The sequence below is a fragment of the Candidatus Symbiopectobacterium sp. NZEC151 genome (genome assembly GCF_025962655.1).
Lineage (GTDB): Bacteria > Pseudomonadota > Gammaproteobacteria > Enterobacterales > Enterobacteriaceae > Symbiopectobacterium.
Map to the genome: position 1 here is coordinate 692,059 of NZ_JAGFPE010000001.1, position 115,343 is coordinate 807,401.

100 protein-coding genes, 7 pseudogenes and 1 other annotated feature (2 of these 108 only partly in view) are annotated in these 115,343 nt (G+C 49.6%); of the genes and pseudogenes, 52 read left to right on the top strand and 55 right to left on the bottom strand.

Annotated elements, in window-relative coordinates; all coding sequences use genetic code 11:
• Positions 1 to 1,651, top strand: the 3' portion of a protein-coding gene (locus J5067_RS03180; RefSeq protein ID WP_264650412.1) for a S9 family peptidase. Its footprint begins 383 nt before the window's first position; 1,651 of the gene's 2,034 nt are visible here — the last part of the coding sequence; its start codon lies beyond the left edge, outside the window; its stop codon occupies positions 1,649 to 1,651.
• Positions 1,652 to 1,935: 284 nt separating this feature from the next.
• Here J5067_RS03180 and J5067_RS03185 read toward each other — a convergent pair whose 3' ends face one another.
• Complete coding sequence (locus J5067_RS03185) at positions 1,936 to 2,166, bottom strand: DNA polymerase III subunit theta (protein ID WP_264650413.1); 231 nt, start codon at positions 2,164 to 2,166, stop codon at positions 1,936 to 1,938.
• 364 nt (positions 2,167 to 2,530) lie between these two features.
• Here J5067_RS03185 and ftnA point away from each other — a divergent pair, with 364 nt between their 5' ends.
• Positions 2,531 to 3,037 (top strand): non-heme ferritin, encoded by a 507-nt coding sequence (gene ftnA / locus J5067_RS03190; RefSeq protein ID WP_264650414.1) that lies wholly within the window; start codon positions 2,531 to 2,533, stop codon positions 3,035 to 3,037.
• 57 nt (positions 3,038 to 3,094) lie between these two features.
• Here the strand turns inward: ftnA and J5067_RS03195 are convergent, their stop codons facing one another.
• Complete coding sequence (locus tag J5067_RS03195; protein ID WP_264650415.1) at positions 3,095 to 3,274, bottom strand: DUF2158 domain-containing protein; 180 nt, start codon at positions 3,272 to 3,274, stop codon at positions 3,095 to 3,097.
• 26 nt (positions 3,275 to 3,300) lie between these two features.
• A complete protein-coding gene (locus J5067_RS03200; RefSeq protein WP_264642331.1) occupies positions 3,301 to 4,251 on the bottom strand; it encodes a YrzE family protein in 951 nt (316 codons plus the stop codon).
• Positions 4,252 to 4,735: 484 nt separating this feature from the next.
• On the opposite strand from J5067_RS03200, the gene J5067_RS03205 reads away from it, so the two are divergent.
• Entirely contained in the window at positions 4,736 to 5,116 is a 381-nt protein-coding gene (locus J5067_RS03205) for a DUF4354 family protein (protein WP_264650416.1), read from the top strand.
• A gap of 1,285 nt (positions 5,117 to 6,401) precedes the next feature.
• Complete coding sequence (locus J5067_RS03210; protein WP_264627972.1) at positions 6,402 to 8,042, top strand: DNA repair protein; 1,641 nt, start codon at positions 6,402 to 6,404, stop codon at positions 8,040 to 8,042.
• A gap of 95 nt (positions 8,043 to 8,137) precedes the next feature.
• Here J5067_RS03210 and J5067_RS03215 read toward each other — a convergent pair.
• The 3 genes and pseudogenes from J5067_RS03215 to J5067_RS03225 all read right to left on the bottom strand — a co-directional run.
• A pseudogene (locus J5067_RS03215) lies at positions 8,138 to 8,269 on the bottom strand (Presumed portal vertex protein); the annotation flags it as partial.
• A gap of 92 nt (positions 8,270 to 8,361) precedes the next feature.
• Positions 8,362 to 8,583 carry a helix-turn-helix transcriptional regulator gene (locus J5067_RS03220; protein WP_264650417.1) on the bottom strand — a complete coding sequence of 74 codons (222 nt, stop codon included), beginning with the start codon at positions 8,581 to 8,583 and terminating at the stop codon, positions 8,362 to 8,364.
• An 18-nt stretch (positions 8,584 to 8,601) separates the two neighbouring features.
• Positions 8,602 to 9,663, bottom strand: coding sequence for a hypothetical protein (locus J5067_RS03225; RefSeq protein ID WP_264650418.1), 1,062 nt, complete (start codon positions 9,661 to 9,663; stop codon positions 8,602 to 8,604).
• 97 nt (positions 9,664 to 9,760) lie between these two features.
• Between J5067_RS03225 and J5067_RS03230 the strand changes: the two are divergent.
• Positions 9,761 to 10,240: pseudogene (locus tag J5067_RS03230) on the top strand (phage baseplate assembly protein V); the annotation flags it as partial.
• Positions 10,241 to 10,305: 65 nt separating this feature from the next.
• A pseudogene (locus tag J5067_RS03235) lies at positions 10,306 to 10,431 on the top strand (site-specific integrase); the annotation flags it as partial.
• Between the two features lie 314 nt (positions 10,432 to 10,745).
• Here the strand turns inward: J5067_RS03235 and J5067_RS03240 are convergent.
• Positions 10,746 to 11,090, bottom strand: coding sequence for a YebY family protein (locus J5067_RS03240; protein ID WP_264650419.1), 345 nt, complete (start codon positions 11,088 to 11,090; stop codon positions 10,746 to 10,748).
• Positions 11,091 to 11,307: 217 nt separating this feature from the next.
• On the opposite strand from J5067_RS03240, the gene J5067_RS03245 reads away from it, so the two are divergent.
• Positions 11,308 to 11,997 carry a DJ-1/PfpI family protein gene (locus tag J5067_RS03245; RefSeq protein WP_264650420.1) on the top strand — a complete coding sequence of 230 codons (690 nt, stop codon included), beginning with the start codon at positions 11,308 to 11,310 and terminating at the stop codon, positions 11,995 to 11,997.
• 47 nt (positions 11,998 to 12,044) lie between these two features.
• On the opposite strand, the gene J5067_RS03250 is transcribed toward J5067_RS03245, so the two are convergent.
• Both J5067_RS03250 and J5067_RS03255 read right to left on the bottom strand, forming a co-directional pair.
• Positions 12,045 to 12,218, bottom strand: a complete 174-nt coding sequence (locus J5067_RS03250) for a hypothetical protein (protein WP_222160882.1) — start codon at positions 12,216 to 12,218, stop codon at positions 12,045 to 12,047.
• Between the two features lie 168 nt (positions 12,219 to 12,386).
• Complete coding sequence (locus J5067_RS03255) at positions 12,387 to 12,722, bottom strand: hypothetical protein (protein WP_264642377.1); 336 nt, start codon at positions 12,720 to 12,722, stop codon at positions 12,387 to 12,389.
• Between the two features lie 396 nt (positions 12,723 to 13,118).
• Here J5067_RS03255 and J5067_RS03260 point away from each other — a divergent pair, with 396 nt between their 5' ends.
• On the top strand, positions 13,119 to 14,183 hold the full coding sequence (locus J5067_RS03260) for a malate/lactate/ureidoglycolate dehydrogenase (RefSeq protein ID WP_264650421.1): 1,065 nt from the start codon (positions 13,119 to 13,121) through the stop codon (positions 14,181 to 14,183).
• Positions 14,184 to 14,222: 39 nt separating this feature from the next.
• Here J5067_RS03260 and J5067_RS03265 read toward each other — a convergent pair whose 3' ends face one another.
• From J5067_RS03265 to yebS, 4 genes are all read right to left on the bottom strand, one after another.
• Positions 14,223 to 14,414, bottom strand: a complete 192-nt coding sequence (locus J5067_RS03265) for a YebW family protein (RefSeq protein ID WP_264642379.1) — start codon at positions 14,412 to 14,414, stop codon at positions 14,223 to 14,225.
• A gap of 74 nt (positions 14,415 to 14,488) precedes the next feature.
• A complete protein-coding gene (gene rsmF / locus J5067_RS03270; protein ID WP_264650422.1) occupies positions 14,489 to 15,967 on the bottom strand; it encodes a 16S rRNA (cytosine(1407)-C(5))-methyltransferase RsmF in 1,479 nt (492 codons plus the stop codon).
• 108 nt (positions 15,968 to 16,075) lie between these two features.
• Positions 16,076 to 18,703, bottom strand: coding sequence for a PqiB family protein (locus tag J5067_RS03275; protein ID WP_264650423.1), 2,628 nt, complete (start codon positions 18,701 to 18,703; stop codon positions 16,076 to 16,078).
• On the bottom strand, positions 18,651 to 19,964 hold the full coding sequence (gene yebS, locus J5067_RS03280) for a membrane integrity lipid transport subunit YebS (protein WP_264643705.1): 1,314 nt from the start codon (positions 19,962 to 19,964) through the stop codon (positions 18,651 to 18,653). Before yebS ends, J5067_RS03275 begins: the two co-directional genes overlap by 53 nt.
• 368 nt (positions 19,965 to 20,332) lie before the next feature.
• Here yebS and J5067_RS03285 point away from each other — a divergent pair, with 368 nt between their 5' ends.
• The 7 genes from J5067_RS03285 (at position 20,333) to J5067_RS03315 (ending at position 27,148) form a co-directional block, all read left to right on the top strand.
• On the top strand, positions 20,333 to 20,839 hold the full coding sequence (locus J5067_RS03285) for a GAF domain-containing protein (RefSeq protein ID WP_264642382.1): 507 nt from the start codon (positions 20,333 to 20,335) through the stop codon (positions 20,837 to 20,839).
• Between the two features lie 84 nt (positions 20,840 to 20,923).
• Positions 20,924 to 21,625: an RNA chaperone ProQ gene (proQ, locus tag J5067_RS03290; RefSeq protein WP_264650424.1), complete on the top strand. Its 702-nt coding sequence runs from the start codon at positions 20,924 to 20,926 to the stop codon at positions 21,623 to 21,625.
• 20 nt (positions 21,626 to 21,645) lie between these two features.
• Positions 21,646 to 23,697: a carboxy terminal-processing peptidase gene (gene prc / locus J5067_RS03295; RefSeq protein WP_264642384.1), complete on the top strand. Its 2,052-nt coding sequence runs from the start codon at positions 21,646 to 21,648 to the stop codon at positions 23,695 to 23,697.
• A gap of 261 nt (positions 23,698 to 23,958) precedes the next feature.
• Positions 23,959 to 24,207, top strand: a complete 249-nt coding sequence (locus tag J5067_RS03300) for a FeoA family protein (RefSeq protein ID WP_264650425.1) — start codon at positions 23,959 to 23,961, stop codon at positions 24,205 to 24,207.
• A gap of 60 nt (positions 24,208 to 24,267) precedes the next feature.
• Positions 24,268 to 24,495, top strand: a complete 228-nt coding sequence (locus J5067_RS03305) for a FeoA family protein (RefSeq protein ID WP_264642386.1) — start codon at positions 24,268 to 24,270, stop codon at positions 24,493 to 24,495.
• Between the two features lie 79 nt (positions 24,496 to 24,574).
• Entirely contained in the window at positions 24,575 to 26,896 is a 2,322-nt protein-coding gene (feoB, locus tag J5067_RS03310) for a Fe(2+) transporter permease subunit FeoB (RefSeq protein WP_264650426.1), read from the top strand.
• 30 nt (positions 26,897 to 26,926) lie between these two features.
• The gene (locus J5067_RS03315) at positions 26,927 to 27,148 is read left to right on the top strand and encodes a FeoC-like transcriptional regulator (protein WP_264642388.1); all 222 of its coding nucleotides are present in this window, start codon (positions 26,927 to 26,929) and stop codon (positions 27,146 to 27,148) included.
• A 45-nt stretch (positions 27,149 to 27,193) separates the two neighbouring features.
• Here J5067_RS03315 and potD read toward each other — a convergent pair whose 3' ends face one another.
• Genes potD through potA form a run of 4 tightly spaced genes read right to left on the bottom strand, consistent with a single transcriptional unit; the run spans position 27,194 to position 31,011 of the window.
• Positions 27,194 to 28,240 carry a spermidine/putrescine ABC transporter substrate-binding protein PotD gene (gene potD, locus J5067_RS03320; protein ID WP_264650836.1) on the bottom strand — a complete coding sequence of 349 codons (1,047 nt, stop codon included), beginning with the start codon at positions 28,238 to 28,240 and terminating at the stop codon, positions 27,194 to 27,196.
• Positions 28,241 to 28,248: 8 nt separating this feature from the next.
• Positions 28,249 to 29,049, bottom strand: coding sequence for a spermidine/putrescine ABC transporter permease PotC (gene potC / locus J5067_RS03325; RefSeq protein ID WP_264642390.1), 801 nt, complete (start codon positions 29,047 to 29,049; stop codon positions 28,249 to 28,251).
• Positions 29,046 to 29,906 (bottom strand): spermidine/putrescine ABC transporter permease PotB, encoded by an 861-nt coding sequence (gene potB, locus J5067_RS03330; RefSeq protein WP_264642391.1) that lies wholly within the window; start codon positions 29,904 to 29,906, stop codon positions 29,046 to 29,048. Before potB ends, potC begins: the two co-directional genes overlap by 4 nt.
• Positions 29,890 to 31,011: a spermidine/putrescine ABC transporter ATP-binding protein PotA gene (potA, locus tag J5067_RS03335; protein WP_264643706.1), complete on the bottom strand. Its 1,122-nt coding sequence runs from the start codon at positions 31,009 to 31,011 to the stop codon at positions 29,890 to 29,892. Before potA ends, potB begins: the two co-directional genes overlap by 17 nt.
• Positions 31,012 to 31,445: 434 nt before the next feature.
• On the opposite strand from potA, the gene pepT reads away from it, so the two are divergent.
• Complete coding sequence (gene pepT / locus J5067_RS03340) at positions 31,446 to 32,681, top strand: peptidase T (protein ID WP_264650427.1); 1,236 nt, start codon at positions 31,446 to 31,448, stop codon at positions 32,679 to 32,681.
• Between the two features lie 99 nt (positions 32,682 to 32,780).
• Here pepT and J5067_RS03345 read toward each other — a convergent pair whose 3' ends face one another.
• From J5067_RS03345 to rluE, 9 genes are all read right to left on the bottom strand, one after another.
• The gene (locus J5067_RS03345; RefSeq protein WP_264650428.1) at positions 32,781 to 34,148 is read right to left on the bottom strand and encodes a hypothetical protein; all 1,368 of its coding nucleotides are present in this window, start codon (positions 34,146 to 34,148) and stop codon (positions 32,781 to 32,783) included.
• A 251-nt stretch (positions 34,149 to 34,399) separates the two neighbouring features.
• Positions 34,400 to 35,521: a cupin domain-containing protein gene (locus tag J5067_RS03350; RefSeq protein ID WP_264650429.1), complete on the bottom strand. Its 1,122-nt coding sequence runs from the start codon at positions 35,519 to 35,521 to the stop codon at positions 34,400 to 34,402.
• Positions 35,522 to 35,616: 95 nt separating this feature from the next.
• The gene (gene phoQ, locus J5067_RS03355) at positions 35,617 to 37,068 is read right to left on the bottom strand and encodes a two-component system sensor histidine kinase PhoQ (RefSeq protein ID WP_264642395.1); all 1,452 of its coding nucleotides are present in this window, start codon (positions 37,066 to 37,068) and stop codon (positions 35,617 to 35,619) included.
• Positions 37,069 to 37,070: 2 nt separating this feature from the next.
• Positions 37,071 to 37,751 (bottom strand): two-component system response regulator PhoP, encoded by a 681-nt coding sequence (gene phoP / locus J5067_RS03360; protein ID WP_195313029.1) that lies wholly within the window; start codon positions 37,749 to 37,751, stop codon positions 37,071 to 37,073.
• Positions 37,752 to 37,968: 217 nt separating this feature from the next.
• The gene (gene purB / locus J5067_RS03365; protein WP_264642396.1) at positions 37,969 to 39,339 is read right to left on the bottom strand and encodes an adenylosuccinate lyase; all 1,371 of its coding nucleotides are present in this window, start codon (positions 39,337 to 39,339) and stop codon (positions 37,969 to 37,971) included.
• 148 nt (positions 39,340 to 39,487) lie between these two features.
• Positions 39,488 to 40,114: a high frequency lysogenization protein HflD gene (hflD, locus tag J5067_RS03370; RefSeq protein ID WP_264642397.1), complete on the bottom strand. Its 627-nt coding sequence runs from the start codon at positions 40,112 to 40,114 to the stop codon at positions 39,488 to 39,490.
• Positions 40,115 to 40,117: 3 nt separating this feature from the next.
• Positions 40,118 to 41,224: a tRNA 2-thiouridine(34) synthase MnmA gene (mnmA, locus tag J5067_RS03375; RefSeq protein WP_264642398.1), complete on the bottom strand. Its 1,107-nt coding sequence runs from the start codon at positions 41,222 to 41,224 to the stop codon at positions 40,118 to 40,120.
• Positions 41,225 to 41,330: 106 nt separating this feature from the next.
• Positions 41,331 to 41,798, bottom strand: a complete 468-nt coding sequence (locus tag J5067_RS03380; RefSeq protein ID WP_264650430.1) for an NUDIX hydrolase — start codon at positions 41,796 to 41,798, stop codon at positions 41,331 to 41,333.
• Positions 41,791 to 42,417, bottom strand: coding sequence for a 23S rRNA pseudouridine(2457) synthase RluE (gene rluE / locus J5067_RS03385; protein WP_264643707.1), 627 nt, complete (start codon positions 42,415 to 42,417; stop codon positions 41,791 to 41,793). Before rluE ends, J5067_RS03380 begins: the two co-directional genes overlap by 8 nt.
• A gap of 131 nt (positions 42,418 to 42,548) precedes the next feature.
• On the opposite strand from rluE, the gene icd reads away from it, so the two are divergent.
• The gene (gene icd, locus J5067_RS03390; protein ID WP_264642400.1) at positions 42,549 to 43,802 is read left to right on the top strand and encodes an NADP-dependent isocitrate dehydrogenase; all 1,254 of its coding nucleotides are present in this window, start codon (positions 42,549 to 42,551) and stop codon (positions 43,800 to 43,802) included.
• A 135-nt stretch (positions 43,803 to 43,937) separates the two neighbouring features.
• Here icd and J5067_RS03395 read toward each other — a convergent pair whose 3' ends face one another.
• Complete coding sequence (locus J5067_RS03395; RefSeq protein WP_264650837.1) at positions 43,938 to 45,065, bottom strand: phage integrase Arm DNA-binding domain-containing protein; 1,128 nt, start codon at positions 45,063 to 45,065, stop codon at positions 43,938 to 43,940.
• On the opposite strand from J5067_RS03395, the gene J5067_RS03400 reads away from it, so the two are divergent.
• The gene (locus J5067_RS03400; protein WP_264650431.1) at positions 44,982 to 45,830 is read left to right on the top strand and encodes a hypothetical protein; all 849 of its coding nucleotides are present in this window, start codon (positions 44,982 to 44,984) and stop codon (positions 45,828 to 45,830) included. The genes J5067_RS03395 and J5067_RS03400 overlap by 84 nt on opposite strands.
• 87 nt (positions 45,831 to 45,917) lie before the next feature.
• Here J5067_RS03400 and J5067_RS03405 read toward each other — a convergent pair whose 3' ends face one another.
• Entirely contained in the window at positions 45,918 to 46,976 is a 1,059-nt protein-coding gene (locus J5067_RS03405) for a hypothetical protein (protein WP_264627709.1), read from the bottom strand.
• 478 nt (positions 46,977 to 47,454) lie between these two features.
• Here J5067_RS03405 and J5067_RS03410 point away from each other — a divergent pair, with 478 nt between their 5' ends.
• The 7 genes from J5067_RS03410 (at position 47,455) to J5067_RS03440 (ending at position 61,354) form a co-directional block, all read left to right on the top strand.
• The gene (locus tag J5067_RS03410; protein WP_264650432.1) at positions 47,455 to 47,769 is read left to right on the top strand and encodes a hypothetical protein; all 315 of its coding nucleotides are present in this window, start codon (positions 47,455 to 47,457) and stop codon (positions 47,767 to 47,769) included.
• 73 nt (positions 47,770 to 47,842) lie between these two features.
• Positions 47,843 to 48,304, top strand: coding sequence for a hypothetical protein (locus J5067_RS03415; protein ID WP_264650433.1), 462 nt, complete (start codon positions 47,843 to 47,845; stop codon positions 48,302 to 48,304).
• Between the two features lie 612 nt (positions 48,305 to 48,916).
• Entirely contained in the window at positions 48,917 to 49,594 is a 678-nt protein-coding gene (locus J5067_RS03420; protein WP_264650434.1) for a VWA domain-containing protein, read from the top strand.
• A gap of 6 nt (positions 49,595 to 49,600) precedes the next feature.
• On the top strand, positions 49,601 to 50,347 hold the full coding sequence (locus J5067_RS03425; protein WP_264650435.1) for a PP2C family serine/threonine-protein phosphatase: 747 nt from the start codon (positions 49,601 to 49,603) through the stop codon (positions 50,345 to 50,347).
• Positions 50,348 to 50,349: 2 nt separating this feature from the next.
• On the top strand, positions 50,350 to 52,509 hold the full coding sequence (locus J5067_RS03430) for a topoisomerase DNA-binding C4 zinc finger domain-containing protein (RefSeq protein ID WP_264650436.1): 2,160 nt from the start codon (positions 50,350 to 50,352) through the stop codon (positions 52,507 to 52,509).
• A 315-nt stretch (positions 52,510 to 52,824) separates the two neighbouring features.
• Positions 52,825 to 53,355, top strand: coding sequence for a Rha family transcriptional regulator (locus J5067_RS03435; RefSeq protein WP_264628257.1), 531 nt, complete (start codon positions 52,825 to 52,827; stop codon positions 53,353 to 53,355).
• A gap of 64 nt (positions 53,356 to 53,419) precedes the next feature.
• The gene (locus tag J5067_RS03440; protein ID WP_264650437.1) at positions 53,420 to 61,354 is read left to right on the top strand and encodes an LPD38 domain-containing protein; all 7,935 of its coding nucleotides are present in this window, start codon (positions 53,420 to 53,422) and stop codon (positions 61,352 to 61,354) included.
• Between the two features lie 132 nt (positions 61,355 to 61,486).
• Here J5067_RS03440 and J5067_RS03445 read toward each other — a convergent pair whose 3' ends face one another.
• Positions 61,487 to 61,783, bottom strand: coding sequence for a hypothetical protein (locus J5067_RS03445; RefSeq protein ID WP_264650438.1), 297 nt, complete (start codon positions 61,781 to 61,783; stop codon positions 61,487 to 61,489).
• A gap of 708 nt (positions 61,784 to 62,491) precedes the next feature.
• On the opposite strand from J5067_RS03445, the pseudogene J5067_RS03450 reads away from it, so the two are divergent.
• Positions 62,492 to 62,671: pseudogene (locus J5067_RS03450) on the top strand (NADP-dependent isocitrate dehydrogenase); the annotation flags it as partial.
• Here J5067_RS03450 and J5067_RS03455 read toward each other — a convergent pair.
• The 7 genes and pseudogenes from J5067_RS03455 to J5067_RS03485 form a co-directional block, all read right to left on the bottom strand.
• Positions 62,647 to 62,907: pseudogene (locus J5067_RS03455) on the bottom strand (hypothetical protein); the annotation flags it as partial. The pseudogenes J5067_RS03450 and J5067_RS03455 overlap by 25 nt on opposite strands.
• Before the next feature lie 131 nt (positions 62,908 to 63,038).
• The gene (locus J5067_RS03460) at positions 63,039 to 63,365 is read right to left on the bottom strand and encodes a hypothetical protein (protein ID WP_264650439.1); all 327 of its coding nucleotides are present in this window, start codon (positions 63,363 to 63,365) and stop codon (positions 63,039 to 63,041) included.
• Between the two features lie 22 nt (positions 63,366 to 63,387).
• Positions 63,388 to 63,619: pseudogene (locus J5067_RS03465) on the bottom strand (hypothetical protein).
• A gap of 43 nt (positions 63,620 to 63,662) precedes the next feature.
• The gene (locus tag J5067_RS03470; protein ID WP_264650440.1) at positions 63,663 to 64,622 is read right to left on the bottom strand and encodes a hypothetical protein; all 960 of its coding nucleotides are present in this window, start codon (positions 64,620 to 64,622) and stop codon (positions 63,663 to 63,665) included.
• A gap of 77 nt (positions 64,623 to 64,699) precedes the next feature.
• A pseudogene (locus tag J5067_RS23260) lies at positions 64,700 to 64,939 on the bottom strand (recombinase family protein); the annotation flags it as partial.
• A gap of 142 nt (positions 64,940 to 65,081) precedes the next feature.
• Positions 65,082 to 65,693, bottom strand: coding sequence for a hypothetical protein (locus tag J5067_RS03480; RefSeq protein ID WP_264642472.1), 612 nt, complete (start codon positions 65,691 to 65,693; stop codon positions 65,082 to 65,084).
• 18 nt (positions 65,694 to 65,711) lie between these two features.
• On the bottom strand, positions 65,712 to 66,737 hold the full coding sequence (locus J5067_RS03485; protein WP_264650441.1) for a DUF3472 domain-containing protein: 1,026 nt from the start codon (positions 66,735 to 66,737) through the stop codon (positions 65,712 to 65,714).
• A gap of 1,035 nt (positions 66,738 to 67,772) precedes the next feature.
• Here J5067_RS03485 and J5067_RS03490 point away from each other — a divergent pair.
• Positions 67,773 to 68,882 (top strand): SDR family oxidoreductase, encoded by a 1,110-nt coding sequence (locus tag J5067_RS03490; protein WP_264650838.1) that lies wholly within the window; start codon positions 67,773 to 67,775, stop codon positions 68,880 to 68,882.
• 315 nt (positions 68,883 to 69,197) lie between these two features.
• Here the strand turns inward: J5067_RS03490 and lpxP are convergent, their stop codons facing one another.
• Positions 69,198 to 70,121 carry a kdo(2)-lipid IV(A) palmitoleoyltransferase gene (lpxP, locus tag J5067_RS03495; protein ID WP_264650442.1) on the bottom strand — a complete coding sequence of 308 codons (924 nt, stop codon included), beginning with the start codon at positions 70,119 to 70,121 and terminating at the stop codon, positions 69,198 to 69,200.
• A 610-nt stretch (positions 70,122 to 70,731) separates the two neighbouring features.
• Between lpxP and J5067_RS03500 the strand changes: the two genes are divergently transcribed.
• Positions 70,732 to 71,535 carry a gluconate 5-dehydrogenase gene (locus J5067_RS03500; RefSeq protein WP_264642476.1) on the top strand — a complete coding sequence of 268 codons (804 nt, stop codon included), beginning with the start codon at positions 70,732 to 70,734 and terminating at the stop codon, positions 71,533 to 71,535.
• A 120-nt stretch (positions 71,536 to 71,655) separates the two neighbouring features.
• Here J5067_RS03500 and J5067_RS03505 read toward each other — a convergent pair whose 3' ends face one another.
• The gene (locus J5067_RS03505) at positions 71,656 to 71,874 is read right to left on the bottom strand and encodes a KTSC domain-containing protein (protein WP_264642477.1); all 219 of its coding nucleotides are present in this window, start codon (positions 71,872 to 71,874) and stop codon (positions 71,656 to 71,658) included.
• A gap of 215 nt (positions 71,875 to 72,089) precedes the next feature.
• Between J5067_RS03505 and J5067_RS03510 the strand changes: the two genes are divergently transcribed.
• The 13 genes from J5067_RS03510 (at position 72,090) to J5067_RS03570 (ending at position 87,942) form a co-directional block, all read left to right on the top strand.
• Positions 72,090 to 72,296, top strand: a complete 207-nt coding sequence (locus J5067_RS03510; protein ID WP_264642478.1) for a DNA polymerase III subunit theta — start codon at positions 72,090 to 72,092, stop codon at positions 72,294 to 72,296.
• Between the two features lie 239 nt (positions 72,297 to 72,535).
• Entirely contained in the window at positions 72,536 to 74,308 is a 1,773-nt protein-coding gene (locus tag J5067_RS03515; RefSeq protein WP_264650443.1) for an inositol phosphate phosphatase SopB, read from the top strand.
• A gap of 255 nt (positions 74,309 to 74,563) precedes the next feature.
• Positions 74,564 to 74,821, top strand: coding sequence for a hypothetical protein (locus tag J5067_RS03520; protein ID WP_264650444.1), 258 nt, complete (start codon positions 74,564 to 74,566; stop codon positions 74,819 to 74,821).
• Positions 74,822 to 75,360: 539 nt separating this feature from the next.
• A complete protein-coding gene (locus J5067_RS03525; RefSeq protein WP_264650445.1) occupies positions 75,361 to 77,532 on the top strand; it encodes a bifunctional diguanylate cyclase/phosphodiesterase in 2,172 nt (723 codons plus the stop codon).
• Positions 77,533 to 77,640: 108 nt separating this feature from the next.
• The gene (locus J5067_RS03530) at positions 77,641 to 79,368 is read left to right on the top strand and encodes a sensor histidine kinase (protein ID WP_264650446.1); all 1,728 of its coding nucleotides are present in this window, start codon (positions 77,641 to 77,643) and stop codon (positions 79,366 to 79,368) included.
• Entirely contained in the window at positions 79,365 to 80,114 is a 750-nt protein-coding gene (locus J5067_RS03535) for a LytTR family DNA-binding domain-containing protein (protein WP_264650447.1), read from the top strand. The genes J5067_RS03530 and J5067_RS03535 overlap by 4 nt, the downstream gene beginning before the upstream one ends.
• A gap of 176 nt (positions 80,115 to 80,290) precedes the next feature.
• Positions 80,291 to 81,517, top strand: a complete 1,227-nt coding sequence (locus J5067_RS03540; RefSeq protein ID WP_264650448.1) for an OFA family MFS transporter — start codon at positions 80,291 to 80,293, stop codon at positions 81,515 to 81,517.
• 271 nt (positions 81,518 to 81,788) lie between these two features.
• Positions 81,789 to 82,670 (top strand): protease HtpX, encoded by an 882-nt coding sequence (gene htpX / locus J5067_RS03545; protein WP_264650449.1) that lies wholly within the window; start codon positions 81,789 to 81,791, stop codon positions 82,668 to 82,670.
• 301 nt (positions 82,671 to 82,971) lie between these two features.
• Positions 82,972 to 84,138 carry an oligogalacturonate lyase gene (gene ogl, locus J5067_RS03550; RefSeq protein ID WP_264625495.1) on the top strand — a complete coding sequence of 389 codons (1,167 nt, stop codon included), beginning with the start codon at positions 82,972 to 82,974 and terminating at the stop codon, positions 84,136 to 84,138.
• 336 nt (positions 84,139 to 84,474) lie between these two features.
• Positions 84,475 to 85,266, top strand: a complete 792-nt coding sequence (gene kdgR / locus J5067_RS03555; RefSeq protein WP_264650450.1) for a DNA-binding transcriptional regulator KdgR — start codon at positions 84,475 to 84,477, stop codon at positions 85,264 to 85,266.
• Between the two features lie 81 nt (positions 85,267 to 85,347).
• Positions 85,348 to 86,076 (top strand): GNAT family N-acetyltransferase, encoded by a 729-nt coding sequence (locus J5067_RS03560; RefSeq protein WP_264650451.1) that lies wholly within the window; start codon positions 85,348 to 85,350, stop codon positions 86,074 to 86,076.
• A gap of 110 nt (positions 86,077 to 86,186) precedes the next feature.
• Entirely contained in the window at positions 86,187 to 86,429 is a 243-nt protein-coding gene (locus J5067_RS03565; protein ID WP_264643711.1) for a YebO family protein, read from the top strand.
• Between the two features lie 130 nt (positions 86,430 to 86,559).
• Positions 86,560 to 87,942: an amino acid permease gene (locus J5067_RS03570; protein WP_264650839.1), complete on the top strand. Its 1,383-nt coding sequence runs from the start codon at positions 86,560 to 86,562 to the stop codon at positions 87,940 to 87,942.
• A 72-nt stretch (positions 87,943 to 88,014) separates the two neighbouring features.
• Here J5067_RS03570 and J5067_RS03575 read toward each other — a convergent pair whose 3' ends face one another.
• Positions 88,015 to 88,449: an FMN-binding protein gene (locus J5067_RS03575; protein WP_264650452.1), complete on the bottom strand. Its 435-nt coding sequence runs from the start codon at positions 88,447 to 88,449 to the stop codon at positions 88,015 to 88,017.
• 448 nt (positions 88,450 to 88,897) lie between these two features.
• Here J5067_RS03575 and thrS point away from each other — a divergent pair, with 448 nt between their 5' ends.
• The 8 genes from thrS (at position 88,898) to ihfA (ending at position 96,171) form a co-directional block, all read left to right on the top strand.
• The gene (gene thrS, locus J5067_RS03580) at positions 88,898 to 90,826 is read left to right on the top strand and encodes a threonine--tRNA ligase (RefSeq protein WP_264642492.1); all 1,929 of its coding nucleotides are present in this window, start codon (positions 88,898 to 88,900) and stop codon (positions 90,824 to 90,826) included.
• Between the two features lie 3 nt (positions 90,827 to 90,829).
• Positions 90,830 to 91,372, top strand: a complete 543-nt coding sequence (infC, locus tag J5067_RS03585) for a translation initiation factor IF-3 (protein ID WP_222161056.1) — start codon at positions 90,830 to 90,832, stop codon at positions 91,370 to 91,372.
• A 97-nt stretch (positions 91,373 to 91,469) separates the two neighbouring features.
• Positions 91,470 to 91,667: a 50S ribosomal protein L35 gene (rpmI, locus tag J5067_RS03590; protein WP_222160781.1), complete on the top strand. Its 198-nt coding sequence runs from the start codon at positions 91,470 to 91,472 to the stop codon at positions 91,665 to 91,667.
• Positions 91,668 to 91,709: 42 nt separating this feature from the next.
• Positions 91,710 to 92,066 (top strand): 50S ribosomal protein L20, encoded by a 357-nt coding sequence (gene rplT, locus J5067_RS03595; protein WP_009112987.1) that lies wholly within the window; start codon positions 91,710 to 91,712, stop codon positions 92,064 to 92,066.
• 237 nt (positions 92,067 to 92,303) lie between these two features.
• Positions 92,304 to 92,428, top strand: a sequence feature (Phe leader region).
• Positions 92,309 to 92,353 carry a pheST operon leader peptide PheM gene (gene pheM / locus J5067_RS03600; protein ID WP_195313495.1) on the top strand — a complete coding sequence of 15 codons (45 nt, stop codon included), beginning with the start codon at positions 92,309 to 92,311 and terminating at the stop codon, positions 92,351 to 92,353. (Overlaps the previous feature by 45 nt.)
• Positions 92,429 to 92,483: 55 nt before the next feature.
• The gene (gene pheS / locus J5067_RS03605; protein WP_264642493.1) at positions 92,484 to 93,467 is read left to right on the top strand and encodes a phenylalanine--tRNA ligase subunit alpha; all 984 of its coding nucleotides are present in this window, start codon (positions 92,484 to 92,486) and stop codon (positions 93,465 to 93,467) included.
• A 15-nt stretch (positions 93,468 to 93,482) separates the two neighbouring features.
• Positions 93,483 to 95,870: a phenylalanine--tRNA ligase subunit beta gene (gene pheT / locus J5067_RS03610; RefSeq protein ID WP_264650453.1), complete on the top strand. Its 2,388-nt coding sequence runs from the start codon at positions 93,483 to 93,485 to the stop codon at positions 95,868 to 95,870.
• Between the two features lie 4 nt (positions 95,871 to 95,874).
• Positions 95,875 to 96,171 carry an integration host factor subunit alpha gene (gene ihfA / locus J5067_RS03615; RefSeq protein WP_009112984.1) on the top strand — a complete coding sequence of 99 codons (297 nt, stop codon included), beginning with the start codon at positions 95,875 to 95,877 and terminating at the stop codon, positions 96,169 to 96,171.
• A gap of 30 nt (positions 96,172 to 96,201) precedes the next feature.
• Here the strand turns inward: ihfA and J5067_RS03620 are convergent, their stop codons facing one another.
• The 4 genes from J5067_RS03620 to nadE form a co-directional block, all read right to left on the bottom strand.
• Entirely contained in the window at positions 96,202 to 96,612 is a 411-nt protein-coding gene (locus tag J5067_RS03620) for a nitrous oxide-stimulated promoter family protein (RefSeq protein ID WP_264642495.1), read from the bottom strand.
• A 159-nt stretch (positions 96,613 to 96,771) separates the two neighbouring features.
• On the bottom strand, positions 96,772 to 98,490 hold the full coding sequence (locus tag J5067_RS03625) for an ABC transporter ATP-binding protein (RefSeq protein WP_264650454.1): 1,719 nt from the start codon (positions 98,488 to 98,490) through the stop codon (positions 96,772 to 96,774).
• Positions 98,491 to 98,569: 79 nt separating this feature from the next.
• Entirely contained in the window at positions 98,570 to 99,460 is an 891-nt protein-coding gene (gene yddG / locus J5067_RS03630) for an aromatic amino acid DMT transporter YddG (RefSeq protein ID WP_264650840.1), read from the bottom strand.
• Positions 99,461 to 99,537: 77 nt separating this feature from the next.
• A complete protein-coding gene (gene nadE / locus J5067_RS03635; protein ID WP_264650455.1) occupies positions 99,538 to 100,362 on the bottom strand; it encodes an ammonia-dependent NAD(+) synthetase in 825 nt (274 codons plus the stop codon).
• A gap of 226 nt (positions 100,363 to 100,588) precedes the next feature.
• Here nadE and osmE point away from each other — a divergent pair, with 226 nt between their 5' ends.
• Complete coding sequence (osmE, locus tag J5067_RS03640) at positions 100,589 to 100,921, top strand: osmotically-inducible lipoprotein OsmE (RefSeq protein WP_264642498.1); 333 nt, start codon at positions 100,589 to 100,591, stop codon at positions 100,919 to 100,921.
• Between the two features lie 92 nt (positions 100,922 to 101,013).
• On the opposite strand, the gene J5067_RS03645 is transcribed toward osmE, so the two are convergent.
• From J5067_RS03645 to pelW, 9 genes are all read right to left on the bottom strand, one after another.
• Positions 101,014 to 102,414: an L-cystine transporter gene (locus J5067_RS03645; RefSeq protein WP_264650456.1), complete on the bottom strand. Its 1,401-nt coding sequence runs from the start codon at positions 102,412 to 102,414 to the stop codon at positions 101,014 to 101,016.
• A gap of 122 nt (positions 102,415 to 102,536) precedes the next feature.
• Positions 102,537 to 103,112, bottom strand: a complete 576-nt coding sequence (locus tag J5067_RS03650; RefSeq protein WP_264650457.1) for a metal-dependent hydrolase — start codon at positions 103,110 to 103,112, stop codon at positions 102,537 to 102,539.
• Positions 103,113 to 103,203: 91 nt separating this feature from the next.
• Complete coding sequence (paeX, locus tag J5067_RS03655; protein ID WP_264650458.1) at positions 103,204 to 104,160, bottom strand: pectin acetylesterase PaeX; 957 nt, start codon at positions 104,158 to 104,160, stop codon at positions 103,204 to 103,206.
• A 326-nt stretch (positions 104,161 to 104,486) separates the two neighbouring features.
• Positions 104,487 to 105,203, bottom strand: coding sequence for an oligogalacturonate-specific porin KdgM family protein (locus tag J5067_RS03660; protein WP_264650459.1), 717 nt, complete (start codon positions 105,201 to 105,203; stop codon positions 104,487 to 104,489).
• Positions 105,204 to 105,451: 248 nt separating this feature from the next.
• Positions 105,452 to 106,741, bottom strand: coding sequence for an ABC transporter substrate-binding protein (locus J5067_RS03665; RefSeq protein ID WP_264642503.1), 1,290 nt, complete (start codon positions 106,739 to 106,741; stop codon positions 105,452 to 105,454).
• 15 nt (positions 106,742 to 106,756) lie between these two features.
• A complete protein-coding gene (locus J5067_RS03670) occupies positions 106,757 to 107,884 on the bottom strand; it encodes an ABC transporter ATP-binding protein (RefSeq protein ID WP_264642504.1) in 1,128 nt (375 codons plus the stop codon).
• Between the two features lie 13 nt (positions 107,885 to 107,897).
• A complete protein-coding gene (locus J5067_RS03675) occupies positions 107,898 to 108,803 on the bottom strand; it encodes a carbohydrate ABC transporter permease (RefSeq protein ID WP_264625477.1) in 906 nt (301 codons plus the stop codon).
• Complete coding sequence (locus tag J5067_RS03680; RefSeq protein ID WP_195313325.1) at positions 108,796 to 109,686, bottom strand: carbohydrate ABC transporter permease; 891 nt, start codon at positions 109,684 to 109,686, stop codon at positions 108,796 to 108,798. The genes J5067_RS03675 and J5067_RS03680 overlap by 8 nt, the downstream gene beginning before the upstream one ends.
• 42 nt (positions 109,687 to 109,728) lie before the next feature.
• Positions 109,729 to 111,360, bottom strand: coding sequence for a pectate disaccharide-lyase PelW (pelW, locus tag J5067_RS03685; RefSeq protein ID WP_264650460.1), 1,632 nt, complete (start codon positions 111,358 to 111,360; stop codon positions 109,729 to 109,731).
• Between the two features lie 697 nt (positions 111,361 to 112,057).
• Here pelW and J5067_RS03690 point away from each other — a divergent pair.
• Complete coding sequence (locus tag J5067_RS03690; protein ID WP_264642506.1) at positions 112,058 to 112,390, top strand: cupin domain-containing protein; 333 nt, start codon at positions 112,058 to 112,060, stop codon at positions 112,388 to 112,390.
• 68 nt (positions 112,391 to 112,458) lie between these two features.
• Here J5067_RS03690 and hxpB read toward each other — a convergent pair whose 3' ends face one another.
• A complete protein-coding gene (gene hxpB / locus J5067_RS03695) occupies positions 112,459 to 113,130 on the bottom strand; it encodes a hexitol phosphatase HxpB (RefSeq protein WP_264650461.1) in 672 nt (223 codons plus the stop codon).
• Between the two features lie 269 nt (positions 113,131 to 113,399).
• Between hxpB and J5067_RS03700 the strand changes: the two genes are divergently transcribed.
• A complete protein-coding gene (locus tag J5067_RS03700) occupies positions 113,400 to 113,948 on the top strand; it encodes a YniB family protein (protein ID WP_264642508.1) in 549 nt (182 codons plus the stop codon).
• A gap of 54 nt (positions 113,949 to 114,002) precedes the next feature.
• Here the strand turns inward: J5067_RS03700 and J5067_RS03705 are convergent, their stop codons facing one another.
• Entirely contained in the window at positions 114,003 to 114,863 is an 861-nt protein-coding gene (locus tag J5067_RS03705; RefSeq protein ID WP_264642509.1) for a fructosamine kinase family protein, read from the bottom strand.
• A 155-nt stretch (positions 114,864 to 115,018) separates the two neighbouring features.
• A protein-coding gene (locus J5067_RS03710; RefSeq protein ID WP_264642510.1) for a metal ABC transporter permease crosses the window boundary here: on the bottom strand, positions 115,019 to 115,343 show its 3' portion. The gene runs 530 nt beyond the window's last position; the window shows 325 of its 855 coding nt (coding positions 531–855); the start codon falls outside the window, past its right edge; the stop codon is at positions 115,019 to 115,021.

The following is a 115,343-nucleotide window of genomic DNA, read 5'->3' on the forward strand; positions in this document are numbered from 1 at the left end:
GGGGGCGCTGTCCGTCAGCCCGGACAACCGACTGCTGGCGTTGGCAGAGGATAAAATTTCTCGCCGTCAGTACGACATCCGTTTTCGCAACCTGGAGAGCGGGGAGTGGTTGCCGGACGTCATTGAGCATGTCTCGGCAAACATGCAGTGGAATGCTGATGCCTCCGCGATTTACTACGTGCGCAAGCACCCGCAGACGCTGCTTCCCTATCAGGTCTATATGCATCGCCTCGGTGATGATGTCAGCCAGGATCGTCTGATCTATGAAGAGCAGGATGATACCTATTACGTCAGTCTGGGTGAAACCACCTCTGAAGCGTATATCGTTATCTTCCTGAGCAGTACCACCACTACCGAAGTTCGCTTGCTGGATGCGCACGACAGTCAGGCCGTGCCGCAGGTGTTTATTCCGCGCCGTAAAGATCATGAGTATGGGGTGGACCACTATCAGGGCGCATTCTATCTGCGCTCGAACCGTGAGGGCAAAAACTTCGGCCTGTATCGCACTGTCGGTTGGGATGAGTCGGCGTTGGAAACGCTCATCGCGCCGCATAACACCCGCGTGCTGGAGAGTTTTGAGCTGTTCCGCGATTGGCTGGTGCTGGAAGAGAGAGAGAAGGGCTTAACCTCCCTGCGTCAGGTGCATTGGCAGACCGGCGCCGAAAAGAACATCAGCTTTAACGATCCCAGCTATGTTACCTGGCTTGCTTACAATCCGACGCCTGAGACCTCATTGCTGCGTTTTGGTTATTCATCCATGACCACGCCGACCTCGCTGTACGAGATCAATCTGGACAGCGGTGAACAGTGCCTGCTCAAACAGGCGGAGGTTAAACACTTTGCCGCTGCGGATTATTGCAGCGAACGCCTGTGGATTACCGTGCGCGATGGCGTTGAAGTGCCGGTGTCGCTGGTGTATCGCCGCGACTGCTATCAACCTGGCAATAATCCGCTTCTGGTGTACGGCTACGGTGCCTATGGCAGCAGCATGGAGCCGGATTTTAGCGTGAGTCGCCTGAGCCTGCTCGACAGAGGGTTTGTGTTTGCGTTGACCCACATTCGCGGCGGCGGGGAGTTGGGGCAGCAATGGTATGACGACGGCCGCTTGCTCAATAAGATGCACTCCTTTACCGATTTTATTGATATATCTCGCGCATTGGTGGCGCAGGGGTATGGTAATGAAAAGCAGCTTTATGCCATGGGCGGCAGTGCGGGAGGCTTGCTGATGGGCGCAGTCGTTAACCTGGCCCCTGCGCTGTTTAAAGGCGTGGTAGCGCAGGTCCCGTTTGTCGATGTGCTGACCACCATGCTTGATGAGTCAATTCCATTGACCACCGGCGAATATGACGAGTGGGGGAACCCTGGTGAGCCGCGTTATTATGACTACATCAAAAACTACAGTCCTTATGACAATGTCAGTGCTCAAGCCTATCCGCACCTGTTGATTACCACCGGACTGCATGACTCGCAAGTTCAGTATTGGGAACCGGCCAAATGGGTGGCTAAGTTGCGTGAGCTGAAAACTGACGACAACCTGCTGCTGCTGTTGACGGATATGGATGCCGGGCACGGGGGAAAATCAGGTCGATTCAAACAATACGAAGACATTGCGCTGGAGTACGCATTTTTGCTGATGGTTGAAGAGAAGTAAAATACAGGGTTCGCGACTGGAGTAATCCCGCTGAATGCGGGATTACCCGTTCAGCGTACTAAGGCATCAGCTCACCGTATCGGTTTGCTGGGCGCGTTTTGACCGTTTATCCGCCCGTTTTTCTGCTGCGGTCTTTGCCGGTTTTTTCTTGCTGTTCTTCTTGCTGTCCATGCCTTTACTCATTTGATTTGCCTCTCTCGGTAAAAGGTGGTGTGCCTCACCATTAACCGCCTGTTGGGCATAACATGCAAGCGAAAAAAGTGTTTTGGACAGCAGATTTCAGGCTATTTTGCCTTGGGTTCGTAGGGTAGGCGGGAGAACTGCAACGATCGTTGGCGGTAGAATGCGATGCGTTCACGAAAATAGTCACGCAGATGCTCCGGTTGCTCTCTTTCCACGATGTCTGGAATGACCGGCATATTGTACCGTTCCTTGAACGCCACGCCAGAGGCTGCGAGATCAACATTCACTCTATCCATCTCTTGCGCAGAAAGAGTAGCCAGATTATACGCCATTGTTCTTATCCTCAGGGCCGTCAGTGAGCGCGCATGATAGCATTTTTAGCCCAGCGGGCATACGCCGGTATTGCTCCACGACCTGATGCTAAAAAAGAATGATTATTTTTTATAAAATTAAAATGAAGCAGCGTTTTTTATAAACTGCCTGAGATGCACCAGGAGGAAATAAAAACCATTCTCAGATGAATGAAATGAATAACTATTTGATGAAATTGAAAATCGTTATCAATTAACTTATCTTGATGATTAATAATGATTTATTTTTTATGTTAATTATATTGATAATAAAATGTTTTTTATTTTTTAACAGCAAGGCATAATGAAAAAAATTGACTCACCTGCCAATCAGAGGGAATGAAAGATGCTCAAAAAAGAGATGATTCAACAATTAAACGACCAGCTAAACCTGGAGTTCTATTCTGCTAATTTGTACCTGCAAATGAGCGCATGGTGTGGCGATAAAGGTTTTGAAGGTGCGTCAGCATTCCTGAAAACACATTCGCAAGAAGAGATGGAACATATGCAACGCCTCTTCAACTATCTGGATGATACCGGCAGCATGCCCGTACTGGGCGCTATCGCTGCGCCGCCGGTCGATTTTGCTTCACTGTCTGACGTATTTGAACAGACCTATGAGCATGAGCAATTAATTACGCACAAAATCAACGAGCTGGCTCATGCAGCAATGACGCAGCAAGATTATTCAACGTTCAACTTCTTGCAATGGTATGTTGCTGAGCAACATGAAGAAGAGAAACTGTTTAAATCCATTCTCGACAAGCTGGCATTGGTCAGTACGGCGCAGGGGGGTCTGTTCTTTATCGATCAGGACCTGAAAAAAATGACGACTGCACCGACCCAACAGTAACGCGTTATTACGTTCCCTTCAGGCTAAAAGAGGTCGTCAGCCTGAAGGGAATGCGCATTAACAGACGCCGAAATTGCCCTCCTCGCGGTAAAACGAGACGCTATCAACGCTGATTTCTATTTCTTTCTCAACAGGATCGTCAATTCTCGCGCAGTAAAGCCTGCTGTCCTCTACGCTAAGCACTCGCATTCTTGGCCCACCGGTTTTACTTTGAACGATATCCCCTGGTTTAAACATCGCAGCCACCTTTTGCCTGAGTAATACTACACATGGCGCTTACTTTTCGCTCCCCAAGCGCCTGCAAGGGTACTGATTACGGCACCGAGCAGCAGTGCAAAAAATGACCACAGCGCGGCTTTTGCCGCTGCTTTTGACATTTGGTCAGCCTGCTCGACGGCCTGCTTTTTCCAGTCCTCATAACGCTGCTGAGCCTGCTGTATATTCTGTTGTGCTTGAGTAAGGCGCTCGCTCACTTCTTTCACCATACGATCGCGGGTACTGATAATGTTTTCGACCGCCCGGTCAGCCTCAGTTGGCGTGAGATCGGTGTTTTGCGTTAACGCACGCTTGATATCATCACGATTGATGCTGGCTGCAATCGTTTTACTTCGTTGCGCAAGTTTCTCGGTTAATTGGGCTGCAACCTGCTCACTCGGTTCTGTGCCAACGGCCATACGGCGCGCAGCCAGCATGATATCCTGTTTGGCACCTTGTAATTGCTGCTTGAGATAATCGGGTTGTAATGTGGGGATACCGGATTTAACTAACGCATTTTCCACTTCACTCTGCAAGCCATCACTTGAGAGGTGCGTATCAAGCATGATCTCTTCAAATAAATTTTGCCCCGCATCCCCCATGCGAGAGAGCCCATGCCCCAGCGCTTCGCCACCGCTGGAAATCATCGAACCTGTCGCAGATGCGATTGAGCCTAGCGCACTTCCCGCTGTTTTTATTGACGAACTCACCAGCATGGCACCCAATACTGAAGCCACCAGTAACGCGCTGGCCCAATTCAAGAAGCCGTGAATCATACCATCGTAACCCGCCAATCGGCCTGCGATAAACGATCCTGCAAATAAACTGATGACAATGGAGAACACCGTCCATAGACCGACGGCCATACCTGCGCCATTTACCGGATCGTCTGACTTCGGCTCGACCATTGCAAAACCCAAACTGCTGCCCAGGGTAGACAATAATATAGATACGGCCATAACCGTCACTATACCTGCAATGATACTGCCCCATGATATTGTTTTAATGTCTTTCGCTTCATATGCAACGCTCATGATTTCTCCAGGATAGTGATGACGTTTTATGGATAAATATCAACGAGTATAGGTGAGGACAAATGAGGGCTAACGCTTTGGATTGAAATATGAAACTTCAGCGAAAATAAATAATTAGTTGCTGCTTTAATTAACAGATGATCATCGCATGGTGCAAAGGTAGTAAAGTCCTGAGCGTAGACTGACGATTGCGCTAAGTAGCGCCAGATTGCGAACTTAACACTGAAACCGCGTGAGCGGATTTTTCTATTTTTTATAAAAATTAATGGATTAGATTCGAAACCCCGTATTCTTCAAATAGTAAAACAATCCTTTAATAATGGTTTAGGTTCGCTGATGTACTATTTCAATAGGCTGTATCTTGCGTATGTACAGTAATCAAGACTAAAACCTACTGAAAGGATTGGATATGAAAGTTTCAATGATTGTTGCTTCTTTGACTCTGGCGGGTTTTAGCTTTTCCGCAAATGCATCGACGCCTGATAATATGGCAGTATATGCAACAGCACAGTCTAATGGCTCAATCTCCATTGGGAATAAAATGGCTTACACCAAGAGTTTCGAGGTGGTAGTGGTTAAACTATTTGGTGATGATGTCGATCTGTCGAAGCTTTGCTTAAAAGCGTACTCTCCTGACAACAAGGCGTTCAGGCTCGATACGGTGGATGAGGCATTGACCACCGGTATCTTAAAAGAAGGCAAGTCTGTCAAAGGCATTGCCATGTTTGCCTCTGAAAACGCTGCTGTGTTCAACGCGGCTGTTGTGAAAATAACTGATGATTGTAAATGATTAGCGAAGGCGACATTATGTTAAAAAGGCCCAGAAAGGGCCTAAATAGCTGCTTTTAAAATGATAAATTGCTAGCCTGAGATACCCACAGTCAATTATTTTTTTGCTGTAGAGCGGCACTCGCGGCACCAGCTTTGATTGGTTGCACCTGCTGGAACAGTTCGGAATCCAAAAAGCTGCAAAAGTTCGCTTGAAGTGTGCGCTGTCTTTTGACAATTCGGGCAAGCATGGGGAAGGTTTACTGTACCTACCATATAAGGCTCCAATAATTAGTGTGATATGAAAGTTGCAGGAGATGCTATCGGTTCTCTTTGCAGTTCAAGCCTATTCGAAGTTATCCGGGGTTCGATAAATTTGGACCCATTTACGCCCTGCCACACTTGTTGGTGGAGCATATTCATTATCACGGATTGTGCAAAACCTACCATATATCTTCCAAGAGGTATTGGTCAGCATTAACACTTCGCATTCTTGAAAAGAACCACCATTCCTTCCCACATGTTCATGTGGTCCGACAATTAGCGACATAACTCTCTCCTATACGGATACGGGTAAACAAACCCATGTTTTATATGCGGGTACTTTCCGTTTTTTCAAGTTGCGTTTTTTAATTCCGTAAATTGGTATTTCAGCATTTTGAATGCGAAATTATTTGATATCTAATTATGAGCTAGATAATGAAATAGGAAAATTTGGATTTCTCTGCTCTGGTAGCAAACGGTGCATCTGAGTTGCTTAAACAAAACATTTGTAGCCCAATTGGCTGATTGGTCAACAGCATGGTGAATTGGCAATTCATTGGTACAGAAGCCCTTACCGGTAGATTGACTCCCATGTCATGTTTTAAGGTTCTGTATTTATCTACAGTGGTAGATAGAAGGGATACACCGTGGAAAGTGAGGAGCACCTACAGACAATTTTGTCTCTTGTTCAGTTCATTGCCGACATTTCGTTAATCGCTGATTTGACCCATGGCACAATACCCATCACAGAACCGCACGAGAGGCTTGAGGTGTCGAAATTACTGGAGTACCTTAAAAACTGTCTCGAAAAGAACATCTTGTAGCTATGCATGCATTGAGTGTATGGTTTTGCATGGTGATGCTGCTCTCATTTTTCTCTGAAGACGCCAGTATCGGCGCGAATCGCGCCGGATCATTCGAGTGCATGAAAAGCGACACATGAATTGGGTAGTTGAGGTGGGGATAGCATTGCGCGCTAGCCGAAATAAGCATCCTGCGAAGGTTGATTCCGTTTAAGTCATATATCAGCATGGGTTCTCGTGATGACTAAAAATCCAGTAAAAATTAAAAGAAACTTAAGTATTGGCGATCTTGATGCAGAAACAGATAACGACTTTCTTGATACCTGTTTTATTGATAAAGGATATCTTGATGATTTATTAGACGTAAAAAACCCATGTTCAATTATAGTCGGTCGCACTGGGGCCGGTAAAAGTTCATTATTATATAAAGTTAGCACCTCTATAGCTCATTACAAAAAAATAGATCCCAATGATATTTCAGTGAAATTTCTCGAGCACTCTGATATTATTCAATTCATGGATAACCTTGGCGTTAACTTAGACCTTTTTTATAAAATGCTTTGGCGGCATATCCTTATTATTGAATTGTTGCGCTTGCGTTATGATATTAGAAGTGAAGAGGATAATGAAAGTTTTTTTAGTGGATTAATTGATTGGGTTAGAAAAGATGAAATTAAGAAAAAGGCTATATCTTATTTTCGTGATTGGGGGGATAAATTTTGGCTTGATACGGATGAACATCTAAAAGAAATAACAAGAAAGCTAGAGGATGAAACGAAGGCGAATCTTGGTGCTAAATACTCTGGTTTAGACGTGTCATTGAGTGGTGTACAAAAACTTAGTGATGAACAAAAAACAGAGATAACTAAAAGAGCTAGTCAAGTTGTCAGCGGATTACAGATAAAACAACTTAATGAAATGTTGGAGATGCTGGCTGAGTATTCATTTAAAGATCCACAAAAGCATTATTATTTGCTTATAGACCAATTGGATGAGGATTGGGCTGATACGGATACTCGTTGCAAATTTATACGAGCATTAATTGAAGAGGTCAAAGGGTTTAGGAAAGTAAATAATATAAAAATCCTTGTGGCTTTAAGAAAAGATCTGATTGATATGGTCTTTGATAAGACCCGCGGTGCAGGTTTTCAGGAAGAAAAATATGAGTCGTATATATTGCAAATTCAGTGGTCTAAGTCTGAGTTGATAGATTTAGTCGAAAAAAGAGTAAGTGAAACATATAAGCGAACATATACTAAAGATGAAGTTACTATATCTGATATTTTTCCTGAGGCAAAAAAAAGCTCGCAAAAAATGACGCCTATGGAATACATATTAGAAAGAACACTTTATAGGCCTCGAGATGTACTTCAGTTTGTCAATGAAACTTTCCGACTTGCTGTTGATAAAGAGAAAATCACTTGGGGGCTAATTTACGAAGCCGAGAATTATTACTCAGAAAAAAGGCTTCGATCTTTGAAAGAAGAGTGGGGTGAAACATTCCCATCCTTTGATGATACTGTCGAAATAATTAGAGGTAGAGATGCAACGTTTGATTGCTCTGAGTTAAAAAATATTCAGTATGATGCTGTTATTACTAAATTGGCCATTCGGGATGATAATGATCCATGCTCGATTGTTTCCAAGAGGTTTCTAGAAACGCAAGGATCTAACGATAATGATATTATTAGCACAATATTGTCTTGCTTATATAAAGTTGGTGCTATAGGTATTAAACCAACTTCTAATAGTGGTTTTATTTGGTCGTTCAGAAATAAGAGTTCTATAACGACAGGGGAAGCAGAGAGAATTCTTCAGCTTAAAATACATAAAATGCTTCATAAAACATTAGATATCAGGCAGCATGAAATTAGAAGTTAATGTGTGTTGGATGGGCACAATTCTATGAGCTCATGCACTTTTATGAATTAACTTAATTTTTCATTTAAATGATAAAGTGTGGGTTTTATAATTTCTTAACCTGCCCAATTATTGTTCTCCTTCATTCTCTCTTGTAAGGGTTTTAATTCGATTCTCCCAAAAACTTGACTCGCTTTTTCCACATTCCCAAAACAACCGGTATTATTTCGTTTAATGCCCATCATTTTAAAAAAGCCCCACAGTGGCGTGGGGCTGATTCTTAGACCAATCGAATCTGCAATTCTTTTCCGACTGCGGCGGTGTATTTTTTCAATGTAGCTTAAGACGGCCCATTAGTGCCGGAGGCCAAGCCGCTTTCCAATCGTGTGATGGCCGTAGCTTTGGTGCCCATACGATCCGCGATCTGTGCCTGCGTCAGCCCTGCATTCTTGCAGGCTTGCAGCAATTCATTCAACAGAGAAAACTCATCCTCAAGGCTTTGATACTCGGCCTTGACGGGAGGATTAGCCAGCATCTTTTTGAACATTTCGTCGTGTGTCATGACGAGTACTCCTAATTATTATTTACCTCTAACACTTTCTATTAATTTTGCCAATTGTTCAATGCCATCGAATGTAGAGGGGATTTGATCGGCAGATGGCATAATATTTGAGAATATGATCGTTTCGAACTTGTCTAAAGATTCTTTGTCATTAACTTTCATTTCTTTCGCATAGTCTGTATATTTTTGAATAAATCGACAAAGTGTTTTTCTTAATTCTATTTGATTCACTTGGGATTTTACGGATTGGTAATTACTTAAAGATGTTTTGAAATAATAAATAAATATGAAGGTAAGCGTAAATGCTGGAACTAAAGTGAATAATGAGTAAATTGAATCAACTTTAACAAATCCCTTATACACTAAAAAAACATCCAAGCAAAGAGGGAATAAAGCCAGCACGCCCAAAGAAAGGGTAAACCAAAATGCGTTCTTGGATTCTTTATTTTTATTCCGTGATAATAAATCAAAGCCACTATATAATCCGACGAAATTGTAAGCATTCTCTTGCTCCTCAAGTTTTGTTTTTAACTCTGCAACTTTTGTTATATGTAAAGCGATTTTACTGTCCCATCCATTTATTAAAACTGACATTGACTTTTCAGCCTGTGCTGCTTTTATGAAGTGTTGAATATCATCGCTATTGAATTTAAATCTCATTAGTGAGAATGGCATTTCATTTAAAGTATAAAAAATTTGGCCTTGAGCCTCACTGCCAAACGCATCTCTGTTATTTAATGCAAAGTTCTTAATTACCAAAAGGTCATAATCAAGATCTCTATTCTGATAAAAATAAAGCTCCATTAAAAATCTAAATAATGTTGCAAAATAGCTATCTATATCCTCTTCACTTGTTTTTTCATCTGATAGTCTAATGCTAATGAAACGCCCAATATTGTTAATGTTAAATGGTGTCAATGAATCCCATTGTTGAGGGTTTTTTATCATGCTATTTATGATGGTTATGCAATGAGTGTTTCTTTCTCGCTGAAAATCCGTATTTTCTTCTAAGCTATGAATTTGCTTTGCATTTAATTTAAGAGTTTCATGCATTTCATTTGTATCGAAAAAAGGTGTCATTTTATAAGTTTACTCATTTAAAGTTGCTATTGTTGTTTCAAGAACGAAACAACACCAGAGCTTTGTATTAATAGCTTCAAGTATCCATCATGAAGCAATGAACACACAAGCCACCCTTACCGAAATCCAGAGCCTACTGCGCAACTTGATCCGTATCGGCGTCGTCACCCAGGCGAACACCGCCGAAACCTCTGTCGGGTATAAACCGGAGCACTGATTACTGATTGGCTGACCTGGTTGTTTCGTCGTGCCGGGCGTTCCCGAGACTGGCGGGCACCGTCAGTGGGCGAGCAAGTGTTACTGTTGAGCATCGGTGGAAAACTGGATACCGCCTTTGTGCTGCCCGGCATCTATTTGGACGACAACCCTGCACCATCGGCCTCTGCGGATGCGCTGCACATCAGTTTTCTCGGCGGTGCTGTGCTGTTGGTATTGGTGAAAGTCGATACGTGTATCACGCTGGATATGCCAGAAGTGGTTTGCACCAACAAGCTGGCGATGGGCTCGCTGGAAGTACAAAAAGGTGGGACGATTCATGGCACCATGGAGCATAGCGGCGGCGCGCTCTTCCAACGGTGTGCAGACTGATGATCACGATCATAGTGCCGTTGTGTTCCAAAGCGTACGCGACATTTTGATCGCACTTTTATCCGCATTACCATGCGCTACGCCCATTTTGCTCCCGACCACTTGGATGACGCGATCCACCTGAATCCGTTAGCTGAAGTCAGTGGCGACAAAATGGCGGCAGAGAGTGTAAAAGGGTGATATGGGGTAGAATAGGCTAGGGGATAAGTGGCTGATTTTAATATAAGTGATTGTATTTAAACTACTTCCAAAAAAAGACCGAATACGATTCCTGTATTCGGTCTAGGGAAATGGCTCTTGGGAGAGAGCCTTGCGCTAAAAGTTGGCATTTGTGCAAGCTGAATCAGCCTTGCACTTTAAAGCGTAGCCAACTTCTCACTGATTACCAGTGTTGCTGCGGAGTTCGTTTCATAACTGGAACAGCTTTTACACCCCTGGATAACGTAATATTATCCATGCATTAACATGTGGCTGAAATGTAGTCAGTTTTTAAATCACCTGGCGACACAAAGTTGTTCACCGCGTTCGATGAAAGGCTGTAAATCTTTCTTCTTGCCCGGTGCATCGGGGTCATCCAGCCAGATGACATCAATCGGTTGCGCATTCACCTGGCCATTTTTCATCTGGGCCTGTGCGGCCGCGTTAAGCGGATATTGCATCAGCGTTCCGGTATTTAACGCAAAAACAGCCTTACCAGAGCGGCAAATCAACTGGACCTCTTCACGAGTGAACGCCCAACGCTCGCCATATTGCTGACGGCTTAACGTCACCAACTGGGCGGCGGCAACGGCATCGGTGCCAAGCGTGGCAAGGGTAAGCGCTAAAATGATCTTTTTCATCGTGGTATCTCTGTGCTAAGCCGATAACGTGGCAAAATTACCTATCGTTAATCAGCGAGTTACATAAATGAATCTTAACGCGATCATAAGGGCTGCGCGCGGTGAAGTCGAGTCATGGATACCATCGGCATGGCTGTTCTCGTTGATATTCTGATTGAATCCCCGATAAAAACCTGCGCATGCTAAGCAATATCACCTAATCACAGAGGACGTTGTCATGGCTGATTCTCCTGTACTCTCCATAGGTTTTCTCCTTTTTCCCGGTGTAACCCAATTAGATTTGACTGGGCCTTACGAAGTATTGGTGCGTGCGCCGGGTGCTCAGGTGCACTTGATCTGGAAACAGATTGCGCCGGTGACCTCCGATCGCGGTCTGGCTATTTTGCCTACCGTCACCCTTGAGGAATGTCCGGCGTTAGATGTGATTTGTGTGCCGGGTGGGCCGGGACAGATTGATCTGATGGAAGATGATGAGGTGCTAAACTTTCTGCGTCAAAAAGCGAAGGAAGTAAAACTGGTTACCTCGGTCTGCACCGGATCGCTGGTGTTGGGGGCTGCGGGTTTACTCCAAGGCTATAAGGCAACCACCCACTGGGGCTCGCTCGATCAATTGGCGCTGCTGGGGGCTCAACCGGTTGAGGCGCGTGTCGTGCACGACGGCAACCGTATCAGTGGTGCTGGCGTGACCTCTGGGATCGATTTCGCACTAACCGTGGTGGCAGGGCTGTACGGCGAGGCGGTTGCGCAGGAGATTCAGTTACAACTGGAGTACGATCCCGCGCCGCCATTCAATTCGGGTTCTCCGCGATCGGCTGCGCCAGAGCTGCTTCAGGCGGTGCGTCTCAAGCAGGCCGCGTTTATTGAAAAACGCAGGCAAGCAACGCAACGCGCTGCGGAAAAATTATAGATCTTTCACCTCAGGGCGGCCAAGCGCCCTGAGGTTCATCCTATCAACTATCCGCGCCCACCGTGCCCGCCATAGCCGGGGCCGCCTCCACCGCCACCCGGACCCATCGGCCCTTGCATTGGGCCACCGCCGCCATGTCCGCCACCGGGACCTGGCCATATGCATCCGCTTAAGGATGTGGTGATGACAATCGCCATTAATACGCAGAGCATTTTTTTCATGATTCACCTCTCAGTAGACGGAGGGATTTTGCGTGGCGGTCATACAAAGCGGAATAGGGCTAAGGCGGATTTTCGATTTTTTAACGCTTGGTAAATATCTGGATACGTCTTACCAGACATTACAGAATTCTACGAGAAGAGGAGCGATGCCATCACCGCCGTTTGCGGTTATTGGCATTGGTAAATGGTGTACTCGTTTTTTTGCGGATCGATAATGCAGAATCGGTTACCGGAAAGGCGCTGTGCCAGATAGCCTTCTTTGGTGACAGCAGAAGGCACATAGCGTGAGCTGTCAGCCGAGTGTAACAGACCGCTTTCGATGCGTTGTTTGGACATCAACACGCTAAACGCCACGGTGTTATCGACAATCACGGCAGAAGTCATGCCAATCGGATGACCCGGCAGCGTTTTCACTTCACCCTGACAGTTCATGCCTTGTGGCGAGGAGCAACCCGCGGTAAGCAACAGCAGGAGCGATAGAGGTATTACAGCGCAGTAGTTCATGGCGATCCTTGAATGATCACGGCGTACTCTTTCTATTATAGCGCAGTCAGGCACGGGGCTGAGGGCGCGAATCGTGCTGCTAACACTAGACCATGGTTTTGATCTTGATTAACGCAATAGTGCGCCAGGCGCGATGAGGCATTTAATCCCTGCGCTTTCAGCGGTAGGATAATGAGGCAAACACAATAATCATCTATACCCGTCATACTTCAAGTTGCAGATGCGTTGGCTGCGTTCGCTCACCCGAATCACTTACTTGTGTAAGCTCATCGGGATTCACTCACTTGCCGCCTTCCTGCAACTCGAATTATTTAGGGTATATAACTCCCTCTTTTTCATGATATTAGAAAATCTGATATCTGAAGTCGGAAGGGAAATAATCAAGGAAATTGTCCTATGCTAATCTCCGAGCGTCAGCTTCGAGACGTTACGCGCCTTTTATTGCAAAAGGCAGGCTCACAGGCTGATGAGGCACGCTGTGTTTCCGATCATCTGGTGAATGCCAACCTCAAAGGTCATGATAGTCACGGTGTCGGAATGCTGCCGCACTATGTGGCGTTTATCGCTAAAGGCATCATGCATCCGAATACTCCGGTGCGTTTATTGCGTGACGGTGGCGCGGTATTGCAGTTTATCGGCGATCGCGGCTTTGGTCAGCGCACTGGCAAAGAAGCGATGGAGCAGGCGATTGCCAGAGCAAAAACCACCGGCGTGTGCCTGATGACGCTGGCCTCCACGTGCCACCTCGGGCGGATTGGTACCTACGGTGAAATGGCGGCAGAGTCGGGGATGGTGGCGATTCATTTTGTCAACGTGAACGATTTGGATCCGATTGTGGCACCCTGGTGCGGCCGTGAGGCGCGTTTTGGCACCAACCCCATCTGTATTGCCTTTCCCAAAAGTGAACATAACGCCCCGTTTGTGCTCGATTTTGCCACCAGCATTGTGGCGTTGGGGAAAACCCGTGTCGCCTATCTGGCTGGCAAGACGTTTGATGAAGAGGTGATGCTTGATAGTCAGGGCGTTTCTACCAACGATCCCAAAGTGATGTGGGAAGATGAAAAACAGGGCGCGCTGAAACCCATTGCACGCCATAAAGGCGGCGGGCTGGTGTTGGCGGCAGAGATGCTGGCGGGGCTGCTTTCCGGTGGCGGTACTATTCAGCCGGAAAACGAGCGCAAAGGGGCGATCATGAATAACATGACCACGATTATTATCGACCCGGCGGCGATGGTATCGATGGACTGGCTGCAAAAAGAGTATGATGCCATGCTGGATTACGTGCGCACCTGCCCGGCGGCGGATGCTGAACAGCCGGTGCTGATTGCCGGTGAACCGGAACGTATTGCTTACGCGCAGCGTCAGGCTAACGGGATAACGCTATCCGATCAGGAGTGGGCCAATATCGTTGCCGCAGGCGTGTCATTAGGGATGACGGAACAGGCGTTTGCTGTCATTTGATGCCCGTATCATGGCGCGTATGCCTGTTATGCATACGCGTCAAAACTCGGCGCGTTCATGGGCCGGGATCCAGTAACCGTCGATAAAATCCTCTATCGGAAAACATCCCCCCCGGCGTAAATGCTGCTCATCCATCGCACTCAGGCATTGTGCTTCGTTAAGATAGGCATCAACGACCAGATTTTCACAGCCTTGACCGAGATAACAGATAAAGACAACCAGTGCGTACATAGGCGTTTACCCTCCCAGACAGTGGCAGTAGCCCTAGCGAGAGTGTAGATGAAAATGAGGCACTGGGGGGGCAACTATCCCTGTTTAACGAGCTGGTTGCAGGCTCCATCACGCACCAGTTCGCGCGGAAGGTTGTTTTTTATACGGCTGCCGATGCGTTTGGTTAACCCGACAGGCGTGTGCTGATAGGTAAGCACCATTTCATCGCAGGTGGGGAGATCGTCTGGATAACTGTCGCGACCCTGATACCATTCACAAGTCAGTGCGTCGCTGAGTGCATAAGCGTGCGCTGCCTGCGTGTCCGCCAGCGCAACAATAGCCTCATGTTGCCAGCGAAAACCTTTGGCATAGCGTTCCGCCAGTTTGAGACCGATGCGTGAGAAGCGTATCTTGCCAAACAGCGCACTGAGTGCGGTGGGAAACAGCCAGATCTCATCATCCCGCTGCCAGAGCTGTTGATGCTCTGGGTCCCAGATCAGGCCTGCCTGATTGGCCGAAAGCGTCACCGCTTGTCTGTCTTTGCCGGTTAATGGCGTGAAGGGAAACTTACCCACGTTAAAACGCGGTGCGGGCAACGGGGCGATGGCCGCGGTTTTGCGCAACCGCGCGACAAAGAAGCCTTCACTGTCGTAAATTTGCGGGAATACGTGGAGATATCCCTCCTCAGTCAGCGCATCTTGCGCGCCGGGAAAGAGGTCACCCAAGGCGTCAATCGCGCAAGCTTCTGGGAACGCATCAAGCAGATGCTGACACACCTGCTGGTTTTCCTGTGCGTTGAGCGTACATGTTGAGTAAATCAGCACGCCGCCGGGCTTTAACGCATGAAACGCGCTGAGGATCAGTTCCTTTTGGGTCTGCGCCAGCTCCGTCGTACTTTCCGGTGACCAGTGGCGCATTGCATCAGGGTCTTTGCGCACCACCCCTTCGCCGGAACACGGGGCATCCAGCAGGATAGCGTCGAACGTTTCAGGCAGGGCAGCGCCAAACACCCGGCCATCGAAGTGCGTCAGTGCGGTATTGTGTACCCCGCAGCGATTGATGTTGGCATGCAGCACCTTGACCCGGCTGGCTGAGTATTCGTTAGCGACGATACCGCCGTTATTGCCCAGGTGTGCGGCAATTTGTGTGGTTTTCGAACCCGGCGCAGCGGCCACATCCAGCACCAATGGCGAGGGGGTTGCCTCATGGGATAATAAGGACGTTTCCTGCGCGTGAAACAATGCGCTTACCGGCAGCATTGAGCTGGATTCCTGCAAATAAAACAGTCCGCTCAAATGACCCACTGTGTTGCCCAATCGCAACTGCGTTTCATCAGGGCTGACCACCCAAAATCCTTCTTTACACCAAGGGATGGGCGCCAATTGCCAGCCCCAATCCGCCGCCAGTGCCAAAAAATCATCCACGCTAATCTTCAACGTGTTGACGCGCAGACTGCGCCTTAACGGGCGCTGGCAGGCAGCAATGAATGCATCAAGGGACAAGTGCGCGGGCATGATGTCTTGAATTGCCTCGAGAAACGCGGAGGGCAAAGAGGGAGAGAGGGGTTTCACCACGGTGGTAATGTCTCGTTACAATAGCAGAAAAATATGAATCAGATTCTGATAGTGTAACACGGCACATGGCTGCCGTCGCTTATCCGGCGACGGCAGGATTAACGCAGGCTATTCAGGAATGGCGGTGCCCCATTCGCGCCACTCTTTAGGTTCTTGCCCTAATAGCAGGAAATGCTTACCGGGCGTAGCAATCGGCGCTAAGGGGATAGCGGGTGGGGTGGCAAAGGCGATGCCGCCGCGAATAAATTGCTGGAAGGTGCCGGTTTTCAGCAAACCGCCGCCCAAGCCGAATTCCAGATTGTAGCCGGATGCCAGCCAGAATACCGAGTTGCTGCGCACCAGATGCTGGTGTCGCTTACTGATGCGCAGTGCCACCATCACCCTGTCGGACAGCGGCCCCAGCGACAGGCCAGTGACGGTTCCCACTTCAACGCCGCGAAACAGCACCGGCGTTCCCACCTGTAACGCACCGGCTTCCGGCGCATCCACCACGATATTCAGTCCATCCTGATAACGGGAATCGGAAATGGTAGCCTGTTGCAGCTCGAATTGACGCTGTTGCGCACCGTTGCCCGGCTCGACGTTAATGTAGGGCTGGAGCAAGGTTTCCAGATGATCGACACCGGCCGCTGAGATCTGTGGCGTCACCACCGAGAAGCGCGTACCCGCGCGGGCAAACGCGTTAACGTATTCAGGGTAGAGCACCGCTTGCGCCAATACATCGTTGCGCTGCTCTGCCAATTTAAGGGAATCCAACCGCCCGATCTCAATACCAAGGTAACGAATCGGCATACCCGCAGAGAGCGAACTGGCGTCATAGGTCCGCAGTTCAATACGGCTACCAATGGCGCGTGCAGCGGTTTCGGTGTTATACAGCAGTCGCTTTCCACCTTTGGTTTCAGGGGCACCTTCGAGGTTATCGAAGCTGATGGCACCTTTGATCGCCCGGTTAAGGGGCGCTGCCTGAACCGTTAGCCCTGAGGTGCTCAATTGCACGCGCGCACCGCCTTCGGCCCAGAACACGCTGCGTTCGGTCAGCAGTTTGCGATATTCCGGATGCAGGTAAACCTGGACTTCGAACGTTTCTGCACCGGGGCGAATACGCATGATTTCGCCGACCTGAAACTTGCGATACAACACGATCGAGCCTTCCTGGATGTCCGGCAGGCTCTCGGTGACCAGCGTTAAGGTTGGACTGGGCGTGTTGCCTTTGATGCCCTCCTGCGCATTATCCCGATCGCTGAACAGGGTATAGCGAGCCAGCGGCTCCCCGTGCGTGCCGGGTAACACCATCACGCCGCCGCTGAGCCACTCCTGTGGGCTGGCCCCGATCATTTGCACACCCTCCAGCCCCAGCTTGACGTTCAGCCGGCTGTTGATGATAAAGGTGCTGTCTTTGTGCAGCAGCGCGCGATATTCGGGTTCAATGGTGGCATCGAAGGTGACGCCCTTTTCGGTCAGCGTGCGCTGAATGATCTGTCCGATTTGTACGCCGTGCAGCAGCACGGGTTGGCCGACATCAATGCCATAGCTCTGTGCGGCAGATAACTGAACGGTGAGCGTATCGGGACGTAATGCCTGCGTGCCATCAATCAGCGGGAATGTCTGACGAGGCTCCCCGTCGCCGGGAATTAACGTCAGCGTTGGGCCGGTGAGCAGGCGAGAGAGGTTAAGATCGTTCAAGGTCAGACGTGGTTTGGTCAGCTCAATGCGCGTGCCTTCCCGCATCAGCGATACGACAGAGGGATCGATAATCAGCTGTCCGGTGACATTACCGTTGCTGGGATCCAGCACCAGTTTTTGCACACTGCCCACTTCCAGCCCCTGATACAGCAGCGGCGTCTGCCCGGCTTTCAGCGTATTGGCGGAAGGAAGCGTCAAGGTAATCGCCACCCCGCGCTGGCTTTGGGCCAGATTCGGGTAGAGTCGATAAGCTTGTTCCGCGCTGGCGTTATCGCTCTCATCCGGTGAATCAAAGGCGATGGCGCCATTGACCAGCGCCGCCAGACTTTGCATTTCCACTTTGGCACCGCCCGGGCTGATATCCGCCTTGATGCCGGACACATTCCAAAAACGGCTCTCTTTCTTGATTAAATGGGTAAAGCGGCGCTCAATCAGGACATCGACCGTCACGCCCTTATTATCGGGGGTTACAGTGTAGTCGTACACTTTCCCGACGGGGATTTTGCGGTAATACACCAGCGAGCCCGCGTTGAGCGACCCTAAGTCATCAGCATGAAGATGGACCAGCAACTCCCCGCTGTTAACCCGGTATTTCGGCTGGGTATCCAGCGCAGAAAAGTGCGCCTGCGGCTCGCCGGGACCGGGCATCATACCGATATAGTTACCGCCAACCAGAGCGTCAAGGCCGGAAACGCCAGCTAATGAGGCTTTGGGGGTTACCAGCCAGAACTGTGTCCCGCTGCGTAACGCCTCTTTCATGTCGCTTTTAATGCTGGCTTCCACCTGGATGGTGCGCAGGTCTTCGCTCAGCGAGATGTTTTGTACCGTCCCGATTTCAACCCCTTGATAACGAACGGGGGTTCTGCCAGCCACGATGCCGTCAGCAGAGATAAAATCAATGGTGACAGTGGTGCCGCGCTCTTGCTGGTTGGTGTAGAGCAACCAACCGGCAATCAGCAGCGCAATAAAGGGCAGCAGCCAGAACGGCGATATACGACGCTTATGCTTGATCGCGGTTCGCGTTGGCTCGGGTGTTGCTGAATCGTGTTCCATGGGTATCCCACATTAATCGGCTATCCAGCCATTCCGCAGCGAGAATGGTCAAAATAACGGCCGCACCAAAATAAAAGGCCGCTGGGCCTAAGGTAAAAGCCAACAGTTGGTCGCGGTTGACCAGCGACATCATTAAGGCGATGACGAACAGATCCAGCATTGACCAGCGGCCAATCCAGATCATGGCACGTAACAGGCGCATGCGCGTCATGATAGCGCGTTGTGTGCGCAGATGTATGCTCAACAGCAAGAGGCTAAGCACAATAACCTTGGTGAACGGCACCAGTATACTGGCGACAAAAACCACCGTTGCGACGGGAACATTGCCGTTTGCCAGTGAGATAATGCCCGACAGGATAGTGTCCTCTTTGCGCGCGCCATTGACGTAGAGAATCGAGATGGGCAGCAGGTTGGCGGGCACCAGAAGTACGATGGCGCTGATCAATGCCGCCCAGGCTTTTTGCAGGCTGTGGCGTCGGCGGGCTCGCAACGGGGTATGACAACGCGGGCAGCGACCCCGTGCGTCCGGCGCGCTGGTAAAATGGCAGGCCAGACACAGGCGATAACGTTCCGGGTTGATCACCGGATGCAGCCGTGGATAGAAACGCAGCCAGAGCTGATCCGGGTTAAGGTGAATCAGCGTTAATAAACTCAGCAGGGTCAGGGTTAAATAGGCCACCATACCGTGGCCTAACTGAATGTCGGAAAACTCGCGGATCTTGATGGCAGCAACGGCCAGCCCGACCAGATAAATGTCCAGCATCATCCAGGCTTTCAATTTTTCCAGTAACAGCAGAATAGGCCGCAGATTCATGCCAATGCGTGGGGCAAAAAACAGATAAAGCAGTGAAACCATTAGCGTAACGGGCACGCCGACAGTACAGAACGCCACCATACTGGCGGTAACCGGGTGTCCTTGCTTGGTCATCTGCCAGATGCCTTCAAACAGGCTGGCATTGATCGCCACCCCCAGCAGTCGGATATCGAGCAGGGGAGCCGTATAGGCAAAAGGCATGAGTAGCAGCATCGCCGTGGCCATCGCGGCCAGTCGTGTCATCGACCAATCACGCCCGGAACCGACGCGGGTCGCACATTGCGGGCAAGTGGCATATTCCCCTTTGTTCATTGCCGGAAGCAGGAACAGCATGTCGCAGCCATGGCAGCGGTGATAGCGTCCATAGGCAACGACAGCGCGTGCCTGGGTGACGGGCGGGCGCGGAGCGCTATGCGTGGCAGAACCCACTATGCTGTATATTCTCATTACGCCGGATTGCACTGTGAAGGTCGTCAGCATCATAGCCTACTTCCGAGCGCGCACGGTAATTGAATCTGTGTGCCTGGTTTCAGGAAAATGGGATGTCAGGTCGGAGGGAATGAAATGTGCGCAATACGCTGACGAAGCCAAGGTTGTTGTGGCATGCTGTGCTGTGTGTCTCAATTCATCCTGTCACGTTTATGTGAATAAAAACGCAAAAGCGTATATCCTTCTTCTCTTGGGGGAGACGTTGCCAATGTTGTCAGGCAGGGTGATTGAAATCATGGGATGATGCCTCCTTGCTATCGATGCGCTTCGCGTCAATAAGCTAGGGGCGACGGACTCAGATATTTGGAACAACTGAATTATTATTTATGAACAAACCATCATTTTATAGGGATCTTGTCAGCGATCTTACCGCTCTGATTACGGGTGAACGCCGCTTTATCACTATTTTGGCCAATAGCAGTGCGCTTCTGTTTGAGCGCCTGGAAGGCGTTAATTGGGCGGGTTTTTATCTTCTGGATGATGACACGCTGTTTCTCGGTCCCTTCCAAGGGCGAGTGGCCTGCGTGCGCATTCCTGCGGGCAAAGGCGTTTGTGGGCGCGCGATAGCGGAGAACCAAATTCAACGTGTCGATGATGTGCATGCATTTCCTGGTCACATCGCCTGCGATGCCGCCAGTAATGCCGAGATCGTGTTGCCGCTTTCGGTGAACGGGCAACTGATTGGCGTGCTGGATATCGATAGCACGTCCTATGCGCGTTTTGACGCGGAAGACGAAGAAGGTCTTAACGCGCTGGTCGCCGTGCTCTGCGCACAATTGCAACAGAGCGATGTGCTGATTTTTATCAATTCTCTCACGCAGAGAGAAGGATAACGTAGCAATTGCTGATGGCGTCATTATAATGTCGCCTGTTCATGCCTGCGCTGGTTGGCAAACCCGTTGTAATCAGGAAATTTCATGGAAAATCAACCTAAGTTGAACAGTAGTAAAGATGTCATTGCCTTTTTGGCAGAACGGTTTCCGCTTTGTTTCACCACTGAAGGTGACACGCGGCCTTTGAAAATCGGTATTTTTCAGGATCTTGTCACTCGTGTGTCAGAGACTGACAGTGTGAGTAAAACGCAATTGCGCTCTGCGTTGCGCCTCTATACCTCCAGTTGGCGTTACCTGTACGGCATCAAGCTGGGTGCGCAACGTGTGGATCTGGATGGCAATCCGTGCGGTGAACTGGAACAGCAGCATGTCGATCACGCTCGCAAGCAGTTGGAAGAAGCGAAAGCGCGCGTTCAGGCGCAGCGAGCTGAACAGCAGGCGAAACGTCGCGCAGCGGGTGAAACCACCGATCAACCTGCGCGTCAGCGTAAACCGGCCCCGCGCCGTGAGCGCCCCGCAGCCGACAGCGCTCCGCGTCAACCTCGAACCTCTGCGCCGCGTACTTCTGCACCTCGTCCGCCTAAAGCGGCTACCGAGCGTGCGCCGCAACCGCAGCGTGTTAACGTGACGGATATTACTGCCCTGAAAATTGGTCAAGAGATCAAAGTCAGAGCGGGTAAAGACGCCATGGATGCTACGGTGCTTGAGATTGCCAAAGGTGAAGTTCGGGTTCAACTGGCTTCCGGTCTGGCGATGATTGTGCGCGCAGAACACTTGCAGTTCTGATACGGAGGGCCAACCAGGGCATGAACACATTAATCCGAATGACGGTGCTTGTCGCCGCATTGCTCGCAGGCGCGAGCGTGGCCAAAGAAGCACCCGTTTCGCGCAGTGAAGCGATTGCGCGCAGTGAGATGATCACGCGTGCAGATCAGATCCCACAACTGCACCAGGAACTTCAGCATGCCACCGAGAGCGATCGCATCACACTGCGTTTCTTACGCTCTCACTACCGGCAGATAGCGCTCGATGAGCAATTTTCCGAGAAAATTTTCAACCGCTATCTCAATATGCTGGACTACAGCCATAACGTGCTGTTGGCCTCCGATATCGCCGAATTTGCCAATCAAAAAGGGCAGTTGGGCGAAGATCTGAAAGGCGGCAAACTGGACGTGCCCTATGCGCTCTACAATCTGGCGCAAAAACGCCGTTTCGAGCGCTTGCAATATGCCCTGTCCGTATTAGAAAAACCCATTGATCTCACCGGAACAGACACCATCGAGCTGGATCGCAGCAAATCGCCGTGGCCGCAAAATGTTGGTGAGCTGAACCGCCTGTGGGATGCCAAAGTAAAATTTGACTGGCTGACGTTAAAACTCACCGGTAAAGACGACAAAGAGATCAAGGAGACGCTCACCAAGCGTTATCAGTTTGCCATTCGTCGTTTGGCGCAGAGCAACAGTGAAGACGTTTTCCAACTGGTGATGAATGCGTTTGCGCGAGAAATGGATCCCCACACCAGCTATTTATCGCCGCGCAATACGGAGCAGTTCAACACCGACATGAGCCTTTCTCTGGAAGGCATTGGCGCGGTGTTGCAGATGGATGACGATTACACGGTCATCAACTCCATGGTGGCGGGCGGCCCGGCGGCAAAAAGTAAAAGCATCACCGTTGGCGATCGCATTGTCGGCGTTGGGCAAAACGGCAAACCGATGGTGGAAGTGATCGGCTGGCGGCTTGATGACGTGGTGGCGTTGATTAAAGGCCCCAAAGGCAGCAAGGTGCGGCTTGAAATCTTGCCCGGTGGCAAAGGCACTAAAACCAAAACCGTTACCTTGACCCGTGAGCGTATCCGTTTGGAAGATCGCGCGGTGAAAATGTCGGTCAAAACCGTGGGCAAAGAGACCATCGGTGTGCTGGACATTCCCAGTTTTTACGTTGGCTTGACGGATGACGTCAAAGTGCAACTGCAAAAGCTGGAAAAACAGAATGTGAGCAGCATTGTCATCGACCTGCGTGGCAACGGCGGCGGTGCGCTGACCGAAGCGGTAGGGCTTTCCGGTCTGTTCATTCCCAGCGGCCCGGTGGTGCAAATTCGTGACAACAATGGCAAGGTGCGCGAAGACAGTGACACCGATGGCGTGGTCTACTACAAAGGCCCACTGGTGGTGCTGGTTGACCGTTTCAGTGCGTCGGCCTCAGAGATTTTCGCCGCTGCCATGCAAGATTATGGCCGTGCGTTGATTGTGGGTGAGCCGACCTTCGGTAAAGGCACGGTGCAACAGTATCGCTCTTTGAACCGTATCTACGATCAGATGCTGCATCCGGCGTGGCCGGGATTAGGCTCCGTCTCCTACACCATTCAGAAGTTCTACCGTATTGATGGCGGCAGCACGCAGTTGCGCGGTGTTACGCCGGATATCTTGATGCCAACCGGCACTGAAGCGGTTGAAACCGGTGAGAAATTTGAAGACAACGCCCTGGTCTGGGACAGCATCAATGCGGCACGCTACGGCAAACTGGGGGATCTGAAACCCTACATTGGCGCACTGAGTGAGCAGCACCAGTCACGTGTTGCCAAAGATCCTGAGTTCCAATATATCATTCAGGATGTTGCCCGTTACAACGCCAACAAAGAGAAACGTAATATCGTTTCCCTTAATTACGCGCAGCGTGAAAAAGAGAACAACGACGATGAAGCATTACGCCTGAATCGTCTTAACGAACGCTTCAAACGCGAAGGTAAAAAGCCGCTGAAATCCCTGGATGATTTACCCAAGGATTATCAGGCTCCGGATGCCTATCTGGAAGAAACGGTGCATATCGCCAGCGATCTGTCGCACAGCGTGAAGTAATCTCATCTCACGCAGTAAAGCCCCCTGTCAGCCTTGCGGTTGACAGGGGGCTTTTTTTTGGCGTTTCCTGAGACTTTTATCCGCCACGGCAGAGGGAATGAGCGATATTTAATTTTTGTTTGATATGTATCAAGTAGACTTATACCCGTGCATTTATTATTGATAATCGTTATTACTTTTGTTTGTTTTCTGAGCATTTACAGCAATTATACCGCGTGAATTCACTCACGGGTTCAGCGGTTTCTCTTTAAGAGCCCAACTATGACGCCAGGTCTACACACTCTTCTTGATATTCCCCTCAATGTCAGCGCCGTGGTTGCGCGAATTCGTCTCAGCGGTGAGTACCACCAACGTTTAATGGAGTTAGGTATTCGTGTCGGAGGCGAAATTCGGGTTATTCAGCGCGAAGTAAACCAGCCGTTGATGCTGGCTGCGGGCGACGGTCGTATCGCGATTAATTGGGATATGGGCAAGCAGATTTGGGTGGCACCGCAGGTTACACAAGGTTGATGCCCTCGGGTAGCAACAGAGCGGCGTAACGAGGCGGCAATTCAGCGAGGAGGAGTATTCATGGCAGAGGCCGTATTTCCGGTAGGCAGTTCCTGGCGTGTGCAAGGTTATCAAAAAGGATCGGCGGATTACCGCAAGCGCTTGCTGGCATTAGGGGTTACGCCGGGCGTGACCTTCACCGTCACCCGGGTAGCACCGTTGGGTGACCCTATCGAATTGCGTTTGCGCGGTGCTGCTATCAGCGTGCGCAAGAGTGAAGCACAGATATTGATCCTGGAACCCTGTTGATTTTCAGGATCTGGATTTGCCAGGCAGGCTTGCAAGGCATGCCTGCCTGATAAAAAGCCCGTTCGAGTAAGGAACTGTTATGGTCGCACATCCCGTCATTGGTGTTGTTGGCAACCCCAATTGTGGCAAAACCACCCTGTTCAACCTGTTGACAGGGGGGAAACAAACGGTGGGGAATTGGCCCGGTGTCACCGTCGAGAAAAAGGTCGGTCAGTTCCTCTACAAAGGTCAACGCTTCACGCTGGTCGATCTTCCCGGCGTTTACTCGCTCAATCCAGCCTCGGAAAGCGCTGAAGATGAGCGCGTCGCGCGTGATTATATCCTCTCCGGCGAAGCGCACTTGGTGCTGAACATTCTTGATGCGGCCAACCTTGAGCGCAACCTGTATCTGACGGCACAGTTGCTGGACATGAACGTGCCCATGATCGTTGCGGTCAACATGATGGACATCGCCTCTTCGCGCAAGCTGGAGATCGATATCGCCGCTCTGCAAAATCGGCTCGGTTGCCCGGTTATACCTATTACTGCCAGCCAAAACAAAGGTATGGATGTGCTGCGGCAGGTCTGCCTGTCCGCGCTGGCGGACATTCGCTCGCCCAACGTTGAGGTGCCTTACGATGCGCCGCTGAAAAACGCTGCGGTGCAAATGGCGTTGCGTTTGACGGATATTCCAAGCGTGACGCATCCGTATTGGTTGGCGCTGCAATTGCTGGAAGGGGATACCACGGTGCGTTCGCGTTTGCCGGCACCGCTGCTGGCAGAGATGGATGCTCAGGTCGCTATACTGACAGAAACCTATGACGATGAACTGGATATCTTCCTTGCCGATGGGCGTTATCAGTTTGTCTCCTCCATCGCCAATCAGGCGGTGATTCGCCGCAGCAATGTCTCCGCGACGCTCACCGATAAAATTGACCGTGTGGTGCTGCATCGCTTTTTCGGTATTCCGATCTTCCTGCTGGTGATGTACCTGATGTTTATCTTCACCATCAAGGTGGGGAGTGCATTTATCGACTTTTTCGATCAGTTTGTTGGCGCACTGCTGGTGGATGGACTAGGAACGCTGCTGCGCGCTATCAACACGCCAGAGTGGCTGGCGACGCTGGTGGCCGATGGCATTGGCGGGGGGATTCAAACGGTCTCTACGTTTATTCCGGTGATTGGCTGCCTCTATCTGTTCCTCTCCTATCTGGAAGACTCCGGGTATATGGCGCGGGCGGCGTTTGTTATGGACCGCTTCATGCGCAGCATTGGGTTACCGGGTAAAGCCTTCGTGCCCTTGATTGTCGGCTTTGGCTGCAATGTGCCTGCCGTCATGGCCACGCGCACCATGGAAAAGCACAGCGATCGCATTGTCACGGTAATGATGGCGCCCTTTATGTCGTGTGGCGCGCGCTTGCCCGTCTATGTGCTGTTTGCCACGGCATTGTTCACCAGCGGTGGGCAAAATCTGGTATTCGGACTCTATTTGGTGGGTATTTTTGCCGCTATCGCCACCGGCTTTATGCTGAAAAATACCGCGTTACAGGGCGATGCCTCTGCGTTCGTCATGGAGATCCCACCGTACCATTTACCGGGGCTGCGCAGCGTGCTGATTCGTACCTGGGATCGACTCAAGGGGTTTATTCTGCGTGCAGGCAAGCTGATTGTCGTAGTGGTAACCGTGCTCAGCTTTTTCAACTCCATGGGCACCGATGGTTCGTTTGGCAATCAGGACAGTGATAAATCGGTGCTTTCTTCCATCGGGCAGAAAATTGTTCCGGTATTCGCCCCGATGGGGATAAAAGCGGAAAACTGGCCTGCCGCTGTCGGTGTTTTCACCGGCATCTTTGCCAAAGAAGCGGTGGTGGGCACGCTGGATTCACTGTATGGCGCGATGGCTGACAGCCAGTCCGGCGAGCCGGAAGAAGACGCAGCGTTTAATCTGGGCGACAGCGTGGTTGCCGCGCTGGCTACCATTCCGGAGAATTTTGCCAAACTCGGTGGCGAGCTTCTCGATCCGCTGGGCATCAACGTTGGCGATTTGAGCGATACCGCCACCGTGGCAGAACAGAACGAATTTTCCGTCTCATCGCTGGATATCATTGTGCACCTGTTCGATGGGCGCTTAGGCGCAGTGGCCTACTTACTGATGGTTTTGCTGTATGTGCCCTGCGTCGCGGCATTGTCGGCCATCTGGCGCGAAGTGGGCACGGCATGGGCCCTGTTCTGTTTCGTGTGGACTATCGAGTTGGGCTATGGCGCAGCGGTACTGGTGTATCAGGTGGGTCGGTTTGCTAACCATCCCCTTTATTCTGCCTCTGCTATCGCGGTGGTGCTGGCCGTGTGGGCGCTTACCGTGTTTTTCCTGCGCCGCAACGGCAATTTGAGGCAGCAATCTGCGGTGGTGCGAGCAGCGTAAACCCATGGCCGTGCGGGTCAGGAGGATGAAATGACACTGATTGAACTGCGCAATTTCGTTAAGCAAAGGCAACGCGTTTCGTTGCAAGAGATCAGCCAACGCTTCCACGTTGAAACGGGGGTGGTTGAAGGCATGATTGCTATCTGGGTCCAGAAGGGAAAGATCAGCAGCCACGAGAACGCCAGTGGTGGCTGTAGCGGATGCTGCTCCTGCGAGAAAGGGCTGCGGCTTTACTACGAATGGGTAGGGTAACCCTTGATAAAAGGCTAGCCGCACGGTGCGGCTAGCCTTTGCGCATTAACGGCCGGCTTTCAGCTGTTGGAAATAGTTTTCATACAGCGTGCTGGCGCTGCCCACGTCGTTTTGCCATTCCCCTTTCTGAATCGTCTCTTCATCAGGGTAGAGCGTCTTGTCACTTGCCACTTCGGCGGGCAGTAATTTCTTCGCGGCCAGATTGGGTGTCGGGTAGCCGATGGTTTCGGCAACCTTTGCCGCCACTTCCGGGCGTAACAAGAAGTTGATGAGCTTCATAGCGCCCTCTTTATTCTTGGCATTGGCCGGGATCGCCAAACTGTCCATCCAGAAGATTCCACCCTCTTTCGGCCAGATAACGTCGAGCGGTGTACCCGCCTGACGGGCTACGTAAGCAGAGCCGTTCCAGACCATACCCAGATTGACTTCGCCTTCGATAAACGGGTTACCGGGGTTATCTGAGTTAAAGGTCAGCACGTTCGGCATCAGTTTCTTTAATTCGCTGTAGGCGGCTTCGATCTCTTTCGGATCGGTGGTATTGGCTGAGTAACCCAATTTACGCAGCGCAATCTGGAACACTTCACGGGCATCGTCGGTCAGTAACAGGCTGCCTTTATACTTCGCATCCCAAAAATCACTCCAGCCGGTTACCGTTGCCGGATCGATGACATCACGGTTGATGCCAATGGCGGTAGCGCCCCAAATGTAAGGAATGGAATATTCGTTGTTCGGATCGAAAGATTTATGCAGCAGGTTAGGGTCGAGATTGTGAAAATTGCTCAGTTTGCTGGTATCAATCTTTTGCAGCATCCCTTCTTTGCTCATCTTGGACACGAAATAGGTCGAAGGCACTACCAGGTCATAAGCGCCATCCTGATAGGTCTTCAGCTTGGCATACATGCTTTCGTTGGATTCGTAGGTGGAGTAAATCACCTTGATGCCGGTTTCTTTGGTGAACTGTTCCAGCAAACCGGGCGGCACGTATTCTGTCCAGTTGTAGAAATAGAGCGTCTTGTTATCCTTCGCATTGGCGGCATTCAGGCTGAGTGCCATGGCGCACGCGGCCAGCAGGTAGGGCAATTTTTTCACAATAAACCTCCTTAACGTCCCAAAGGTTGGAATGATGATTTTTTGGTGCGATCGCGCAGTATTAACTGACTGCTAAGCACCAACAGTAACGATAACAACAACAAAATGGTGGCCAGCGCGTTGACCTCGGGCGAGACGCCAACCTTGACCATGGAATAGATTTTTAGCGGTAAAATTTCATAAGAGGGACCGGTGACGAAGGATGACACCACCACATCGTCCATCGACAGCGTGAAGCTCAGCAGCCAACCGGCGGCAACGGCAGGCATTGCCAGGGGCAGAATGATCTTACGTAATATGATGATTTCACTGGCACCTAAATCTCGAGCCGCTTCCAGCATCCGAATATCAAACCCTTTCAAGCGCGAATACACCGTGACAACCACAAACGGCAAGCAGAACGTAATGTGCGAAAACAGCAACGACCAGAACCCGAGTGAGATCCCCAGCAGCATAAACAGCACCAGCAGCGAGATGGCCATCACGATATCTGGCGACATCATCACCACAAACAGCATGCCGCTGACAAAGGGCTTACCGCGAAAGTGATAACGATAAAGCGCCACGGCGGTGAGGGAGCCGATCGCCGTGGCAAACGTGGCGGAAAATACCGCCATCGTCAATGAATGGCTGGCAGCCTGGAGCAGGCTGTCATTGTTTAACAGCAGGCGATACCACTCAAGGGTAAATCCCTGCCAGTTGATGCCGAAGCGCGCCTGATTAAACGAATTCACAATCAGAATAAGGATCGGAATATACAGATAGGCGTAGATCAGGCTCATAAAGCCACCGCGCAACAAACGTCCCATCATTCCAGATCCACCTTTTTATTCAATAAGCGGGCTGCCCGGTAGTACACAAACAGCATCAGTCCCATCACCAGCGTCAGACAAATGCTGGTGGCTGCGCCAAAAGGCCAATCGCGAATATTCAGAAACTGGCTTTTTATCACGTTGCCAATCAGCAGATTTTTCGCACCGCCCATCAGGTCAGCCACGAAGAACAGTCCCATCGCGGGCAGCAGTACCAGCAGGCAGCCTGCAATAATGCCGGGCATGGTCAACGGGATCACGATGCGGATGAACGACTGCCACTTGTTGGCCCCCAGATCCCGCGCCGCTTCCAGATACGCGTTGTCGAGTTTTTCAATGCTGGAGTAGAGCGGCAACACCATGAACGGCAGCAGAATATAGACCAGGCCGAGCACCACCGCCTGCGAGGTGTACATAATGCGCAGCGGATCGTCGATAATCCCAGCCCATAACAGAAACTCATTCAGGTAGCCGCGCGTGCTCAGGAAGATTTTCAGTCCATAGATACGAATCAACGAGTTGGTCCAGAACGGGACAATCAGCAGAAACAGCAGCAGTGGGCGTATCTTTTCCGGCAGTCGCGCCAGGATGAAGGCAAACGGATAGCCAATCAGCAGGCAGCATAACGTCGCGATGACCGCCATATTCAACGAATGCAGCAGCACCGAGGCGTACAGGGGATCGCTCAGTCGCGTATAGTTTTCCAGCGTGAATACCAGGGCGATCAAGTCGGCGTCATCGCGCGTCAGAAAACTGGTGCCAATGATCATCAGGTTAGGGATGAACACAAACAGCATCAGCCAGGCAACGATGATGGTGATAACGATGTTTTGAAAACGTTTACGCGGTGGCTTCATCGTGCAGCACGACCTCCCAACTCTCGACCCAGGTGATAGCCACCTTCTGATTGAGTGAGTGATCGACATCGGGGTCATCTTCATTGAAGAATTCACTGACCATCACCATTTTGCCGTTCTCCAGCTCAATGGTGGAGTCCAGCGTCATGCCCTTGTAGTTACGTTCACGCACATAACCGATCATGCCTTCGACCGCGCTGTCATCGTTAATTTCCTCTACGCGCAAATCTTCGGGGCGCAGCAGGACTTTTAACGACTGTCCTGCGCTCACCGGAAAGTTGACGGTGATAGGGCAGGCGCGGCCTTCGACCATCGCCTGTACGCGATTCCCCTGTTCGGGGGCGATCACCGTGGCATCAAAAATATTGATTTCACCAATAAAGCTGGCTACGAACAGATTACAGGGCTCTTCGTAGATTTCTCGCGGGGTACCGTCTTGTTCGATTCTGCCATCGCGCATCACCACGATGCGGTCTGACATGGTGAGCGCTTCTTCCTGATCGTGGGTGACAAAGATGAAGGTGATACCCAACTTACGTTGCAGCGCTTTTAGCTCGTTTTGCATCTGCTTACGCAATTTGTAATCAAGCGCGGAAAGCGATTCATCGAGCAATAATACTTTGGGCTTGTTCACCACGGCGCGGGCAATAGCAACGCGTTGTTGCTGCCCACCGGACAGTTGATGCGGGCGACGCATGGCAAACTCGTCCAACTGAACCATTTTCAAGGCGTCCATGACGCGAGGGGCGATCTCGGCAGACGGGGTTTTCTGCATTTTTAGCCCGAAGGCGACGTTGTCAAACACGCTAAGGTGGGGAAATAGCGCATAGCTCTGAAAGACCGTGTTGACGTAGCGCTGTTCGGCGGGCTGATGGGTAATATCCTGCTGCTCAAGTAAAATAGTGCCGTTATCGACATTTTCCAATCCGGCGATCAAACGCAGTACCGTGGTTTTTCCACAGCCGGAAGGGCCAAGAATGGTCAAGAACTCACCGTGATTAATGGTGAGATCGAAATGGGAGATGATGTCTTTGCCATCAAATCCTTTACGTACATCGCGCAGTTCAACAACCGGTACGGATGCGGGAGAAAGGTTTTCATTCATGGTGGTCTGGCTCAGTTTCCATCGTTGGTGCATGCATTTTGTGTAAAGCACTGCATGACCAGGGTTATCACCTTTGCGTGTATAGCGGTCGTTAGGGGGGGCATTCTACGGGAAACCCCAGTGTACGCCAACTTATACGCGCACTCCTGCGATGAAGAAAGCTCGTTAATCATGATATTAGCGATTGTGGGGTAACCCCTAAGCGCTGAGGGATGAGCCTGTAAATATTATGCGTTATTGATGTTAAAAAAATGCGACTGTGGCGCGAACAACATTGCATCGTAAAGCCCTGGTTTCATGAATCAACTGATTTGTCCGTCCGCAAAAGGCGGTTTTAACGCATTCGGTGGCTAAGATGGTAAAAACTGACCTGACGCAATATTTGCCGGGAAAGCCATCCGCATAATACCCCTCAGGGTTCAGGGGGCTGAAATATGGAAAAATTACTCGATCGTTTTTTAAATTATGTCACTTTCGATACGCAGTCTAAGTCGGGCGTCAGGCATGTGCCGAGCACGGATGGTCAGCTCAAGCTGGCACGCGCCTTACAGCAGGAACTGATCACGCTCGGATTCGATCAGGTTACCCTGAGCGAGCATGGCTGCGTTATGGCGACGCTGGCCTCGAATGTGGCGTGGCAAGTGCCTACCATCGGTTTTATCTCTCATATGGATACGTCGCCGGATTACAGCGGGAAAAACGTTAACCCGCAGATCCTGGAAGATTACCGCGGTGGCGACATTGCTCTCGGTATCGGGGATGAAATCCTGTCGCCCGTGATGTTCCCGGTGCTGCATCAACTGCTGGGTAACACCCTCATCACCACGGATGGCAAAACCCTGCTGGGTGCCGACGATAAAGCCGGTATTGCCGAAATCATTACGGCGATGGTGCGGCTGAAACACCATCAAACGCCACACGGCACGGTGCGCATCGCGTTCACCCCTGATGAAGAAATTGGTAAAGGCGCACAATTCTTTGACGTCGCGGCCTTTGGCGCGCAGTGGGCTTATACCGTTGATGGTGGGGGGGTTGGCGAACTGGAGTTCGAAAACTTCAATGCGGCATCCGTTGGCATCAAGATTGTGGGTAATAACGTTCACCCCGGCAGTGCCAAGGGCGTTATGGTCAACGCGTTGGCGCTGGCAGCACGTTTCCATCAGGAAGTGCCTGCACAAGAAGTGCCGGAGCAGACCGACGGTTATCAGGGTTTCTATCATCTGCACAGTATGAAAGGGACGGTAGAGCGTGCCGAAATGCACTATATTGTGCGTGATTTCGAGAAGCACGGTTTTGAACTGCGTAAAAAGACGTTGTTTGATATCGCTGAAAAAGTGGGTCTTGGATTGCCGCCAGACTGCTATATCGAAGTGACCATTACCGACACCTATTACAATATGCGCGAACAGGTTGAACAACATCCGCACGTTATCAGTTTGGCGCAGCAAGCGATGCGCGATTGCGATATTGAACCTTGTCTCAAGCCTATTCGCGGTGGCACGGATGGTGCTCATCTTTCTTTCCAAGGGTTGCCTTGCCCCAATCTGTTTACCGGCGGCTACAACTTTCATGGCAAACATGAGTTCATCACGCTGGAAGGCATGGAAAAAGCCGTGTCGGTGATTATGCGCGTCGCAGAGTTGACGGCATTGCGCGCAAAAGCGTTATAACGCGATTAAATAGGTCAATGATGATTTGATGCTGGGAACGGTTCCCAGCATTATGTTTAACCATGACAACAAGCTTTATCACACCGAGTTTGCTCATTCCTATTGGTTCGTTGTCAATTGTACGGAATCGCTCGCATAAGGAAATGAAGTAAGAATGTTTGATACTATATGATCGCCAACGTTGTTCCTTTCTTTAATGAGAGACAGATCCGTTGAGGTCTCTGTGATGGAGTCATAAAGCTGGGGTAGGATAGTGAGCCGCAAAGAAGCTGCAAGCAATTGTTTTTTATTGAAGGTTGAAGTTGTGTTATCGTCTGCACTCCGATAAGCATCAGAATAAAACTCCAGGACAATTAAAAAAAGATTTTTCTCCTTGGTGTCCATTGCATTGATTCTTTCATGGAAAATCTCGGTGGCGTTATTCTGGTTTTTCATCATTTTTGAAAGCACTTTTTCATTTATTGGGTTTATTTTTGAAAAATTATGCTTTAGAACATAAAGCAACGCTTCTCTGTTTATATCATTAATGTCGAGAGAACATTTCTCAAGATTAACTAATGCAGTGTCATTTTCAATTTTGTTACCTGACATCCTGAATAAACCATCAGACTCAGGATTTCTTCTTTGATCACTGTCTTTACTATAAGTTTTTTTCAAGTTTTCAATTATTTCGCAAATTTTATCTTTCAGATACTTTTCTTTTGACGTGTAGACTATTTTTTTTAATGACTCGTCTCCTCGATTAATCGTACTGTTATCGTGAGATGTTTTTCTCGATAACTGGCGATAAAGAAAGGATGTATTTCGCTTCAAAAGGGTAGGCTGTGCAGGGTGACAGCTTTCACTTAGCGGTATTGAACACGCAGAGTTGCTGGGCTGGACATGTTTATGAGCGTCATTTTGTAATGTGTTTTCTAAAGAATCTACATCTAAAAGAATGTAGGCAAGTAATGATTCCGTGGCAGCATCCATTTTGCTTGAATCAGGCTTGCCTTCCGCAGTGAAGCTAATTTCCTCTTCAGTTAAAATGTTGCGATCAATAGCTAATTGTATTCTGCAAAATTGTGAAAAAATTTCAGTGCTGAGTGTGTTGCAAGACGTTTCTCCCTGTTGCGTTGCAACCGTGAGTTTTGTTATTTGTTTTTCTTTGGTATTTTTATCATTGCTTTCGAAAAGAATTTTGTTATTTAAGTACTCAAATTCAATACGATGTGGAATATGATAGGAGTTATTCCTACTGTGTGTTTTTTGAATCTCATGCAATAGATTAAACGTAAAGCCTAGGGCGAATTTTTTGTAATCATCATCCTTGTTTTTTTTTAAGAAGTTGAGGGTGATGATGTTTATGATTTTGACCAAGAAGCAATTTAGGCAAGAAGGCGTTTGCGCTACATTCCCACTGACATGGTTTTGAATGTATTGGGCTATATTGTTAGTACCAGATGTGACATGCATTGGGTTATTCATAACTCTTCCTTCGGTTATAAATAAAGCTAGGTTGGTTTTTATTATATTCTTGTGAGGAAAATCATGAATACATTGTTCACCCTGTATTACTGTAGGAATATTACAGCTTTAAGGAGGGTGTTTTTATAGGTGTATATTAGTTAGACAGTAATACTGTGATATTAAACAAATGGTTGACGGTGAGAATGTAAGGTTTATATCGATACCGGTCATTAAAAATGACCGGTATCAAGTGAGGATAACGGTATTAGTTAATCCATAAAATACCAATAACCGCTGTTAATGAACACGGTCAGTTTGGCCAGAAATGAAGGATCCTCCAGTGCTTCGCCCAACACACTGCCTTCAAACGTCAATTGCTCTGACAGGGCGAGCGCAGCGCTACGGTGTGGGGTATCGAGGCACTCACCATTGACAAAGCACTGCTCTGCGACGCAGAGCACTCGCAGCCCGTTTAACCGGCGTAAAGCGGCCCCTTGCTGAAGTAACTCATAAACTTCGCCGGGTTGATACGGCGGTTCCGGCGGCGCAATATCTAGCTCATGGCGGGATTGCGTAATAAACTCACCAAACCAGCGCTGGAAGTGTTCCGGTTGCTGTACCAGATCCAACATCATTTTTTGCAGCGCATTCAGCTCCTGGGGCAATACCGTGGCCGGGTGTTCACGTTCAGGAATATCGGGATCGCTATAACGATAGCTCCCCAATTCACGAGCCAGTACATAATCGGCAAAACCGCTGACTAATTCACGCCCGTTAGGTGACCGAAAGCCGACCGAGTAGTTAAGCGCATTTTCCAATGAATAGCCTTCATGGGGAAATCCGGGGGGAATATAGAGAATATCCCCCGGAACCATCAGCTCATCAATGATCGGCTCGAACGGACCAACCTGTAACAGATCCGGGTGAGGGCAGTGCTGCTTCATGGGAATTTTTTCCCCGACGCGCCAGCGGCGCTGACCGGTGCCCTGAATGATGAAAACATCATATTGGTCGATATGCGGCCCTACGCCGCCGCCCGGCACGGAGAATGAGATCATCAAATCATCGGTGCGCCAGTCAGGGATGTGACGAAACGGGCGCATCAGTGCCGCTGAGGCGTCATGCCAGTGGTCAACGGCCTGCACCAGCAATGACCAGTTGTGTTCACCCAAATGGTCAAAGCTATCGAAAGGACCGTGGCTGACGTGCCATTGGCCTTCATCGTGGCTGACTAAACGGCTGTCGACTTCGTTTTCCATTGCCAGCCCGGCAAGTTCATCGGGCGATATGGGATCGATGAAATCGGTAAAACCCTGCTTGATCACCACAGGGCGTTTTTGCCAGTAATTCGCCATGAAAGATGGCCAATCGAGATTCAGTTGATAATCCATACCATGTGTTCCAACAAAGGGGGGCTGTATGAGTATAACCATTTCAGCGTCGGAGTTGCAGCGCTGAGCGGCTTGCGGTTATAACAAGACCGACGTTAATCAGGGTGCGAATGCTGGCGTCCGAAAATGGTTTCAACGCGGGCACCACCAAGGACACTGTCGGTGATGATAATTTCCCCTTCGTATTGCTCGATGATATCCAGCGCGACGGAGAGCCCAATGCCCTGACCGGGGCGCAGCGTATCCGCCCGTTGACCACGTTGGAAAATCATTTCACGTTGGCTGCGCAGTATGCCTGGGCCGTCATCGTCGATCAGTAAATGCAGGCGATGGTCCGAATACTGGGCGCTTACTTCCACAAATTCAAGGCTGTATTTGCAAGCGTTATCGAGCACATTGCCCAGCACTTCCATAAAGTCATTTTTCTCGCCAACAAAGGTCAATTCCGGGGAAATATCCAACGTGATGACGACGCCTTTACGCTGATAGACTTTGTTCAGCGCGGAACACAGCCCATCAAGCAATGCCGGGACGGAGTGTACCTCACGCAGCAGCAGGTTGTGTTCATAACGCATACTCGCGCGATGCAGATAGTAACCGATCTGCTGTGAGATACGGCTGATTTGCGCCAACATCACGGGTTCTGCCTGCTCGATATGCACTTCTTTATCCGTGCGCAGCGCACGTAATGTGGTTTGCAGCACGGCAAGAGGGGTCTTGAGGCTATGGGTTAAATCCGTTAACGCCGTGCGGTATTTCTGATAGCGCTTACGTTCGTTATTCAGCAGGATGTTAAGGTTACGCACCAGGCTGTAGAGTTCGCGCGGTGGGTTCTCATCAAGCTGTTCGCGGGTGCCATTCTCCAAATCGGCCACCTGTTCTGCCAGCGTCTTGATCGGATGCAAACTCCAGTGGGCGGCGAGCCAGAGTAACGGCAGCACCAACAGTAAATTGGCGATAAAAACATAGCTGAACCATTCCCAGACCATATCTGCCTGTTGCAGTTCCTGGGGGATTTTATCAATCACCACAATGGTTAACGCAGGCAAATTCTCTGTGGCCGGGTAGGTATTGACGGCGATGGAGTGGGTGAACGGTGTTTCTTCCGACTTGCTGCTAAAGCGGGTCAGTTTGCTGAGAACCTGAGCATCGCCCTTGAGTACCGCGCTGCTGGTCTGGGTATTAGTATCAAGTTCGTGATAATCGGTCTTTGTCAGCCATTCGGGTTTGATCAGCGCTTCCAGTTCCGGGACTTCGCGTTCACGCCAGAGAATTTTGCCGTCCTGGTTGTAAATCAGCACCAGCGTGGGGTAGCTGATATCCATGTCAGACAGCATGGTGACGCTAAGCTGATGGTCTTTCCACTGCGCCAAACGGTAAAACAGGTTGCTTTCACCGCGCAACAGACGGAATGACGTTTTATCGAAACTGACGCTGTAGCCAATAATAGCGACGGCCCCATAAGACAACGACAGGGCCAGCACTATAGCGACAGCAGCAAGCAGAAAACGAACACGTAAGGAGAATGGCAGTCTTTTTACACGCATAGCTATGATGAGGCGACCAAATCGAAACGATAGCCTTGGCCTCGTACGGTAGTGATGACGTCGGCATCATACACCAGTTGCAATTTTTTGCGCAGACGTCCCATCAACACATCAATGGTGTGGCTTTCCCGCAATTCTGCATCAGGGTAAAGTTGCAGCATCAGTGACTCCTTGCTGACCACCTTCCCGTTGTTACGAATCAGCGTCTCGATAATCGTGTATTCAAATGCCGTAAGTTTAATCGGCGTCCCCGCCACCATGAGTTCTCGACGCGACAGATCGATTTCGAACGGTGGCAAACTGATCAACTGGGATGCCAGGCCGCTGTTACGTCGCATCAGCGCCTGCATTCGGGCAACGACTTCCTCAAGATGAAAGGGTTTCGTCACATAGTCATCAGCACCGGCTTCGAGCACGGCGACTTTATCCTGCCAGCTTTCTCGTGCCGTCAGCACCAGAATGGGCAGCTTCACTTGCTGATTGCGCCAACGGCGAATCAGCGTCATACCATCTTCTACGGGCAATCCCAAGTCCAGAATAGCGATGTCAGGGGCATGTTCATGCAGGAAATAATCCGCTTCTTTAGCATCGGCAGCCGCATCAACCTGATGGCCCATTTCTTTCATCTGAACGGTGAGGTGATGGCGCAGCAACACATTATCTTCAACAACCAGTACGCGCATGACTTTATCCTTCATTGAACTACAGACGATCCGGGCTATGCCCCCTAATTCTAACAAAAAAAGCAGAATCGAGCATCGGCGGTGGCGATGTGAATTATCCACAATCGCAGTAAACTAAATGTAAACAAACGTCGAGGGAATGGAGAAAAAGCCTAACGTGAACTAATAATCAATCGCAAAGACAGGCACGGGGGCTGTTACCCCCCGTGCTTACGCATTACTTTAACGTGTCTACCAGCGTTACCGCGTGACCGATGTAACTGGCCGGCGTCATCGCTTTCAGGCGTGTTTTTTCTTCTTCAGGCAGCGCCAGACCATCGATAAAAGCCTGAATGCCTGCACCGTCAACGCGTTTTCCACGCGTCAGTTCTTTCAGTTTCTCGTAAGGCTTCTCAATGCCATAACGGCGCATGACCGTTTGGATAGGTTCTGCCAGCACTTCCCAGTTGTGATCCAGCTCGTCCAGCAGACGATCGCGGTTCACTTCCAGTTTGCTGATGCCCTTCAGTGTCGCTTGATAGGCAATCAGCGCATAACCGATACCGACACCCAGGTTACGAAGTACGGTAGAGTCGGTCAAATCGCGCTGCCAGCGTGACACGGGTAACTTGGTCGCCAAATGGCCCAGCACAGCATTGGCTAATCCCAGATTGCCTTCGGAGTTTTCGAAGTCGATAGGGTTCACCTTGTGCGGCATTGTGGAAGAACCAATTTCACCCGCGATGGTTTTCTGCTTGAAGTGATTCAGTGCGATATAGCCCCAGATGTCCCGATCAAAATCGACCAGAATGGTATTGAAGCGGGCGATGCAGTCAAACAGTTCAGCGATGTAGTCGTGCGGCTCGATCTGCGTGGTGTAGGGATTCCACTGGATACCCAGCGAGGTGACGAAGCTTTCGCTGAACGCGTGCCAGTCCAGCGTCGGATAAGCGGCCAAATGCGCGTTATAGTTACCCACTGCGCCATTGATTTTGCCAAGAATCTCGACCTGTTGCAGTTGGCGATATTGGCGCTCCATGCGGTACACCACGTTAGCGAACTCTTTGCCGATGGTCGACGGCGTTGCGGGCTGGCCGTGGGTGCGGCAGAGCAGGGGAATATCGCGATACTGCTGTGACAATGTTTTAAGGGCATCAATAATTTGACGCCAGAACGGCAGAATCACATCACGACGCGCGCCATCCAGCATCAAGGCATGGGACAGGTTGTTGATATCTTCTGACGTACAGGCGAAATGGATGAATTCATTGACCGCATGCAGGCTGGGTACTGCTGCGACTTTTTCCTTCAGAAAATACTCTACCGCTTTCACATCGTGGTTGGTGGTGCGTTCGATGGTTTTGATACGCGCGGCGTCAGTTTCATTGAATTCTGCGACAATTTTATCAAGGAAAGCGTTTGCGTCGGCGTCAAATGCAGGAACTTCCTTGATTTCTGCACAGGCTGCCAATTTTTGCAGCCAGCGGACTTCAACCTGCACACGGAATTTCAGCAAACCAAATTCACTGAAAATAGCGCGCAACGTGCTGACTTTATCACCGTAACGACCATCAATGGGGGACACGGCGGTCAGTGAGGATAATTCCATCGCAAGCAACTCCTGGGGTGTATTTATCAAAGTATAGGTTTAACAACGCATAAATTAAAAAAGATAACATCAGCAACGTTCAGGTGTCGTGATGATGCATGAGCGGCCGCAGCGCTGTCGCTTTGTGTGGCAATCGGCCGCGCATGGCTTAACAACGGGCCAACATCTGTTTGGCTTCTTTCACCAAACGGGCGCGAGAAAACATCAGTTGTAAACGTCCGCCGCCGACCTGTTGCCACAGCACGGCGGCACGGATCCCCGCCAGCAGCGCGGCGCGTACTTTAGCCTGCACCTGCGTGTTTTTCAGCACTTCCGGGGAACCGGTTACCTGAATTCGCGGGCCGAGGGCGCTGATGACATCGACATAAATCCCTGCCAGCGCGCTGATAATCGTCTCTGACATCAGCTCGAAATGTTCGAGTTGGCGTGATAATTGGCTAATACGGTTACCCAATTCGTCGAGCGCAGCACTATTACCGCTTAACTTGCGCTCCAGGGCAATCAAACTAAAGGCGTAGCGGGATAATTCTGCGCCTACACCCTTGGCGCTGCTGTTTAAAATCCCCAGCAGGGTTTCCAATCCAACTTTTACGTTACGCTCATCGCCACCGAATACCGCTACGGTAGAGCCTGGGTTCATATCCAACAGGCTGTTGAGCGAGGTTTGCAGTACGTCATTATCACAGTGGCCGTGATTCGCCAGTTGTTGAACCAGATGGGCAGATTGGCAAACGCCCGCCAGCGCCAGCGTGATGTCCTGATAATTTTTAGCCACAGGCTACTCCTGAACTCGTTCTTCGATGATGCCGCCGCCAAGACAAACCTCTCCCTGATAAAACACCGCGGATTGACCCGGCGTTACCGCAGCAACCGGCGCATCAAAACGAACGCTGATACGCTCGCTATCCAGCGGAGTCACCGTACAGGGAATATCTTCCTGACGATATCGCGTTTTCACGACACAGCGGAAAGGATCAAGACGCGGTTGGCGATCGACCCAATGCAACTGTTGTGCGATAAGCCCCTGCGACATCAGACGCGGATGATTATGCCCTTGCGCAACATACAGAATATTATTCGCGACGTCTTTATCAACCACATACCAGGGGTCTTCACTGCCTTCTTTGACACCGCCGATGCCTAGCCCTTTGCGCTGCCCAAACGTGTGATACATCAAGCCTTGGTGCTGCCCCATGGGTTTGCCATCGTCAACGGACAGGATAGGTCCCGGTTGTGCAGGCAAGTAACGCGCCAGAAAATCTCGGAATTTGCGTTCACCGATAAAACAGATACCGGTAGAATCTTTTTTCTGCGCGGTTGCAAGCCCGAGACGTTCTGCGATACGGCGTACTTCAGGTTTTTCCAACTCGCCTACCGGGAACAGGCTTTGCGAGATTTGCTGGTGGCTGAGCGTGTAAAGGAAATAGCTCTGATCTTTGTTTCCGTCTTTTCCACGCAGCAAACGCGTGGCGCAGCCGCTGTCATGGCGGCGCACATAGTGGCCAGTAGCGATATAGTCGGCCCCTAAATCTTCCGCGGCAAATTCCAAAAACGCTTTGAACTTTATCTCTTTGTTACACAGAATATCGGGATTGGGCGTGCGACCGGCACGGTATTCCGCCAGAAAATGTTCAAACACATTATCCCAATATTCCGCAGCAAAATTGACGGTGTGTAGCACAATGCCCAATTTGTCGCATACGGCTTGCGCATCGGCCAGATCGGTAGCGGCTGAGCAATACTCCGTGTCATCATCTTCCTCCCAGTTCTTCATGAAAAGGCCTTCAACCTGATAGCCCTGTTGCTGTAACAGGTAGGCGGAAACGGAAGAATCGACACCGCCGGACATCCCGACAATGATTTTTTTCTGGCTGTTATCTGACATGGGCGTCTCACGAACTGAAGTGTTGACGCGCGACTCAAAGGACTTCAGCGCGTCAGCATGAAAAACAAGCGGCATATTTTATCATGATGTTGTCACGGCTGCATGGCTAATCCTGCGCATTGGGCATTTCGAAAGGCCAGTTAAAGGCCCCCAACAGACTGAGCGGGTAGCGTTCAGCTGTGCGATAGCAGCGAATACTTTCTGCCACCAACGGCGAGCGCAACTGCGTGGAATGTAGAATCTCCTCGGCGGTAAGCCAGTGACAACAACTGATATCGCTGTCATGCGGCGTGGTCGGGAGTCTTGCAGGGAGATCAATGGCAAAGCAAAAACGCAGAAACGGGGTGTGATCGGGGGCAATCCACTGGTGAAGACGCAGAAAAAATTGCGGTGCTGCGCTGATGCCGGTCTCTTCCCACAGTTCGCGTCGAGCCGCCTGAATCAGCGTCTCGTCAGCCTCAAGATGCCCTGCGGGCTGGTTCCAGGTAGCTTTGCCGCGAATCTCTTCTTCAACGATTAAAAAATGGTTTTCAGCCTGCACCACACAGGCCACGGTTACATGCGGTTTAAACATCGAGAATCTCTCTCCAGGTGCCAGGCGGTAAATGGTCCAGTGTCTGATTAGCCATACCGTAGCGTATCAGGCGTAGGGTTGGGTAGCCTATGTGCGCTGTCATGCGACGAACCTGACGGTTCCGCCCCTCATGTAGCGTGATTTTTAGCCAACTGTCAGAAACGGTTTTTCTTTCGCGAATCGGCGGCACACGTGACCATAGCCAATCCGGGGGCGCAACAATTTCGGCCCCGGCGGGCAACGTCATGCCATCTTTCAACGACAAGCCGCGACGAAATTGCTGCAAATCTGCCTCTGTCGGGGTGCCTTCAACCTGAACATAATAGATTTTCGCGGTTTTTTTCCCCGGTTGAGTGAGTCGGGCTTGCAGTTTTCCGTCATTAGTGAGAATCATTAGACCCTCGCTATCACGATCCAACCGTCCTGCGGCATAGATATCAGGAAAAGGGATATAGTCTTTCAGGGTGGTGCGGCCTGCTTCGTCGGTAAACTGCGGAAGCACGTCAAAAGGTTTGTTGAACAGAACGATGCGGCGTGGCGCAGTGGAAACCGCGCGTTTACGCGAAGTTTGCGAGCTGAATCGCTTAAGGTTGTGATTTTTAACCGAGAATTTATTCATCATCTTTATAGCCGAGAGTTACAAAGGCATTATACTCGAAATGGTTTGCGATTGGCGCGGGCAAAATATTCAAGTAGTATTGACGCGCATCTTACAAATCATTAACAAAATTGCGCTCGAAGGAGAGGTTAATGGAAAGCAAAGTAGTTGTACCAACAGACGGACAAAAAATCACTGTCGATGCCCAAGGTAAGCTGAACGTTCCTAATAATCCGATTATCCCCTTTATCGAAGGCGACGGTATCGGCGTGGATGTAACTCCTGCGATGATCAATGTTGTTAATGCCGCAGTGAAAAAGGCTTACGACGGCAAACGCGCTATCTCATGGATGGAAATCTACACCGGTGAAAAATCCACCCAGGTGTATGGCAACGATGTGTGGTTGCCGGAAGAGACGCTGGATTTGATTCGTGACTACCGCGTCGCCATCAAAGGCCCATTGACTACGCCTGTCGGCGGTGGTATCCGTTCTCTGAACGTAGCCCTGCGTCAACAACTGGATCTCTATATCTGTCTGCGTCCGGTTCGTTATTACGAAGGTACACCTAGCCCGGTTAAACAGCCTGAGCTGACTGACATGGTGATCTTCCGTGAGAACTCTGAAGATATTTATGCGGGTATCGAATGGAAAGCCGGTACCGCTGACGCTGACAAAGTGATCAAATTCTTGCGTGAAGAGATGGGTGTTAGCAAGATCCGCTTCCCGCAACAGTGTGGTATTGGCATCAAGCCGTGCTCTGAAGAGGGAACAAAGCGTCTGGTCCGTGCCGCCATTGAGTACGCTATCGTCAACGATCGTGAATCCGTGACCTTGGTCCACAAGGGCAACATCATGAAATTCACCGAAGGCGCGTTCAAAGACTGGGGCTACCAGTTGGCACGTGACGAATTCGGCGGCGAACTGATCGACGGCGGACCCTGGGTTAGCATCAAGAACCCGAACAGCGGCAAAGACATCATCATCAAAGATGTGATTGCTGATGCCTTCCTGCAACAGATTCTGCTGCGCCCGGCGGAGTACGACGTTATCGCCTGTATGAACCTGAACGGTGACTACATTTCCGATGCACTGGCCGCACAGGTCGGCGGTATTGGTATCGCGCCCGGTGCCAATATTGGTGATGAATGCGCGCTTTTCGAAGCGACTCACGGTACAGCACCGAAATATGCCGGTCAGGATAAAGTGAACCCTGGTTCAGTTATTCTTTCCGCTGAAATGATGCTGCGCCACATGCACTGGTTCGAAGCGGCCGACCTGATTGTTAAGGGTATGGAAGGCGCAATCAAGAACAAGACGGTGACCTACGATTTCGAACGTCAGCTGGAAGGCGCTAAGCTGCGGAAATGTAGCGAGTTTGCTCAGGACATCATCGATAACATGTAATCGTATTGTTGCGATAAAGATCGGCGGTGGCGCTTTGCTGCCGCTGGTTTTTAACATCGCAAAAGTCATTCAGTAAAATCCCAGTAAAATTCCTCAGTAAAATAGATTAAAAATCGCCCGCGCAGTAATAGCCTTTCAACCAGACTTCACCTGAATTGTTAACCAATCTTTACCGCGATCGTCGTTATAGGCATCGGTCTGATGCTGCGATTTATGCCCTAACAAATGCCGGGTATCGACATCACCTTGTTCCCGATACAGCCGTTCTGCCAGTGAGCGCTGTTCATGAAAGGTGGGCGGGGTGCCATTCTCCCAACTCAACCCTGTTTTATCCCTGGCCTTGCTAAACCGCAAGGTGAGGGTGCGCGGCTTGACGCCATCGCCGCGTTTGGCCTGTGAGGTGGTGTGAAAAAAATGAACCAGGTAAGGGCTGACCACATAATCACGGCAGCGCTTAACGATATCTTCCAGACTCCAGTCGATGGCGTTACATCGCAGTGAAAGGGGAATAGCTAGGCGCGTTCCGGTTTTCTCCTGCTCGATATGCAGATGGTCGTCCCAGATATCCGCGAATTTCATGTTGGCGATATCGCCAAGGCGCTGCCCGGTGACCAGCGCCAATAGCATGGCATTGCCCATATAGCGATGCTTGGTTTCGGCAATCGAAAAGATGGCTTGCCACTCTTCCAGATCTAACCGCTGGCGCAGCACCTTCTTACGTGGCTGCTTGGTCGCCAACGCGGGATTGTAGCCGGGCGGTACTTCACCGGCATGCTGCGCCTCCTTGAACACATCGATCAGTACCGAACGCACTACCTGAGCCATCCGTGGCTGACCGTTCGCCTTATAATCATCAAGAATTTCTGCGATATCCTTGGCCCCCACCTCTGCCAGCAGCTTCATGCCGGCATGCTGGTTGAGCAGGGCGATAGGCTTATTGCGCTGCTTATAGGTGTTGGGCCGAATATCACCTGATTTCAGTCGCTCATCCTGAATGGCTTTGTATCTCTCCAGCCAGCCGCTAACAGTGATCCCCTGACCGGCGATAGCCAGCGAGCGTTCGCGGATCACGGACACCTGATTGGCCTGTTGCGCGCTAATGCGCAGGTTGGCTTCTATCGCAATGGAAGTGGCTTCGGTTTCATCTGTTCCCAGACCATGACGCTTGCCTGTTAACGGATGCTTATATTGCCAATAGATCCGCTTGGTGCGCGGATCGGCAAAACAAAAGAGATTGGGAACGTTGATATTGTGCTTAACGATCCTGCCGCAATCCGTGTGATGAATAGCGTGCTATCCGGGCATATTCAACGCGGGATTGGCGATAAGGATAAAGAAACAGGCAAAACTATTCAGGCGAAAGAGCTGGCCCATATTGGATTAACGGAAGATGGTAAAGGGGTTATTCCATCGCTGAAAGTAACCTATAGTGATGGTTCAACAGCCTTTAAACCCATGACGCGCTTTGGTTCAACAGATCCAAATGACACCATAACGCCAATTGCGCTACCCCGTCTTATGGAAGAGTTCCGAGGCTACAGCCAAGTGGTCGGGCAGTTAAATTATGGGGACCGAGCTAAATTTCTCAACGATATGGTTAATCCGACCTCGAAGCAGGAAAGCGCCGAGGCCAAGGAGCACCGAACTCAGAAAATTTCATCCAAAAAAGCGCGGGCGAATGCGATTGCCAAAGATCCGAACAACGCCGCAGCGATTAATGCACAGTTTGACCTACTGGATGAGCAAATTGATGGTGCATATGGGAAGGCGCACAAACCCGATAATGACGGTGTTAGCGCGCAACTGGATCAATGGGCGGTGGGCGATCCGGGTAAAGTGGCATTTGTGAAACAGGTGGCGGCGACTTATGCGCCGGGGAATAATGTGTCGAAAGCGCATCTGGATGCTAAATATGCCGAAGCGACTCGTGGGCAATCTAACGAGCAGAATAGCCAGGTTGCGCACTTACTGAGGGTGCGAGGTAAGACAGCACCTACGCATCCTCCGTATTACACTGGAAATAGATAGCATGGTAATTAATTGACATCCTCCCCCGCCCTGAAGGGCGGTGTTTTACGACGCTCCTGATAAAAAACATTATTAGAATAAGCTGTGTTATTCTTTTCTTTCGAAAGATATGTCATTATTTTCGAAAGATGCAAATAATGTTTCATTATTACAATTGGTAAAGTAATTGTGTAAATTTAATTTACTTGTGTCATAGTCAGAAACAAAAAATCTGATGCCAGTCATCCCTGCAATATTTATTATTTCGATGAATTTATCGAAAACTTCGGCAACATCACTTAACTCAATTTTCCTCTGTGCCAGATCAGGTTTTTCGTAGTGAAGATCCAGTAAACGTTTAACGCCATTATATATATATTTGCCTTTTTCAGATTGGCTATAGCTAAATTCAGGCTTTCCATGTTTGTTTATTGAACATTTTAGCGCACAGTCAAGACCAACTAATTTATCCCCTTTAGATAATTCTTGTGGTACTTGACAGAACATTTCTTTATGAACAATTGGCGCAAAAATAAAATAGATCGCATTTGCTTTTTTAACGTCTTCAACAGGCCTTCCTTTGAGAATCATACAATCAGAGTCATAGCTTTTTTTTTCTAAATCTGTAGGAGGATCAATAGATAAGATAACAACGCCCCCGCGGTTTTTATCATTTTCAGCCAACATGCCATGATTGTGGGATTTATTTAAATATGCTTGTTCCGTCGTAAATGCTCTGACATTGGCATTTACATGTTCTCTAAATTCTTTACGACACTGTTCATAACCATTGCTTTGATAGTCTACTTCTATAATTCTCCAGCTTATATCTTTATAACCTGCGTTTTTAAGTTGTTCATTTATGAACGATTCTGTTAGCAGGCCAGCTGAACCTAATGATATAAATGTTATTGGTTTATCGCGCAATGGCATTGATTCTATAATACGAGATGTAACTTTATTTATAAAATTAACCCTACCATTAAGTGATGCAACATTTTCATTTTCAAACCAAGAACGGCGCCCTTTGTAACGAAAGCTGCATAGTCCATCATGTTTTATTTGAGATTCTTTTATCACACGATCGGCTGTTAATAGACTTACCTGATAATCATCATGGGAAACATGCACTGAGGTATCTGGTTTTATGGATACCGATGGGATCATAGCTAATCACCTTCATGTTATTAGTAAATTTTATTAAATGTTTGATTCAGTTACCTTATAACAATCTGTCAGCTCAGTTCAATAATAATTTACCCTTATTAACATTCGAGGTTGTAAAAAATCATTTTCTTAAAATTAAACATTTATTAATAATTGAATATATGTTCAGAGTATATGTTTCTATATAGTAACATTATCATCATATTCCTTTCATTAAATGATATCGATTAGGCCGTGACACAGATTTAGAACCTATCCCAAAATATATTTTTGTATAATGCGTTACGATCAAAGCAGCTTGAAGTCGTTTCTTGACTGCTCTTCACCGTTTACGGCGGGGAGCGGTCAACATCTCTATTCGATGTTATTTTGAAGATGGCAACTGAGAAGAAAACCTCGCGGCAGCTATCCGCGCTGATCGGTATTGCAAGTGATTCGTTTGGAGAAATCCGTCTCGCTCTGGATGCGGAGGTGTCTGATGAACTTAGGGGCTGAGATGGCACTGAGTAGCCTGCATGGGCTACTTGATCTACTAACAAACATCGACAATGACGTAAATCCAGAAACAATACGCCGTACTGCGTTGCTGGGGTTGATGCTGGTTTCTGAACTCGAAGACGGGTTTCAAAATAACCAAAGCGGTAATGTACTTCCCCTAACTATGCTGAAGCGACTCGTGGGCAAGCCAAGCAGCAAAGCAGTCAGGTTGCGCAGCAACTGCGGGAACGTGTTAAGGCCGCACCTACGCATCCGCCGTATTACACAGGAGATAGATAGCATGGTAACTAAATAAGAATCATTATCAAATGCTATTGCCAATGATATGATGTGAACTCTTAAAATAAAGCAAAGGATGCTTTGGCAAAATGTCTATTAAACCACTACTTTTCATGTCCTTTTTTGCGTTAACCGCCTGTAGTACAACCAAAGTTGTAGATACGTTCACCGGCACTCCTGGTACAGCTGGGATGGCATATTGCGTACGCGACCAGTGGGTAAGTGATTCTCTTGTAAATCACTATCCCAGCGGTGCCATTCGTATCATGGAGGATCGCAGTGGCGTGGGAAGTTACTATGTTTATGACGATAAAGGGGAAGAGATGGTACGAGCCAAGGGTACCATTGGCTACTGGCCGGGGCAGAAACCATCAGATATTGAGGTTAACTTTTATATGCCCCAAGATAAATCTATGACAGTTCGGGCAACACGGCGGTTAGCACTCAGCAAACAATGTGCAGCTATCCCAACAAAAGAACGGGAAGATAAATACTTACCGTCGGTTATTTGCACAGATAAGACTGCATGTAGCTTCAGGCGTGGTATCTGAGATAAAGCAAACTTGTTAACTGTGTTGAGTCAATACCATCTGTATGCCGTACCAGCCTCTCAGCCCCGAAGTAAGCTGCGCGGAAGAGCAACACTGAGACTGCGTAGCGGTTGCGGGAGCGGGTGCTGGCGGCGCAGTGGGGGGGCAACGCGGGATAAAAGGCACTAGGCATTACTCAATTTAGCTGTGCTCTTTAGAAAGGCATGATTATAGCTGACAATCAGTTAAGAGCAGATGTTGTGCCGGGTTCATAAACTGACATCGACATTAGAAAGAGATCAAAAACGCAGAAATCTCAAAAAATTCGTGGTATTAAGAAGAGAATGCCTTATATCTGCGCGGTCCAGTATAGTAATGTCTGGACGTATACTCATTAAGTAAAACTGGGTCTAGCCCCGTGATACCGACGGAAATCATACGATCCAGTCTAAGTGAGATGGCAACCAATATCGTCTTTAAAATGTGATATGACAGTTTTTTTACTGCATCAGCAACGCAACATGTGGCAATCGAGTTTTAGCTATTTTGACTAACTACATTAATAATCAATTGTGTCTGACTTCGCTGATAAGAACACTAGTGATTGATACGAACACTCATCAAGGAAAAGAAATGGATAATTTTGAACAACAACCTTTTAGTGATGTGGAGTTTGCAGAGAATCCTGAACAAAGGTGCCCAGTAATTCTTCTTCTTGATACATCATATTCAATGAGTGGAGCTCCTATTGCACAACTGAACGATGGGCTTATGACACTTCGTTCAGAACTTTTGAATGACCCAATGGCAGCAAAACGAGTTGAGTTAGCTGTTGTTACGTTTGGCCCCGTTGAAGTGAAATCTGATTTCGCCACTGTTGACAACTTCTATCCTGAGATGCTTGAAGCAAATAATGCGACCCCGATGGGGGACGCCATTGTGACTGGAATAAGCATGTTGCAGCAACGTAAACAGAGATATCGTGAAAATGGTGTGAAATATTACCGGCCTTGGATTTTTTTGATTACCGATGGAGCTCCTACCGATAACTGGGATGAGGCCAGACGCCGTGTCCATGAAGGTGAGGAGCGCAAAGAGTTTATGTTTTACGCTGTTGGTGTTGAACAAGCTGACATGAATGTGCTTAAACAAATCGCAACTCGTCAGCCTCTCAAACTTAAAGGGTTGGCGTTCAAAGAGTTATTCCAGTGGCTGTCCAGTTCACTAAGTGCAGTTTCACAGTCTAACCCAGGCGATGCAGTTCCCCTCGAAAATCCGACAGCACCGGATGGATGGGCCATTGTGGAGTAATGATAAGTGGCTTGGAAATGGGCGTCAGCATCAGTAATAGGTACTTCACACATTCGATCTGGTAGTAAATTGCAAGATGCCTGTGCTGTGTCGCGTATTGGGCATTCGACTCTTTTTGCAGTGGTCTCAGATGGTGCGGGAAGTGCGGAATTTGGTGCATATGGAGCGTGGCTTACATGTCGTTTCTTAACCGTTCGCTTCAGAGAATGGTTACATACTAATTCTGATTTACCCACTACCGAAGAGTTAATTGATTGGATTGACGATTTACGCGACCTTATTTTTACTTTGGCTAATCGCAGAAATAGCATGCCTAGGCAATTTGCGGCTACTCTGGCAGCTGCTCTTATATCACCTGATGAGATATTGACGTTACACATTGGTGATAGTGCTATTGTTGGTAGAAAAGGAAATGAATGGGAGGCAATTTGTTGGCCAGAAAATGGAGAATATGCGTCCAGTACCTATTTTATAACAGACAGTCCAGAACCCCGCCTCAATTTACGACGTCAGAAAAATATGTATGATGCTTATGCCTTATTTTCTGATGGTGTGGGCGATCTTGCATTATCACAACATGAAAAAACGGCCCATCCTCGATTTTTTGAACCTATGATGCGCCCTGTAGATAATGCAACGGGTGAAGGTCGATTTATTCAGTTGTCAAATCAACTAGCTACATATCTTGGTAGCCCATCGGTTTGCGAACGTACCGATGATGATAAAACTTTGATCCTTATTTCAGGAAAGTAAGCATGCAGGAAATTGTTATAGGAAATGAGCGAGTTTCTGTTGCTAAGTTGGTTGGAAAAGGCGGTGAAGGTGAAGTTTATAAAATAAATGACCGCCCTGGAGTAGTGGTAAAAATATATAATGTCAACAGACGTTCCGAGCGTGAAAATAAAATTCGCGCTATGGTTGATATAGCGCTTTATAGTAAAACCGATCTGATAGCGTACCCCAGAGACATAGTAACCGATAAAACGGGTAAGTTTCTGGGCTTCGTCATGCGGTTTGTATCAGGTTACCATCCGCTACACGAGCTATATAGTCCTAAATCCCGCTTGCACCATTTCCCTAAAGCTGATTATCGATTTCTTGTTCGAGCAGCGCTAAATGTAGCTCGAGCGGTAGGTAAAGTGCATCAAGATGGTGGAGTAATAGGAGATTTGAACCATTCAGGTGTATTGGTGGCTCAGGATGCAACCGTTGCTCTGATTGATGCAGATAGTTTTCAGTTCTATTTAAAGGGTATTATTTATCCTTGTGTCGTCGGCGTTCCTGATTTTACCCCTCCCGAACTTCACGGTAAAAATCTCAGTTCAGTGGAAAGAACGATTGAACATGATAATTTTGGCCTCGCTGTCGCAATCTTTCATCTTTTATTCATGGGGCGTCATCCATACGCTGGACGCTATAAGGGACCAGACATATCTATGAGCGAAGCCATCGCTCAAAATCGTTTTGCATTTTCTCTCTTTAGGCAAAACGAAACACAGACCACATCACCTCCAGGCGCTTTAACACTTGATCTCTTTCCTGATGTCGTAGCCCAAGCATTTGAAAAAGCGTTTGGTTTGACACCCAGTGCTCGTCCGGATGCCAAAGTATGGATTCAAATTCTGACAACGCTTGAATCTTCATTAAATCACTGTAGTAAAACTAAGACACATTTTTATCCTAGTAAAGCTAAAGGTTGCGTTTGGTGCAGATTAGCTAGCAATAATGCGTTTGATATGTTTCCTGATCTGTCTGCGATATTCCCCACTTTATCAACCGATACACATGGAACAGAAAAAGCTATCCAAGAAATACAGATGTTCCGTTTTCCTACTGCAGATGATTTATTACCTTCACCATCATCTATAAATAGACCAAGCGATGCACTTATAGCAGTCAAAAATAGTAAATATCGTAACTCCTTATTAGGTTTTTTCATGATGGGAGCGGCTGTTTATGGTTTTATATATGAACCTGCAATATTCTATGTATGGATAGGTCTCGCTATATGGGGTTATTCTCTTTTTTCTGAGCGTAAAGTTGAACAGTCAAGATTTTTAAAGGCTTTTCAAGAAGCTGATGAATTGGTGCAACATGAACTGGATGTTTTTTTACAGCGCAATGGATTGACGGAAATTATTAAGGTTCGGGGGGGGCTTGATATCGCAATTACTATATATAGGGAGCAAGATGTCGCTTTAACTCATGATCTTGCCCTATTAAAGTCCAATCGAGAGGCTCGTCAATTAAGAGCCTATCTGGACAGTTTCTCTATTCGTCAAGCTAATATATCAGGTATCGGGCCCGCAAAAACTGCGACGTTAATATCATTCGGAATTGAAACCGCTGAAGACGTGAATCGCACGGATGTGCTGCGTGTGCCAGGGTTTGGTAAGGTGATGACTGGTAAGCTTTTAGACTGGCGGCGCGAGAAAGAAGCGAAATTTAGGTATGACCAAAAGCCAAATTCTCAAGACGCTGCCGACGAAAAAATTCTAAAAGGGCGGTATGCAGCTGATAAAGCGAAACTAGAAAATACCATTCGTAATGGTTTAGCTGTTATTAAAAATGCTAAAAGACGTTTGAACACTTTGCCTGACATAGCACGAGCTGACATGGCCCTGTGTGAGGCAATCACTATTCGTGCACAGGCTGAACATGACTTAAAAACACTAGGATTGCCTGTGCCAATATCTGTTGTATCATTACCCATTAAATCATCACCACAACCAATAATCCCTCCCTCGAAGCTATCTAATATCGTAACTTCTAAGATAACTCCGGGCCATACTCGGTCAGCATCTACTGTACCGCATTGTCCAAAATGTGGTTCTTTAATGCAACGTCGTTCGGGAAAGTACGGCCAGTTTTGGGGTTGCCAGCATTATCCACGCTGTAAGGGAACTCGTAATTAGCAGATTAAATACTTTCTTAGGTAACTTCTGACATTGCCAGCATTCAGATATTCCCATGGTTTCATGACTTGAAGATGGGTTTCAAAACAGCAATGTACTTTCCCTAATCGCCAATACGCGCTAAATTCCAGAAAGATACCGAGTTACGCCCTAAAAAGCTGACTCGGTTTTTTTTATGCGCACCGCTCGCGCATTCCCCCACGTCGAACCCAACCCTTTGGAATGAACCTTTGAGGAAGTCAGTTAGTGCTGGCGAGCCTCGACGGGCTGATTTCCTGTGCGGCAAAGGTTCATTTCAAAGAGAAGGTAAACGTTATGAGCAATCATGCAGTAATCCCCGCCTACGACTTCCGAGAAATGGTTATGTCTGCCAGTGGGAAAGTGCTGACAAACAGTATTAAAGTGGCGCGTTTCTTCGGCAAAGATCATAAAAACGTACTGCGAAAAATCCGGAAAACTATCAGTGAGTGCCCTGATGATTTCGCCCAGCTCAATTTTGAGCCTACTGATTTCATTGATAAAAATGGTGATGTTCAGCCGATGTTCAACATGACGAAAGACGGTTACATATTAGTGGTCATGGGGTTCACTGGCAGGGCAGCTATGCAAATCAAAATCACCTATATTGAGGCTTTCAACTGGATGACGGATCAGCTTCAGCGCCGCCAACTGATAGGCGAAAAAGCTATGCATCGGCTGGCGGTTAAAGAGACTCGTTCTAAGTTAAAAGGAACGATCGGCAGTCGCCTTATGAACGAGCGCAGAAAAGAAATCTCAGTTTTGCGTGAAGAGGAAAAACAGGTCATGGCACTGAATTGCCCGCCACTATTTCCCTCATTGTCATAATCAAGAGCATCTCATAATCCTACCGCTTCGGCGGTTTTTTTGTGCCTAAATTCTGGAGCCCGTCATGGCCTACGATCCGCAACAACAGCGCCCCGAGCAGCAAATCACCAACGGTAATCGACAAGGCTTGAACATCCAGCAGCCCGGCGAAGTACCCGATTTCGATCGCCAATTCTTCGCCCCAGAGAACTGGAACAAAGCGCCAGTAGAAGCCAAGGTCACGCTGGGCGATATCGGCAAGTCTGCCGTTGCCGCGCCGCTGGATATGGTTGCTGCTGGCGGTCAGATGTTTAAAGCGGGTAACCAAATCCTCGATGATAAAGCGGCAGCGCAAGCTGGGGAGAATCCCAATCCTTTCGGCATTGATGATCAGACGATGCAAGTCATGCGCGACAACGCCGGAAACCCACTGTCCCGAGTAGGGAGTGCGGTTATTGAAGGTGTTGGCAATCTTGCTGGGCAAGCATCAAAGGCCATCAAAGATACCTATAGCGAGGGCGCAAAGCAGGCGGCATCACAGGATTTTGTAAAAGTCGATCATGACAAAGAGGGGAATTTCACAGGCATCAGTGCTGGCGATGGTCTGTTTGATAAAGATACCTGGCTGATTAATGCGGTGCCTACCGTGGCTCAGTTAATTGCAGGTGGGGCGATGTCAAAAGTGGGTGCAGCCGCCGCGCGTGAAATGGCTGAACAGGCCACGTTCAATCGACTGAGCAAGTCCATGCCAGAAGCGGCAGCCCGTCAACTGGCGAAAGAAACCGCCGATCGCGCCGCCGCGGTTGCGGGCAAAACTGCCTTTGTCGGCACCATGACTACCACGGCGCAAGGCCAGGGCGGTATTGATATGCGCGATGAGATTAACGCGCTGTCATTCAACGAACTGATGAACAGCACGTTATTCCAGAAAGCCTTTGCCGCTATTGATACCGATCCGAACAATGCCAACCTGGACGATACGCAGAAACTAACCATGGCACGCAGCCAGGTAGCGGAGCAAGCTGCCGCATCGGTAACGTCTGATCCGCGTCTGCTGGCAATCAACATTGCTGCATCCTCTTTGGGTGACCATACACTGTTATCGCTACTGACGAAAAAAGGGGCTGCAAGTGGTTTAACATCCGGCATTGTGACGGGGGCCTCCGCAGAAGGGGCGACGGAATTTGCGCAAGGCGCAGGGCAACGCTATGCCCAGAATGAACAACTGATCGATACTGCTGGGCAGAAAATTGATCCGATGAAGGATGTGCTGGAGGTCGGCGCCAATAATGCCGTGGTCGGCGCAGGCATGGGCAGTGCGTTCGGTGCCGTTGGCGGGATGCGTGGGCGACGGGCCGAAGCGCAACGTGAGCCTACAGCGGATTCTGCTGTGCAGACTGATTCTGTACCGGGTAGTGAACCGTTTGCGGAGAACGCTGAACCAACCGCTGCGCCGAGTGCTCCAGTTGCACCCAGTCCGCAGGCAACAGAAAACGCAGCCGGTATCCCTGTCAGCCAACTCGACGATTTCCGCGATACACCCGCCTATCTGCGACAGGATCCGCGCATTCAGGGTTTTGCCGACGATAGCGAGGTGCAACAAGCGTTAGCCAATTCGCAACCTGCACTCACCGCCGATGAACTGATTCGTCAGCAGATCGACAATGGAGAGCAAGGCTATTCACCGCAAGAGCTGGAGACGCTGGCACAGGCTGAGCAGATTATCGCTGCTCGTCGACCACGGCTGCCAGCACCTGGACAAACTTCTGTGATTGCCATGCCGGGTGATCTGCATGCGCCACTGAACGACGAAACACAATCTGGGGTTGGGCCACAGTTTGATGCCGGGCAGCAGGTGCGCGGGCAGCAATTCATTCCTGCCGAACGGTCGCAGCAGCCTATGAATGAAGTGGGCCGCGCCAACCAGACCTATGATGCTGAAGCGGTGCCAACCCATGCCATTGAAGATAAGAATATTTTTTTCGCGAGCTCGCCGACGATTGATGAAGGCCAAGCGGGGCAGCCCCCTCAGTTCTCTGGCGGTGAGATGCGCACACAGCACCAATCGAGAGAGAGCCATAATACGGGGGCTGAGATTCACGCTTTTGCCGGACTGACCGATCAGCGCCATCGGGTTGCTGGCGTTCCGGTTGATGCAACTACTGAGGCCTATGCGCGCGGTGAACCTGTGGGGGCGTTGAAGTTTTACCAACGCGATCGCCCATTTAGTAATGAGCGTGTCGCTAAGCATTCCAAATGGGGCAAGATGCCAGGGGCCAAAGTCGAAAAAGTTGAAGGTGGCTATGGGGTACGTTTGCCAGCCACTGAAACTCCGCAAAGCAAAATCACGGATTTCGGTGAAGAGTTACGTGGTGCCGCTAAACACCGCTGGGGGCAATTCTCTCAGGCCATGGACACGGCTTTTAACCGTTATGAAGTGAGTGCGCAGCCACTATCCAAAGTATTTCCTCACCCTGAATACAGCAAAATGGCTGAAGCAGGGATCGGCAGCGATGTGCTGGCGTCGCTGGCGGTATTACGGGCGCACATCCCCAATAAGCCAACTAACGCCTACCAGGCTGCAAATTGGGCCGATAACGTGCTGAACATGAAATCGCTGGCGAATGGCATTATCAACGGCGATATGAAAATGGATGATTTCAAAAACCACATGCGCGCAAGAGCGAATTTGTCGCGCGTGGCCGACACCATTGATTTGGTATCGCAGTTCGCGCCGGATCAAATGAAAGAGGCGGCTAAATATCGGATAGGTTCCGGGCATTACACGGTCTATGACGGGAAGCCGTACCCAAACGGTAAAACAATCTATGAGTTGAGAACGATAGGCAACAAGCCCATTCGGGATACGTATGCTGAGAGTGTGGAGGCACTGCTGCCCAAGGCAAAAGCCTACATTGAACAGCAGATCGGTGCTGCTCATGAGAATGGTAGCGGTAAACAGTCGAAGATTGAGGTTTTCCGCCGCCGGGCCGATGGGCAGATTTTTCTGGGTTATAAGGGCAGTACGCAGGTATTACCGCTTAAGGCTGGCTTTAAAGACAGTGCTGAAGCGCGCGACTACCTGAAAAATAACCGTGCGGAACTGGAAGAAAAGCTGGAGAAGCTGCGCAAAATTTCCCGGGAAGAACAACGCGGCACAGAAAACCAAAAACGTAGCGGGCCAGCGCGCCGGCAGAGTGATGTAACCCCAGATAAGTTTGGTGACACCTTCGGTTTTCGTGGCGTCCAATTTGGCAATTATGTCGAAGATGCACGGCGCCAGGCAGATTTGAATGATGCCTTCGATGCGTTAACCGATATGGCCGATGTGCTTGGCGTACCAGAAAAAGCGTTATCACTGAATGGTGAACTTGGGCTGGCGTTTGGTGCACGCGGGCGCGGAGGTGCCAGAAGTTTCAGCGCGCATTATGAACCGGGACAAGTGGTGATCAACCTCACCAAAGGCAGTGGAGCGGGTTCACTGGCGCATGAATGGTTCCATGCCCTGGATAACTATTTTGGTCAGGCCGATCAGCATGGTTACGACAACAAGGGAACCGGTGACAATTTCATAACCCGCTCTCAGCGGCGTGATCGGGTGTTTCAGAATGGGAAAATGGTGCCCACTACACACCCGGTTCGCCAGGAGGTTTACCGTGCATTCAAGGATACCCTGCAAGCTATAAACAACAGTGGCATGGTTGAACGTGCTCATACACTGGATAGCACCCGCAGTAAACCTTACTGGTCTACGGTAGTAGAACTTTCTGCTCGTGCCTTCGAGCGCTATGTGCAGGATAAAACGCAATCGAAGGGCATCAGCAATGATTATCTGGTTAACGTTCGTAAATCGAATGAGCATGCTGATCCGCAAACCTATGCTTACCCTACGGAAGCAGAGCTGTCCGGTGGTATTCGAACCGCATTTGATAATCTGTTCCGAACGCTTAAAACGAAACCGACAGAGAAGGGCATCGCCTTCTACTCCCGCGCCAGCGCCCCCAAAAATGGGGGCGTTGTCGTTTCTGGGGCTGATATCGGTGATGGCAACATTATTCACGATGGCAGTTTCAGCAAAGATGGCAGTAAACCGGCCACGGGCATGCTGCGTAACCGCGTACAGTTGGCAGCTGATGGTTTTGTCTCAAACCTGAACGGCGCTGCAAAAATCAAAGTGAAAGCGGTGCAAACGCAAGCTGAAGCGGCGGCGATGATGCCCAACGGCATTCCGGCGGAGTTTGGCATAGTGCATGCTATCTATCAGCCCGAACTGAGTCGGGTGATTGTCATCGCAGACAATATTGCCAATCCACGCGAACTGCGCGCCAAATTGCGGCATGAAGTGATCGCACACCATGGTCTGGCATCAGTGATCGGCGATGTGGAATATGACCGTATCATGCGCGTCCTGCATGCAACCCGTAATAGCCAGAATAAAACCATTCAGGAGGTGTGGCGGCAGGTTGAGCGCTCTTATGGTAATGAATCGCTGGAGGAGCAAGCCAATGAGTTTCTTGCCCATATGGCAGAACGCTCGGAGTCTGGCGGGCTTGGTGCGGCTTGGGATCGGTTCGTCTCCATGCTGACGGCTGCGCTGCGTCGTGTGGGTATTATCAGCCCACACACTGATGTTACGCCAGCAGAGATCCGCAGCATTCTGCACACTATCACCGGCCGCTTTAAAAAAACGGCAATGTACGCCAACGAACAGCCAGGTACTCGAGAGTTTGAGGATACTTTTTCGCGTTCTGATGCGTTGTATTCCAAAGCGGAAGATACCGATCTACTCAGGCCTCTACCGGACGAGGCGGAACGTTATCGCGCAGAACTGAATAAAGCCATGCGGTCGCTACGGTCTGGGGACATGACTATCCCTATGGGTAGAACACCGCCTGTGTTGCGGGCGCTGGGTGCGCCCAATTTAAATATGGTGATCTCTCGTGACACGGTGCGTAAAGCGACTAATGGCGTGAAGCACGACGTGCCAATGGACGTGATTGAACGATTGCCGGAACTGATGCATGACCCTCTGGCAGTTTACCGTTCGTCCACTCAAGCTGATGCCGTGGTGGCGCTACTGGAGGCGCAGGATACTAACGGTAATCCGGTAGTTTCCGCAGTCCATATGAATGCCAAGAAACAAAACTTAGTGATCAATAGAATCGCGTCGGTTTATGGCACCGTTGGGGGGATGACAAAAGTTCAAGGGATGGAAGATGCGGGGTTGGCACTTTATCGACGGACAAAAGAAAACCCCAATCAGCCTCATTCAGCCGGACTCCAATTGTCCGGGGAGAGCACTAACCAGGGTTCAGATCCTGCCAGTCGCCGATACTCACAGAGGCTTCAATTGCCCAAGGAGGGCGACCCCGCAGAATCAGGTCAAAATATACTCTCATCCGCCGATATCCGCAAGAACAAGGCCCTCTACTCACGCGCTGGTAACCCGACAATGGATGCCGAAACCAGCCGCAAAATGGGCTTTAACGTCGAAAAAGGTTGGTTCGAGAAGCCGCGTGATTTCTGGCAAATGGCGACCGACAAGGACAAGACGGCACTTAAGCAGTGGTGGCATGACACCTCGCGTAAACTCAATACTCGCACCTTTGATGGACTGGCACCGCTGAAATATGCCGAAGACGCGGCAGGGGATTTTGATGCTACGGCGTCGGGCTATACCGCCGCGCGTATGGCGGCCGGTGCTGGGGCGGTTTCCGGCGTGGTATGGGAACATGGTCTGGTGCGTTATAACAAAAAAGAGGGTGTCACCGAGCGTATTTCAGGCACCGGCAAGGCTGATTCGCTGATGGGGATTTTTGATGCGCTGGGTAACCAACGTGAAAACTTCCTCAAGTGGATCGCTGGTCACCGCTCCGAACGGCTACTGGCAGAAGGGCGCGAAAACAACTTCACGGCAGACGAAATTGCCTACATGAAAACCCTGAATCGGGGCAACGAAACGCTGTTCACCGAGCAGAAACGCAAGTATGACGCGTTTATCAAATCGATTCTGGACCTGCAACAGGACATGGGCCTGATTGATCCTGAAAGTCGGGCTACGTGGGAAGATGCCTGGTATTTGCCTTATTTCCGTGAAGCTGAGAATGGTGAAACGCATGGCCCCTGGACCACGCGCGGCGTCGCCAACCAGAGCAGTACGGTACGTAAGCTGAAAGGCAGCGAACTGACCATCAAAGACCCGATCGAAAACCTGTTCAACTATGTGGCGAAATCCGTTGATGCTTCAATGAAAAACGAGGCGATGCGCCGCTCCGTGGTGAATCTGGCGGATACCGGCGCGCTGGAGGTTATCGAAAACCCGAACAAGATGGATTACGGGCGTATCGGTAAGAATGTGGTGAAAGTCTACATCGACGGTCAGGAACAGCTGGTGCAGGTCAATGACCCCGATCTGTTCCGCGCCTTCACCATGATCGACATGGAACGTAGCAACTCGCTGTTTATGCGGGCGGCGCGCCAGGCAAAACGCGTGCTGACCATCGGCACCACGGCGATGCCTGATTTTATCCTGCGCAACTTTATGCGCGATTCTCTCCACTCCTGGGCTATCAACAAAGACGGTTTCCGTGCAGGGATCTCGTCATGGCAAGGCTTGAAAAAGGCGCTGGCCGTGGATGATACGCTGGTGGACATGATGGCGGCTGGTGCCACGTTCGGCGGCGGTTACCTCAACGTCTACGATCCGGCAGGGGCGGCGGCGAATATCCGCAAAGTGCTGCGCCGCAAAGGGTACAGCGATAGCCAGATGCGCGAATTTGAATCGACGCTGGTACGCAGCAGCAAGGATGTGTTGGAGAAATTAGAAACTGGCTGGGAGAAATACCGGCAGGTCAGTGAAGGGGCTGAGAATGCCAACCGCGTGGCAACTTATGATGCGGCGCTGAAATCCGGCAAGAGCAAGGCTCAGGCAGCGTTTGAAGCGCGCGACCTGATGGATTTCAGCATGATGGGCTCGAGCAAATTGATTATCGGCCTTACCGATGTGGTGCCGTTCCTCAATGCGCGGTTGCAGGGGGTGAGTAAGCTGGGCAGGGCGATAAAAGAGGATCCGCGTGAGGTGCTGAAGCGCGGCGGTTATATCGCTGGGGTGTCATTAGCACTACTGGCGCTCAATTGGGATGATAAGCGCTATGAAGAATTGCCGGATTGGGACAAAGACGCCTACTGGCATTTCTGGGCCGGTGATCAGCATATCCGTTTCCCGAAACCGTTCGAGATTGGCCTGATGTTCGGCACGTTACCGGAGCGTTTCGTGCGTATGCTCGGTGGCGAGGATACGCCGGGTAAATTTGGCAAGATGGTGGCACGTAACTTCTTTGAAACCATGGCGTTCAATCCAATCCCACAGGTAGTGAAGCCGATTGCCGAAGCCTATGTGAATTATGACTTCTTCCGTGATGGCCCGATCGAAAACATGGCGGACAGCAACCTGATTGCTGAAGCGCGCTACAACGATCAGACCAGTTTGTTAATGCGCGGAATTGGGCAAGCAACCGGGCTGTCGCCGAAGATGCTCGATCATATCGTTCAGGGTTACACCGGTACGTTGGGCGCTTACGTGCTGGGTGCCGGTAACATTGTGGCGCGACAATTCACCGATGCAGGGGAAACGCCCACGTTACGACTGGATGAACTGCCGGTGATTAAATCCTTTCTGCGCGGCGCTGATCCGGCCAAGTCCACCCAGTTCGCGGACGATTTCTATCGCATGGTGAGCCAGGCCAACCAGATTAGCCGCACGATTAATGCTTACCGAGAGCAGGGGCGTAGTGCCGATGCGCGTGCGCTACAAGAAGACAACCGCGGGTTACTGTCCAAACGCCAGGCGCTGACACGAACCCAGAAGGCGATCCGCCAGTTAAATGACCGTATCGAGATGGTGCGTATTGACCGCACGCTGAATGCGCAGGAAAAACGCGAGCGTATCGATCGCATGATGGGGCAGCGCAATAAGCTGTATCAGCAGGCTGTGGAGCGCGTGCATCCGTACTTCGATTAATCCCTAACTTAAAAAGCGAAAGCCCCAGCGTGCTGCAAACACCCGGGGCTTTCTACACCTTTGAAAAAACAAAGGAAACCTGTGTTCAATTTTAGCAAGCTAATACGTTAGTTGCGAATCATGGGAGAAAAATCACGGTATTCGCCTATTGCCACTACCGTTCCATGTTGGGCCAACCGTATCAGGTATACGAGTGTTATTTCCACTGCCGTTCCAGGTTGGACCAATCATAACCGGGATTGGGGTGCTTACTGGTAAATGTTGTTTTGCTTGAAGTAAAACTTCAGTACCTACAGTTACACCTACGCCAACTGGAGTTGGTAGTTTCATAAGTGTACTCCCAATCCCAACAATTAATGAGGTTGGATCATAAGAATCGTTACCAGCTCCACTAATTGATTTAACTTCTTTAACGGTTAACTCCCTCATTTTCATCACTCCTTTTTTGAACGTTTACACCATAAAAAAGCAAGGTATATAGCTGAAGAAATGAATGCGTATGAAAATACATGTAAAAAATTTATGCAGCGTATGTCCCATTGTTTTTGAATTAAAAAATCAACTAAAAATAAAACGAAAAAAATAAAAAACAACAGCACAACTGAAGATAACATAAATTTAAATTTTGGAGTAATGTAATTTATAAACGGAACCAAAATGCATATAAATAAAATTTTTTCCATTACCCACTCCTTTTATATGTATGCATATATTAAATATCGTGGCTTTCCACGTTTGAACAACAGGATTATAATGCCATTACATATAATTTTTCATAATCATCCATTCGATTAACGTTGTTTATTATTTTATTCGAGTAGATTTATAGTGCATTGTTCGCCTTCATAACAACGAAAGACGTGATCACCAACGCGGCAATCCCAAACGGTACGGCAAAAAACGGATGCACTGTCATCATAACCGCAGCGAGAATCAGGCAAATAATGAAAGCAGTGGATGACATGTTATCGGTTCGTGAGAAGTGTTAAAGAGTAAAAAATCATCAATGTGAAGAAAGATCTGTTTAGGAAAATACAAAGTAGGACACTGTTTTATAAGGATAAATTTTTTTGAGAAATTTGCCTTAAATAATGCGCTATTTTGTATTTTTCATTAGATAAATCATGTTGTTATTAAGTCACTTTCCGGCTATTGCTGCGTCACATGCACTGGTTCGAAGCCACTGACCTGATTGTTAAGGGTATGGAAGGCGCAATCAAGAACAAGACCGTGACCTACGATTTCGAACGTCAGCTGGAAGGCGCTAAGCTACGGAAATGTAGCGAGTTTGCTCAGGATATCATCGACAATATGTAATCCGCTGTTAAGCGTGAGTTAACAATAGGGGCCAATTTCGGCCCCTTATTTTTACCTGAAAACTTCTCCCCAAGGCTGTATAAAAAAATAGGCTGTTTTATTGCCAGTAACCCCCTGTCTTTACCCCTGTCATCGTTGTATTGATCAGTCATTTTGCTTGTGCGATAACCCAGTAATATTTGAGTATCTATCCCCAGCTCACGATGAATCCTTTCTGAAAGAGAGCGCTGCTCATGGATGTCGCCGCTGCCGGAGTGTTGGTGGCTATTGGTACCGCTCGCTATTTTGGCAACATGGCTATCGGTGCGCGTGCAGATGCCAGAACGTGAGGAGCCCAAACCAAAGTGATGCGCAGTAATATTTCAAACTAAACGAAAAGCCCACGTCGCTCGGCTATGAGATCGAGCGCATCCTCAAGTGTGGGGAGCAGGTCCGGGTGAATGGTCCATGCCTCGCTGCCTATAACGAGCAGCGACACATAGAAACCTGAATCTTCAATCACTGCGTAAGAGCCTTCTGGGCACTGTGTCAGTTTGTCATTGTCGGCGAGCACGCAGATTCTTGTTCCATTAAATTCTGTAATTTTCATAGGAAGCGTCATATCCATTATGATCGTCTGTCCGGAGATTTTATCTGATAAAATAAAGAGAATCCCGTTAGGTTTTTCCCCCTCGAGGGGCTTGGGAAGTCGCATGCCTAATCAGTGTTTTATTGTTCTACGATAACGTCCTGATACGCAACCAGATACAAACCGGCCCATCCTCAGTATTGTGGATAGAACAAACCAACCAACTTTCACCCTCTGGCGGAGTTGGGTTCCAGCCTGATACATCAAGGTCGCTAGTTTCAAAATAACTGTAGGAATAGATTCACGCCCGGCGCAAAACTCTTCATATTTTGGATGTGTCCAGTAGCCCATTCATCCCGTTCAACGGGTAGTGCTGTGATTTTATCCGCAAAAGACCCTACAGGATGATCTCGCGACCGTTACCTATTTCTTAGCTAACCAGGGAGAGGTCGTGCTCCAAAAAATGATATCTGCACCGAGATAATCTTTTGCGAATTGTACAAACTCATCCTTGCTAAATGGCTCACCCGTATTTGGGTTCCTGTAGGTCAAGGTCGGCTCCTGTACTGCCATGGCAATGAGTGCCAGTTTACCTTTGTATTTATTGAAGAACGGATATGAGTTCTTCATTTGCGCCTTGCGGTTGGGAACAATATCCGGGCCACCAAGCCCAATATTATTGGTACTGGCAAACTCGAACAATCTGCCCATGTAGTTGTGGTCGTTGTTCCATTCGCACGGCCAGAAATTGACATATTGTACTACGTGTGATTTGGCGAACACTTTTCGCGCAAAGGTAAGATTTTCCATTTCTCCTGCGAAATAGTTCTCGCAGGAGAATCCCTTGGGTAGTTTTTTCTTGTCGAGATCAATGGCTGTTTCGGGTAAGTTCACTCCATAGACTTGGCCATCGAAACGTTCTGCAATCGCTGCCAACAAAGCCTGATAACGTTGACGTACAGCAGGTTCCCATTGCCGTGCTACCCAACCCGACCCAATTGGTTTCCCTTCGCCAGGATTATCAAATTGTGGCGATATTCCACCACCATACCTGGCATCATTCATCAGATAATCAGGAACGTAACGGGCATCTTGTTCGAAAAACCGGTCCTGAATTTGGATGAAGAGTTTTTTATTGGCTACCTTAAGGCGAGTCAGATCCTTCTCTATCTGCGAGAAGTCGTATTTGTTCTTCTCAGGTTCAAGTGAACGCCAATTGTAAACGATCTGCGCACCGCCAATGTCATTACTCCCCATAATGGCAGAGGCTGCTTCGAGGTCACCAGAGCTGGTATAGATAAAGTTTTCTGGCGTTTTAGCTAATACTGGCAGCGTCACAGCAAGTAAGGTTACTGCAACAGTAAGCCGAATGCTTATGGTCATGAGATTGTTCCTTTTTGAAGATTCAGTGAGTTCAGTTGCCAGCACTGGTGAGTTGTCAAGGTGATAGAAATCCATAATCAGACCCGACCTGGCAGTTTTTTTCCATCTGGACGCAACTCACCATTTGGAGAAACATGCCTGTACAGAGTCTGCCGTGTGGTATTTAGTTCCTGGCACAGAGTACTGATTTTGGTTTCTGACTTTCTCATTGAGGCTAGCGCTAGGTGCAATTTAGCGGGTGTCATCTTATAGGGGCGCTCGCCTTTCCGGTCACGAGCTCTGGCAGAGGTAAGCCCACCCAGTTCGCGGACGATTTCTATCGCATGATGGGCAGCGCAATAATCGGTATCAATAGGCAGTGCAGAGAGTGCATTAGTACTTAGATTTCATCCCTAACTAAAGCGTTGCATAAGCAACGCTTATTATGAAGCCTCTATTTATATTTAACGTTGGGTGGGTTTATACGTTTTGTATAGGCGTGTTGTCGAAACGTTTGATTAACTCGATAATGACGCGGCTATCGCATTTTGGGGCATGCTTCTTTATTACATGAAAATTTGCGTCAGCAAAATGACCACATTCTAGACGAATATTCTTACAGTCATTGAAAAACTTTGCTTCAACAATCTTTTTGGTTAGATTCCATGCTGTCTCGTAGGTCGGTGAGTTGATAGCGGGGCGTTCGCCGAAAACGATTTCTGTACAATGTAAAGCAAATTCAACGGCTATACCCTCTTCAAACCAGTTTGAACCTTTGGCAAAAGGCGGAGCAGGGCGCGGATCTAAGAGATGAATAGTTTCATGAGCTAATTCATATACCGTTGCATACCAAGAAGTCGATGCAACGGTACTTAAGCTAGCATACCCACCATCCAAATCAATCGTATTAGAAACATGTGGGCCTTCTGCTGCATCAGCGTTAAATTCTGGTGCCAATAGTTTTTTCTTTGAATTTCTAGGGCCAAAAATACTCTGAGCATACTTGTCAAGCTGACGCTGAAGGTTCCAAAGTTCTTGTGGTGAATCTTTTGGTAAGGATTCTGGTATTTTAAAATTTTTCAATGTGTTCATATATGATTCTTTTGCCTTTTATTTAGGATTGATAATATTCCAACGGCTACCATCTGACATATACATATTAAGTCTTCCTTTGTCTGTTTTTGCAGTGGTACCATTTATTTGAAAATATGAACTATTAGTGGCGTTATGAATCACAAATATTGATTTCCATTTGAAAGCGCTAGGGGACGGAAAATAAATGTTAGGTGCCCAGGCGCCATCCATAGAGTGAATAACAACCAGATTGGCCTTGTTTAATTCGTTAGCGATAGACTTAGCCGTTAAATCGTTGTTATTAACTATTGTTACTGTTGGTGCAGAAGGAGAAGCAATAGCACCAAGATCGCTTACGTTATTAATGCAAGCTTGGTCATTACATGCAGCTTGAACAACATAAGGATCATTGCAGTTTCCATAGGTATTAGTACTCTGTCGTGCTGTCGTTGTATCATCTCCAATTGGATTTAAAAAAGTTGAGCTTTGGGCTCCCATCACATAGCAGGAAGAAAGTTGATCATCCCCTTGCGAATACTCTTCAACAAAACCTGAAGATGAGTATAGCTTGCCAAATGTTTCTGGGACTTCGATAACACCAATAGTTATCGCTGTACCATCCATCATATCTGTGATAACCCCTGTAACTAGACTCCCTTTTTTTGAAACATCTAATTTGTATTGATGCCCAGTTTTCCATGGCACGATTAACTGACATTGTACTCCTGAACCTTCATGGTCAAAGTAACCACAATGACCATTTTTCCACCCTTTTGCATTCCAAATGGAGTAATTGAAAGCATGAACTCCTTTTCCTCTATTTTGTAAACCAATATAACCTGAATCCCCTCGCTTAAAGTAAAACTGATTTGCCCAGTAGTAATTGGAGTCTTTACCTCCATCTGTGCTTATCTTTTGGAAAAAAGATAATTTATTAAATTCTGCATTTGTGGGCCAGGTATGTTCTACTGCAATAATTCCACCGGCTAAAACAGCATAACTTGACTGACTTATCAAAAGCAGGATGGGAGCTAATGACATTTTTTTCATGTTATACTTCATGTGTATTACTCCTTCGTTAACGTTGGTTTGTTGCGGGTTGAATTTATAAAAGCAATGATCCTAATACTTTCATTTTTCGGCTTTGTTAATTAAATCATTTTATTGTGAATTATGATTAAGGGAGTGTTCATTAATATATAGCTGCAAAGGTTGCTGTATGATTATATATAATAACATTACCATCAACGCATGAACGATTTCCTGATAAATAAGAATTATCAATCTTGTGTTTTAATGATTAATTTTTGCAATTATTTTCCATCAAAAAGGGCATTATTCCATTCTCCGGTTTTTGTTGGGTCAGTCCTTAAATCCGATGGTTCGCCTACGGCCTGTTCTATTTCTCGTCAATTTCACATAGCGCCACGGTAGTGTCAGAGTTGAGGTCATGCGTATGTCAAATATTACAATGGATAACGCGGAGATGGGGATCACGGCGCAGTAATGGTGTGAAGAGCATGGATTGAACGACCAATCTGCCCGTCGTTACATCAAACCTGGCGCTGTGCAAAAATCAGGCTGTTTTGTTGCTGGTAATCGCCTTCACGATGAGATTGAAAATGGCATTGGTCGTGCATCCAGCGTGGATGCCAGTATAAGAGTCATCGAATTGATAACACCGCCAGCCCATTTTTGAGATACCCACAAAGATTAAACAAAGATGCATTTATTGAAACTTCGTTTAATAACGTCTGTGTAATATCCCCATCCATCATCAGTTACGGTGAGAAAAGAGATAGGGGGAACATTGTTGTGCCTGATAATTCTTAGGTCCGGTATGGGCTGATTAATATGTTAAAGAACACGATTAAATAGACTCTTTGTATGCAGGATACGCTGATTTAGGTGTGGTCCTTAGCAATGCATGGGGTTTATATACATTGCTTGGTATCCACAGAAACGTAAAGAAGTCTGAGATAGCCAGAGTCATATAATGATATTGCTACTTTGTAAGCGGATAGTGTCGTCCTTTTAAATTAACGTGGTGGATGTGCACTATTCGTGTTTTTAGAAAAAGTGAATTTGCGAGAGAAAATGAATAAGATATTAATTACTGGGGTTACAGGGTTTATTGGTGGGGCTACACTGGAAAATATCATTAATAATGATCTTGGCTGTGATTTACTCCTTTTAGTCCGCGCTGATTCTCATGGTGACGCGGTGAAACGCGTTCATGAAAATATGAGAAAATTCAATATTAGTGAGGATAAGCTAACAAAAATAACTGAAGATAATATATTGTTGGGGGATCTTGGTAAACCCGAATTATATTTAGAGGATCCTCGGTTAGATAGCATAACGCATGTGATTAACTGTGCTGCCATCGCGTCATTTGGTAAGAATCCAATGATTTGGAAAGTTAACGTTGATGGTACTCTCGCGTTAGCCCGAAGAATGGCCACTGTTAAGGGGTTGCAGCGGTTTTTGCATGTCGGTACGGCGATGTCTTGTACGCCAGAGCCCAATACACTCGTTTCTGAAGATACTCATTTTATTGAAAAAAACAGCCATTTTGTCGAATACACACACTCGAAACTGATTGTTGAAAAACTAATGCGTCAGCATTGTCCACAGATGCCACTTTTATTTGCTCGTCCTTCTATCGTTGTTGGCCACACCAAACATGGTTGTAAACCGTCTAGTAGCATCTTCTGGGTTTTCAATATGGGACTGATGTTACAGAAATTCATGTGCTCAATGAAAGATCGCATCGATGTTATTCCGGTAGATTATTGTGCTGAAGCCTTAGTCATGCTTCTTAACCGCGATCTGCCCAATGGAGAGGTGGTTCATATATCGGCAGGGGACGAGCATTGCGTACAGTTTATGGAAATTGATAACGCAATAGCGGATGCTATGCAGCGACAACCGGTTGGCGATAACTATGCCAAGGTCACGTATGATGTTTTATTAACGATGCGCCGGGATTTGAAAAAAATCTTTGGTCCTTGTAATGAACGGATTATGCTCAAAGCGATGTATTTATATGGTCAATTTGCAGAATTGAATGTGCGGTTTGATAACCATAAGTTATTAAGTTTGGGCATGCCAAAACCGCCTAGGTTTACTGATTATATTGGCTTGTGTGTGAGTAGTACTCGTCATTTATCTATACCGCAACAGATGATGGTAGATTTTAAATAAAAGAGAATAACGATAGAGGAAGGGGGCATGACGCCCATGCCGGACAGGTGCGCAACCAGGATATAAAAAACAGCATTGATCAATGCTTCCAACGTCCATGCTACCCAAATCAGCCCAGCGGTAACCGCTGGGCTGATTTGGGTTTAAAGACAAGGAATTATGTAGTGGGCAGAAAAAACTGCTCGCCTTTTCCCTCTGTGGATTCTGCTACCACCATCCCAGATAGCTGCCAGCGCCCACAACGATAGCCACACCAATCATTATCATTGTGATTTTACTCATTGGTCTTTCTCCTTATTTCCTTGGCAGTATCATTTATATATACAGTGATTTTTCGCCTTGCGGTCGCGTTTTGAAGCGCCGATGAACCCAGAGATACTGCTCAGGGGCACGCAATATTTCCCGCTCAATGACCTTGTTGATGTAGGTTGCTGCCGCAAATTCATCGTCTTTCGGGTAATCCAGCAATTCGGGCTCGATGATTAACGTATAGCCAGTAAGGTCAGGCTTTCTGATAAGCGTGATGGTCAGCATCGCTGCACCGGACAAACGAGAAAGCACGTATGTTCCGTTGGTGGTTGCCACATCGCTGACGGCAAAGAAGGGCGCAAAGGTGCTGCCTTTCGGGCCGTAATCCTGATCGGGAGCAAACCAGACGGCTTCCCCTTGGCGCAGGGCGGCAACCATGGCTTTCAGGTTTCGGCGATCGATCATCGCTTTGTTGGAACGCATTCTGCCTTTGGTCTGCACCCATTCCAACAGGCGATTATTGTGCGGGCGATACATCGCCATCATCGGTTGGTACTGGCCCATAGCACGGCCACCCAGCTCCAACGACATAAAATGCACGCCAACCGCCATTACGCCGCGTTTGTTCTCTTGAGCGCGCTGGAGGTTGTGTAATCCTTGCACGTCAACCAGTTTACGAATGCGCTCGTTGGGCCAAAACCAGGCAATCCCGGTTTCCACCAGCGCCATCCCCAACGACGAAAAGTTACCGGCAATCAGTCTTTCTTGCTCTTCATCATTTAGCGTTGGGAAGCAAAGTTTAAGGTTCCTGCGCGCGATGGTTTCTCTTCGTTTAAGAAATGGCCGTGACAATCTGCCACAGAGGGCACCCAGGCGAATAAGCACGGGGTAGGGCAGTTGGACTAGAAGGAAAAGTACCGTAACGCCAAACCAGGTTAACCAGTAGCGAGGATGAAAAAAGGCAGGACAAAAACGAACGCTTGAACTCATGATGTTCCTATACGCACTATACAAAAAAAAGGGATGTATCGCATAAAGAAACAGACTTTCTGTAAGCGGCACACTGGGACGAAAACCCTGATACCTGGGGGATGTCCTCACTCCAGCAAGCTGCCTGACCTGAAGGTTTCAGGAAACGGCGCACTCCTCATTCACACTGGCTATATGATAGAGGTAAGGTCTTCCGCTTATCCAGCGATTTCATTCATCAATTTGCCAATTTGCATTTTCTTTACGAATCTCTTCGATGGCGCGCTGGTTTTATTGATGTTGCAGCCTGCAACGTCAGGTAGCGTAAACGGGTGACAGGGTACGGTCATGCGGAACAACGCGCTATAAAATTTGATCTCCATAGCTTTTTCACAAAATATCGTTGCTTCTAAAATGAAACAATGTTTCGTTTTTGTGGGGCGTGTGGTATTTTATGACCCTAGGACTGGATATGATTACGTTGTTCTAACGCAGTAGCCTCACAGTAAGCGCCGCGCTTCTGGTTGATCGGTATCAGATGACGGAAGTATGAAGGGGCGATTACAGAGATGCGATGATGTGAATCATATCGCTCTTAATCTCTTCGCTAAATCGATATGGGAATGGTTAAATGAGTAATTATCAGCAGCAGTTTTCTCTTGAAGGTAAAGTGGCTCTGGTCACAGGGGCCTCTTACGGTATTGGTTTTGCCATTGCCAGCGCATTGGGCGAAGCTGGGGCGACAATCGTTTTTAACGATATCAAACAAGACTCGATCGAAAAAGGCCTGGCCGCTTATAAAGACGCTGGTCTGAAAGCGCACGGTTATGTCTTTGACGTAACTGATGAAGCTGCGGTAAACGCAACCGTCAAGAAAATCGAAGAAGAAGTGGGTGTGATTGATATTCTGGTCAACAATGCCGGTATCATTCAACGCACGCCGATGCTTGAAATGGAAGTGTCTGATTTCCGTAAAGTGATCGATGTTGACTTGAACGCGCCTTTCATCGTTTCCAAGGCTGTTTTGCCGTCAATGATCAAAAAAGGCCACGGCAAAATCATTAACATCTGCTCTATGATGAGCGAACTGGGTCGTGAAACTGTCGCTGGCTATGCTGCGGCAAAAGGCGGCCTGAAAATGCTGACCAAAAATATCTGTTCTGAATTTGGTGAAGCCAACATTCAATGTAACGGTATTGGCCCTGGCTACATCGCTACGCCGCAAACTGCACCGTTGCGTGAAATTCAGGCTGATGGCTCTCGTCATCCGTTTGACCAATTCATCATCGCAAAAACGCCCGCTGCACGCTGGGGCACGACCGACGATCTGAAAGGACCTGCTGTATTCCTGGCATCTAATGCGTCTGATTTCGTGAATGGTCACATTCTGTACGTTGACGGCGGCATCCTGGCTTACATCGGTAAGCAGCCGTAATTGTCATTCGCCAGGCCTTTGCCTGGTGAGTAACAGCGTTAACCAACAAACGGGAGCGTAGCTCCCGTTTGCATTTTTGTTACCCCGAATCACTGTCACTGAAAAACGCCCACGGTCAGATTAGGCCAATCGGCGGCATAAAAATTTCCCTTTTATCACCCCATCGAAAAACCGGCCTTTTGAAACCACTGCATCGGAAATGTATTTTTTATAAATGCGTTCCGGAACATCTAGGTATTGATAAATCTCACCGTTATGAAAGGCGATTTCCAATAAGCGCTTATCGGAGTCGTAACCGAGCGCACGAATTCTGGAGGATGTGACTGAATGCCGCAACACCACGTATGTCCTCTATACTTGTCAGCAAAGACAAACTATACGGCATTTCGGAGCGTGCCATCCAGCGTTACCTGCATATCCCGTGATAGGAAAATTGACTGCTCGCTTTGTGATCCAGTGCAATGTTTTTCTGTGTCGCTTACAGCGTGTTTTGCACAGGGTGTTGTATATTTTTAATACAGCATGGTGCTGACCACAAGGGAGGATCTGTTGGTATGATTAATTTTGAAAAGATGATTCTCGAATACAGTGACAAGTATGCAGATTTTGCTGCATCGACAGTCGCCTTTATGGAAAGCCAGAAGCGCGAAATATGCGCAGATACAATCGCCTTGAAAATCCCACCGGAAAAAAGAGCCTATTTTGAAGCTCGGTTAGAGCATTACCGGAGCATCTATAAATCTCAAACGCTGGTCGAGTGATGTGAAGATTGCAGCGGCACTCTGCTTTCCTTCATGCCTGGCATCGCGCTATTTGCTAAGGGAATTACCTTCAGGGATGAAGCAGTTATCGATTTATCAGTAGGCTACCCTCCAGCAACCCAGAAATGATCATCCTCATCAGCGTGTAATCGCTATCGCCGTTGAATTGGGCGTTTAGTAGTAGTTAATCTCATCAGGGGCCAGTAACGTTATCGCTCAATGAGCGGAGGCGTTATTCTATGGGCGTTAATGGTTTTTTCGGTGGCATCAGGCAACAGAAGTATCATGTTAATCATTATCAGAACGTTAGTACTAAAACAGAGGGGCCGGTAACCTCTGACAATAGAACGTTGTGGGCGAATCATCTTAAGTCTGCGGTGCAGATTAATGAGAAACCGACATTGCACGCCGCGGCTGACAAAAAGAAAACCTTTACAGGCACTGTGGCGCGGCGCGTTAAACATTATCAGGCAGCAGGGCGCTCGAATGTTGAACGTCAACATGAAGCCGTTAATACTTCCCGTACAACAGAAACGCTGAGCGTCTTAGAAGGGCATTTTCTCAGCGCAGCCACTAGCGCAATGTTGGCATTGGGGCGCGATCCCTCGGCACTGCTGGATCAGACGCGTCAGAAACTGCATGCGGAAAACAGAGCGCTCACCAAACAGGATTTGCAGGAAGCGAAAACCCTAAAACCCCTATTGATAGACGGGTTGACAAGAGAGTTTATCAAGCAAGGCTTTCCCGAAAAAGAGGCAAGAACGCACGCTAAACAAGCCTTTGCAACGGGTTTGCGCGAGGTGCTAAACACCCGGAAATGGGAAACGGTTGATACCCGCTTTCAACACAACAATGTGGACTATCGCTGCAAGCTTACGCCCGCCGGACAGATGAAGCAGGGAGGAAATGACGTTTTTCATACCCCTTACAATGACAAGGGGGTCGCTTCCTCTTCCTCGCAGGAAACCGCGCATGCCACGAATTTATGGCTATCCGAATTCAGCGTCCTCGGTGAAAAGGGATCAACACAACGGCTATTTAGCGGAATACGTCACGGCACTTTGTCTCCTTACGGTTTGGCAAAAAATTCAGATGCGCGCTATTTCGGTGCGCAAACCCGCGCCATGGAAGTAGTGACCGCTGCGCTTTTCGCTCGCCCTGAGCTGCTGCGCGACGCTGAACAAGGAAAAACGGTGGGGCTGAATCTGGCATCAACATCATTGGTTACCGGCGGTATCGGGGCGGAGAAAGAGATGATGGATGACCAGATGCAGGCGTGGGCGATGTTGAGTCAACAGCAACCGTTACAGGTTCCGTTAAGGGATGCGCAGGGTAATAGTTATCACGCTTCGGTAAATCTCAACGTTGCGGCATTCAACTTTGGTGTCAACGAGTTTGCGCTTATCGGCAATATGGGGTGGAAACAGGCAGATGGTTATAACGAAGCGGCGCTGAAAACGCTGCTCGGCAATGATTTAAGCGTGACCGCACCGCCAAAAGGATGGGTGGGTGACTATTTAGCTCAACATCCGACGGCAGAAAACGCACAAAAAGTCAGAACGCTAAGCCAGCAGTTAAAAGCGATTTGGGCCAATAAAACGCATCATCGTGATGGTGGCGAACCCTATAAAGCGGCTTTGCGTGTTGCTCTACTCGCCAATGAAATTGGCGCTATGCCGTGCTGGAACTGTAAGAGTGGTAAAGACAGAACCGGTATGCTGGATGCAGAAATCAAACGTGAAGCAGTGAAAATGCATCAACATGACACCGGCGTGATGCCACAAGCGTCAAGTGTCAGTGTACCGGGACGTTCGCTGGACAGTGCGGAACAACAACTTTTGCGGACCATTTTGCTGCACGGTGGCAATAGCGAAGTGCAACAGTATAACACTGGTGTTCCCGGGAATAAGGTGGCAAAACCATTGCCCGGATTTCTGACGTTGTCCACGCGTCAACGAATCGGGGATGCGTTTGCTTTTAAAAATACACAAGGTTTATCTGAATTGGTGTAACCACAGCGCAAAGTGTTGCGCTGATGTAATTAAAATGCGTCCATGGAATGGCAATAATATTGCCATTTATAAGATGTTTTATGTGCGATTCTAATCGGTATGACCGACAGTAAAAACGTGAGCAAACCTTGATCTAAATCACAATCGACGGACCCGCTTTTTGGTGTTATGAAAATCCCGTCGTAGGGAAAATGGTCCCATTAATATAAACTGATTTGAGCAAGGTATAACGTTGCGTTATGCTGCGGAGGAAATATGTCGGTTATTCGCACATGCCTTAACCTGTTTGGTGGTGATACGGTAATTGTACGGTGTTCTAATACGTTTGATATTCATATGAGCGATTCTACACCGGAATTGCCTACCACACCGGAGGTGGTGCAAAACAACAGTATTAGCATTAGTGCTGAAGATGAGGTCTATTTCACCGTACCTTATACGGGTGAGTGGAACTTAACCATTAATGCCAAGAATGATACGCCAGAGTACTCTATTAGTTATTTCCCCGCATAATAACGACATTGCTCAGGGATGAGATAAATAAAATAGCGAATATTTTCTATCTATGGCGCAATATATCGGCTAATGCTGATAGTGACGTAGCGCCTAAGAAATAGGTTACGTGCTATTATTATTAAGCGTTCTCCTCTGTACCGACAATCGCTGCGCCCCTCATCAAAGGTAAGACCAATACCTTGAGTCACACCCCGTGGTGTGATGCTAATCACGCCTCACGGATGCCAACGTTGCCAAGGGCATGCGATGTTTCTTAATTTTGTTGGTTTCTGCAACGGAGCAAACAAAACGCAGCCATACTATTAATACGTGAACAGATTTTTAGGCATTTCTGCTACGCTTGAAAACAAGGTTTTGCTAACCAACGTTTAGCAACAGGGTAGGCAATCAGCAAGCAGAGTGTGGCTTGAATGTTGGATGGCTCACGATTTCCCGTATCCTTGTGAATTGAAAACGCGTGTTTTATCTGCACCTGTTAGCCAGGCACTGCATCATTATCTCAAAGTTATGAACATCGGTAGCGTAGAGGGCACTGTATGAGCCAGGCACCAAGACTAAAAGATGAGGCAAAACGCTTGGCTGCCCTGAGCGAATATGGCATCGATCATGGTCTTAGCGATCCCGGTTTGAATAATTTGCTCAATTTGGCAGCAAATGTATTTAACGTCCCCATCGTGCTGGTATCCCTGATTGAAGAACAGCGTCAGTTACTGGCTGCTGGCTTGGGGATATCGGTTTGTGAAACGTCGCGTGAAGCCTCTTTTTGCGCACATGCCATTTTGCGGCGCAAGATCATGGTCATTCCCGATGCCCGACTCGATGCGCGCTTTAAAGATAATCCCATGGTGACCGGAACGCCCCATATCCGTTTCTATGCGGGGATACCGTTACGCACGCTATCAGGTTATGCTATTGGGACATTGTGCATCATTGACCTTAAACCCCGGCGTACGCTGAGCGCCCGAGACGAACATAACATGCAGGATTTAGCCGCACTGGTAATGGACAGACTGGAAATGCGGCGACTTGAATTGGCGCGAAACGCCAGTCAGGTTCGCTTTGAGAATATTGCCAACACCTCACCAGACTCAATTATCTGTGTGAATGATAAGGGAATTATCACATTTTGGAATGCGTCAGCGGAGAAAATGCTCGAATATTCTCGTGCGCAAATTACTGGCAATAACATCGATACGATTGTTCCCAAGGCTTTTATCGAAAAATTCAACGCCGTGGTGAGTGACAAGGAAGCGCTCATCAAAGGTGTCACCGTTGAGCTGAACGTTCAAAGTCGCAGTGGTGCCCTGATTCCGGTAGAACTTTCTGTCTCCATGTGGGCAGATGACTTTACGGTAAGCTACGGGGCTATTCTGCGCGATATCACTGAGCGGCGACGCAATGAAGAGCGCTTGTTTTTATTGGCGCACATGGACCCGCTGACAGGGTTGGCAAACCGAACGCTATTGACCTCCAGTCTGGAGCAGGCGTTGAAAGATGAACCGGCCATCTGTGTCATGATGGTCGATCTGGACGGCTTCAAAGATGTGAACGACAGCCTTGGGCACGCTCGGGGTGATGAAATACTGGTCAGCGTCGCGAAGAAGATACAGTCCAGCGTGCGCGCAGGGGATCTCGTGGCGCGGATGGGCGGCGACGAATTTGCCGTGTTGCTGCCCGGCGTCAGTGATTTCAAACTCGCGGCCGAGACAGCGGAGCGCATTATCCAGGAAATTTCGCAGGCGATGATCGTGGAGGAACACCAGATCAACATCAGTGCCAGCGTTGGCATGGTGCTTTACCCGATGCATGGCATCACTGCACAGGATTTGCTGACCAGCGCCGATTTGGCGCTCTATCAGGCGAAAGCGGAAGGGCGCAACTGCCACCGTTTCTTTACGCGCGAAATGCGCGAAATCTTTCAAGCCAAGCACGCATTTCAACTCGAGTTCATCCGCGCCTACGAGCAGAGTGAATTTGAAGTTTTTTATCAACCTCAAGTCAATTTGATCACCAATGAAATTATCGGCGCCGAGGCATTATTACGCTGGCGGCATCCGCAAAAAGGGTTACTGGGGCCCGGCGCGTTTTTAGCGGCGCTGGAACGCGGCCCTTGGGCTGAACGTATCGGCGACTGGGTTGTTGAAACCGCGTGTCGTCAAGCGGCGGAGTGGTGTGAAGCCGGGGCCAAAAATTTCCGTATCAGTATTAATTTGTTCAGCGCCCAGTTCCGTTCTGGCACCCTGGCGCAAAAGATCGAGCAGGTGCTGGCGCGCACCGGGCTTGATGCGGGTTCGCTGGAGTTGGAAATTACGGAAAACATCATCTTGCGCTATGACGAAAACATGTTGCAGCCGTTGAAAGTGCTGCGGGATGCGGGGATTGGTATTGCTTTTGATGATTATGGCACCGGCTATGCCTCGTTGAGCATGTTGAAGAATTATCCGGTAACCCGGCTCAAAATCGATCAGACCTTTGTGCGCGCCATGTGCGATTCTCCGCCGGATGCGGCGATCGTGCGTGCCATTCTTTATTTAGGCAAAAGCTTTGGCCTTAACGTCATTGCCGAAGGCGTAGAGACCATGGAGCAATGCGAGCGCCTGCGCAATAAAGGCTGTGAAGAGGCGCAGGGATACCTGTTTGGTCACCCGATGATGGCAGAGGATTTTACTCAGCAGTTACGCGCCCAGATGGCCTCGGAATCCCGCTAACACCCTATATCTCCGTTATTCAGCCCGCCACCCTAAACAAAAAATGGAATATAGATCACATTTTTTTTATAGTGGTGGGCTTGTGCTGCGTGAGATGTGGGATGGGTTGTGCACGAAATCTTCGAAATGTTACTGGCAGTGTTTGAACGCGCCGCGTTAATGTTGATTTGCCTGTTTTTTTTAACGCGAACGCGGCAATTCCGTCAATTACTGCAAAAAGAAGATCACTCCCTACGCGAGCGCGCAGCGGTCACCGCTATCTTCTCCTTGTTTGCGCTGTTTGGCACCTATTCGGGTATCAACGTCGAAGGCTCCCTGGTGAACGTCAGGGTGATTGCCGTGATGTCGGGCGGGATTCTGTTTGGCCCGTGGGTGGGTATCGCTACCGGTACCGTTGCCGGTGTGCACCGCTATCTGATTGATATCAATGGAATCACTTCTGTCCCGTGTCTGATAACCAGCATTATTGCGGGCATTACCGCAGGCTACATCAATCGCAAGGTGAAGAAAGAGAAACAGTGGAGCATCGGTATTTTTGGCGGCATGATGTGCGAGTCGCTGACGATGCTGCTGGTAGTGCTGTGGGCCACGCCGACGGCGCTGGGATTGGATATCGTCTCCAAGATTGCGGTGCCGATGATTACCGGTTCTGTCTGCATTGGGCTGATTGTGTTGCTGGTGCAGAGTGTGGCGAATGAAAAAGAGGTGATCGCCGCACGACAAGCGAAACTGGCATTGGATATTGCCCATAAAACGCTGCCTTATTTTCGCAATATCAACAGCCATTCACTGGCAGCGATCTGTCGTATTATTCGCACCGAGATCAATGCCGATGCGGTGGCAATGACCAATACGCAGCATATTCTGGCCTATGTCGGCGTCGGGGAAGAAAAATACAATATTGGTCATGACATTATTAGTCCGATGACCCAGCAGGTGATTCACGACGGCAAAATAATCATTAAAAATAACGATGAACAACATCTGACGCCGGAAATCCATTCGATGATTGTTATTCCGTTGCTTGAGCATGGACAGGTGACGGGTACGCTCAAAATTTATTATCGCCATGCGCACAGAATCACTTATTCCTTGCAGGTGATGGCCGTTGGTTTGTCACAGCTGATGTCAACCCAGATCGAGGTTTCGCGCACCGAGCAACTGCGCGATATGGCCAATAAGGCGGAACTGAGAGCCTTGCAGAGTAAAATTAACCCTCACTTTCTCTTTAATGCGTTAAATGCCATTTCATCGTCGATCCGTATTAATCCCGATACCGCACGTCAGTTGGTGATCAATTTGTCACGCTATCTGCGTTACAACCTTGAGTTGAACGACGACGCGTTGATTGATGTGAAAAAAGAGCTTTACCAGATTCGTGATTATATTGCCATTGAGCAGGCGCGCTTTGGTGCCAAGCTCACGGTGATTTATGACATTGACGACGATCTGGCCTATCAAATTCCCAGTCTGTTGATTCAGCCTCTGGTGGAAAATGCCATTGTGCACGGCATTCAGCCCTGCCGCGGCAAGGGCACGGTGGTGATAGCGGTAAAGGATCAGGGGGAACGGTTGCGCGTGGCCGTCACCGATACCGGGCACGGTATCGATCAGCAAACGATTGAGCGTGTGGCGCGCAATGAGGTACCCGGTAATAAAATCGGCCTGCTTAACGTGCATCACCGTGTGCGCTTGCTTTACGGCGATGGTCTGCACATTCGCAGATTGGAGCCGGGCACGGAAATTGTCTTTTATATCCCTCGCGTGGCCGACGCTGCGCGTATGGTGCCAGAAAATAATGTGATGGCCGCGCTGGTCACAGGAGATAAGCGGTGAAAGCCATTATTGTTGAAGACGAATTCCTGGCGCAGGAAGAACTCAATTATCTGATTCGCCAGCACAGTGACATCGAGATCGTAGCGACGTTTGACGATGGCATGGATGTGCTGAAATACCTGCAACAGAACGATGTAGATGCCATTTTTCTTGATATCAACATTCCATCGCTCAACGGCGTGTTTCTCGCGCAAAACATCAGCAAGTTTGCGCAAAAGCCGTACATCATATTTATCACCGCGTATAAAGAACACGCGGTTGAAGCCTTTGAAGTGGATGCCTTTGACTATATCCTCAAGCCCTATCATGAGGCGCGCATCGTCACCATGCTGCAAAAGCTGGAAAATGCCTGGCAGCTACGGCAATCCACCCCGGCGCTGGAAAACACCAGTGCCACTACTGCGCCGCGCAATGGGCAACACACCATCAACCTGATGAAAGATGAGCGCATTATTGTTACCGACATCAATCAAATCTATTACGCCGCTGCGCAGGAAAAAGTGACGTTGGTCTATACCCGGCGTGAAACGTTTGTCATGCCGATGAACATTACAGAATTTTGTAGCCGGTTACCGGAAGCGGTGTTCTTTCGCTGCCACCGTTCTTACTGCGTCAACCTGACGAAAATCCGCGAAATCGTTCCCTGGTTTAATAACACCTACATCCTGCGGTTGCACGAGTTGGAATTTGAAGTGCCCGTGAGTCGCAGTAAGGTAAAAACCTTCCGTGCATTGATGCGTCTGTAACGGCATTTCATTCCGTTCTGACGGCATCTCATTCCCGATTCGATCTTTTCACCTCATGCCGCTTGTAGACTGGCCCCAACACGTAAGCGGGTGGTCCAGGGTGCAGGCACCATTGCCCATTTTGCTTACCTTCTTTGATGTTCCTTCAGGGAACCGTTTTACTAAGAGGTCGGCCTATGAATGCCAAACCAACACGTCGCGGCCAGATCGTACTGGGTACGATCATCGCGCAAATGGGGCTGGGAACTATTTACACCTGGAGTCTGTTTAACCAACCGCTGGTCGACATTTTTGGCTGGTCACTCAGCGCCGTGGCAACGACGTTTTCCATCACCAGTTTCAGTCTGGCGTTTGCGACGCTGTTTGCCGGTAAATTGCAGGAGCGTATTGGCATCCGGCGCTTAACGTTATGCGCCGGTATCGTGCTGGGCCTGGGGTTAATGGCAAGTTCAGGCGTGACCTCCTTGCTGGGGATGTACTTGCTGATGGGCGTGGTGGTTGGCTTTGCCGATGGCACCGCGTATATCACCACGCTGTCTAACCTGATCAAATGGTTCCCTGAACGCAAAGGGTTGATTGCCGGTATTTCTGTGGGAGCATTTGGTACCGGGAGCCTGATATTCAAATACATCAACAGCTTTCTGATCGCAGAAGTGGGGGCATCGCATGCCTTTTTCTATTGGGGACTGATGGCGATGATCATGATCGGACTGGGTAGCACGTTGCTGAAAGAGCCGCCAACGCATGCTGCCAATGGAAAAACGGCAATCACCTACGGTACGCGTGATTTTACCCTGAGCGAAATGCTGGGCACCAAAGAAGCCTATCTGCTGTTTGTGATCTTCTTCACGGCGTGTATGAGCGGCTTGTATCTGATTGGCGTGGTAAAAGATATCGGTGTGGAAATGGCCGGTATGGACAGACAAATGGCGGCTAACGCCGTGTCAGCCATCGCTATTTTCAACACGGTAGGGCGCATTGTACTGGGAGCCATGTCAGATAAGGTCGGTCGCCTGCGTGTCGTCAGCGGGACGCTGCTGGTTACCGCACTGGCGGTAACGGTTATGGCCTTCCTGCCGCTGTCACCGGTGCTGTTTTTCATCTGTGTCAGTGCCATTGCCTTCTGTTTTGGCGGCAATATCACCGTGTTCCCGGCGATTGTCGGCGACTTCTTCGGTCTGCAACATCACAGTAAAAACTATGGCGTCATCTATCAGGGATTTGGTATCGGTGCACTGTCTGGCTCTTTCATTGCGGCACGGCTGGGTGGTTTTCACGCCACATTTATTGCGATTGCGGTACTGTCGGTGCTATCGCTGCTGATTGCGCTGTGGATCAAACCGCCCAAGTACACCCGCACACAGCCCGATATGCCAGCAACAGTGGCGCATGCTCGCGGATAATACGCTGTACTAACGACACAAATGCCTTATTATGCAGAGCCCCTGGGTTGTACCCGGGGGCTTTTTTATGGCGCGCGTTCACGGGTATGCGACGGGCGTTGTCAGCGGCTGAACGCTTGCGTGACGCGTTGATGCGGGCAAGGTTGTTGCAAAATGTAAAGTTATGTCGTTTTAGCGATAGGAAGATTAAGAATGCTTGAAAACGGCGTGATAACCCATACCATCGTGTTGTGAATGACGTTAATCCCTTTAGAGAGGAAATCAGACTGTTATGATGCGTATTGCGCTTTTCCTGATCACCAACCTGGCGGTGATGTTGGTTTTCGGGCTGGTTCTCAGCCTGACGGGAATTCGGTCCAGCAGTGTCCAGGGGCTTATGATCATGGCTGGCCTGTTTGGCTTTGGTGGTGCGTTCGTTTCACTGCTGATGTCCAAATGGATGGCTCTGCGCTCGGTGGGCGGTGAAGTGATCGAGCAGCCGCGTAATGAAACGGAGCGTTGGTTGCTTGAAACCGTGCGGGCGCAATCGCAGCAGGCGGGCATTGCGATGCCGCAGGTTGCTATTTATCACGCGCCTGATATCAACGCCTTCGCGACCGGTGCACGGCGTGATGCGTCGCTGGTGGCGGTCAGTACCGGTTTGCTGCAAAACATGAGCCGTGATGAAGCCGAAGCGGTCATTGCCCACGAAATCAGCCACGTGGCGAACGGTGATATGGTCACCATGACGCTGATACAAGGCATTGTGAACACCTTTGTTATCTTCATTTCGCGCCTGATCGCTCAGGTGGCATCCGGTTTCCTTTCTGGCAACCGCGACGAAGGTGAAAGCAGCAACGGTAACCCGCTGGTCTATTTTGCCGTGGCGACGGTGCTGGAACTGGTGTTTGGTATTCTGGCCAGCATTATCACCATGTGGTTCTCCCGCTACCGCGAATTCCATGCGGATGCCGGATCGGCGAAACTGGTGGGCCGTGAGAAGATGATTGCCGCGTTGCAGCGTTTGAAAACCAGCTACGAACCCCAGGAACAAGGCAGCATGATGGCGTTTTGCATCAACGGCAAATCAAAATCTTTCAGTGAGTTATTTATGTCGCACCCGCCGTTGGATAAACGCATCGAAGCGCTGCGCAGCGGTGCTTATCTGAAATAAAACTTCCGCAAAAACAAACCATTCCACAACAGGGAGTCCATTACGGGCTCCCTGTCTGCAATAACGTGTTATCCTCTATACCTCTGTCTTGATAGCATAAATTCCTTTTTTACTGGGAAAACAGGGGATGAAAATCAGGAGAATGTTTCATAAAATAAAACCGTGATCACGGAAAAATGAAACATTGTTTCTATAATGCTGGTATTACAGATCTATCGCATCAGGGTGGCTGTAAGTCGCAAGACTTGTGTCATCTGCTGGTGCTAGCCGTATTCTTTTCGATATGTTCTAAGGATTTACGATGGCCAAAGGCAAAAAGATTCCCCTCTCGTTTCATACCTATCAAGACGCAGCAACCGGCACCGAAGTGGTGCGTTTAACGCCTCCCGATGTTATTTGCCATCGCAACTATTTCTACCAGAAGTGCTTCTCCAATGATGGAAGCAAACTGTTGTTTGGCGGCGCGTTTGATGGTCCCTGGAACTACTACCTGCTGGATCTGAACACGCAGGAAGCCACACAGCTGACGGAAGGCAAGGGCGACAACACTTTCGGTGGTTTCATGTCTCCTGAAGATGACGCGTTGTATTATGTGAAGAACACCCGCAACCTGATGCGTGTCGATCTGAACACCCTGGAAGAAACCACGATTTATCAAGTACCGGATGAGTGGGTAGGTTACGGTACCTGGGTTGCCAACTCCGATTGCACCAAGATGGTGGGGATCGAGATCAAGAAAGAAGACTGGCAGCCGCTGACTGACTGGAAAAAATTCCAGGAGTTCTATTTCACCAACCCGTGCTGCCGCCTGATCCGTATCGATCTGAAAACCGGCGAAGCGCAAACTATTCTGCAAGAAAAACGCTGGCTGGGTCACCCGATTTATCGTCCGGGCGACGACAACACCGTCGCGTTCTGTCATGAAGGTCCGCACGACCTGGTTGATGCCCGTATGTGGTTCATCAATGAAGACGGCAGCAACATGCGTAAAGTCAAAGAGCATGCGGAAGGTGAAAGCTGCACGCACGAATTCTGGGTACCGGATGGCTCTGCCATGATCTATGTGTCCTACCTGAAAGATGACACCAACCGTTATATCCGCAGCATCAACCCGGTTACGCTGGAAGATACGCAACTGCGCGTGATGCCGCCATGTTCTCACCTGATGAGTAACTATGATGGCACGCTGTTGGTCGGTGACGGTTCCGATGCACCGGTTGATGTACAAGATGACGGCGGTTACAAAATCGAAAACGATCCGTTCCTGTATGTGTTCAACCTGCAAACCGGTAAAGAACACCGCGTTGCGCAGCACAACACATCGTGGAAAGTGTTGGAAGGCGACCGTCAGGTAACGCACCCGCACCCGTCCTTCACGCCGGATAATAAACGCATCCTGTTTACCTCGGATGTGGATGGCAAACCAGCCCTTTATCTTGCCGCCGTACCTGATTCAGTTTGGAAGTAAGCCCAGAACCCCATCCCGGCAACGGAATGGGGTTTCTTCTATTCATCACCGAGCTATCGGTGATGAATAGAATAATCCCTGACTATTTCGCGTTACAGTAAAGTTGCCAGCGTGCGAACGAGGTCCGATTAGCTTGCAGAGATAAGTGATTCGGGCAAGCGAGCGTCGCTAACGCGACTGTAGTGTGAAGTATGACGGGTATAATAACTTTAATAATAAGCAAGTCCCTTGATTATCGTTATTGTTCCATTGCCATAATCAGCGTGTTCCCTTTATACTAAAACCATCGTTCTATTTTTTTTAAAACAAAAAAAACTGAGTAGGGTACCCAAAAAAATGGCTATTGCAGATTTAGATAAACAGCCCGATTCCGTGTCGTCCGTTTTGAAAGTTTTTGGTATTTTGCAGGCATTAGGTGAGGAAAGAGAGATCGGTATTACGGAACTCTCTCAGCGCGTCATGATGTCTAAAAGTACAGTGTACCGTTTTTTGCAAACGATGAAGTCCTTGGGATATGTCGCGCAGGAAGGCGAATCCGAGAAATATTCATTAACGCTCAAGTTGTTCGAACTGGGCGCCAAGGCGTTGCAAAACGTAGATTTGATCCGTAGTGCTGATATTCAGATGCGCGAATTGTCCACGCTGACGAAAGAAACTATCCACCTCGGTGCGTTGGATGAAGATGGTATCGTTTATATTCACAAGATCGATTCCATGTACAACCTGCGTATGTATTCTCGCATTGGTCGTCGCAACCCACTGCACAGTACCGCCATTGGTAAAGTGCTGCTGGCATGGCGCGATCGTGACGAAGTGGTTGAAATTCTGAGCAAAGTGGAATTCACCCGCAGCACGCCGCATACGGTGGGTAGCGCTGAGGAGTTGTTGCCTCTGCTTGATACCGTACGTGTGCAAGGGTATGGGGAAGACAAGGAAGAACAGGAAGAAGGCTTGCGCTGTATTGCTGTGCCTGTCTTTGACCGTTTCGGCGTGGTGATTGCCGGATTGAGTATTTCATTCCCTACCATTCGCTTCGCTGAAGAGAGCATGCACGAATATGTTGCCATGTTGCATCACGCAGCAAAAAACATCTCTGAGCAGATGGGTTATCACGACTATCCGTTCTGAACCGTCTTGTGCTGAACAAACGGTTTCTTTTCAAAAAGCCTGCCTGACGGTGGGTTTTTTAACATATGGAGGACGAGAATAATGGCTGAGCACCTGAACCGCTATGGGCAGCCTGTCGGCGCAGCGCTTCCTTTATGGTCAGCACGGGCATTCCCAGGGGGTATCACGCTCACCGGGCGTTTTTGTCGGATTGAGCCATTGAACGTGGCACAGCACCTCGATGCGCTTTATGCGGCATACGCCGCTGCGCCAGATGGCCGTGATTGGACCTATATGTTTGTTGGCCCGTTTGGTGACAAGGATGCGTTCCGTGCTTATCTGACCACAGCAGAGCAGCAACAGGATAGCCAATGCTATGTGGTTATCGACACACTCACCGATAACGCGGTGGGGACGTTCTCGTTAATGCGCGTTGATGTAAACCACGGCGTTATCGAAGTTGGCTCTGTCGCTTTTTCTTCGGCGTTAAAACGTACGCCACTTGCGACAGAAGCGCATTTTTTGCTGATGGGCTATGTCTTCGAACAGCTCAACTATCGTCGCTATGAGTGGAAATGCGATAGCCTGAATGCGCCGTCGCGTCGCGCTGCTTTGCGTTTGGGGTTTACCTTTGAGGGCATTTTCCGTCAGGCTATTGTTTATAAAGGGCGTACGCGTGATACCGCCTGGTTCTCCCTGCTGGATAATGAGTGGCCACAGCGCAAGTTGGATTTTATCGATTGGCTGGCACCGGGTAACTTCGATACTGAAGGAAAACAGATCCAATCGCTGGCCGATATCAGGCAGTCTCGGTTGAAAGGCGGTTCATGAGCAGGATGTAATAGGCGTGGGCGGCTACGAAGTGATAGTATGACCCGGATATGCTTGGGTTGAGAGGATGAGCTGGGGTTGTTGTGAATATTTTACAGATTGTTTTTATCATGTTGATGGTACTGTTTGCCGCGCTGGTTTGGTTTTTTGTCAATCGCGCCAGTGTCCGTGCCAATGAAAAGATCCGCCTGCTGCAAGAAATTTTGGAACAGCAGCGTCTTCAAACCGCGCTGCTCCAATCGCTAGCACCTGCCACTGCGGTTATCACACCGCCTGAGCCTGAAACCCTGTTGCACCCGGCGGCTGCACCCGCGCCAGAATTTGATGCGTTCAACGTTATTCCCGAACGCTAAGGCGGATTGCAACGGTTCGGCGCTCGTTTGCATTGCTTCTACATAGCGCACGCAACAATATAGCGCACGTGGCAAACGTGACGGCGTGCGTACAATAATCAAAAACAGCAAATGGAAAAGTGAACACAACATGGCGGTAGAGAGTGAGCTGGTGTTAAAACGGGGATTGAAGAATCGCCATATTCAATTAATCGCCCTCGGCGGTGCGATAGGGACGGGGCTGTTTTTAGGGATATCGCAGACCATTCAGATGGCGGGGCCATCCGTACTGTTGGGATACGGTGTCGCGGGCATTATTGCCTTCCTGATCATGCGCCAGTTGGGCGAAATGGTGGTTGAAGAGCCGGTTGCTGGGTCGTTCAGCCATTTTGCCTATAAATATTGGGGCAGCTTTGCCGGTTTCCTTGCAGGCTGGAACTACTGGGCAATGTTTATCCTGGTGGGCATGGCTGAACTGACTGCCGTCGGGATCTACATTCAATATTGGTGGCCTGATGTGCCCACCTGGGTATCGGCAGCGGTATTTTTTATACTGATCAATGCGCTCAACCTGGTGAATGTGAAGGTGTATGGTGAAACCGAATTCTGGTTCGCCATCATCAAAGTCCTGGCAATCCTTGGCATGATTGGCTTTGGTGCCTGGTTACTGCTCAGCGGGCAGGGCGGAGAGCAGGCGACAGTACGCAATCTGTGGCAGCATGGCGGCTTTTTCCCCCACGGCGTCAATAGCCTGGTGATGGCGATGGCGGTGATCATGTTCTCATTCGGCGGGCTGGAGTTGGTCGGGATCACTGCCGCTGAAGCCGCCGATCCCAAGCGTTCCATTCCGCAAGCGACCAATCAGGTGGTCTACCGCATTCTGATCTTTTATATTGGCTCGCTTGGTATCCTGCTGTCACTCTATCCGTGGCAGAACGTGGTCAGCGGCGGCAGCCCGTTTGTGATGATTTTCCATGCGCTAGACAGTAACGCTATCGCCAATGTGTTGAATCTGGTGGTGTTGACTGCGGCATTGTCGGTATACAACAGTGGTGTGTACTGCAACAGTCGCATGCTGTTTGGCCTGGCGACTCAGGGAAATGCGCCGCGTTGGTTGTCACGCGTCAACGGCCGTGGTGTCCCGGTCCGTTCTATTGCGCTTTCCGCGCTGGCGACCTCCTTGGGTGTGCTGATTAACTATGTGATGCCGGGCAAGGCCTTTGAGCTTCTGATGGCGCTGGTGGTATCAACGCTGGTGATTAACTGGATCATGATTTGTGTGGCGCATCTGCGTTTCCGTCACGCGATGGATCAGCACGGCGTGGTGACCCATTTCAAGGCGATTTTCTATCCTTATGGTAACTACCTGTGCTTGCTTTTCCTGGCAGCCATTCTGGTCATCATGCTGATGACGCCGGGTATCCGTATTTCTGTGCTGTTAATCCCGGTGTGGGTCGGCATTATCTGGTTGGGTTTTTACCTGTCACTACGTCGTAAAGCGGCAGAAATGCTGGCGCATGGCGTGAAAGAATAGCAGAATTAAGCGGGTTCTCGCTTCATCGCCGGTGGCATAATGTCGATACCGGCGATGAGGCGTTGTGAGGGGTTACTCGACTTTTGCTACGTCGGTTTTGCCTGCTTTTGCATTGGCAACGGCCGCATTCGCCAACACGATAAAATCTTCGCTGGAGTGCGTGGCACCGGTCACGCCATCCACGCCTTCCGGATTTTGCTTCTCGACCAACCCTTGAGCGAGTTTAACCGTATACTCGTTAGGATTGGTGCCGCTTGCCGCCTTCATCTTCTTGTTGTATTCCACATCGCTGGTTTTCAGATGACCATCTTTCTGGCTGTTGTAGTCAAATTTTACGGCGGCAATCTTCCCGTCTTTGTAGGTCACTTCTACAAACGGTTTCCACCCTTTATCGTCGAAATTGACGGTTTCAGCGCGGTATGTCCCGTCTTTGATGGCGCCATCGGCAGCGTGGACACCCACAGCGAAAAGGCTCGCCACAACAATGGGTATGAACTTCATTTTCATGGTTTCATCCTCGATATTCTTATCAGTGTATGTGTGCGTAAATGTGCAAAGGAATCTGTCTGTTGGGGCCAATTTCAGGCACCAATAGTGGAGGAAGGTTACCGCTGACTTTAGTTAAATAAAGTGTTCTGCTTAACAAAACGACGTCATGACCATGATAATTGTAGGGCAATTTGTGATCGGTAAGACAAACGGGTATCGGTGAGCGGGAAAAATGCGGTTATTCCACACGCTAACGGACGCGGTAAGTGACTGGTTCATGCCCGCTAATGGTGGTAGCATAAAGTTTGTCACTCATCCCACGCCTCGTGGGATTTTGATTTTTGTGCCAGGTGTACCAATTTAACGACGGTTGGTTAGATGGTTACACAATGTTTTGAAAACTAAATGAATTCATTTTCGTATGTGATCTTTCGTGCGGGTCACCACTGCGAATAAGGGAACTAGAATGCCTGTTATTACGCTTCCTGATGGAAGTCAGCGTCAATACGATCGTGCCGTTTCTCCTCTTGATGTGGCACTGGATATTGGTCCGGGTCTGGCGAAAGCCTGTATCGCGGGCCGGGTCAACGGTGAACTGGTTGATGCCAGCGATCTGATCGACTCTGATGCGCAATTGGCGATTATTACCGCCAAGGACCAAGAGGGGCTGGAGATCCTGCGCCACTCTTGTGCGCATCTGTTGGGACACGCCATCAAGCAACTGTGGCCGGATACCAAAATGGCGATCGGCCCGGTCATTGATAATGGTTTTTACTATGACGTTGATTTGGATCGCACGCTGACGCAGGAAGATATCGATCTGCTTGAAAAGCGCATGCATGAGCTGGCCGACAAAGATTACGACGTCATCAAGAAAAAGGTCAGTTGGCAGGAAGCGCGTGATGCCTTCGCCGCGCGCGGCGAGACCTATAAGGTCGCCATTCTGGATGAGAACATCAGCCACGACGATCGTCCCGGCCTGTATCACCACGAAGAATATGTCGACATGTGCCGTGGTCCGCATGTGCCCAATATGCGTTTCTGCCACCATTTCAAATTGCAGAAAACCTCGGGTGCCTACTGGCGCGGCGACAGCAAAAACAAAATGTTGCAGCGTATCTACGGTACCGCCTGGGCAGATAAAAAGCAGTTGGGTGCCTATTTGCAGCGTCTGGAAGAAGCCTCCAAGCGCGATCACCGCAAAATCGGCAAACAGCTCGACCTGTACCATATGCAGGAAGAAGCGCCGGGCATGGTGTTCTGGCACAACGACGGCTGGACGGTATTCCGCGAACTGGAAGCCTTTGTGCGCATGAAGCTCAAAGAGTACCAGTATCAGGAAGTGAAAGGGCCCTTTATGATGGACCGCGTGCTGTGGGAAAAAACCGGGCACTGGGAAAACTACAAAGAAGCCATGTTCACCACCTCGTCAGAGAACCGGGAATATTGCATCAAGCCGATGAACTGCCCGGGGCATGTGCAGATCTTTAATCAGGGTTTGAAATCATACCGTGATTTGCCGCTGCGCATGGCCGAATTCGGCAGCTGCCACCGTAACGAACCGTCGGGCTCCCTGCACGGGTTGATGCGTGTGCGCGGGTTTACGCAGGATGACGCCCATATCTTCTGTACCGAAGAACAGGTGCGTGCCGAAGTGAATAGCTGCATCAAGATGGTGTACGACATGTACAGCACCTTCGGCTTTGAAAAAATTGTGGTTAAACTTTCCACTCGCCCTGAAAAGCGCATCGGCAGCGATGAGATGTGGGATCGCGCTGAGCACGATTTGGCGGCGGCGCTGACCGAGAACGACATTCCGTTTGATTATCAGCCGGGTGAAGGGGCGTTCTATGGTCCGAAAATTGAATTTACTTTGCACGATTGTTTGGATCGCGCCTGGCAATGTGGTACGGTGCAGCTCGACTTTTCACTGCCGGGCCGTTTAAACGCCTCTTATGTGGGCGAAAGCAACGAGCGTCAGGTGCCGGTGATGATTCACCGCGCCATCTTGGGGTCCATGGAGCGCTTCATCGGTATTCTTACCGAGGAGTTCGCCGGATTCTTCCCAACCTGGTTGGCACCGGTGCAAGCTGTGGTGATGAATATCACCGACGGACAGTCCGAATATGTCAGTGAATTGACACGAAAACTGCAAGATGCAGGCATTCGTGTAAAAGCGGACTTGAGAAATGAGAAAATAGGCTTTAAAATCCGCGAGCACACTTTACGACGTGTTCCCTATATGCTTGTTTGCGGTGATAAAGAGGTGGAAGCGGGCAAAGTGGCCGTTCGCACCCGTCGCGGCAAAGATTTGGGAAGCATCGACGTTAACGAAGTGATCAAGCAGCTGCAACAAGAAATTCGCAGCCGTAGTCTTCATCAGTTGGAGGAATAAGGTATAAAAGGCGGAAAACGAGTTCAACCGGCGCGTCCTAATCGCATCAATAGAGAAATTCGCGCGCAAGAGGTACGTCTAACAGGCGTCGATGGCGAGCAGATTGGCATTGTCAGTCTGAATGAAGCGTTAGAGAAAGCCGAGGAAGCAGGTGTTGATTTAGTTGAAATCAGTCCTAACGCCGAGCCGCCGGTTTGCCGAATCATGGATTACGGCAAGTTCCTCTACGAGAAGAGTAAGGCCACCAAGGAACAGAAGAAGAAACAGAAAGTTATCCAGGTTAAGGAAATCAAATTCCGTCCTGGTACCGATGATGGCGACTATCAGGTCAAACTACGCAACCTGATTCGCTTTCTGGAAGACGGTGACAAGGCCAAAATCACTCTGCGTTTTCGTGGACGTGAAATGGCGCACCAACAGATTGGTATCGAAGTGCTTAACCGCGTTCGTGACGATCTGAGTGAACTGGCAGTGGTCGAATCCTTCCCTACGAAGATCGAAGGCCGCCAGATGATCATGGTGCTCGCACCGAAGAAGAAACAGTAAGGCATTCAAGTAATAGAACCCGTGCGGTGTCCGCATCGCGCGGGTTTTGTTCGCCTTAGCTGATTCGTTATATCAACAATGCGAAGTGGAAATTAACATGCCAAAAATCAAAACAGTACGTGGCGCCGCTAAACGCTTTAAAAAGACCGCCAAAGGTGGTTTTAAGCGTAAGCATGCTAACCTGCGTCATATTCTGACCAAAAAAGCGACTAAACGTAAACGTCATCTGCGTCCGAAGGGTATGGTCTCCAAAGGAGATCTGGGCCTCGTTATCGCATGTCTGCCGTACGCATAAGTAACCTTTTTGAATCAAGAATAAGACTTTAGGAGAGAGCATATGGCTCGCGTAAAACGTGGTGTGGTTGCTCGTGCACGTCACAAGAAAATTCTGAAACAAGCGAAAGGTTACTACGGTGCCCGTTCGCGCGTTTATCGTGTTGCCTTCCAGGCAGTAATCAAAGCTGGTCAGTACGCTTACCGCGACCGTCGTCAACGTAAACGTCAATTCCGCCAGCTGTGGATTGCACGTATCAATGCAGCAGCTCGCCAAAATGGCTTGTCTTACAGCAAATTCATCAATGGCCTGAAAAAAGCCTCTGTTGAAATCGACCGTAAGATCCTGGCTGATATCGCCGTATTCGACAAAGTGGCATTCTCTGCACTGGTTGAAAAAGCGAAAGCAGCCCTGGCGTAAGCCAGTGGAAAGAGGGAGCGCTGCTCCCTCTTTTCGTTTAGGGAGACGCCAGTGTGTCCTGACTGTCACAGTGAGCGATATCCATAACGGTTGTGATTGACTTTTTATTCGCGCCGATTTCCAATAAGACAGTACTGTTGGTAGTAACATTTTTACCGTAAACGTGTCCGCCAGTAATGCTATTGGCGATAAACATCGACACTGGTGACGCGCAAGCGTATTGACATTAAGGTAACGCAAGTATGACTACTGCTATTTTCCGTTTCTTTTTTTACTTTAGCACCTGATCTCAGGAGGCTTTGCGCGTAAGAAAAGAAACGAAAAATAGCGCTTGAAGCCTCCCGCCGGGAGGCTTTTTTGTTTGCGTTTGGTTCTAATCATGATAACTGGCCATACAGGCAGAAGAAGAGGAATGCAATGCCACATCTCGCAGAGCTGGTAGCGAATGCCAGAACAGCCATAGACGCGGCTCAGGATATTGCGACGCTGGACAATGTGCGTGTCGAATACCTGGGCAAAAAGGGGCATTTGACCCTGCAAATGACATCGCTACGCGATTTGCCCGCAGATGAACGCCCTGCGGCGGGTGCGGTCATCAACCAGGCGAAGCAGGATGTGCAAGAAGCGCTGAACGTCCGCAAACAAACGTTGGAGTCGGCGGTGCTGAACGCCCGTCTGGCCGAAGAAACCATCGATGTTTCCCTGCCGGGACGCACCATGGAAAACGGCGGTTTGCATCCGGTCACGCGCACCATCGATCGTATCGAAACTTTCTTCGGTGAATTGGGTTTCTCGGTTGCCACCGGGCCGGAAATCGAAGATGCCTATTACAACTTCGATGCCTTAAATATTCCGGGGCATCACCCGGCGCGCGCTGACCATGATACCTTCTGGTTTGATGCCACGCGTTTGCTGCGTACCCAAACGTCCGGGGTGCAAATTCGCACCATGGAAAAACAGCAGCCGCCGATCCGCATTATCGCGCCAGGCCGCGTCTATCGTAACGACTACGACCAAACCCACACGCCGATGTTCCATCAAATGGAAGGGCTGATCGTGGATAAAAACATCAGCTTTACCAACCTGAAAGGCACGCTGCACGATTTCCTGCGTAACTTCTTCGAAGAAGATTTGCAGGTACGTTTCCGCCCATCCTATTTCCCGTTTACTGAACCGTCCGCAGAAGTGGATGTGATGGGTAAAAACGGCAAATGGCTGGAAGTGTTAGGCTGCGGCATGGTGCACCCTAACGTATTGCGTAACGTGGGCATCGATCCGGAAGTGTACTCCGGTTTCGCGTTTGGCATGGGGATGGAGCGTCTGACCATGTTGCGCTATGGCGTAACCGATTTGCGCGCATTCTTCGAAAACGATCTTCGCTTCCTCAAACAGTTTAAGTAAGGCGGGTACAGTATTATGAAATTCAGTGAACATTGGCTGCGCGAGTGGGTTAACCCGGCGATCAGCAGTGACGAACTGTCAGAACAGATTACCATGGCCGGCCTGGAAGTGGATGGCGTTGAGGCAGTTGCCGGGGCGTTTCATGGTGTAGTGGTCGGTGAAGTGGTCGAATGCGGACAGCATCCCAATGCCGATAAGCTGCGCGTCACCAAAGTCAACGTGGGCGGTGAGCGTCTGCTGGACATCGTGTGTGGCGCACCCAACTGTCGTCAGGGGCTGCGCGTGGCTGTTGCCACCATTGGTGCCGTACTGCCGGGCGATTTCAACATCAAGGCGGCCAAGCTGCGCGGTGAACCCTCTGAAGGGATGTTGTGCTCGTTCTCCGAGCTGGGCATTTCTGAAGACCACAGCGGAATTATTGAACTGCCGCACGATGCGCCGATCGGTACCGATATTCGCGCCTATCTGGGGCTGGATGATAACGCCATCGAAATCAGCGTAACGCCCAACCGCGCCGACTGCCTGAGCATCATTGGCGTGGCCCGCGATGTTGCGGTGCTGAACCAACTGCCGTTGACGGCACTGGACATTACGCCAGTTGCGGCAACGATTTCTGACACCTTTCCGATTCGGGTCGACGCGTCTGACGCCTGTCCGCGCTATCTGGGTCGGGTGGTGAAGGGTATCGATGTGAAGGCGGCAACGCCGCTGTGGATGCGCGAAAAGTTGCGTCGTTGCGGTATCCGCTCTATTGATGCGGTGGTGGATGTGACCAACTACGTACTGCTGGAGTTAGGGCAGCCGATGCATGCTTTCGATCTGGACCGTCTGGACGGCGGTATTGTGGTGCGTCTGGCGCAGGAAGGCGAAACCCTGACGCTGCTGGATGGTAATCAAGCCACGCTGAATGCAGACACTCTGGTGATTGCCGATCACAGTAAAGCGCTGGCAATGGGCGGTATTTTCGGCGGTGAACACTCTGGCGTTAACGGTGAAACTTGCAACGTACTGTTTGAGTGCGCCTATTTCAATCCTTTGGCAATTACCGGGCGTGCCCGTCGTCACGGCTTGCATACCGATGCGTCGCACCGTTACGAGCGCGGTGTCGATCCGGCGTTGCAGCACAAAGCGATGGAACGTGCGACCCAATTGCTGCTGAGCATTTGCGGTGGTCAGGCCGGGCCAGTGATCGATGTGACCAATGAGGCACACTTGCCGGCACGCGCTACGATTACGCTGCGCAGAGAAAAACTGGACCGTTTGATTGGGCATGTGGTTTCAGACGAACAGGTGAGCGATATCCTGACTCGCCTCGGTTGCAGCGTGGCTCGTACCGAGGCAGGCTGGACCGCAGTAGCACCGAGCTGGCGTTTTGACATGGAGATCGAAGAGGATTTGGTGGAAGAGGTTGCCCGTGTTTACGGCTACAACAATATTCCCAATATCCCGACCCACGCGCCGCTCACCATGACATCGCACCGTGAAGCGGCACTTTCGCTCAAGCGCGTGAAAACCTTGCTGGTTGACCGCGGCTATCAGGAAGCGATCACCTACAGCTTTGTCGATCCTAAAATACAATCGCTGATCCATCCTGGTGAAGAAGCATTGATTCTGCCAAGCCCGATCTCCACGGAAATGTCAGCAATGCGTCTGTCGCTGTGGAGCGGTTTGCTCGGCGCGGTGGTTTATAACCAAAACCGCCAGCAGAGCCGCCTGCGTCTCTTTGAAAGCGGTTTAAGATTCGTTCCTGATAGTCAGGATAAACTCGGTATTCGTCAGGATGTTATGTTAGCTGGCGTGATTACCGGGAATCGCTATGATGAACATTGGGATCTGGCGCGTCAGACGGTTGACTTCTATGATCTTAAAGGTGATTTGGAAGCGTTGTTGTCACTGACGGGTAAACTTTCGGAAATTGAGTTCAAAGCCGAATCGCATCCGGCGTTGCACCCGGGCCAGAGCGCAGCGATTTATCTGGCAGGGGAAGCGGTTGGTTTCATTGGTGTAATCCATCCGGAGCTGGAACGCAAACTGGATCTTAATGGCCGTACTGTGGTGTTCGAATTGAGCTGGAACAAGGTCGCAGACCGCGTGGTTCCTGATGCGAGCGAGATTTCTCGCTACCCGTCAAACCGTCGCGACATCGCGGTTGTGGTAGCAGAAAACGTTTCGGCAGGCGAAGTTTTGTCAGAATGTAAGAAAGTTGGCGCAAATCAGTTAGTTGGCGTAAACTTGTTTGACGTGTACCGAGGCAAGGGCGTGGAAGAAGGGTATAAGAGCCTGGCGATCAGTCTGGTATTGCAAGATACCTCTCGTACACTGGCAGAAGAGGATATTGCCGCTACCGTATCACAATGCGTAGAGGCACTAAAACAGCGATTCCAAGCATCCTTGAGGGATTGAACCTATGGCGCTTACTAAAGCTGAAATGTCAGAATACCTGTTTGAAAAGCTCGGGCTGAGTAAACGGGATGCCAAAGAACTCGTCGAACTTTTTTTTGAAGAAGTTCGCCGCGCTCTGGAAAATGGTGAGCAGGTAAAGTTATCGGGGTTTGGTAATTTCGACCTGCGCGATAAGAACCAACGGCCGGGACGTAACCCTAAAACGGGTGAAGATATTCCGATTACGGCGCGCCGGGTGGTCACCTTCCGTCCAGGGCAAAAGCTCAAAAGCAGAGTCGAGAACGCCTCTCCCAAAGAGTAGTTCTTACATGCGATTCACAAAAAGGCCGCGTCAGCGGCCTTTTTTTACGCCGCGATCCGGGCTGGCAGTCTGCGGTTGGCGCACCCGCGTCGTGGGTTCCTGACGCGGCGTATGCGCCGGTACCGGGCGGTGGTCATCAATTAAATGGCGTATCGCCAGAATAGGGTGGTGCAACAACATTCTTGGCCCCGACCAGCGCATAATGGCGCGAATCTGTTCGCGTTTGGCGGGTTGATAGCAGTGGATCGGGCAATGCTTGCAGGCTGGTTTCTCTTCGCCAAACTGACAGCGCTCAAGGCGATTGGTGGCATAGGCAGAAAGGTGCTGATAGCGATCGCCATCCTCCGCGTCTGTGGGATGGTGCTTTTCATACAGGTCTATCATCAGCAGAACGGTGCGCAGTTCTCGCAGACGATATTTTCCCATTGGTTTTCGTGCCACGGTTCGTCTCTCATCCCGTTACCTTTATTGGTGTATTTTAAATGCATTTTATTGGGTAAGAAACCATGAATGTCAAAAATGCGGGGAAAAAAGGGAGTAGACAGAAAAAAGGCGAGAGACAACGCTCTCGCCTGAGTATCACGGCCTATCGATCAGGCGTTACGCTTGACCAAACTGGGCCTGATGCAGATGGGCATAGCTGCCGCTGTTATTGAGCAGAGCCTGATGACTGCCTTGTTCAATAATTCGGCCCTCATCCACCACCACGATACGATCGGCGTTCTGAATGGTCGCCAGACGGTGTGCGATCACCAGCGTAGTGCGTCCGCTTGATAACTCGCTCAGCGATTGCTGAATCGCCTGTTCGGTTGCCGTGTCCAACGCGGAGGTGGCCTCGTCCAAAATCAGAATCGGTGGGTTTTTCAGGAAAATCCGTGCAATCGATAAACGCTGTTTCTGCCCACCGGAGAGTTTCACTCCCCGTTCCCCCACCACGGTATTCAATCCGTCTGGCAGGGTGGCAATCAGTTCATCGAGCTTGGCGCGCTGAGCGGCGTGCATCACTTCTTCATCGCTTGCGCCCAGTTTACCGTAAGCGATGTTTTCCCGAATAGTGCCACCAAATAAGAAGACATCCTGCTGCACGATACCGATCTGGTGGCGCAGTGACGCTTGCGTCATGTTGCGGATATCGATCCCGTCGATGGTGATAGCACCCGCGTTTAAATCGTAGAAACGAGGTAACAGAGAACACAACGTGGTTTTCCCCGCTCCTGATGGACCAACGAATGCCACGGTTTCTCCCGCATGGATAGCGAGGGTGATGTCATGCAGCGTCGGCCTTTCTGGCGTGTAGCCAAAGCTAACGCGTTCGAAGCGGATATCGCCCTTGAGGTGCGTAACGGCACGTGCATCGGGGGCATCTTTGATGTCAGGCACCGTATCGATCAATTGGGTGAAGCGCTTGAACCCGGCAATCCCTTTCGGATAGCTCTCCAATACCGACGTTATCTTGGCAACCGGACGGAAGAACACTTCAATCAGCAACAGGAAACCAATAAAGCCACCGTAAGACAGTTCACCTTGAATCACATACCAAATGCCCGCCAGCATGATGATCAGTTGAATCAGGCGCGTGCTGAGATAGCTCAGCGTCAGGCTCGCGGTCATGATGCGGTAAGCTTGCAGTTTGATGGTGCGATAGTTCTCATTGTCCTGCGCGAACAGCGCTTTTTCATGAGACTCATTGGCAAACGCCTTCACCACGCGGATCCCGCCGATGCTCTCTTCAATGCGCGCATTAAAGTTGCCGACCTGGCCAAACAGACGGCGCCAGGTGTCGGTCATCTGCGCACCGTAGCGACTGACCAGATAAGTCATGAACGGCACAATGACCACGGTAATCATCGCCAGAGGCAGGTGTACGGTAGCCATCAGGATAAAGGCACCAATAAAGGTCATGATGGCAAGGAACAGATCTTCCGGACCGTGGTGGGCTACTTCGCCAACCTCTTCAAGATCTTTGGTCACATGGGCGATGATATGTCCGGTTTTCATATTATCGAAATAGCGGAATGGCAGGTTTTGCAGATGGTCAAAAGCCTGACGACGCATATCGGTCTCGATCCCGACGCCCAGCGCATGTCCCCAGTAGTTGACGATGGCCATCAGCGCAGTATTGAGCAGGTAGACCAGCAGCAAGGCAACCGAGGCGAGTAAAATGAGCGACCAATCCTGAGCCGGTAACAGCTTGTCGATGAAGGCCTTGATAGCCATCGGGAAACCAAGCTCAAGTAAACCGGCGATGATGGCACAGCCAAAATCAAGAACGAACAGCCCCTTGTAGGGGGCATAGTAAGCAAAAAAACGCTTTAACATACAATACGATGAAATGAGTTAAATAAATGTGAAACGCACTATAACAGGTATTGCCCGCTGAAGGGAGCGCGATAAAACCCTACTGTTTTTGTGTCTCTCGCGTTGCCCACCAACAGACCAATGAGCCCAACGTAATCATGGCGACACCCTGCCAAAAGGCCACATCGGGCACCGTATGCAACCACAGGGCGGCCAGCAGCGTTGAGAACACCGGCGTGAAATATGACGCGGTGGCGAGCAGTGTCATGTTGCCGCGCTGAATACCGGTATTCCATGCAGAATAGGCGACGGCTGTCGATGCTCCCATAAACAGCAGTTCCAGCCCGGTGGTAACGGAAAATGCCATCGGCGGCCTAGTGGAGGCCGCGTATTGAATCCACAGCACAATGCTGACCGCGAGGAAGAACAGGGTATTGCCACTTTTGCCCCGCGCGAGCCGCTTGGTGATATTGCAATACAGCGCCCAGGAAATGGCCGCGGCGAAGGCCAGGCCGTAGGCCAGCGGGTTGGTCAGAATGTTTTGCCACATCACTAATGGCGACCAGTGACTTTCGCCTTTCATCATCCAGACGATGCCGACCAGCGCGAGCGCGACCCCAATCCATAGCCCAAGGCTGCTTTTTTGTTGATTGATAAAAACCGCGAACAGCAGTGTGAGGCTGGGCCAAAGATAATTGATCATGCCCATTTCCATCGCCTGTACGCGATTAGCAGCGAAACCGATGGAGAGCGATAAAAAGATTTCGTAACAGACGAAAAGTAATCCACCACCGAACAAATAGCCTTTGGAAAAACCGCGTAGAGAGGGGAATCCGGAGAACAGCACCAGACAGAGCGTACAGGTGCTGTATACCATCGCCGCCCCTCCGACAGGGCCGAGGGCTTCGGTTAAACTGCGTAACAGGCCGACAGAAGTACTCCAGAGCAGAATGGCTAACAGGCCTGCCAGCGTGGCGCGTTGTGGGGTCATATCCATGTTGATTATCATTGTTCCAAAAGAAAACGGATGCCGTTTGTGGCATCCGTGCAGCCTCTACTGCCTGCCTATCAGTGCCAGAAATCGTCAAATACAGTAACCGGAGGACGGCGCTTGTGTTCGGTCTTTTTATACCAGTTTTCGATAATGGCAGCGCGATCGGCGTCGATCGTTTTTCCTTCCAGATAGTCATCAATCTCGTTATAGGTGACGCCAAGGGCGGTTTCATCAGGCAAAGAAGGGCGATTCTCTTCCAGATCGGCTGTCGGGGCTTTGGTATACAGGTGCTGCGGACAGCCAAGTACCTTCAGCAGCGCTTTTCCTTGCCGTTTATTTAAACGAAAAATAGGATTGATATCCGTGCCGCCGTCGCCGTATTTGGTAAAGAACCCGGTGACGGCTTCTGCCGCATGGTCGGTGCCGACCACCAGACCCGCGTTCATGCCCGCAATGCTGTATTGCGCTTTCATGCGCTCGCGCGCCTTTTCGTTGCCTTTGACAAAATCAGACAGCGTCACGCCGATGGCCGCCAGGGTGGCTTCACTCGCTTCGACGGCGGGCTTGATATTAACCGTTAACACGCTGTCCGGTTGGATGAAGGCGATGGCATCCTGGCAATCGGCTTCATCCGCCTGAATGCCATAAGGCAAGCGTACCGCGATAAACTGATAACGCGTATCGCCGGTTTCGCTGCGTAACTCATTGATGGCGGTCTGGCACAGTTTGCCGGTCAACGTGGAGTCCTGCCCTCCGCTGATCCCCAGCACTAACGAACGAATGAAGGGATTGGCCTTAAGATAATTCTTTAAAAAATCAATGCTGATGCGAATCTCGGCATTGGGATCGACAGTAGGCTTAACACCCAGTGCCTGGATGATCTCTTGCTGCAATGACATGATGGCCCCCTTCCTGAACCTGTTGATACTGCAAAATAATTATCTTGATGGGTAGAGTGTAAAGCTAATCGCCGTGAAGAAAAAGGACAAGCCGTGCGCGCGTATTTTTACTTTTTTTGGTGCAAAAAAGGTCATCGGGACCAAAAACGTAGTCGACTGATGATTTGAAAAATTGCAGCGGGCGATCTAGCCTTGTCAGTGACCCATTAATGAATGAGGTAATAACATGAAAAATAATCAACTACTGATATGTCTTGGTGCTGCGGGGGCTATCCTTCTCTCTGGGTGTTCAGCCTATAATCGTGCAGAAAGCAGTTTTACTGAGCCGGTGGTTAAAGAGGTGAAGGCCGGACAGACCAAACAGCAAGTGCGGCAAGTTGCTGGCGCGCCTGCGTCAGAAGTGCGGTTGAAAAATGCCAGAGGCACCTGCTTTAACTACCTGTTGAAAAACCGTGATGGCACGGCGCAGAACTATTTTGTAAGTTTCAACGACCGTGGACAAGTGTTGAACAAAGGTTTCCAAAGCTGCGAAGCCTATGACACCAATCCCCAACGGTAATCGCGTTGTGCGCGTATTGCCGTTTGCATAAACAAAAAACCGGCAGGGTAGACCTGCCGGTTTTTTTATGCCTGAACCAACTCGCCTTTGTGTCAGGCGTGAGAGGTGTTCAGCGATGACTCATCATCGGCCGCGAAACGCGCCTTGTCCGTTTGTTTCAGTAACTGACTGGTCACCGTACCTGCGGTCATTGAACCGCTCACATTGAGCGCGGTACGCCCCATATCAATCAACGGCTCGATAGAGATCAGCAGCGCGACAAGCGTTACCGGCAATCCCATGGCGGGCAGAACGATCAATGCAGCGAAGGTTGCACCGCCGCCCACGCCGGCGACGCCGGCAGAACTGATGGTGACGATACCCACCAGCGTGGCAATCCACACCGGATCCAGCGGGTTAATGCCGACCGTCGGAGCAACCATCACGGCTAGCATGGCAGGATAGAGCCCGGCACAGCCGTTTTGCCCAATGGTGGTGCCAAAGGAGGCAGCAAAGCTGGCGATGGATTCCGGCACGCCGATGCGGCGCGTTTGCGCTTCAATGCTGAGCGGAATGGTGGCTGCGCTCGAACGGCTGGTAAACGCAAAGCTCAGCACCGGAGCGATTTTGCGAAAGAAGCGCAGTGGGTTGATGCCCGTTGTCGCCAACAGTAGGCCATGCACCACAAACATGATGCCAAGGCCGAGGTAGGAGGCGATGACAAAGCTGCCCAGCTTGATGATATCCTGCAAATTCGACGTCGCGACCATTTTGGTCATCAGCGCCAACACACCGTAGGGTGTCAGCTTCATCACCAGGCGAACCAACTTCATCACCCAGGATTGCAGCGTATCGATCGCCGCCAAGACGCGTTCACCCTTGGCAGCATCATCGCGATGCAGTTGCAGCGCCGCAATACCGAGCAGGGCGGCGAAAATCACCGTACTGATAATTGAGGTGGGGTTAGCGCCAGTCAGCTCAGCAAACGGGTTTTTGGGGATAAACGACAATATCAACTGCGGCACATTGAGATCGGACACTTTGCCCGCATAGTTACTCTCAATGGCGCTGAGACGCGCGGTTTCCTGCGCACCTTGCACCAGCCCTGAGGCACTAAGGCCAAACAGCAGGGTAACCAACACGCCGATCAGCGCTGCGATCAGGGTGGTTAACAGCAGGGTGCCCAGCGTCAATACGCTGATTTTACCCAACGCCGACGCATTGTGAAGCTTGGCAACCGAATTGAGGATTGAAACGAAAACCAGCGGCATAACAATCATTTGCAACAGTTGAACGTAACCGTTCCCCACGATGTTAAACCAGGCAACGGAAGCCTTGATGACCGGATTGTTGCCGCCATACACCAGATGCAGCGCGAAGCCGAACAGCACGCCGATCACCAGACCGAGCAGAACCTTTTTCGCCAGACTCCACGTCGGGTTACGGCTGGCATGAGCAAGCAGGACGATCAACGCCAAAAAAACGATAATATTAGCCAATAGCGCAACGGACATACCGTCTCCTCCCTAAAAATGAAAACGGGCGCTAGGATAACAGCTCCTTATGGCTTTCGTTATACCAATCCGACGTATCTTTTGCCTAAAACGTATAGCGTTTACGGTTTTAATGAGGAGCACTAGCGGAGCAGTTGGCTGAATTGACTGCGGGCGGAATCATACCAGCGGCAGGCCTGCTCATAGCCGTAACAGGCGCCCGCGCGCGGCGAGTGGTACAGCGAAAAGCCAATCAACGCCAGACAAAGCACCCGCTCAAGCTGGTTGCCTTTCTGGCTGTTGATCAGCGGCAAGCGAAAGCGCCAGCGGCAGGGCCACAACAAGGGCACACCGGCCGAGGTCAACATATCGGCCATGATGTGGCTGAGATAGCCAATCAGCATGGCGTGGTAGGCATCGGTGGGGATGGGCCAATCGGCAGGCAATTGCAGACGGATAAAACAGATGACTGCCACAATGGCCAGCAAACTGTGGGTGAAACCACGGTGCCCAAAGGCGCGGGCGACTGGTGTGGAAATCCAGCGTAAACGTTGACCCAACACGGATTTGGGGTGATCAATATCTGGCAGCAACGCGGTCAGCAGCGCGCCCGGAATGATATGCCACCAATCTCCGCTCGCCAGCGCTGGCGTGAGCTCTGCGTTTTTGGCAAAAATAGCGCAGGCGACGGAGAATAGCAGATGTCCTTCCGCAGTCATGGGGTTTCTCAGTGAACTGTTATTTTATCCAGTATAGAGAAATATTCCCCGCTGCGGAAGTTGTGACGGCGTAACTATTTATGTCTTGTGGTTATTTCTTGCTGCTGGTGCTGTCAACGGGCAATGCACTGATCCAGGCATGAACCAGTTGCGGCCAGACAGCGACGGGCAACCCCGTGGTGCCGCGAATGCCAAAACCGTGTTTGCCCTTTTCAAACAGGTGCATTTCCACCGGAATATCTTTCGTCTTCAGTGCAGAAAACATCACCATGCTGTTCTCAACCGAGACTGACGGATCGTCCACGGCATGCACCAAAAACGTTGGCGGGGTTTGCGTATTGACATGCTGATCCGGTGAATAGCGCACGATGCCCGCGTCGTCAGGATGCTGTCCCAGCAGCTGTTTGCGCGAGCCGGTGTGACCAATATCATCGCGCATGGAAATCACCGGATACATCAGTACCATAAAGTCAGGGCGTGCGCTCAGGCGGTCGATATCATCCTGCGCTGGCGTTACTGCACGGTCAAATTGGGTGCCCAGGCTGGCTGCCACGTGCCCACCGGCGGAGAATCCCATAACACCGATGCGCTGCGGATTGAGCTTCCAGTTGGCGGCCTGTGCCCGCAACGTGCGCAACGCGCGCTGCGCATCCGCCAGAGGCGCCTCTGCGCCCTCTTTGTGGCCTTCTCCCGGCATGCGGTAGGTCATGACGAACAAGGTATAACCTTGTGCGTTGAAGTAGGGGGCCAGATCGCTGCCTTCTTTATCCAATACCACGCGTTGATAAGATCCACCCGGGGTGACCAGAATGGCCACGCCATTGGGTTTTTCTGGCGCATAGACGGTGATTTCCGGGGCTCTTATTCCGGTGGCTGCGCGATCGCGCAGTGTTGGGTCCTTACTGCGTTCTACCACCTCGGGTTTGGCCGATGAGGTTGCTGCTCCCGGTGCTTCACCCTGTGGCCAGACAGGAAACGTGGTGTTGGCAAAACTGATTCCAGACATTGACACTAATAAAGCTCCGGCAATAAGAGAACGCGAAATCATAGTCTATTACTCGCAACAAAGTCATTAGGGAAGGAGTGAGCTAGCATGGAGAATTGGAGAGGAAAAAAAAAGGGTATTCATCACATCGGAGAGAAAACGAACACCCTAAAAACCACAAAAATATATATCAAGAAATAACGTTCATACACGAAGAGGGTAATTCAGACACAGAATACATAAACTAAAGCTAACTATCGCAATGCTAAAACTACTGCTGTACAGCTAAGGCAAACACATAAAAAAGGGATATTCCGGAACGCTATCACACTTTGTTAACCTGAATATCCCTGAACGGCTTTTGCCTGACTTTTAATCGTTAATCACGATTAGAAGCTATATTGAACACCTACGCGGAAACGGGTCTGGCGGTGATCAGATTTACCATCCTGTGCCACGTTACCGATAGCGGTATACGGCTTCCAGTTTTTATCCCATTTGTAGGACAGTTTTACGTCGTGTTCCAGTTTCCATGTTTCTTTGTCAAACTGGAAGTTTTGATACTGGTTGGATTTTTTATAATCCATTTCGTAATCAACCTGCCAATCTTTCAGGAATTTATAAGAAAGCACACCGGTGATGTTGTAGCCGGTTTCATCGGTTTGCTTACCTTTTTGCCCGATGTTGTTGCTGTTACGTTTGTAGTAAGGACGATAGCGCAGTGAATAAGACAAGTCGTTGGTGATATTCACTTTACCGCGCAGGTAAGGGCGGTAGTTGTTGGAGTCAGAACTTGAATCTAAAGAGAAACCAGGTTCGATAGACCAGGTTTTATCAAAGTTGTAGACATAGCTGGCAACGACTTCAGTACCGTTACTTACAGTTTCGCTGAACGGACGGTTCGGCGTAGTATCATTCTTATGCTGTCTCCATTTGGCTTCAACAGAGAGACCAAAACCATTGGCAAAACGGTTAGATATTGACAAGCGGTCTTTATGATCGGCGCTTGGGGTATCTTGCATTTCATGACGATAATCAATTGTGACTGCCATTGCGTTGACGCTAACGAGCGAAGCCACGGCCAGAGCTAATAATTTTAATTTCATTTTATTATTTCCCATCGAGTAATAACATTTATGCTAAAAGACGCATTTGTGCTTATTGGAACAAGTTCTATTTTATTTATTCTCAAATTCTATTTTGTGATCCGGATCGGCTTGAGTAACAAAAAGTAAAATAGGGTTTCAAAATGTGAACTTGATCGGCGGGGAAATAAAGTGTGTTTCAATTAAAATGAAAAAATCCCTGCCATGCAGGATGACAGGGATTTAAAGTGTATATTACATAAACACTATTACTTCATTGCACGTTTCAAAATACGCTCAGATTGACGCTGGAAGTATTTAGCCGCTTCATCAACCGTTTTCTGGCCGTAGTCGATAGACTGAATGGTATCACCAAACAGCGCTACGATTTGCGGGTCATCAAAGTACGGAGATACACCGATTTCGTGCGGTAATGTCAATGCCTGATTCAAGCCCGCGACCGCGTTGGAATCATCTTTGATGACGCCATCGCTACGCAGTTGTGCTACAGCTGCCTTGCTCAACGGTACGCCACGTTCCAGACCCAGCGCTTGAACACCTTCTTTGCTGTTCAGCAGGAAGTTGATCAGCATTGCAGCTTCTTTCGGGTGTTTAGACGATTTACCGATAGAGAGCATCTGGGCCGGTTTGAAGAACAGGCCTGCGTCTTTAGCACCTGGCAGCATCGGGTAGTTACCCAACGTCAGCTTGGCTGGCGGTTGCAGGTTATCAGAGTACTTGGTAATGGTGGAGTTCCACATGTAAGTACCCGCCCATTCGCCGGTAATCCACGGCTTCATTTCATACATGTTGCTCTTGCCGAAAGACGCGTAGTACTTCAGGTCCGGCATCACGTGGCCATCAACCAGTTTTTTGTACATACCGAAGAAGTCAGCCCACTGCGCATCGTTGTAGGCAAATTTCTGGGTTTTCACGTCGATAGCAGGAATGCCGTACTTCTGTACCATGTAAGAGTTCAGCAGCGCCAGCGTATCCTGGTGCTCCATGATGACAGGGTAGTACTGGCTGCCCAGTTTTTCTTTGAACACTTTACCGGCGTTCAGCAATTCATCCCAGGTTTTCGGGTATTCCAGACCTGCTTTTGCCCAGGTATCGGTGTTGTAGTAGAACACACGTGCAGTCACGGAGATCGGAATACCGTTCAGTTTGCCGTCAACCGTGGTGTTGTTCAGTTCTTTTTGTTCGAACTGAGCCAGATCGATAACCCCTTTCTGTTTGTTCAGATCGTAGAAACCGTCACCGCTCTTAGAGAAAATCGGCAGCCAGTTCCAGTTGGTCTGCATCACGTCAGGCTCGGTGTTACCGGCGATCTGTGTGGTCAAACGTGCCAGGTGGCCGTCCCAACCGGTGTATTCCGCTTTAACGGTGATGTTCGGATTTGCCTTCTGGAAATCCTCAATCGCTTTCAGCGTCTGTTGGTGACGACCGTTGCCGCCCCACCAGGACATACGCAGTTCAACGTTATCCGCTGCGAAAGATTGATGCGCCAGCAATGCCAGAGATGAGGCTATCAACGTGTGTAGGATCGCTTTTTTCATCGGTAACTACTCCTGTTAAAGAGAGATATTTTGTTCTGTTTTTGCATCAAAGATATGGCACTTATCCATATCAAACTTAAAGAACACCTGACGGTTCAGGCCATTCTTAATAATCAATCGTGCATCCTCGGAAGGAATACGACTGGTTATCTCAAAGCCATCAACCTTTATGTACATAAAGAATTCATGACCCATATTCTCTACGCGCACCAGTTCGCCGACAGAGTGGTTGTCTTCAAACGGTGCATCAGAGACTGACACATATTCAGGGCGCACGCCGAAGAAGATGTCCTGTGTCAGGTGAGAGCGGACTTTATCCTGCTGTGCCGTATTCAAGGGCAGGGTATAACCCCCTACGTGCAGAGCAATCTGACCGTTAGTTTCAACCAGTTTGCCCGGTTTAATGTTCATTTCCGGCGCGCCGATAAAGCCTGCCACGAACATGTTTTTCGGATAGTGATACAGGTTATCCGGCGTATCCACCTGCATGATGTGACCCAGTTTCATCACGCAGATACGGTCGCCCATGGTCATGGCTTCGGTCTGGTCGTGGGTAACGTAGACGCTGGTTGCTGGCTTGCCGCTTTTCTTCAACTGCTTGTGCAGGTCAGAAATACGGATACGCATCGAGGCACGCAGTTTGGCATCCAGGTTAGACAAGGGTTCGTCGAACAGGAACACGTCTGGTTTTTTCACAATCGCACGGCCTACGGCTACACGCTGTGCCTGACCACCGGACAGCTGACGCGGCAGACGGTCCATCAGGTCTTCCAGCTCCAGGATTTTGGCGGCTTCGTTAACCTGTTCTTCAATCTTCTCTTTCGGCAATTTCGCCAGTTTCAGACCGAATGCCAGGTTCTCACGCACTGTCATGTGCGGGTAGAGGGCATAGTTCTGGAACACCATCGCGATACCGCGATCTTTGGGTACCAGGTTGTTTACGATGCGTTCACCGATACGAACTTCACCGCCACTGATGGTTTCCAGACCTGCCAGCATACGCAGGGTAGTGGACTTGGCACAGCCGGACGGTCCAACGATAACCATGAACTCACCGTCTTTGATGGTCAGATCGATACCGTGAACTGCTTTGAAACCGTTGGAGTAAACTTTTTCCAGTTTGTTGAAAACTACTTCAGCCATGATAAATCCTCTATTAACCTTTAATTCCGCTGCTGGTCACGCCCTGAACAAAGTAGCGCTGTGCCAAGAAGAAAATGATGATGGATGGCAGGATCGAAATGCTTGCCATTGCTAAGATTTCGTTCCAGGGTGCGCCTTCTGTTACGTCGATGGACATTTTCAGAGCCAACGCAATCGGGTATTTATCCACGCTGTAGACATAGATCAGCGGGCCGATAAAGTCGTTCATGGACCACATGAACTGGAACAATGCGACAGAGATGATGGCCGGTTTCAGAATCGGCGTAACCACATACCACAACACCTGCCAGGAGTTACAGCCGTCAATCTGTGCTGCTTCTTCCATATCACGCGGTACACCGCGCAGGAACTGAATCAACATGAAGACGAAGAACCCTTGGGTTGCAAATGCACAAGGCAAATACAACGGCATGTAGCTGTTCAGCATGCCCATTTCACGGAACATGATGTACTGAGGAATCAACAGTACGGTGCTGGGCAGCAACATGGTAGCGATCAAGGTCCCAAACCAGAAGTTTTTCCAAGGAATCTCGAAGCGGGCAAAGCCGTAAGCCACGATAACCGAGGAGATAATGGTCAGGATCACTTTCGGGATTACAAACTTGAAGGTGTTCAGCATGTAATGACCGAAGTTGTACTCTGTACCGGTTTTCCAGCCGTTGACGAAGCCGTCACTGGTCGGGTTGTCCGGGAACAGTCCCAGCGTAGTAAAGATTTCATGGTTCGGTTTGAACGATGCAGAGAACATCCACGCCAGTGGATACAGCATCAACAGACCGACGAATAACAACACAACATAGCGTACAGCCGCATTCATTTTTTCTTTACGCAACGTACGACGAACTTCTGCTTCTGCGAGGGCTTGCGCCGATGACAGATTGGAATGGATATCAGCCATTTTTTCCTCCTTTATCGGCGGAGTAGAACACCCAGTATTTAGACGATTTAAACGATATTGATGCGAACACAGCGACAACCAGGAACAGTACCCATGCTAACGCTGCCCCGTAGCCCATATCGAAATACTTGAACGCCGTATCGTAGATGTAGAGCGAGAACAGATAGGTGTAGTGCGTCGGGCCACCACCGGTAATAACGTACGGCGCGGTAAACTCCTGGAACGCCTGCGTGGTCTGCATGATGAAGTTGAAGAAAATAACCGGTGTAATCAACGGTACGGTCACTTTCAGGAACATCTGCCATTTAGACGCACCATCGATCATTGCGGCTTCGTACTGCGATTGCGGTACGTTCTGCAATGCGGCCAGGAAGATAACCATCGCGGAACCGAACTGCCATACGCGCAGCAGTGTTACCGACATCAGCGCCAGTGAAGGTTCGCCCAGCCAGTTGATAGCGTCGAAACCGAATACGGCAAGGAAGCTGTTCAACAGACCGTCGATGGCGAACAGGGCACGCCACAGTACGGCAATGGCTACGCTACTACCGAGAATAGACGGTACATAGTAAGCAGTACGGAAGAACCCGATACCACGCAATTTGAAATTGAGCACAAATGCAATCAGCAGTGCGAAAATCAATTTCAACGGAATGGTCAGGAATACATAGGCAAAGGTAACCCACAGAGATTTCCAGAAGAGGTCATCTTCCAGGAACATCCGGTGATAGTTTTCCAAACCCGTAAACTCAGGTGGATTCATCAGATCATATTCAGTAAAACTGAGCACAAACGATGAAATAAAGGGGAAAGCGGTAAAAACTATCAACCCTATTATATAAGGGGAGATATAGGCTAGCCCCAGCCTTTTGTTTTCATTCATAATGCTTACCTACTTAGTAATTGAGAACCATTAAAATAAAAATCAATGTGTTAATAACTCTGGATAAATTAATTCCACGTCATAAACAATTCTGTTTTCCCCATTAAAGCGAAAATCACCGTGGACGTATCCACCCTGCGTTAAAAGTGCCGGTACCGCGTCACGTTTACCGTGACAAGCGGCAACAAACGTCAGCAATGCCAGAGGAAGAGGATCATCCAGGCGTAAATAACGATGTTGTACCGAACGAACAAACAAACCATGATGAAAGTGCTGTTTGAATAAGGTTTCCGCTACGCGCCAGGCGCGTTCTGCCCAAAGTGGGGACTGCGTTTTTTCCGCCAGTTCCGTCAAGGCAACCAACAGGAAAGGCGTTGCGCTGTTTTCCAAGCCATCTTGCTCACCGCGCTGCGCCATTGTCTCAATCAGGGCATACAGCTCATCGTCATCGCTCAAGCTATAAGCACGTACCAACGGCAGCAAATAATCACCTTCGAGTGCGAAGGGGGCTAATGTGGTGCCTTTTTTGCCATAATAGCCATCACGCGGGAACACAAAGCCGGTCATATCCTGGCCGTTGTTCCACATCGGTCGCAGCGTGTTGCTGACCACGTCATAAGCGTACTGGTAGTAATTCTTTAAGCCTGAAATTACCCAGGTCATGATGTCGCTATCGGGCTGCTGGCGCAGAATATCCAACATTGCCAGCGGGTTATCAATCAATAACGGGCGCATGTCGCGGAACAGCACATTGGCCTCTTTGGCGATAACGCCAAATTCCGGACCAAACTGACGCTGTGCACGGTCGCCGAACCAGGATTGCGTCTGGTTGTCATCTTCCGGTACCGGCTGGCGTTGCAACGGCGAACTGAACTGATACACCGGCATCCCGGTTTCAGGATTACGCGCCAACACATACTGGCGATATAAATGCTTACCCCATGCCGCCGCTGACGCATCGCCGGTAAAGCGCGCATACGCAAAGGCGGCGTAAATCAGGTCGGTACCCGCGTTGACGAAGGTCAACCCTTTGGTCAGCGGCAGTTCAGGCCAGATCGCCGGGTCAACCACATCACGGCGTGCGTGTTCAAACACCTGCGGGTCACGCGTTTTGGCGTAATCACCGTGGCGGCCAAGATCCAGTTGCTGCCAATCTTCAACATGGGCATTCCAGAAACCCTGCAAATAGTTCAGCGTTTTTTCTGCGTCGACGCGGTGCAACAGCGCGTAATAGGGCAGATGGTGTTTTAATTCATGCACCATGGCTTTGGATTCCGGCCCTTCGCTGCCCAGCGTATCCAGATTGATAAAACGGTGCCCGCCCCAATAGAACAGGCCGCTGTTGTCATCAACATAATGTTGGAAGAAGTAGTCGGTATAAGCGGTTGCCTGCTGTTCGTAACTGGAATCGCCAGTAATGATGCTCATGGCGCTTAAGGTTCTTAACCAGTTTTGCTGGCTGGCGAAATTCGCGATGGGCGCATCATGGCCATCCGGGAATTTCCACACTACGGGTTGTTGCGTGGTGACATCAAAGCCGTCTGCCCGCAGCGGTGAAGGATTTTTACGGCTTTGAGCGGCCTGCGATACGCGAGCGATATGGCTATCCAGGGCGGCTAACCATTCGTTGAGTGTCGTTTCTGAGCTGGTGCGTAAAGTCGTAAAAATACTCATCGAGAACCTTCTTATCGAACTGCGTTGCAGTTCCTTATAAATAGAAACACTGTTTCGATTGATTATATTGCGCTATTTGCCCGCTCGTCATGCACGCAATCTCGAAAGTGTGATCAAAGTCGGAACGTTGTTTTGATTTTTTTTAAGGAGGCGGTTTTGGCAAGGGTTGCGCCACCTTGTTTTAACTAACTAATTGAAATATATATCAAAGAAAACGCATTGTTGGAACGTGTCGCGTTATCTGTTAAAAAAATGTGTGAGCTTGTCAGCGTGCTATCGGTCAGAATTGCTACCGCATTGCTTTCATTGGTGAAACCAGAGAAGTGTAGTAAAGAACCGGGATGCTGCTAGCCAAGTCTGCTTGCTGCTACTGGTTCTTGGTACGCTACATTTACGCTTGCTCGCCACTGAGAGAACGAAAGCGCCGGGCAAAACAGCTCAAGTTGCGTGGCAGTGACAACCTGACCTGTTCCGGTGCGCGCCCGGCGCTTTCATGTTTGGAGAAGCGTGAAGCTGATGGTATAGTAATTCAATAAAAGTGAAATATTGTTTTATTTATTTCTTGAAGGCCGTCATGCTTTTACACCTTTTCAGTTTCGTTCGTAACGAATGTTACTAGAATGGCGCAATCCGTATGCAGTGCCTACCCGCATCCCGTTGGGAATTAGGCGATAACAATGAATAGGAAGGAGTGACCATGAAACGCTACTTTATTGATGATGAAACCCCGTGGGAAGAACTGGGCGGCGGTATTAAACGCAAAATCATGACCTGGACCGACAACCTGATGATGGTGTTGGTGCATTTTGATAAAGGGGCTATCGGTACGCCGCACACCCATGATATCCACGATCAGATTGCCTACGTTGCTGCGGGCAGCTTTGAAGTGGTGATTGAAGGGGAAAAACACATTCTGAAAGCGGGCGATGCCTATCTGGCCGTTAAGAATGAAATGCACGGCGTGGTGTCATTGGAAGATGGCAGCATCTTGATTGATACCTTCAATCCGAAACGCGCTGATTTCCTCTAAGCGCCGCTGATTCTAGCGTTACAAACCGGCCAGGCGATTGGCCGGTTTATCCTCCCCGTCAGTCCCGATCACTTTCCCGTCAAATCTTCCAGCGTTAACGCTGCCAGTGAATGCAACGTTTTGTCAGCCAATACCCAACGCGGATCCTGGGCATGCGCAGTGCTTGGCACCACGATGGAGCGCATACGCGCGGCTTTGGTGGCAATCATGCCGTTGACAGAGTCTTCCAGTGTGACACAGCACAGCGGTGAAATACCTAACGCCTGCGCCGCGTTTAAATAGACCTGCGGGTGCGGTTTACTGAAAGGCAGTGATTCCGCAGAGGCCAGCGTAGCGAAATAGTGCGTCAAACCAAAGGTGTGCAACACGTGTTGCAGCATAAACAGCGGGGATGCGGAAGCCAGTCCGATGCGAAAGCCCTGTTCCTGACACAGTTGCAAAGCGTGCTCAACGCCGGGCAGCAGTGGGCGGCGTTCATCCACCAGTTCAAGGGTGCGGGCGATAATACGCTTGACCACCTCACTGCGGCTGGGGGTTTTCCAAGGGGAGTACTGATACCACAGGTCAACCACCAGATCGATACGCAAGCCTAACAAATCGGGCAGGGTATCGCGCACCGAGGTATCCACCCCTAATGCTGCAATCACTTCTACCTCAGCCTGTTCCCACAAGGGTTCAGAATCGATCAGCAAGCCGTCCATATCAAACAAGGCGGCGCGAGGCGCGTTAGCTACAGACATCTACGTCTCCTGTCAGGTAAAAAGAGGTCATGGGGCTGAGTTGGCCGCTTCCAGCCCGCGTATATCAGCCCTGCAACGGGCAGGCTACCACAGTTTTCACCGTCATGGGGCGTTGTGTATGGGTGTCTACACTGCCTATCGACAGTTATTATGGTTATAATGCAACGGGATATGCCAGCGGCTTCTGTTTCGGCGTTGCCTGCCCGTTACCCCGGAGCCGCTCGTGCTGGGTGAGGGCTATTTTATCGCGTCATTTATAAGGGGAACTCATGACGTATCAACAGGCGGGTCTTATTGCGATTATAAAACGCATTGCAGGATGGATCCTTTTTATCCCGGCTCTGCTCTCAACCTGCATATCGCTGGCGAACTATGTCTATCAATACACGCAAAAAAAGCAGGGCATTGATGCCGTACTTCTGGATTTTCTGCACCTTATGATTGATATGACGCGCTTTAACACGCCGTTTCTTAACCTTTTTTGGTACAACTCGCCGATGCCGGATTTCTCCCGGCCCTTCGCTGTCGCCAGTATCATGTTCTGGATTATCTATTTATTGATTTTTGTTGGGCTGGCACTGCAAGTGAGCGGTGCGCGCATGTCGCGCCAGGCGCGGGCGGTGCGTGAGGGCATTGAGGATCAGGTGATTCTTGAGAAAATGAAAGGGAGTGAGGGACGCACCCGTGAAGAGCTGGCATCACGGGCAGAAGTGCCGCATCACACCATTTTTCTGCAATATTTCCCGCTGTATATCATGCCGATTATTACCGCCGTTGCCGGTTACCTGGTGTTGCGCCTGCTGAGCGTACCCGTGTGATAGCTACCGCAGCCCTTGCGACATGATGCTGCAAGGGCTGTGCCACCGTCTGATTCACGTGGTCAACTGCTGCTCAATAGCCTGTTGCGCCGCAGTAACATGTTGCCCGCCAAACAAATTTGCCCGGTTAAGCAGATAATAGATCTGGTATAACGGCTGGCGTTCAATAAAGCCCTTATCCAGCGGCCAGACGTTTTGATAACCGTCATAGATTTGCGGTGGCAGCGAGGGTGTGAGGGGTAACATAGCCAAATCACACTCTCTGTCGCCCCAATAGCTGGCCGGATCGAACAGGAAACTGCCATCATGATAGCTGGCGCAGTTGTCGGGCCAAAGATCGCCGTGCAGCAGTGAGGGTTGCGGTTGATGTCCAGCCAGGCGCGACTCCACCTGCATAATCAACGAATCGATATCACCGAAGTACATCCCTTTTTCGGCAGCCAACTGCAACTGCCAGCCAATGCGCTGTTCGGCAAAGAACGTGGCCCAACGCCGCTGCCAGCTATTCGGTTGTGGCGTGGTTGAGAGGTCATTATCAAAATCCAAACCAAATTGTGGCTGGTCGCTCCATTGATGCAGATGTGCCAGCTGCTCTCCGAGGCACCAGGCACTGTGCGCATCCAGCGGCTTTGGAGCAAGGTATTCCATCAGCAGAAAGCTGTGATCCCGTGAACTCCCTACGCCATACACGGCAGGCACACGTACCGTACGACTGCGTGCCAGCAGCGCCAGTTGATCGGCCTCAGCGGTGAATTTGGGCAACATCTCGCGGATATCGCTCTTGACGAAAACATCATACTCACCGTATTTCACCTGCCAGACGGTGTGCATCTCTCCGGCTTCACACGCCTGGTACTCGAAGATATCAGCGGTTCCAAGATGTTCATCCAATAGCTTGCCGATTGCTTGCCACATAGCGCCACCCCCGTTGATGATGTCACGAAGAGATTGTTACCTTAGCGTATTCCTTATCAGTAAACCTGAAGCTGTCGCACAGCATGGGCAATCGCCCACACCGAGAGCAGTATAACCCGAATCGTCAGCCGCTGGCTGAAAAACGCGCTATCGTGTTAAGACAACGCCGCTTGCGCGATGCGCTGACGTCGGGTGCGAACCTGATGCACGGTCAAGGCCAGCGCGAAGAACAGCGCCTGAACCAATACGATACAAGGCCCCGTTGCGCCATCCAGATAAAAACTGATCAGCGTGCCCGCAACGCAGGAGAACACCGATACGCAGGTGGCGACAATCAGCATACCATCAAAGGTTTTACACACCATAAACGCGACGATACCGGGGGCGATAAGCATGGCAATGACCAAAATAACCCCAACGGCTTGCAGCGATGCAACGATAGTCATCGCCAGCAGGCAAAGTAGACCGTAGTGGAGCCAT

Bases quoted from the DNA above. Each gene is read 5' to 3' on its own strand.
- J5067_RS03185 (WP_264650413.1), bottom strand. From the start codon at position 2,166: ATGGCGTATAATCTGGCTACTCTTTCTGCGCAAGAGATGGATAGAGTG.
- ftnA (WP_264650414.1), top strand. From the start codon at position 2,531: ATGCTCAAAAAAGAGATGATTCAACAATTAAACGACCAGCTAAACCTG.
- J5067_RS03195 (WP_264650415.1), bottom strand. From the start codon at position 3,274: ATGTTTAAACCAGGGGATATCGTTCAAAGTAAAACCGGTGGGCCAAGA.
- J5067_RS03200 (WP_264642331.1), bottom strand. From the start codon at position 4,251: ATGGCCGTATCTATATTATTGTCTACCCTGGGCAGCAGTTTGGGTTTT.
- J5067_RS03205 (WP_264650416.1), top strand. From the start codon at position 4,736: ATGAAAGTTTCAATGATTGTTGCTTCTTTGACTCTGGCGGGTTTTAGC.
- J5067_RS03210 (WP_264627972.1), top strand. From the start codon at position 6,402: ATGACTAAAAATCCAGTAAAAATTAAAAGAAACTTAAGTATTGGCGAT.
- J5067_RS03220 (WP_264650417.1), bottom strand. From the start codon at position 8,583: ATGACACACGACGAAATGTTCAAAAAGATGCTGGCTAATCCTCCCGTC.
- J5067_RS03225 (WP_264650418.1), bottom strand. From the start codon at position 9,663: ATGACACCTTTTTTCGATACAAATGAAATGCATGAAACTCTTAAATTA.
- J5067_RS03240 (WP_264650419.1), bottom strand. From the start codon at position 11,090: ATGAAAAAGATCATTTTAGCGCTTACCCTTGCCACGCTTGGCACCGAT.
- J5067_RS03245 (WP_264650420.1), top strand. From the start codon at position 11,308: ATGGCTGATTCTCCTGTACTCTCCATAGGTTTTCTCCTTTTTCCCGGT.
- J5067_RS03250 (WP_222160882.1), bottom strand. From the start codon at position 12,218: ATGAAAAAAATGCTCTGCGTATTAATGGCGATTGTCATCACCACATCC.
- J5067_RS03255 (WP_264642377.1), bottom strand. From the start codon at position 12,722: ATGAACTACTGCGCTGTAATACCTCTATCGCTCCTGCTGTTGCTTACC.
- J5067_RS03260 (WP_264650421.1), top strand. From the start codon at position 13,119: ATGCTAATCTCCGAGCGTCAGCTTCGAGACGTTACGCGCCTTTTATTG.
- J5067_RS03265 (WP_264642379.1), bottom strand. From the start codon at position 14,414: ATGTACGCACTGGTTGTCTTTATCTGTTATCTCGGTCAAGGCTGTGAA.
- J5067_RS03275 (WP_264650423.1), bottom strand. From the start codon at position 18,703: ATGGAACACGATTCAGCAACACCCGAGCCAACGCGAACCGCGATCAAG.
- yebS (WP_264643705.1), bottom strand. From the start codon at position 19,964: ATGAGAATATACAGCATAGTGGGTTCTGCCACGCATAGCGCTCCGCGC.
- J5067_RS03285 (WP_264642382.1), top strand. From the start codon at position 20,333: ATGAACAAACCATCATTTTATAGGGATCTTGTCAGCGATCTTACCGCT.
- proQ (WP_264650424.1), top strand. From the start codon at position 20,924: ATGGAAAATCAACCTAAGTTGAACAGTAGTAAAGATGTCATTGCCTTT.
- prc (WP_264642384.1), top strand. From the start codon at position 21,646: ATGAACACATTAATCCGAATGACGGTGCTTGTCGCCGCATTGCTCGCA.
- J5067_RS03300 (WP_264650425.1), top strand. From the start codon at position 23,959: ATGACGCCAGGTCTACACACTCTTCTTGATATTCCCCTCAATGTCAGC.
- J5067_RS03305 (WP_264642386.1), top strand. From the start codon at position 24,268: ATGGCAGAGGCCGTATTTCCGGTAGGCAGTTCCTGGCGTGTGCAAGGT.
- feoB (WP_264650426.1), top strand. From the start codon at position 24,575: ATGGTCGCACATCCCGTCATTGGTGTTGTTGGCAACCCCAATTGTGGC.
- J5067_RS03315 (WP_264642388.1), top strand. From the start codon at position 26,927: ATGACACTGATTGAACTGCGCAATTTCGTTAAGCAAAGGCAACGCGTT.
- potC (WP_264642390.1), bottom strand. From the start codon at position 29,049: ATGATGGGACGTTTGTTGCGCGGTGGCTTTATGAGCCTGATCTACGCC.
- potB (WP_264642391.1), bottom strand. From the start codon at position 29,906: ATGAAGCCACCGCGTAAACGTTTTCAAAACATCGTTATCACCATCATC.
- potA (WP_264643706.1), bottom strand. From the start codon at position 31,011: ATGAATGAAAACCTTTCTCCCGCATCCGTACCGGTTGTTGAACTGCGC.
- pepT (WP_264650427.1), top strand. From the start codon at position 31,446: ATGGAAAAATTACTCGATCGTTTTTTAAATTATGTCACTTTCGATACG.
- J5067_RS03345 (WP_264650428.1), bottom strand. From the start codon at position 34,148: ATGAATAACCCAATGCATGTCACATCTGGTACTAACAATATAGCCCAA.
- J5067_RS03350 (WP_264650429.1), bottom strand. From the start codon at position 35,521: ATGGATTATCAACTGAATCTCGATTGGCCATCTTTCATGGCGAATTAC.
- phoQ (WP_264642395.1), bottom strand. From the start codon at position 37,068: ATGCGTGTAAAAAGACTGCCATTCTCCTTACGTGTTCGTTTTCTGCTT.
- phoP (WP_195313029.1), bottom strand. From the start codon at position 37,751: ATGCGCGTACTGGTTGTTGAAGATAATGTGTTGCTGCGCCATCACCTC.
- purB (WP_264642396.1), bottom strand. From the start codon at position 39,339: ATGGAATTATCCTCACTGACCGCCGTGTCCCCCATTGATGGTCGTTAC.
- mnmA (WP_264642398.1), bottom strand. From the start codon at position 41,224: ATGTCAGATAACAGCCAGAAAAAAATCATTGTCGGGATGTCCGGCGGT.
- J5067_RS03380 (WP_264650430.1), bottom strand. From the start codon at position 41,798: ATGTTTAAACCGCATGTAACCGTGGCCTGTGTGGTGCAGGCTGAAAAC.
- rluE (WP_264643707.1), bottom strand. From the start codon at position 42,417: ATGAATAAATTCTCGGTTAAAAATCACAACCTTAAGCGATTCAGCTCG.
- icd (WP_264642400.1), top strand. From the start codon at position 42,549: ATGGAAAGCAAAGTAGTTGTACCAACAGACGGACAAAAAATCACTGTC.
- J5067_RS03400 (WP_264650431.1), top strand. From the start codon at position 44,982: ATGCTTATATTGCCAATAGATCCGCTTGGTGCGCGGATCGGCAAAACA.
- J5067_RS03405 (WP_264627709.1), bottom strand. From the start codon at position 46,976: ATGATCCCATCGGTATCCATAAAACCAGATACCTCAGTGCATGTTTCC.
- J5067_RS03410 (WP_264650432.1), top strand. From the start codon at position 47,455: ATGAACTTAGGGGCTGAGATGGCACTGAGTAGCCTGCATGGGCTACTT.
- J5067_RS03415 (WP_264650433.1), top strand. From the start codon at position 47,843: ATGTCTATTAAACCACTACTTTTCATGTCCTTTTTTGCGTTAACCGCC.
- J5067_RS03420 (WP_264650434.1), top strand. From the start codon at position 48,917: ATGGATAATTTTGAACAACAACCTTTTAGTGATGTGGAGTTTGCAGAG.
- J5067_RS03430 (WP_264650436.1), top strand. From the start codon at position 50,350: ATGCAGGAAATTGTTATAGGAAATGAGCGAGTTTCTGTTGCTAAGTTG.
- J5067_RS03435 (WP_264628257.1), top strand. From the start codon at position 52,825: ATGAGCAATCATGCAGTAATCCCCGCCTACGACTTCCGAGAAATGGTT.
- J5067_RS03440 (WP_264650437.1), top strand. From the start codon at position 53,420: ATGGCCTACGATCCGCAACAACAGCGCCCCGAGCAGCAAATCACCAAC.
- J5067_RS03445 (WP_264650438.1), bottom strand. From the start codon at position 61,783: ATGAGGGAGTTAACCGTTAAAGAAGTTAAATCAATTAGTGGAGCTGGT.
- J5067_RS03460 (WP_264650439.1), bottom strand. From the start codon at position 63,365: ATGCGACTTCCCAAGCCCCTCGAGGGGGAAAAACCTAACGGGATTCTC.
- J5067_RS03470 (WP_264650440.1), bottom strand. From the start codon at position 64,622: ATGACCATAAGCATTCGGCTTACTGTTGCAGTAACCTTACTTGCTGTG.
- J5067_RS03480 (WP_264642472.1), bottom strand. From the start codon at position 65,693: ATGAACACATTGAAAAATTTTAAAATACCAGAATCCTTACCAAAAGAT.
- J5067_RS03485 (WP_264650441.1), bottom strand. From the start codon at position 66,737: ATGAAGTATAACATGAAAAAAATGTCATTAGCTCCCATCCTGCTTTTG.
- J5067_RS03490 (WP_264650838.1), top strand. From the start codon at position 67,773: ATGAATAAGATATTAATTACTGGGGTTACAGGGTTTATTGGTGGGGCT.
- lpxP (WP_264650442.1), bottom strand. From the start codon at position 70,121: ATGAGTTCAAGCGTTCGTTTTTGTCCTGCCTTTTTTCATCCTCGCTAC.
- J5067_RS03500 (WP_264642476.1), top strand. From the start codon at position 70,732: ATGAGTAATTATCAGCAGCAGTTTTCTCTTGAAGGTAAAGTGGCTCTG.
- J5067_RS03510 (WP_264642478.1), top strand. From the start codon at position 72,090: ATGATTAATTTTGAAAAGATGATTCTCGAATACAGTGACAAGTATGCA.
- J5067_RS03515 (WP_264650443.1), top strand. From the start codon at position 72,536: ATGGGCGTTAATGGTTTTTTCGGTGGCATCAGGCAACAGAAGTATCAT.
- J5067_RS03520 (WP_264650444.1), top strand. From the start codon at position 74,564: ATGTCGGTTATTCGCACATGCCTTAACCTGTTTGGTGGTGATACGGTA.
- J5067_RS03525 (WP_264650445.1), top strand. From the start codon at position 75,361: ATGAGCCAGGCACCAAGACTAAAAGATGAGGCAAAACGCTTGGCTGCC.
- J5067_RS03540 (WP_264650448.1), top strand. From the start codon at position 80,291: ATGAATGCCAAACCAACACGTCGCGGCCAGATCGTACTGGGTACGATC.
- htpX (WP_264650449.1), top strand. From the start codon at position 81,789: ATGATGCGTATTGCGCTTTTCCTGATCACCAACCTGGCGGTGATGTTG.
- ogl (WP_264625495.1), top strand. From the start codon at position 82,972: ATGGCCAAAGGCAAAAAGATTCCCCTCTCGTTTCATACCTATCAAGAC.
- kdgR (WP_264650450.1), top strand. From the start codon at position 84,475: ATGGCTATTGCAGATTTAGATAAACAGCCCGATTCCGTGTCGTCCGTT.
- J5067_RS03560 (WP_264650451.1), top strand. From the start codon at position 85,348: ATGGCTGAGCACCTGAACCGCTATGGGCAGCCTGTCGGCGCAGCGCTT.
- J5067_RS03565 (WP_264643711.1), top strand. From the start codon at position 86,187: ATGTTGATGGTACTGTTTGCCGCGCTGGTTTGGTTTTTTGTCAATCGC.
- J5067_RS03570 (WP_264650839.1), top strand. From the start codon at position 86,560: ATGGCGGTAGAGAGTGAGCTGGTGTTAAAACGGGGATTGAAGAATCGC.
- J5067_RS03575 (WP_264650452.1), bottom strand. From the start codon at position 88,449: ATGAAAATGAAGTTCATACCCATTGTTGTGGCGAGCCTTTTCGCTGTG.
- thrS (WP_264642492.1), top strand. From the start codon at position 88,898: ATGCCTGTTATTACGCTTCCTGATGGAAGTCAGCGTCAATACGATCGT.
- rpmI (WP_222160781.1), top strand. From the start codon at position 91,470: ATGCCAAAAATCAAAACAGTACGTGGCGCCGCTAAACGCTTTAAAAAG.
- rplT (WP_009112987.1), top strand. From the start codon at position 91,710: ATGGCTCGCGTAAAACGTGGTGTGGTTGCTCGTGCACGTCACAAGAAA.
- pheS (WP_264642493.1), top strand. From the start codon at position 92,484: ATGCCACATCTCGCAGAGCTGGTAGCGAATGCCAGAACAGCCATAGAC.
- pheT (WP_264650453.1), top strand. From the start codon at position 93,483: ATGAAATTCAGTGAACATTGGCTGCGCGAGTGGGTTAACCCGGCGATC.
- ihfA (WP_009112984.1), top strand. From the start codon at position 95,875: ATGGCGCTTACTAAAGCTGAAATGTCAGAATACCTGTTTGAAAAGCTC.
- J5067_RS03625 (WP_264650454.1), bottom strand. From the start codon at position 98,490: ATGTTAAAGCGTTTTTTTGCTTACTATGCCCCCTACAAGGGGCTGTTC.
- yddG (WP_264650840.1), bottom strand. From the start codon at position 99,460: ATGACCCCACAACGCGCCACGCTGGCAGGCCTGTTAGCCATTCTGCTC.
- nadE (WP_264650455.1), bottom strand. From the start codon at position 100,362: ATGTCATTGCAGCAAGAGATCATCCAGGCACTGGGTGTTAAGCCTACT.
- osmE (WP_264642498.1), top strand. From the start codon at position 100,589: ATGAAAAATAATCAACTACTGATATGTCTTGGTGCTGCGGGGGCTATC.
- J5067_RS03645 (WP_264650456.1), bottom strand. From the start codon at position 102,414: ATGTCCGTTGCGCTATTGGCTAATATTATCGTTTTTTTGGCGTTGATC.
- J5067_RS03650 (WP_264650457.1), bottom strand. From the start codon at position 103,112: ATGACTGCGGAAGGACATCTGCTATTCTCCGTCGCCTGCGCTATTTTT.
- paeX (WP_264650458.1), bottom strand. From the start codon at position 104,160: ATGATTTCGCGTTCTCTTATTGCCGGAGCTTTATTAGTGTCAATGTCT.
- J5067_RS03660 (WP_264650459.1), bottom strand. From the start codon at position 105,203: ATGAAATTAAAATTATTAGCTCTGGCCGTGGCTTCGCTCGTTAGCGTC.
- J5067_RS03665 (WP_264642503.1), bottom strand. From the start codon at position 106,741: ATGAAAAAAGCGATCCTACACACGTTGATAGCCTCATCTCTGGCATTG.
- J5067_RS03670 (WP_264642504.1), bottom strand. From the start codon at position 107,884: ATGGCTGAAGTAGTTTTCAACAAACTGGAAAAAGTTTACTCCAACGGT.
- J5067_RS03675 (WP_264625477.1), bottom strand. From the start codon at position 108,803: ATGGCTGATATCCATTCCAATCTGTCATCGGCGCAAGCCCTCGCAGAA.
- J5067_RS03680 (WP_195313325.1), bottom strand. From the start codon at position 109,686: ATGAATGAAAACAAAAGGCTGGGGCTAGCCTATATCTCCCCTTATATA.
- pelW (WP_264650460.1), bottom strand. From the start codon at position 111,360: ATGAGTATTTTTACGACTTTACGCACCAGCTCAGAAACGACACTCAAC.
- J5067_RS03690 (WP_264642506.1), top strand. From the start codon at position 112,058: ATGAAACGCTACTTTATTGATGATGAAACCCCGTGGGAAGAACTGGGC.
- hxpB (WP_264650461.1), bottom strand. From the start codon at position 113,130: ATGTCTGTAGCTAACGCGCCTCGCGCCGCCTTGTTTGATATGGACGGC.
- J5067_RS03700 (WP_264642508.1), top strand. From the start codon at position 113,400: ATGACGTATCAACAGGCGGGTCTTATTGCGATTATAAAACGCATTGCA.
- J5067_RS03705 (WP_264642509.1), bottom strand. From the start codon at position 114,863: ATGTGGCAAGCAATCGGCAAGCTATTGGATGAACATCTTGGAACCGCT.